The sequence below is a fragment of the Bacillus cereus group sp. MS39 genome, assembly GCF_040448665.1.
Classification (GTDB): domain Bacteria; phylum Bacillota; class Bacilli; order Bacillales; family Bacillaceae_G; genus Bacillus_A; species Bacillus_A wiedmannii.
The window spans coordinates 5,140,001-5,237,500 of sequence record NZ_CP123058.1; the positions used below are offsets into that span (position 1 = coordinate 5,140,001).

The following is a 97,500-nucleotide window of genomic DNA, read 5'->3' on the forward strand; positions in this document are numbered from 1 at the left end:
GAAGATTCCCTACTGCTGCCTCCCGTAGGAGTCTGGGCCGTGTCTCAGTCCCAGTGTGGCCGATCACCCTCTCAGGTCGGCTACGCATCGTTGCCTTGGTGAGCCGTTACCTCACCAACTAGCTAATGCGACGCGGGTCCATCCATAAGTGACAGCCGAAGCCGCCTTTCAATTTCGAACCATGCAGTTCAAAATATTATCCGGTATTAGCCCCGGTTTCCCGGAGTTATCCCAGTCTTATGGGCAGGTTACCCACGTGTTACTCACCCGTCCGCCGCTAATTTCATAAGAGCAAGCTCTTAATCCATTCGCTCGACTTGCATGTATTAGGCACGCCGCCAGCGTTCATCCTGAGCCAGGATCAAACTCTCCAATAAAGTTAGTTTGTCTAGCATCTAAAAATAAAAATTGACGTTTCACGTTGTTTGTTTCGTTCAGTTTTCAAAGAACTAAAAGCGGGTGAAGAGAATCGAACTCTCGACCAGAGCTTGGAAGGCTCTTGTTTTACCACTAAACTACACCCGCGTGGTCGGGAAGACAGGATTTGAACCTGCGACCCCCTGGTCCCAAACCAGGTGCTCTACCAAGCTGAGCCACTTCCCGTTATGGCGCGCCCGAGAGGAGTCGAACCCCTAACCTCTTGATCCGTAGTCAAACGCTCTATCCAATTGAGCTACGGGCGCTTATTCATGATGTTTTTTCGTCGTTGTATTTTGGCGACTCAATTATCTTATCATACTGCATTTTCAAATGCAAGTACTTTTTAAAAAAGATTTTTTGGTGCGGCCGAGAGGACTTGAACCTCCACGGGGTTTCCCCCACTAGGCCCTCAACCTAGCGCGTCTGCCGTTCCGCCACGACCGCGCGGAAAAAACAAAAGTGAGCCATGAAGGATTCGAACCTTCGACCCTCTGATTAAAAGTCAGATGCTCTACCAACTGAGCTAATGGCTCATAAATGGCTGGGCTAGCTGGATTCGAACCAGCGCATGACGGAGTCAAAGTCCGTTGCCTTACCGCTTGGCTATAGCCCATCGAAATATTTATCTTCTTTCCAAAGACAAATGTTATTGTAACATAATGTCCAATAAAAAACAACTGCCAAATAGCAGAAGTTAAAATGGCGGTCCCGACCGGGGTCGAACCGGCGATCTCCTGCGTGACAGGCAGGCATGTTAACCACTACACCACGGGACCATTTGGTTGCGGGGACAGGATTTGAACCTGCGACCTTCGGGTTATGAGCCCGACGAGCTACCGTGCTGCTCCACCCCGCGATGATACTATTTATATAATTTATATGGTGGAGGATGACGGGATCGAACCGCCGACCCCCTGCTTGTAAGGCAGGTGCTCTCCCAGCTGAGCTAATCCTCCGAAGTGGTGACCCGTACGGGATTCGAACCCGTGTTACCGCCGTGAAAGGGCGGTGTCTTAACCACTTGACCAACGGGCCAGTATGTATGGCAGAGAAGAAGGGATTCGAACCCTCGCACCGCGTTAGCGATCTACTCCCTTAGCAGGGGAGCCCCTTGAGCCACTTGGGTACTTCTCTGTATGGCTCCGCAGGTAGGACTCGAACCTACGACCGATCGGTTAACAGCCGATAGCTCTACCACTGAGCTACTGCGGAATAATAAAGACAATTTGTATCTTATAAAATTTCTTATCGTAAGTCAAGATGTTTTTTCTCAACATCTTGTACAAACGTGACATGTTTATAATATACTGGATTGCGTTTTCACTGTCAAGATGTTTTCTTTATCAGGTTCAGTTTCCCTTTACACTTTCCGCAGACATATCTTTTTGTATTTATTTGACGTCTTCTTACATATTGAAGCAAACAGCCCATACATTCATACGTATAAACCTTTTTTTCCTTCTCTTCATTAATTATTCGTTTACAGAAGCGTGGCGCATCAACTTCTTTCAACAATTCACGAAAATCTCTATCCCGGTGCTTATAGCCCCTTCCTGTAATATGTAAGTGATAATGACAAAGCTCATGTTTAATGATTCCGACTAACTCTTCTTTCCCATACATTTCGTAATATCGATAATTCAGTTCAATATTGTGTGTATTCAATAGATAACGTCCACCAGTTGTACGCAACCTACTATTGAACATAGCTCTATGTAAAAATGGCGTTCCGAAGTATTGTAGTGATACTTCTTCCACCAGACGCTGTATTTCTTGCTCATCCACTCTCATTCCTCCTAAACTAAAAAATATTTTTACACTTTTCTCCTCCCTTATACATATATTAAATAGTACATATACCCATCCTCATTCAAGAAGCGTGGTTTCTAAAAATATAGCATGAATAGAAATCCACTCACCAACCTCTCATCAATAGTACCTTACATTTTTGAGAGTAGGATTAAACAAGGAGGGATTCCTATGCCTACGTGGCTAAAAAAACAAATGCAACGCGCATATTTTGAAAAAAACCGGTATCAAATTAAATTACTAAATGAATGCTGGTTTTATTATAGCAAAATACATCAAAGCTCATAATCCATTACACGTTTTATCCCATAAAAAAAAGAGCAGTTTCATCTGCTCTCTTCTCTTACTATTCAATCGGCAACATGGATAGTGCAACGCGACCTTTTTTCGTATCAATATCATCTACCCATACCTTGACGATTTGTCCGACAGATACAATATCTAACGGATGCTTCACATACTGTTTGCTTAGTTTAGAAATATGTACTAAACCATCTTGTTTTACACCTACATCAACAAAAGCACCAAAATCAACAACGTTACGAACCGTTCCTTCCAGTTCCATACCACGTTTTAAATCTTCTAATTTCAAAATCCCTTTTTTCAGAAGCGGTTTAGGCAACTCATCCCTCATGTCTCGCTCTGGACTAATGAGCGCATCTATAATATCAACTAATGTTGGCTCCCCAACTCCCGTTTCTTGCGATAACTTAGAAATCTCCACTTCTTCTAAGCTCTTTTGTAATTGCAATTGCCCTACGTCATCTTTTGATAACCCTAGACTCTTCAATAACAACTCAACATTTTTATATTGTTCTGGATGAATACCCGTTCGATCTAACGGATTTGCCCCTTCTAATATACGTAAGAAACCTATGCATTGTTCATATGTCTTCGCACCTAGACGCGGTATTTTCTTTAAGTCTGTTCGTTTTGTAAATTTCCCTTCTTCTTCACGCTTTGCCACAATATTTTTCGCAACAGTTTTCGATAAACCCGAAACATATTGCAATAACGCAACTGAAGCTGTATTTACATTCACACCGACTTGGTTAACTGCCGTCTCTACTACAAATGTTAATGATTCATTCAACCTCTTTTGAGATACATCATGTTGGTATTGTCCAACCCCAACTGATTTAGGATCAATCTTCACAAGTTCAGCAAGTGGATCTTGCAGACGTCTCCCAATAGAAACAGCACTTCTTTCTTCAACCTGTAAATTCGGAAATTCCTCACGAGCTAAATCGGAGGCCGAATACACACTCGCACCAGCTTCGTTCACAATAATATAGAAGACTTCTTGTTTCACATTTTGTAATACATCAACTATAAATTCTTCCGATTCTCTAGAAGCTGTACCATTCCCAATCGCAATCATTTCAACTTGATATTTATCTATAATAGAAAGAACTTTCGTTTTTGCATCTTCATATTTACGAACAGGTGGATGCGGATAAATAACATCAATATATAGAACCTTCCCCGTATCATCTACAACAGCTAATTTACACCCCGTTCTATATGCAGGATCTAAAGCTAACACAACCTTTCCTTTCATTGGAGGTTGTAATAACAAATTACGTAAGTTCTCAGAGAAAATATGTATCGCTTGTTCCTCAGCTGTTTCTGTTAATTCTTTTCGAATCTCTCTTTCAATGGAGGATTGAATTAATCGTTTATAACCATCCTCAATTGCTAACTTTACATAATGTGCACTTTTAGAATCGTTATCACGAATTACTCTCTTATATAAGAAAGTTACTATCTCATCTACTGGTAGAACAACAGAAACTCTCAATATATCTTCTTTCTCACCGCGATTCATCGCTAATACACGATGCGGTACTACTTTCTGCAACGGTTCTTCATAACTGTAATACATTTCATATATATTCTTTTCATCTTTCTCTTCATCTTTTACGGACGAAGACATAACACCTTTTCTAAAAGTAACATTCCGAATCCAACTACGATAAGCTGCTTCATCTGAAACGATTTCTGCAATAATGTCTTGGGCACCTTGTAATGCTTCTTCTGCAGATTGCACTTCTTTCTCTGCGTTAATAAACTCCACTGCCTTCTGATTTGGATCTTCTTTCTTATATAACAATAACCATTCAGCTAACGGCTCTAGTCCTTTTTCTTTTGCAATCGTTGCTTTCGTTCTTCTTTTCTCTTTATATGGACGATATAAATCTTCTACTTCTTGCAACTTTACAGCTTTAACAATTTGCTGACGTAACTCTCCTGTCAGTTTCCCCTTCTCATCAATAAGACGAAGAACCTCTTCTTTCCTATCTTCAAGCTGCATCATATATTGCCATCTCTCTAAAATTGTACGAATTTGCACTTCATCTAAAGAACCTGTCCATTCTTTTCGGTAACGAGCAATAAATGGAACTGTGTTACCTTCTTCTGTTAATTGAATAACATGACGAACTTGCTTTTCGGTAAAGCCTAATTCCTTCACTAACATTTTCATTAACGCTTGTCGATTATCTACCATTTCCATATACAACCGTAACCTCCTCTATAATAAAAAAAAGTTGCCCTGTAAAGAGAGCAACTTAAACTGCCGATTTAAAAATCTATTAGTCCTAAACTAATTTGTAGCGCTTCATCTACACGAATCATCATCACTTCATCTAAGTGAGTGATTTTGTCCGTTAAGCGCTGCTTATCGATTGTTCGAATCTGCTCAAGTAAAATAACAGAATCTCTCTCAAAACCGTACTTTTTCGCATCAATTTCCACATGAGTGGGTAATTTAGCTTTTTGAATCTGTGCAGTAATAGCCGCTACAATCACCGTTGGACTAAAACGATTTCCGATGTCATTTTGAATGACAAGAACCGGACGAACGCCTCCTTGCTCAGAACCAACAACTGGGGAAAGGTCTGCAAAATACACGTCGCCGCGTTTTACAATCAAAATATTACCCCCCGCTAACTAAGCGTTCTACTGTATGAGCTGCTTCATACTCTGCTAAGAAAGCTTCCGATGCAATACCAAGATTAATTTTTCCCATTTCAATGTACCCACGTCGCATTGATTCATGTTGGTAGCGTTTCTTCGTCTTATGTTGACGCAATAACAGTTGTGTTGCCTGGCAAATTAGTTCATGGCGATTCTTATTCTCTTGTTTTCCAATTCCGTCCAATTCCGTTACCATTTGCTTTGGCAACCGAACCACGATTTCAGTAGTTACACTTGATTCGGACACAAAAATACACCTCCACCGTCAACTACACACCCAAATATATATATGACACCTATTGTAATAATACCATTGTATGGAGCCTGTTGCAAAGACTTCCTTATTCCTTGCTTATGTTTTCCAATTCACAAACAAAAAATTCATATTCTTTTATTTTTATCTTATTACAAACAAAAAACGAAAGAGTTTCCCCGCAAAATTCACGTTAAATTATGTTAAAAGTAATGATAAGTAAAAAGCTTCTCATCAAAAATGAGCTTATTTTTAACCAATGAACAGTCCTCTCAAATGACAAGAAGCAAACCATACTACCTTCTATATATTGTTCAAATAATTGATTACTTCTACAACCTTGCCGTGCCGTATGAATATTCTCGGCACTCGGAAGCTTATCGTTGCAATAATTTCATAATTAATAGTCCCAGAATATTCAGCAACCTCAGTAGCACTAATATACTCATCACCTTGTTTTCCAATGAGTGTAACTTTCGTACCAAGCGGCACTTCACAAGGAAGGTGTATCATGAATTGATCCATTGTTACTCGACCTACAATCGGTACCCTTTTACCATTTATAAGCACTTCGAACCCTTGTAATCTTCTAAGCCATCCATCTGCATATCCAATCGCAACAGTTGCAATCCATTCTTCCGTTTTCGTTCGGTAAGTGACGTTATAACTAATCCCATCCCCTTTAATCACCTGTTTAATATGAGCAACTTTCGTATGCAGTGATAGCGCTGGTTCTAATTTAAACGGTAAAAAAGGGCGTATTTCTACAGACGGGGATAACCCATACATCGCAATGCCAATTCGTACTGCATTAAATGTAATCCCTTGAAAACGTAGCGTTGCAGCACTATTAGCTGTATGGACAAACTTAGGATCCACTCCGAACTCTTTCAACCAACTTAACTGCTGCAAAAATGTGTTATATTGCTTATCAAAGTAAGAAGTCTCCACCTCATCCGCTGTTGCAAAATGTGTATAAACTCCTTCTAATTCTAAAAATGGCGCACCTTCTAAACTCTTTAAAAATCCTTTTAATTCTTTTCGTTCGCGTATTCCAATTCTCCCCATACCACTATCGAAATTAATATGGTATTTCATTGTAGATGAACCATCCCAAAGTTTGATCGCTTCATCCACCCATTCTTTTTGAAAAACAGTTAACGCTACATCATTTTCAGCAGCTACATTGACATCACGAGGCGGGGAAGGACCTAACACTAGAATCGGCACAGTAATACCAGCCCTTCGAAGCACTAGAGCTTCATCTAAAAAGGCAACCGCTAACCTTGTCGCCCCTGCTTCTAATGCCGTTTTAGCTACCGGTACATAATCGTGTCCATATGCATTCGCCTTAACTACAGCAAAAATCTCTACATCACTTGGAATGAAATCTTTAATGTGTGTAATATTGTTATAGATCGCATCTAAATCCACTTCCACCCAAGTGTCACGGTAAAATGGTGCTTCTTCCATAAATACACTTCCTTATACACGATATGCGAAGCTTATTCTTTTATATGCTTCTTTTATGAAATCCACCCTTCAAACTAAGAAAAGACGTGGTGCACATATATCACCACGTCTAAGAAGTTTACTTCACTTGCTTCTCTGTAACTGAACGAGCAACCATTAATAGCTCCTTCGGCTCTAAACCTTTAGACACGAGCATATATTCTACTCCGTTATGCGACCACGTTAAAGAATCTTTCGTCAATGCCCCAATTGTAAAGCCAAGATCAACCAATTCTCCGCTCACACTTATCGCTGACGAAGCCTCTGCAACTTTTGCCTTTTCTTGTATCAAAGTAAAGGATTTCTTACTTCCAGTGTATGTGAGTATCGCACGCTTGCCACTGTCTGTCTTCAACTCTTTTTCATCTTTCAAAACCATACCTTGCGGCGTATCACGCGGATACAAAATAGCAAATGGTTTGTCTTCTTTCGCTGTTGTTTGAACATCTACTTGCGCTCTAGACATATTTTGTTTCGTATCAAATGCACCTTTATCAAATTTCGCATCAAATTTCACTTTTGAGAAATCTACTTTCACAAGAACATTTTGATCATTATCCATTAACTTCACCGAAACTGGTGTTAAATCACTTTTCTTCAATGTAATCTCTTGTTTCGGCAACATGTTTTGATGTTGATAGTTTGTTTTTGTTTTAAAAATATAATACTTATCTGTTTTTTCAAAAGTAAGGTTTTTCTTATCCTGCAAAATATCTCTCACAAGGGATTCATATAAATAAGCCTGGCTACTATTTTGCGGCCAATCACTTTGGAAACGGAAACTCTTATTAAGTGCTGGCGTTAATACAAATACCCCTTCTTCATTTCTTAAAATAATTTGGCTTTGATCTTTTTTCGCGTTCTGCAAATTCACACGATAAAAAGAAGGTTCCTTATGCCATATTTCTACCTTGTACTCCTGAGGCTCATTCCCTGTTTTAATAGATAATTTTGCTTCAGCTTGATAACTTTTCATCCCTTTTACTTTCGCCTCTAAATCTCTCACAACATCATCTTGTTTCTTTTCCATACAACCCGCCAACACAAAAACGGTTAATAAACCGACAAGAACTAAAAACAGACGCCTTTTCATCACTTCAGCCCCTTTGCCCCTATAAATGAATGGAAGATGTACCTTCCTTATCGCTACATCAAATATATGAGACAAAGATATAAAATATGCAGACTAGCGTGACGAGCTTTCTAAAACAACTTGAGCAACAGCAAATTCCTTACTATGACTAATTGATAAATGAACAATATGCTCTGTACTTGTAACGAGAATCGGCTTACCTCTATCATCATTCCTTACTTCAATATCTAAAAAACTTACTTCTTTTCCAATACCAGTTCCTACCGCTTTTGAATACGCCTCTTTCGCTGCAAATCTTCCAGCTACAAACTCTGTAAGGCGACTTCCCTTCAGCTCCTTAGCAACATTGCGTTCACTTTCAGTTAAAATACGCTCCATAAATTTAAGTTTTCCATCTAGCATTTTTTCAATTCGATTCAATTCAATAATATCGATTCCAATCCCTACAATCATTTCAAAATCCCCTTCTTCTATTTAGCTTTCTTTTTTCATATTGTAAGAATAACAGAGAATCTTTCTGATGCAAAAGGAGTGATACTCACAACATGCTAATACCTTCTGCCCGCATTTCCTTACAACCAATCGTCATCACTTTACTTCTCATACAATTAGTCACGATTATGTTAGGCGACTTTCTTCTCTTTCCCATGGCATCCTACAATGAATATATCGCTAAAGGAGAATGGTGGCGTCTCATAACTTCCTTACTTGTACATGTAGACTTACAACATTTCCTTTCTAATAGTATTTGTTTATTTGTGCTTGGCTCTTCTATTGAAAAACAACTAGGGCACTTTTCTTTCATCATTATTTTTTTCCTTTCTGGAATTCTTGGAAATATTTCTTCTTATCTCATTATGCCTCTTGAATATATTCATGCCGGGGCATCTGGTGGTATTTTCGGATTGCTAGGTGCACAATTATTTTTATTGTATAGTCGATATCGTTCTTCCAATCCAGGAGACATTGCTATTTTTTCAATCATAATATGTATATTACTACTATTCACTTTCTTTAATCCCTCCGCTAACCCTATAAGCCATTTAACAGGATTGATTATTGGTGGTATTTGCACTCCTTTATTAACAAAAAAATTCGATGGTGCAGAGCTTATTTAATATAAAAGCTCGCACCATCGACAATTTCTACATCTGTTTGTTTACTTAAATCTCTCATGAGTTGAAATAAAGACTCATCCTTCTTCTTCGCCTCAATCATACAATCAATTTGCGAAACACTTCCCTTTATCTTTTTTAAAAAAGATAAAAAAGTATCTACATCAATAAAGTCCGCATGCGCTCTCGGGTCTTTTCCCTCTCTAGGACTAGAAATATGCATTTTCACTGGTAACAAAGACGATCCCCACGTATGTACAACACGCGCCCAATCTTCATGCCAATCTTCTCGATCATTATTCATCATATGGTGATGCAAATCAAACACGACTGGAATATCTAATTTTTCACCTAAATACAATGTTTCTTCTAAAGAAAAGGTCGTATCATCATTTTCTAATATGACCATCTCTTGGATACTTCTTGGAACACTTGACCAATTTTCTATAAAGCGTTCTAATGCGAGTTCCTTATCTTTATAACCTCCACCCACATGTAATACGCATCGTTGCTTATGTTCAATCCCCATACCTTTTAATAATTTTTTATGCATCTGCAATGTCTTTACAGATTGTTTAAAAATATTCTCTTCAGGTGAATTCAGCACAACGAAATGATCTGGATGAAAATCAATACGCATATTCATTCGAATAGCGTAATCACCTAGTACTTTTAAATTTTCTTTTAAGGGACGAATATAGTTCCACTCTAACAACTCCTCATGATTCGCTAAAGGAACAAGCTTGGAACTAAGCCGAAAGAAAGATATATCATGCCCTTTATTATGCTTTAATAACCGTAAACAATTTTCTAAATTCGAATTAGCAATTCTTTCGAGTTTACGAATTGCAGCCTCTCGATCACCAATTCGTTGAAACTGCGCATATGTCATCGTTTGAGATGGAGATGCATTCTTTAAATGTACACTCATCGCAACATATCCAAGTCTTACAAGCATGTAGCACCTCTTTTCTACACAAGTTATTATGTAGTATGTACAATTACAGAAATAAAAAAAGAGAATGCCAGCAAAGGGCATTCTCTTTTTTATTAAGCTTGTGGACGACTATGATGTTTTCTTTCGCCACGTCCATTTGAAGATCCAGGGCGACCTTGACCTTCACCTTTACGACCACGGCTACCACCATCACGATTGCGATCACGGTTACGGCCATCGCCACCACGGCTACCACCATCACGATTGCGATCACGGTTACGACCATCGCCACCGCCGCGTCCGTCACGACTACGATTACGGTTACCATCACGGTATCCGCCTCCGTTACCGCCGCGTTTTTTAGAACCGCCACCTCTTGAAACAACTGGTGGTTCTGACGTTAAAGCGATTGGAGTTGTATCTGGCTCTTTTGTCATCATTTTTAAAGCAGCAGCTACTACTGTTACAGAATCATTCTCTTCTAACATTTCTTCTGCAATACGCTTGTAGTATGATAAATTATCATTTTCAATTGTGCTTTGAAGTTTTTCAGCGATTAAACGTTGTTGACCTTCTAATGCCTCGTCAAGTGTCGGTGCTTCCATACGATCAACTTTACGTTTTGTAGTGCGCTCGATATTTTTTAATTGTCCTGATTCACGTGGTGTTACAAATAACATTGCAATACCTTTTTTACCTGCACGGCCAGTACGACCGATACGGTGAACGTATGATTCTGGATCTTGTGGGATATCGAAGTTATATACATGTGTTACGCCTGAAATATCAAGACCACGTGCAGCAACGTCTGTCGCAACAAGAACTTCAATAGCACCTTCTTTAAATTTACGTAATACAGACATACGCTTCGCTTGTGTTAAGTCACCGTGAATACCTTCTGCTGCATAACCACGTAAGTTTAATGCTTCTGATAATTCATCAACACGACGCTTTGTACGACCGAATACGATTGCAAGCTCTGGAGATTGAATATCTAATAAGCGTGTTAACACGTCAAACTTTTTCTTTTCTTGCACTTCTAAATAGAACTGCTGAATGTTTGGCATTGTTACTTCTTTTGCTTTTACTTTAATGTGTTGAGGCTCAGTCATGAAACGCTCAGCAATACGACGGATTGGATCTGGCATTGTCGCTGAGAATAATAATGTTTGATGTGTATCTGGCACATCTGTTAAAATCGCTTCAATATCTTCAATGAAGCCCATGTTTAACATTTCATCCGCTTCGTCAAGAACAACTGTCTCTACGTTTTGTAAGCGAAGTGTTTTACGGTTAATATGATCTAAAATACGACCCGGCGTACCAACAATAATGTGTGGGTGTTTTTTTAGAGCACGAATTTGGCGGTTAATATCTTGACCACCATAGATTGGTAAAATACGAACGCGTTTATGTTTACCAATTTTGTACAGCTCTTCTCCAACTTGAATTGCTAATTCACGCGTTGGCGCGATAACAATACCTTGAACTGCTTCTTTATTTGTATCCACTTTATCTAATAGTGGTAATCCGAATGCTGCTGTTTTCCCTGTACCTGTTTGTGCTTGCCCAATAATATCCTTACCTTGCAATGCATGTGGAATTGTTTCAGCTTGAATCGGCGTAGCCTCTTCAAAGCCCATACTTTCAACAGATTGTAGTAAAGACTCACTTAATCCTAATTCTCGAAATGTTGTCAATGTTACTTCTCCTTTTCTATCCTATACTTATCATTTAAAAAAAGGCGTTTTCCGAATTTGCGGAAAAGCCCTTTTCCTGAATGCTCACGTATATAAACGGGCGTATATTCTTCGCGAAAATACTTCTAAACGTTATTACACTTTATCAATTATAAGTTTTGTATGTGCAAAAAGCAAACCCAACTGTTACCTTATTTTCATATTCAGAGTTTTTTTCTTCACTTTTATTTTTTTATATTTACTGTAAGCGCTTATTATAAGTTTCTTCTATTTTCGCATCTATCATCCCTATTTATATACACCAATTATTTCAACATCGTAATTACTTCTTCCAATTTCATGCCGCGAGATGCTTTTATTAATACAACATCTTTCACATCAACTACTGCTTGTAACTCTTTTACTAGCTCTTCTTTATTATCATACGCTTTTACACGATCAATAGGGAAATTAATTTTCGCTCCTTCAGCAATTTGAGCCCCTAATTTACCATATGTGAACACATATGCAATTTTTGCTGGATCGATTAATTTACCGACTTCATAATGAAACTGTACTTCTTGATTTCCAAGCTCTAACATATCACCGAGTACAACGATCTTCTTAGCAAATCCATCTAAACCGTTCATTAAGTGGAATGCTGCTTCCATAGCTGTCGGACTTGCATTATAAGCATCATTGATAATTGTTAATCCACTATCCGTTTTTACAATTTCCATACGCATGCCCGTCATTTGAAGTGTTACTAAACCTTGTTTCATTTCTTCCCATGTTACACCAAAATGTTTTGCAATTGCCATTGAAGCAAGCGTATTATACACATTATGTTTCCCCAATACTGGTAAGTAGAATGAAATATTTTCTTCTCTATTCATTTTAAAATGTGTCCCAGTTGCCTGTAATGTTACAGTCGTTGGATAGTAATCATTTGCTCTAGCATCACCAAAAGTAACTTTTTCAGCTATTAAATTCATTTCAGGAACACGATTTGTTAATAATGGCTCATCTCCGTTATATACGAACACTCCACCTTCTTGTAATCCTGTCACAATTTCTAATTTCGCTTCAGCAATTGCCTCACGAGAGCCTAAGTCCATTAAATGTGCCTCACCAATGTTCGTAATGATAGCTGCATTTGGACGAGCTAACTTAGATAAGAATTCAATTTCCCCTCGGCTTGACATACCCATTTCTAATACAGCTACTTCTGTATTTTCTTCTAAGTTTAAAATAGTAAGAGGTAACCCGATATGGTTATTAAAGTTTCCTTCTGTTTTTTGAACTTTGAATTTAGTCGCAAGAAGACTTGTTACAATATCTTTTGTAGATGTTTTACCGTTACTCCCTGTCACACCAATAACTTTCACATCCAATTGATTGCGATAGTTTTTCGCTAACATTTGTAATGCTGATAACGTGTCTTCCACAAAAATAACGGGAAGATTCTCAGGTGGATTTGCTACATCTTTCATCCATAATGTCGCCACAGCTCCATTTTCAACGGCTTTATCTACAAAAGCATGTCCATCGAAACGTTCACCTTGAATCGGAACATATAGGTTGCCTTTTTCGATTTTTCTCGTATCAATAGACACTCCTTGTATAGTAATTCCCTCATATTGCTCTGCTAATCCCGTACCATTTACCATCTGTTCTACTTGTTTTAACGTTCGATTTATCATGAGAACACTCCTTACATAGAGGAAGCACTATTCCTGCGAATAGTGCTTCCTCCTTTTTTGTTAGATTGTATATTTAATTTTTTGTTTTTCTTCGTGACGCTCAATCGCTAAACGAATTAGCTCTTCAATTAATTCCGGATACGGTAATCCAGTATGTTGCCATAGTAGAGGGAACATACTAAACGGCGTAAACCCTGGCATCGTATTCACTTCGTTAATATATACTTCTCCATCTTTCGTTAAGAAGAAATCAGCTCTTGTTAAGCCAGCACTATCTAACGATTGGAATGCAATAATTGCATCTCGCTTAATGACATTAGACTCTTCTTCTGTCATTTCAGCCGGAATAATTAATGCTGTATCGCCATCGATATATTTCGACTTATAATCATAGAAGTCCTTTTTCGGTACGATTTCACCTACAACTGAACATTTCGGTTCATCATTACCTAATACACCAACTTCTACTTCACGTCCAACAATATTTTCTTCTACAATAATTTTGCGGTCAAATTGGAATGCCTCTTCAAATGCATTCTCAAGCTCTTCACGATTTTTACACTTATTAATGCCAACACTTGAACCAAGGTTTGCTGGTTTTACGAAGCAAGGATATCCTAAAACTTCTTCTACTTTTTCATATGCTGTTTCATAATCTTTTTCCCATGCACTACGAATAAACGATGCATACTTCGCTTGTTTCAATCCAGCTTCTGCGAAGATGTTTTTCATAACAACTTTATCCATACCAGCAGCAGATGCTAGAACACCATTTCCTACATAGGGAATGTTCATTAATTCTAATAATCCTTGAACCGTTCCATCTTCACCATTTGGTCCATGTAATAATGGGAAAATAACGTCGATAGCATTTTCCTCAGAAGCTGCAGATGGAATGATTTCTGTGCTTAATGATAACGGAGAAATCGCATTTTCTGCGCCGCTCATTTTTAGAACTTCAACATCTGTTACTTCACCTTCAATACGCTCACCGCGCACCCACTGACCTTGTTCTGTAATATAAATTGGATGAATCTCGAATTTATCTTGATTTAATGCTTTAATAGCAGCAAGAGCCGTTTGTAGCGAAACTTGATGCTCAGCTGATTTTCCACCATATAATAAACCTAATTTAATTTTTGTCACTGAAATCACCCTAACCAATTGTTTTCATTTTTCTATTTTAGCACTTTTTATAAAAATAGGTAGTTCCTATTTGAAATAAAATGTAACTTCCACAAATAATTAAATGACACCACTTATTGGTTTTCTATACTTTTTCTACTTAACTTTCTTCATAAATATACAAAATTAAATTCTAAAATACAGTGAAAATTTAATTAACGAGGGGCCATCCCCACTAATTATCAGCCCGCACCAATCGGACAGTTATCTCCCGCCGAATTTTGAGGTGGAAGTCTTACTGCCCACAAATAGCGGGATAAAATTGTAATCCAATCTAGTTATGTACCTAAAATATGTAGAAATCCCCTTTTTGTGTATGTCATCTACTCATTAAGAAGATTGTTTGGTCAGTGTGCCTTTTTGCCTTTGCTCAACGAGACGATCTAAAGAAACATATACAATACCTGCAACTACACATCCTACAGCTAAAATTGTAAATAGAAAGTGGCCAAGTAATCGATCCAATAAAAAACCGCCCAGAAGTGGACCGAATGCGCCTCCTGTAATCCACTGCAAACTGGCAGCTCCCATATAAGTCCCTCTCAAGTGCTCAGGGGCCAAATTCGCTACAAACGTCATCTGTACAGGCGACATAATCATCTCACCTAACGTATATATAGCATAAACGAACAGCAACGTTATTAAAATAATCGTAGCATTTGCATCAAATTCTCCAAACCACTTCGGTAACCATCCTATAAAGAACAAACCAACTCCGAACAAACATGCACCATATAACATCGTCTTTCCGACAGGTTTATCTGTGGCCCATTTTGAAATTTGAAATTGGAACAACACAACTAATAGTCCATTTAAAGCCATTAAATATGGATATGGATTGTTAGTTCCAAAAATGCCTTTCATTTCATTATCAAAGTGCAGCGGTAACATGCCCTCTGTTTGAGAAAATCCCATCGAAATAATGATACCTGCTAACAAATAAATCATTAGTGCCTTATCTCTCATTACAATTTTCCAAACCGCCTCTGATTCCTTTTCTTTATTTTCTTCTTTATTCGCACTCTTTGGCATTGTCTCTTGAATAAGAATGAATACAAGTAATGCATAAAATAACATCGTAGACGAGGCAATAATAAACACAAGGTTCTTCGACAACATAACTACTGAAACACCCATTATCGGGCCAATTGCAGCACCTATATTGTGCCCCATTCGTAATAAACCATATGCTTCTGTTCTTTTTTCAGGTGCTGTTACATCCGCAACCATTGCTGATGCAGCGGGATGGAACAATGAATTACTGAGCCCTAAAAAAATAGATAAAATAGCATAAGGAATAAATCCTTCTATAAATAAAAAACCTAGCATGAACAAAGCATTACTCACCATTGAAAAAATCATTATTGGCTTTCTTCCATATATATCAGCAATCCTCCCACCAAGAAGAGAACCGAAACTTGCGGCAATCGGAGAAAGTGCCATAATAACCCCTACTTCCAATAACGAATCCACCTTATCTTTTAAATATAGGGCAAAAAAAGGCATCAACATCATCATTGCAATTCCATTTAACGTTTCGCCAATAAACCGAATCCATATGTTTCGGTCCATCTCCCTTAACTCACGCCACGTATTTTTCATACATTCCCCCCTCAGTTCCCCAACAATTATATTATATATACAATCATAAAAATGTAAATTTTCAGAATAAAAAATCCATCCTAACAGAATTAGAATGGATTTTTTAACTTATAAATTTGCTGCATCTTCTTCGTCTTTACTATTATTTAAAGCACTATGTTTTCGGCTATATAAGAAGTAAACCGCAATACCGATAACCATCCATACCCCAAAACTAATCCAAGCAGTTCCGGATAACTGAAGCATTAAATATAAACAAAAAATCACCGTTAATGCTGGTAAAAATGGTACAAGCGGTGCCTTAAATGCTCTTGGTAAATCCGGATGAGTTCTTCTCATTACAATAACAGCAACAGCTACAAGTGCAAAGGCTGATAAAGTCCCCATATTTACAAGATGCGCTAACACATTTAAATCTATTAATCCTGAAATAAGTGCTGCAATAATTCCTGTTGTCCATGTATTTAAAAATGGTGTTTTAAATTTTGGATGGACTTTAGCAAGGCGCTTCGGCAATAATCCATCTCTACTCATTGCATACGAAACACGTACTTGCCCATACATCATAACTAACATTACTGTTGTGATTCCTGTAATTGCTCCTACTGAAATTACTCCCGCTAAACTATCTTGTCCAATAAATTGAAGTGCAAAAGCAACTGGATCTGATATATTTAACTGTCCGTATGGAACAATTCCTGTCAAAATAAGTGAAACAACAATATAAAGAACCGTACAAATTAATAAAGATGCAATAATGCCAATTGGTAAATCACGTTGTGGACGTTTCACTTCTTCTGCTGCCGTTGAAACTGCATCAAACCCTATGAATGCAAAAAACACTGTAGCAGCTCCAGCCATTACACCATCTAAGCCAAACGGCATAAAAGGTGTCCAATTTTCAGGTTTTACATAATTAAAACCAGCAAAGATAAATATGAGAACAACCGCTAATTTAATAAACACCATAATGTTATTTATTCGTGCACTTTCACGAACACCTCTAGATAAAAGAACTGTCATTACTAAAATAATTAGAACCGCAGGCAAATCAATTATTCCACCCTTTCCTGTACCAGGGGCCGAGGAGAGAATGGTAGGAATATGGATCCCAAATCCCTTTAATAAAGATTGAAAATAAGCGGACCAACCGTTTGCTACAGCAGATGTAGCGAGTAAATACTCAAGCATTAAGTCCCATCCAATTAAAAATGCGAATACCTCTCCCATCGTCGCATATGTGTACGTATACACACTGCCTGAGACAGGAACTGAAGAAGCGAATTCAGCATAACAAAATGCAGCAAAGGCACAGGCTAACGCGGCTATCGCAAATGATAATATAATAGCTGGTCCAGAATGTTTTGCTGCTACCACGCCCGTTAGAACAAAAATACCTGTTCCAACAATTGCCCCGATTCCAAGCATAGTTAAATCCAATGCACCCAATGTTCTTGCTAACGTCTTTTGCTTACTCTCTTGCATTAGCTTTGCAATAGGCTTCTTTTGAAAAATTTGCTTCATAGCATGCTCCTCCAAGTTTTAAATTTTCTGAAAATTTTTAATTCGCTTTTCATTTTACTCATTGCATTTTCCCCAGTCAATACTTTTGTCGAAATAAGTAGAAATCTTTCGGAACATACAATATCCTTATCGTTGTTTCTATATGTCTTTCCGTAATTTTTTTTGGTATTATTATACATGTCGATTCCACAAAAGAGGCATGCTCACTTATTGAGCATGCCTCTTTTTACCTATTTCACAGTATGTGAACCTTCTTCAATCCAGCTATACATATATTTTTCATCTTCTGTTTCATGTGCTTGCTTTACAATACGAAGCGGACGGAACGTGTCTATCATAACAGCTAGTTCAAGTGTTTCTTTCTTCCCTATACTTCCCTCTGTTTTCCCAGGATGCGGCCCATGAGGAATTCCGCTCGGATGAAGTGTAATAGAACCTTCTTCCACACCTTTCCGGCTCATAAAGTTTCCTTCTACATAGTACAGTACTTCATCACTATTCACGTTACTATGATAATATGGTGCCGGAATAGATTCTGGATGATAGTCGTATAAACGTGGTACGAAAGAACAAATAACGAAATTGTGACCTTCGAACGTTTGATGTACTGGAGGTGGCTGATGAATACGACCTGTGATTGGTTCAAAGTCCTCTACATTAAAGACCCACGGATATAAATAGCCATCCCAACCAACAACATCTAACGGATGGTGCCCTAAAACATGTTTATGCATATAGCCTCGCGACTTTGTCATTACGACAAACTCACCTTTTTGATCATACGTCTCTAATTTTTCAGGACCACGAATATCTCTCTCACAAAACGGACTATGCTCTAACAATTGTCCATATTCATTCCGATAACGACGCGGCGTTGTGATTTGACTATTTGCCTCTACAACAAGAAACTTAGTCTCTCCTTCATCTGGAATAACACGATAAATCGTTCCAATTGGGATTGTTATATAATCACCTTTTCGATAGTGAATCGTTCCAAACATCGTTTCAATTTTCCCTGTTCCGTAATGAACAAATAACATTTCATCACCATCACCATTACGGTAGAAATAGTCCATTTTTTCTGTCGGAGCCACTACTCCAATTAATAAATCCTCATTCCCAAGCATAAAATTCCTTCCGCTTACTGCATCGCCAGTTTTTTTATTTTCTTTCGTGCGAAAATGACGATGAGCAAGAGCTACATCTTCTTCATACTGCAACTGACAAGAATGAGATAATGCCGCATGACCTACTTCCGTTGGCATATAATGATGGTACAAAATAGATTGCGTACCAGAAAAACCTTTTGTTCCCATTACCTGTTCGCGATAAAGCGACCCATCTTTTTTACGGAATTGTACATGTCGTTTATGAGGTAGCTCCCCCATGTGACGATAAAACATGCCCATCACCTGCTTCCATTTCTTTTTTGACCGTATTACGTAACGTACCTAAACCAGTAATCGTAAGTTCTACAACATCCCCATCTTGCAGCCACTCTTCCGTACCCAGTTCTAAAACACAACCTGTTCCTACTGTCCCAGAACCAATCACATCGCCTGGATATAACGTAACGTCTTCCGAAGCACGTTCAATCATTTCAGCAAATGTATAGTAAATATCTTGGAAGTTCCCCTTTGATAATAGCTTTCCATTTACATGAGCAGTCATCTCTAACTCATAACGGTCACCGTTACGATAAACATCCAATTCCTCTTTCGTAACAAGGTGCGCTCCTAATGAAGTTGCAAAATCTTTTCCTTTTGCTGGACCAAGTCCTACCTTCATTTCTGTTGCTTGTAAGTCCCTTGCACTCCAGTCGTTCATAATACAATAACCAAAAATGTATTCCTCTGCTTGCTCACGAGAAATATTTCTTCCTTCTTTCCCAATTACGCAAGCGATCTCTAACTCATAATCAAGCTTTTTAGATTTCTTCGGACCAATTACAAAATCATCTGGACCAATTACAGCACGATGGTTCGTAAAATAAAAAACCGGGATATCGTACCATTCAGGTACAACCTCTAGCCCTCTCCGGCCGCGGGCCGTTTTTACATGCTGTTCAAACGCGTAAAAATCCCGAATACTACTCGGATTAGGAATTGCCGCCGCTAATTGCACTTCCTCTAAGGAATATATACCCTTTTCCGGATTCTCCATATTACGCAATACTTCTACATACTCATCCGCTTTCTCTAAAAAGGCGAACATAGAAGAAGGTAATTTTCCATCGCTAGCAAGATTCATATCAATTACTTTGTCACCTTCAAGCCATCCAGCTCGCATTTCTTTCGAAGGAAGACGAAATGTAACAAATTTCATCATGATTCCTCCCTATAAAAATGAAATTTCCACCAGCAAAGAGACTTTTGCTGGTGGATACAAATCTTATAAGTTTCCGCGACGTTCCTGTTCTCTTTCAATTGATTCAAATAATGCTTTAAAGTTCCCTTCTCCAAATCCGCGAGAACCTTTACGTTGAATAATTTCAATAAATAAAGTTGGACGATCTACAATTGGTTTCGTAAAGATTTGTAGTAAGTATCCTTCCTCATCGCGATCTACTAAAATCTTTAATTCTTTTAACCTATCAATTTCTTCATCAATCTTCCCAACTCGCGCACTTAACTCATCATAATAAGTATCAGGTGTATCTAAAAACTCCACGCCATTTTCACGAAGCGCTTCCACTGTTTTAACGATATCGCTTGTTAATAAAGCAAGATGTTGTACACCTGCTCCATTATAGAATTCTAGATATTCTTGAATTTGCGATTTTCTCTTTCCATCTGCTGGCTCGTTAATAGGGAACTTAATACGACTTCCATTTGTCATAACTTTCGACATTAATGCTGAATACTCTGTACTAATATCGTCATCATCAAAATGAATCATTTGTTTAAAGCCCATAACATTCTCATAATAGCTAACCCATTCTTCCATTTTCTCAACATTACCAACTACGTGGTCTACAGCAATTAAACCTGACTCTTCAAATGGAATATTAAACTCCACCTGTTGGAATCCTGGCATAAATGTTCCTTTATAATTTTTACGCTCTACAAGCGTGTGAATTGTATCACCATACGTACCAATAACTGCTTTTTTCAATGTACCGTTCTCGTCTGTTAATTCCACAGGTGGAGCAATCGCGACGGCACCACGTTTCACAGCTTCCGAGTATGCTTTGTCAACATCGTCAACAAGTAAAGCAACATCTTTTACACCATCACCATGTGTCTTTACAAATTCTGCGATACGATTATCGCTACTTAAAGCTCCAGACACAACAAAACGCATATTTTTTTGCACAAGAACATAAGATACCTTTTCACGGTTACCAGTTTCTAATCCAGAGTAAGCCACAATTTTGAAACCGAATGCTCTCGCAAGGTAATAACTTGATTGCTTTGCATTTCCTACGTAAAATTCCAAATGATCTACATCACGTACCGGAAAAAAGTCCTCCATTTGTGCAGCTAGCGTATCCATAGATTTTTGTTTCATAAAATCCTCATCCCCCTGTAAATAGATTAAATGGTCCATACTTAAAACCAACCGAAAACGCTTCCAACATCAATTAATAGAAATTAGTTAGCAAGCTAACAAATTCTGACCTTTAAAATTTTCTATCTTTTCTGTCAAATTCCTCTTTTTTTCTTACATATAAAATTCGACTTTTTTCTCTTTACATGACGGAGGGAATATTAATACTTGAAGATATATATGAGAGGAAAACAAAAAAGACCCCAACATATTAACTACTTACTAATATGCTAGAGTCTTTATTTTTTTTGAATGATTGTATTTATATATCTCATACTAATACATTTGCAAGGAATAAAATAAATGATGTTAATACTACCGCTCCACCTAATGATCCTAATAAATCTGTTTTTGTTACTTGTAACACTTGTTCACTGTTCATATTCCTCATTCTCCTTTCATTTTGTAAGATTTAAAACTTCTATTATACTAATACACTTGATAGAAATACGATTAATGCCGTTAATACTACTGCTCCACTTGCTGATCCTACGAAGTCACCTTTTGTTACTTGTAATACTTGCTCTTTCATTTTGCATTCTCCTCTCTTTTTCTTTTATTACAAAACTTTTATTATACTAATACGCTTGATAGAAATACGATTAATGCCGTTAATACTACCGCTCCACTTGCTGATCCTACGAAGTCACCTTTTGTTACTTGTAATACTTGCTCTTTCATTTTGCATTCTCCTCTCTTTTTTCTTTTATTACAAAACTTTTATTATACTAATACGCTTGATAGAAATACGATTAATGCCGTTAATACTACCGCTCCACTTGCTGATCCTACGAAATCACCTTTTGTTACTTGTAATACTTGCTCTTTCATATCTTTCATTCTCCCTTCATTTGTTTTTTGTTACAAAGCTTCTATTATACTAATACGCTTGATAGAAATACGATTAATGCTGTTAATACTACTGCTCCACTTGCTGATCCTACGAAGTCACCTTTTGTTACTTGTAATACTTGCTCTTTCATTTTATGTATCCTCCTTTTTAATAAGTTATCTATATGTAATTTCTAAGAAATGTTTATTTCATAGTTTTTATGTTAGCGTTACATTAAAGTTATTAACGTAACGTTTGTAACATTAATGTAACATAACTATTGTTACGTTGCAATATAATTACGTAAATTTTATTACACTTTTTTTACGTTTTTTTATAAACACCCTTAAAAACCCTATTTTAATGCACTTTCTACTAAGTTGAAGTTTGTAATGTTATTGTAATATTACAGTCATATAACGAAATACCTTCATACCTACCTCTATTTTTGTTACAAATTAAAGTGCATATTCAAAGTAATAAGATGACGCCTATCAAATTTTTACTGACGGTTCACGCGAGATAAAATACGATTTTTCCAAGATAAGTTTATATGTTTCCTCTATATAACTATGTATAATAAAAGCAAAGAGGTGGTCATTTTGAAATTAATCGCATTAGATATGGATGGTACGCTACTATCATCTAATCTTGAAATCTCCAAAGAGAACTTACAAGCTATCCAAACTGCAAAAGAGGCTGGTCATATAGTCATGATTTGTTCTGGTCGTGCAAAAGAGGATGCTTTGAAATTATTGGAAGAATATAAACTATCTCTTCCAGTTGGAGCGAGCAATGGGGCAATTGTTTATGTGGATGGAAAAGTAATTAACTCGCGTTGTTTACAAAATGATAAAGTATACAAGCTTGCAAAATTACTAGAATCTGAAGGTTTTCCTTATAAGCTATATACGAATAAAGGAGTTTATTCTCCATATACATGGCAAGATCAAGTCATGCAAGCGTTCGAAGAAAACAAGCATGCACTAGATGTTACACTTGAAGAACTTGAACGAATTACAGAAAAACAAAAGAAATCAAACTTAATTACTGATTTTCAAAAAATCGAAGATGTTGTAAATAATCCAGAATTAGAAATATCTAAATTCTTCATTTTGACATTTAATGCAGCGCATCGTGCACAGCTATTAAGCATGTTACAAGAAGACACTGATATTTCAGTTACCGCATCAGCTCCTACTAATGTAGAAATTATGGATAAGCACGGTCATAAAGGGAACGGTCTACAAGAAATGGCTGCTTATTTCAATATACCAATTGAAGATACTATTGCAATCGGGGACAACTTTAATGATGTGCCAATGTTACAAGTAGCTGGCTTATCAGTTGCAATGGGAAATGCTGAAGAAGATGTAAAAAAACTATGTGATGTCGTAACATTAACAAATAATGAGCATGGGGTTGCTCACGCAATCGAGAAATTTATATTGAAACAAACTTCATCTAGTAAATAAAAAAAGGACTCTTTCAATTTGAAAGGGTCCTTTTCTTTTATACATGATGACAAGCAACAAAATGCTCTTCACCAACATTACGGAATTCTGGTACCGTTTGTTTACAAATATCTGTTGCAAACGGGCAACGTGTATGAAAGCGACAACCCGAAGGTGGATTTGCTGGACTTGGAATATCACCCTCTAGTATAATCCGCTCTCGCTTCACTGTTGGATCTGGTATTGGCACAGCTGATAACAATGCTTTTGTATACGGATGAAGTGGGTTCGTAAATAACTCATCACGCGGCGCTGTTTCCACAATCGTTCCTAAATACATAATTCCAATTTTCGTACATAAGTGCTCTACTACGCTTAAATCATGTGAAATGAACAAATAAGATAGTCCCTTTTTCTCCTGTAACTCACTAAATAAATTAATGATCTGTGCTTGAATAGATACATCTAGTGCTGCCACAGGTTCGTCAGCTACAATAAATTCTGGATTTAATACCATTGCTCTTGCGATAACGATACGCTGACGTTGTCCACCAGAAAACTCATGAGGGTACCGGTCAATATGATATGGGGCTAAACCACATAACTCTAATACTTCTGTCACTTTTTCACGAACATTTTCTTTCGTCGCTAGTCCGTGAGCCAACATCGGCTCGCCAAGTGCTTCTCCAATTCTCATTCTCGGATTTAATGAGCTAAATGGATCTTGAAACACAAGCTGCATATTAGGACGATGTTTTCTCAATTCCTCTTTTGATAAAGAATGAACATCGTGTCCTTTAAACTTCACTTCTCCCTCCGTTTTTTGAACGAGACGTAAAATTGTTTTTCCTATCGTCGTTTTTCCGCTTCCTGATTCACCAACGAGACCGAACACTTCCCCTTTATTAATAGTAAAACTTACTCCATCAACTGCTTTTACATGTCCAACCGTTCTACTAAATATGCCGCCTTTAATCGGAAAATATGTTTTTAAGTTTTTTACTTCTAATAATGGTTCACTCATTGTTCCGCACGCTCCTCATATAACCAACAAGCTACTTTATGATTTTCATCATGTACATTCAGATTTGGCGCTTCTTCTTTACATATTTCCATACAATGCTCACAACGACCGCTAAAGTAGCAAAATTCATCCAAACCAACTAAATTAGGAACTTGCCCTGGAATAGAATATAGTTTATCTATTCGTTTTCCCATCACTGGTTTTGATTTCAACAAGCCCTTCGTATACGGGTGTTTCGGATTTTGGAATATCTCTAGTACTGGTGCTTCTTCAATCACTTTCCCACCATACATAACGACAACGTAATCAGCCATCTCAGCTACAACGCCTAAATCATGTGTAATTAATAAAATTGATGTTTTAAATTCCTCTTTTACTTGTCTTAATAAATCTAATATTTGAGCTTGAATTGTAACATCAAGAGCGGTTGTCGGTTCATCAGCAATTAATAACTTAGGATTACAACTAAGTGCAACAGCAATCATAATACGTTGTAACATTCCACCACTCAGTTCGTGCGGATAAGAGTGGACGATTTCATCCGCACGAGCTATGCCGACTTTACGAATTAACTCAATTGCCTTCTTATATGCTTCATTTTTACTAAGTAATTCATGCTCTCTTAACGTCTCTACAATTTGTTCACCTACAGTGAAGACAGGATTTAGCGATGTCATCGGCTCTTGGAAAATCATCGCAATATCATTTCCTCGTAAACTACGAAGCTCTTTCTCTTTCATTCCTAAAAGACTTTTTCCTTCATATAAAATATCCCCACCTACTACACTGCCTGATTCAGCAATAAGTCCCATAATGGATAAAGCTGTTACACTTTTCCCGCAACCCGATTCACCTACAACACAAACAGTTTCACCTTCTCGAACTGTAAAACTAACGTGATTCACAGCTTTTACTGTCCCTTCTTCTGTCTGAAAGTGTGTTTGTAAGTCTTTCAGCTCTACTACCGCTTTACTCATACCTTCTCACCTACCGTCTCATCTTTGGATCTAACGCATCACGAAGTGCATCACCAAGTAAATTAATGGATACAACTGTTATAAAGATTGCAAAACCAGGCGGAATCCATAACCACGGACGCTTTTGGAAATCAATTAACGAGTTAGCTGCGCTAATCATATTCCCCCATGATGGTGTAGGTGGGACGACTCCGAGACCTAAGTAACTTAGTGCGGACTCACTCAAAATTGAACCTGCAACACCCAAAGTTGCTACAACAATAAGCAACGGAAAGACGTTAGGAATTAAATGATGAATAATTTTCCGAGAATCCTTTAATCCTAATACATCTGCTGCTTGCATAAAGGCTTGCTCCCGCAATGTTAAAATTTGTCCTCTCACAAGCCGGGCAAGTCCTGGCCATCCTACTAAACTTAAAATAATCATTACAACATATAAACGGTATTCCGATGGTAATTTCCATTCTGATAAAATTGCTCCCATTATAATAAGTAGCGGTAATCCCGGAATGGACATTAACACATCCGCAACACGCATAATTAAATGATCTACAACCCCTCGATAAAAACCAGCAATTGCTCCTAATAAAGCTCCTAGTATAACGGATAATAGCATCGACGCTAAACCAATTGTTAATGAAATACGCCCTGCTTGCATAAGTCTAGTTAAAATATCCCGTCCCAACTGGTCTGTTCCAAGCCAATGTGACAGGCTGGGTGGTTTATTAATTTGTGTTACTTGTACTTTCCCATCAGCATACGGCGAAAAGATTGGACCGATAAAACTAAATAAAAACATAAATATTAAAACGTATAAGCCACACAGTGCCATCTTATTTTTCTTAATTTTTTTATACGCTTGGCGCCATGGTGATGATTCATTTCTCTTTTTTCGTTCTTTCTTTTTCTCTATTATTGGTGTAATAGTCTCCATATCTTTCCCCCCTTACTTCAATCGAATTCTTGGATCAACAAACGCATATACAATATCAGCTAAGAAATTAGCCATAATTGTTAAACAAGAAAGAAACATTGTAAAGGCCATTAATACCGTATAATCACGGAAGTTTAATGCTTCTAATTGAATACTCCCAATCCCTGGCCAATTAAAAATCTGTTCAATAATAATCGCTCCTGAAAATAAACCAGGTAATTCAAAAGCAAGTAATGTAATTGCTGGCAAAATTGCATTTTTCAATGCATGTTTATAAATAACGGTTCTTTCTTTTAAACCTTTTGCACGAGCAGTACGAATATAATCTTGCCTAACAACATCCAACATGCTTGTTCTAAAATATCGTGTTAATGATCCTACACCAAGAAGCGTTAAAATAAATACAGGTAGAATCATATGACGTAATACTTCTAATATGTATGCTATTCCTGTTGAGTTACTCCCAATATCAATCATGCCACCAATAGGTAATAACTTTAAATCAACTGCTAATAATTTAATTAAAAATAATCCGATAAAGAATGATGGAAATGACATTGCTGCAAAGACACCGATTGTTACCAATCTATCAAACCAAGAGTGCTGCTTTGTTGCAGAAATAACCCCAATAATAAGAGCAATAATCCAAGTGAAAAATAAAGCTGCAACAGCAACGATAAATGTATTCCAAATAAATTTATTAAGTAATGAAGTTACAGGTTCTTGATACTGTAGAGAAAATCCAAAATCACCATGCAAAGCATTCACTAACCATTGAAAATATCTTTCAATAATTGGTTTGTTTAAGCCATACAATTCCCTTAACTCTTGAGCTCTCTCTGGTGTTAACTTTGGATTTGAATCAATATAATCCCCCGGCAAAAGTGCAAATAAGAAAAAAATAATAATAGATGTACCAAACAATGTAGGGATCATTTGAAGGAACCTACGAACGATATATGTTTTCACCTTTTGTCTCCCCAATCCTATTTACTTAAAAATAGAAGAACATTTTTTCAAAACAGCTACTATTCCATCGCTGTATGAAAAAACGCCTTCTATTATTTAGGTCAACCCTTATTGTTCAATAGATAACACTGGTAAGTTGGAACTAATGCTATCGTACTTTTCTGGATCAATTCCTTTTATACGTGCATTATGAGCATAAAGTAGTTTACGATAGTTTAATAAAATAACTGGTGGATCATCACTTAACTCTTTATACAGTTCTTTATAAATTGCTTTACGTTTTTCAATATCTGTCGTCCCTATACCTTTTACAATCAAGTCATCTACTTTCGGGTTGTTATAACCCGTATCACTTTTTGGATTAGTTGATAAGTAATCACTTACAACTTCACTTGGATCACTAATTCCTGGTGTTGAAACTGCCGCTAAATCGTAGTCACCTTTTCCTACTTTTGAAAGCATCGTATTAAAGTCCATCAACTCTGGATTTAATTCAACACCGATTTCTTTGTAACTTTCTTTTGCAATTGGAATAAAGATATCATTTGTCTTACCTGTATTTGATGCGTAATATGTTAATTTTAGTTTTTGACCATCTTTTTCACGAACCCCGTCAGAACCTACTTTCCAGCCAGCCTCATCCAATAATTTTTTAGCCTTTTCTACGTCATGTGGATATTTATTAATACCTTCTTCTGTATATGCCCATGAAACTGGCGCAATTGGTACGTTAGCAACAGATCCATATCCTTGTAAAGCTGTATCCACATACTTCTTACGGTCTAATCCATAAGTAAGTGCTTGACGTACCTTCTTATCCTTCAAATACGATTTCTTATTATTTACATAGATATAAGCAATATCACTTGATGATTCAAGATTAATATTTGCAAACTCTAATCCTTTTAATTGGTCTATATTCTCAGGATTTGCTCTAAATCCACTATAGTCCAGTTCACCTGTTTGGAATAATTGGAATCCAGTATCACCTGATGTGATTTTGTAAATAAAGTTTTTGATTTTTGGTTTACCTGCATAATAATTTTCGTTAGCAACGAAGCGTACTTCTTGACCTGGAACATATTTTTCAAATTTATATGGACCCGCTGCAATTGGTTGCCCATATAATGCTTTTAAATAGTCTAAACTTGTATTTTGTTTATAATCTTTTCCATAATAAGCTTTTGATAGTACTGGGCCACCTAAATTAGTTAGCGCCTGTGAATTAACTTTTTCAGTCGTAATTTTAATTGTCTGTGGATCAACAACTTGAATTCCTTCAATAGAAGTTGCTTTTCCTTCTTTATATTCCTTCCCGCCTTTAACAGCATACTGAGCAATATCCAATCCACCTTCATACGCTTTATCATGAAGTAGTGTTAATGTAAATGCTACGTCATCCGCTGTTAAAGGCGACCCATCACTAAATTTTAAATTTTTACGTAAATGGAATGTATATGTTAACTGGTCAGCAGAAATATCCCATTTTTCTGCAAGGTCCGGAATAGGTTTACTTTGTTTGTCTGTTGTTACTAGTGACGCAAAAATAACAGACGTTACATTTCCATCCCAACCATTATCTTGGAAATATGGAAGGAAAACTCCCCCTGGCTTAGAAATGGCTGTAATAAACGTATCTTTTCGCTGATTTGCTTTCTCTGGACTTTTCTTTTTATCTGTAGCTGGAATTGATTCAATCTTAGAGTCTTTTAAATCCTGCTTTTTTACTGGTTCTGTAGAAGCCGTATCTTCCTGTCCCCCACAAGCAGATAACACAAGCGAACTACTCAGTAATACTGAAAATACACCAGCCCATTTTTTTGTCTTTTTCTTCATTGTCCCCACCCTAACTTTTTTTAATAATTAAACCTTATGAACTGCTTGCCTTATGTATGCCTCCCACAGCAACATTTTATAGTCAATCGGAAAAGTCGGTTTTAATCGTAAAAAATAGATGTTTTTGAGGGGTAACAATCCTATTCCGACCTTTCCGGTAGACTTTATGGTTATTAGCTTATATCGTCAGTTATATTTTGTCAATTCTTTCTAAATAAATATTTCGAAAATTTCTATTCTATCTTTAATTTAGGTAAACTTAATAAAATACCGTTATAGTTATCTTCTTGTAATCCTTGAATTCGTGCATTATGTGCAGACACCACTTTGCTATTATTCAAGAAGATTACAGGCGGGTCTTCGCTTAATTCTTGATATAACTTTTTATAAATTTCTTTTCGCTTTTCAATATCCAACGTTTCTAATGCTTGCTTAGCTAATTCATCTACTTTCGGATTATAATATCCATCATAATTTCGTTTACTTGTTGAAACAAACTCTTCAATCGTTCCGCTCGGATCATCAATCATTGGCGTAGATACCATCGCTAAATCATAATCACCTTTTATCACTTTTGAAATCATCGTATTAAAGTCCATATATTCTGGGTTAAACTCTATACCCAACTTTTTATAATCTTCTTTCATCACAGGAATCATTACATCATTTATTTTACTTGCTGATGAGGCAAAATAACTTACTTTCAATTTTTGTCCATCTTTTTCACGAATTCCATCCGAACCCGCTTTCCATCCAGCCTCATCCAGTAATTTCTTCGCCTTCTCTAAGTTATACTCATATTTATTAATGCCCTCTTCTGTATACGCCCATGAAACTGGCGTAATCGGTACATTAACGAGTGACGCATATCCTTGGAAATACGTATCAATAACCTTTTGACGCTCTAATCCATAAATAAATGCTTGGCGGACACGTTTATCTTTAAAGTATGGCTTCTTATAATTCATTTTAATGTAGCCATAAGAGCTTCCTGTATACACATTAATATTAGCAAAACCTAAATCTTTTAATTGCTCAATGGTCTCCACGTTTGTCGTAAAACCATCATAATCTACTTCTCCTGCTTGAAATTGTTGTAACTTCGTATCACCCTTTGTAATTTTATAAATAAAGTGCTCAATCTTCGGTTTTCCTTCAAAATAATTTTCATTTGCTACAAATCGAACCTCTTGACTAGGAATATATTGATCTAACTTATAAGCTCCTGCTCCCACCGGCTTCCCATACAACTCTTTTAAATACTCCAAGTGTCCTTGTTTATACTCTTTCCCGTAATACGCTTTAGATATAACTTCTCCACCGATTAATGATAGCGTTTGAGCATTTACCTTTTCAGTCGTAATCCTAATTGTTTTCGGATCAATGACTTGAATTCCCTCAATAGAATTCGCTTTTCCTTCTTTATATGCTTGCCCACCTTTTATTGCTGTTTGGCTTATATCAGTCGCACCACTATAAGTTGGATCATGTAATAACGTTAATGTAAATGCTACATCCTCCGCAGTTAACGGTTTACCATCACTAAACTTCAAATTATCTTTCAAATGGAATGTATATGTAAGCTGATCCTCCGAAATATCCCACTTCTTCGCCAAAATGGGAATTGGTTTCCCTTCCTTATCCAGTCCAACGAGAGGCGCAAAGATAGCTTGCGTTATATTACCATCCCATCCATTCTCCATAAAGTGCGGAAGGAATATCCCTCCAGGGCTCGGCATTCCAACTACAAAAGTATCTTTTCTTTCATTTACTTTTGTAGGACTTTTTGATTTGTCGCTCGCCTTAATAAATTCATCTTTTACTTTTAGTACGTTCCCGGCTTCATTTGTACTTGCTTCCTCTTGACCACATCCGGCTAGTAATACTGACACACTAAGAAATGTAGCAAGTGCTCCTTTAAAAGCATTTTTCATTGCCCTCTCACCTTTACCTTCCTAATTTTTATCGATGCAGGAACATAGGCCTCCTCTCTGTAACTATCTTTATTTTTCCTATAAAAATAGTATGAATTAATTTCAAGATTATTCCTTTCCTTTAAACATGTCAATCGTTCTCTTTTATTTCGTATTAAAAAATTAAAAATTCACTTCTATTCGTTCAGTATGAAACATAGAATACTAATAACCAATTACCAAAAAGGGGGCGAAAACATGGACAACCTATTCCAATACGTCCTGCACTACGTATTATTAACAATTATGATAGTCGGGGCTCTATTACTATTCCCATTCTTCCCAAAGTTCGTCCTCTTTTTAGCTTTTTTTATTATGCTCGGGATCGCCATTATCATTTCAACAAGGGAAGATACGACACAAAAAGAAAGCAGAGTTCAGCGCGTAAAGCTGTAACTCTGCTTTTTTATTTTCAATCCTGATCCGCCGTTTCACATACTTATGTCTCGGGAAATAAGTAACCGATCCAAAAAATCCCTAATATCATTTATGTTTTACAATCTATGTAAATTACGGAACAAAGATGTATCAAATTTACTGTTTCACGTGAAACACAATTTTTATTTTTCTCTTAAAGTAAAATATGAGTACAAAAAAGCGAATCCCTTCAGCAAAGCTGAAGGGATTCGCTTTCTACTTTTTACTCCACAATATTCTCTAACTCATTATATAACTCCGCTCGTAACAACTCTTTCTTCGTTTTTTCTTCATACAATTGTTCAAGCATTTCAACATCAACTACATGTTCCATCTTACACTCAAGCGCATATATATCCTCTTCTACATACATTAACTCCGTTTCAATACCCTCAACATTCCTAACTTCTTTCTTTTTTACAGGAGCTGTTTCAATATTTTTTCTTCCTCGGCGTTGCTGCTTTATTACTTGTTTCTCGAGCTTTTCTTCCCACTTTTGACGAGCCCATGCGTAGTTCCCTGCAAACTCAAATAATTTATGCTCATCAATCCAATACGTCTTTTCAAATAACTTATTTAAAAAATAACGATCATGTGAAACAGCTAAAATCGTTCCATTATATTGCTCAAGAGCTTCCTCTAAAACTTCCCTTGATTCAATGTCGAGATGGTTTGTCGGCTCATCTAAAATTAAAAAATTGATATCTTGATACATAAGTTGCGCAAGTCTTAACCTCATTTTTTCTCCACCGCTCAGTTGCGTTACTTTCTTAAACACCGCTGGACCATAAAATAAAAACCTAGCTAATATATGTCTCGCTTCTCCCTCTGTTACAGCTACATATTCCCTAAAAGCCTCTAATACATTACTCTTCATATTTCCGTACGCATGTTGTGATAAATAACCGATTTTCACACTACTACCAATACGGATTTCTCCAACGTCTGGTTCTATTTCTTCTAATAATAACTTTAGTAACGTTGTCTTTCCTGTACCATTACGACCAACGATCGCCGCACGCTCTTGAAAACGAACATGTAAATTCGCTTCGTTAAATAAAGGGTGGCCAGCAAATCCTTTACTCACTTCTTTCATTACAACAACATCTTTCCCACTTCTCTCTTTCCCTTCAAACTGAAGTCCCATTTGTTTTCGTTCTAAAATAGGTTTCTTTAGTTTCTCTATACGTTCCAGTGCACGTTCCATACTTCTCGCTCTCTTATGCAATCCTTCATTCGGAGGATTCGCCTGATTTGCCCATTCACGTAGTCGTTTAATTGCTTCTTTCATTTTCTTTATTTTCTTTTGCTGTTCTTGATAAGCCTGAAACTCCTGAAGTAACCGTTCTTCCTTTTCCTCAACAAACTGAGAATAGTTCGTATGATACACGTGAATCTCTCCATCTTCTAAATCAAAAATCTTCGTTACAACTTCATCAAGGAAATAGCGATCATGTGAAATGACCATAACCGTTCCATTGTATTCTTTTAAAAATTGCTCTAGCCATTCTACGGCGAATAAATCTAAATGATTGGTTGGTTCATCTAATAGAAGTAAATCTGGTTTCTGCAACAACATGTATGCAAGGCTTACTTTTGTTTGTTCCCCACCACTTAACTCGGAAAATGATCGGAGAAATAGTTCTGTCACCTGTAGACCGTTTGCTACCTTCATCATATTCGCTTCTATTTCATAACCACCAAGAAACGCAAACTTTTCTTGGATTACTCCGTATCTCTCCATTAATCTTTGTAAAGCAGACGGTTCCCGTTCTTCTGCCATATGTTTTTCTAAAGCACGCATTTCTCTTTCTAATTCCTTTTCTGTTTTAAAGGCGGAACTCAATACATCATATATATTCATACCCTCATCAAATTTCGGAATTTGTGCCACATGACCAATACATGTACCTTTCTTCATATGAATGTCCCCTGCATCCAAACTTTCCATTCCAGTTAGAAGCTGAAAGATTGTTGTCTTCCCACTACCGTTACGACCAACTAATCCAACACGTTCACCATTCTTTATTTCAAGCGATATATTTTCAAATATGATGTTTCCACCAAAAGATTTCGTTACATTATTTACACTACAAATTGTCATTTTCCGTACTCCTTTCAATATAAAAAACCATGGGAAAGAAACATTCCCCATGGTTTTCGGCATAGAAAAAGGAAGCCAAATAGCTCCCTTTTCACACGTTTATTAAAAATGGGTGAAGAGATTTCTATCGTTCAATAGCTACTATGCAATTGTTAAAAAAGGACAGACGTATCCCGTTAACAACTACATCATGAAAAATCGCACGACAAAAATAGATATAATCTAAAAATTTGGCACGTGCAGCTAAAGAACGTTTCATCTCATTCACCTCTTTCGTACGGAATTTAATACTTACTTCTTTATTATACTTCCCCATTTCATGTTTGAATAGTCATTTTTCTGAAAATAATGAAGATAGACTAAACATTTCAATAAGTGACATCAAATCTTACAACACTGTTATGTTCACGTAATGGAAAGCGATAGTACGAAAAAGCGCCTCCCTATACAATAAAGATGTAAACAAGAGAGACAACAAAAGGAGGTAAACAATCATGATGAAAGAAATCGTAAAAGCAATCTTTGAGGTATTAGTGAACGGACAAGCAGTTGTAAAAGAACTAAACGAACTATAAAAAGGAGTGAAGGAATATGATAAACATGGTAAAAATGATTTTACACGCTCTAGTTGATGCAAAAGCAGTTAGCCAAGAATTAAACGAACAATAAAAAAGGGGTAAATGAATATGAAGAAAGCCATTATTGTAATCGCAAGTACAGCAATTGCCTTATACACAATAAAAAATAGAAAAAAGAAGCATAATAAAAACAATCTATATTATCCATACACATTATTAAAGAAAAAATAAAAGACAAGGTACCCTATCTTAATGAGGATATCTTGTCTTTTATTTTTCCTATCCCCTTTAAAGGATTTCCTTCTCCCTTTCCCGAATGTATTAAGCGGGATTTTTACACACATTTTAAAGGGGCATACATACAAATGGATACACAACAACTATACTTTTTAAACGATATTGGCAAACAAAAACCAGAAAGCATTCGGAATAGAAGCGCCACATGTCCTTTTTGTGACAGAGAAAATTTAACGGATATTTTAGCAACTGAGGACTCAATTATTTGGCTAAAAAACAAATTTCCTACATTAAAAGATACATTTCAAACGGTGCTAATCGAAACAGATAATTGTGAAGACCATATTGCGACATATACAGAAGAACATATGAGATCGCTAATCCGTTTCTCCATTCAACATTGGTTAGACTTACAGAAGAATGAAGAATTCACATCTGTGATTTTATACAAAAACCACGGTCCATTCTCAGGCGGAAGTTTGCATCATGCACACATGCAGATTATTGGAATGAAATATGTAGACTACCTCGATAACGTAGAACAGGAAAACTTCCAAGGAGTAATTGTGCAAAAAAACGAACACATTGAACTCAATATTTCAGATCGTCCTATTATCGGTTTTACTGAATTTAATATCATCATTGAAGATGTTGAATGCATAGATGAACTAGCAAATTATATTCAACAAACTGTACGTTACATACTGACAGATTTCCATAAAGGATGTAGTAGTTATAACTTATTTTTCTATCACTTAAATGGAAAAATCATTTGTAAAGTTGTTCCTAGGTTTGTCGTTTCACCCTTATATGTAGGATATAAAATACCACAAGTTTCTACAAAGCTAGAAGACGTGAAAATACAACTCGCGCAGTACTTCACGAGCGAAAAAGATACAATTATTCACAAAAAAACAGAGTAGGTATAGAAAACCTACTCTTTGATTACACCTTTATTTCGATAGTACACGTCCTCTAACCCGACGTTATACTTCATGTTATTATCCGTCCACTCTGGCCCTAAATTTCCCGGCCATCCAGATGTATTTGCTATATATTTTAGTAATGCAAAATCAGTCAAACCTTTTTGCACCCCGCGCTTATATCCTTTCATTAAATGCGGCATTGCAATTTGCGCATTTGTACGTGGATCTTTCAACTCTTCATCAGTTAAATGCTCTGGTGCAAGTCCGCCACCGCGATGCAATTGAAACAATCCGAATGAAGTTCCATTATCTCCGACACTTCTTGGATTTAACCGGCTTTCATGTTCGGCAATTGTAAGAGGTATCCATTCTGGAAGATTGACTTTCTTTGCTTCCTCTATAATAATTTGTTTCATCTGTTTTGCTTCTTCTGAGTCAACATAGCTTGTCTCATTCATTAACTTGCCCATTCCTTCAGACTTTCCTTGGAAATATAAGTACACCCCAAGAACAACTAAAAATCCTACAAAGAATTTCTTCACTACCTCTACCTCTTTCTCCGCTGAAATTTGTCCCCTTTCAGCCTTCTTCCCTTTACAATTACCAACATTCTATCATTCTCTTACCCTTTTATCATAGCAAATAACTATACATATTATCATCATGCTTTAGACCGATTTTGTGAAAAAACAGCTGGTAAATACGTGCAAAAATGTAACTTTCATAGACTATAACTTATTTCTTGTATATAATTGTAAATTGAACTCTACATATAGAATAGGAGCAGACCAAATGAAAAAGTGCATAATACTCTTGTTCAGCATTTTACTACTTATCCCTATCCACACCTCTGCACAAACGTCACCAAAACCAAAAGTACTTGTTTTATATAGTACAAAAGACGATAAAATTACAAATAATATTCAAATCCTTAATATTCAATTAGGCCATTTTACAAACGATATAACTACGAAAAGTTTAAAACAAGCTAATGAAATTACTAATTCATCTTCTTATACACATATTGTCTATATCGGTGAACAAAAGGAAGAGTTTCCTGCTGAAGCAAAACAACTGATAGAAAATTTCTCAGGCCCAGTATTAGTTCTAGGACAAAATGTTGAACAATTATCTAATCGCTTTTCTTTCATTACTCTAAAGGATAGTGATATACGAGTTAATAAAATCGAATATCCAAGCCATAAGCTAAAAAACACTTTAGAAGAGGAACGATTGATTCAATCTTTTGATACAAACGGAACTATTCTTGCTAACGCTGTAAGTTCAAATAGCAAGAACCCACTAATCGTTCAGCATGAAACATCTTATTACGTGGCAACGCCACACCTCTTTGACTGGATGTCTCATTACGTCGGTGAAATGTTATTTTCTTACTTTGGACAAAAGCCAACGACAAATAAAGTAGAGGCTTATTTGCGTCTTGAGGACGTTCATCCGGCCGCAGATATAAATCAATTAAAAGAAATTGCTGAATTACTAAAAGAGAAAAAGATTCCTTACATGATCACTGTTATTCCTGTATATACAGATCCCGAGACAGGTAAAACACTGCATTTAAAAGATAAACCCGAACTAGTCGATCTTTTACGCTCTATGCAAGATGATGGTGCAGCAATTATTATGCATGGTTATACGCATCAATTTTATGATAGTGAAACTGGGGAAGGTTTTGAATTTTGGGACGTAAAAACAGATCAACCAATTCGTCAACCGAAGCATGAAAAACCAAAAACAAAAGATGACTTCCCTAATGTCGAAGCATATAATGCATATGTAAAAAAAGGGGAAGAGTTTGAAGAAAAGTATACGACTGATCATATTGAAAAAGGTATTCAAGAACTTGTAGATGCCAAACTATATCCTGTCGCATTTGAAGCACCTCATTACACGATGTCTCAAAAAGGATATGAAATATTATCAAGGTACTTTTCAACTTATGTAGGACAACTACAGTTAAGTGATACAACTTGGAAATCCATGCACTCACCATTTTATACAAGTACCCCATCATTTTTACACGGGATGAAATTAATGCCTGAAACAGTTGGCTTTATTGAAGAAGATAAGCCACATGCTATTGCAAAGATGAAAGAACGTGCTGTATCTGTTGCTAAATTATCCGATGGAGTTATTGGTGCATTCTATCATCCTTACTTAGGTGTGAAACCATTAAAAGAAGTATTAAAGGATCTAGAAAGTATTCCAAATATAGAATGGATTGATTTACAAAAAGAAACAAATGAAGTGAAAATGAAAGATATTCATATTACGACTAACAAAGATGGCATTCACGTTGAAAAACCAACAAGCGCAGATGACGTAATGGATTATATAAAACAATATGGGTTCTTCCTTATACTTGGTTTCTTCGTCATTGTCTTTCTTTTTCTATTAAGACGCGCGAAAAAATTAGAGTCATAATACAAAACCACCAAGCAGAATGCTTGGTGGTTTTTTTAACTTAAACCAAAACGTGGCATGTTATTAATAACCCATTGATTATTTTCATAAACAAATTCAACTTCTACTTTTTCCGTTACATTATCATAGTCATTATACGTTTCTACCTGCGCTCTTATTTTCCCATCCTTCAAATCGGCAGAAATAATTTTCGTGAATTTAGTCGCTGCTTTTGACCCTGGATCTCCAATAGCATAGTGCATTTTTCCATTTAACTCTTTAATATACTTACTCTTCATATACTCTGCTATAAATGATTTTGAGAAGTACGTAGATAGCGTAGTCTCTAAAGTATCCTTCGTATTATAAATAGGATTCACTAATTCCCCGTATGAAAAATCCCCTAATCGTTTTGGATTTCCTGTTAGTGCAGCCATTTGAACATTAGTAAGTTCCTTCTGTGCATTCCATACTTTCTGTAACATAACATCATCTGCTAATTTCTTATCTTTTTCTTCATTTGATTTCTTTGTATCTAGATTTAAAATAGTTCCATTATCCGTATAAAGATACATATCTCCTGCTACAAAATATAAATAGGATTTAGTTGGTTCAACCGCTTTATTATAAATTACTTTTTCATTTCCACCATTCATTTTCTTCTTATATACTCCGTCCTTTTTTAAATAATAAAAAGTATCCCCTTTCACATTCATCTGCAAAGCATCCTTTACCAATAACTTTTCGTTATTTTGTTGAATGTCTATTTCATATATGCCATGCTCAGCTTCATTTGTTTCAAAAGGTAACGAAAAGTCGATAACAGCATATAATTTTTCATTATTATAAGTAGCACTAGATATTGTTGCATAATTTTCTTTTGACCAAGTTTTATTATCTTTTGTCAATTGTGTTCCACGATTTTTATTCCAATGTAGAATACTATCGTCTATCGTTTGAGACCAACCTGAGTTTTTAAATGCCGCTTCTTCTTCCTGCCCCGTTTTCAAATCCATTTTTACTATCCCTACAATATCAAAACCACCATGCTCAGAATATTTTTTCGGATAAAATAAAGTTTGGTCTTTTATATAAACATAATTTGTATCATCTTTTAACGTGTCTAGCTTTTTGCTAGATATATCATACTTCATTAAAGAAGATAATCCTGCATTCTTATCTTTATCCGTATGAATAAAATATAAAGATTTATCTTTTATATTTATGTAAGAAGCATTTACGCCTTTTACTACAGGCTCTGCTGTTTGAAATTGATCTTTCGTACGATAAATGCCTCCTGTATTTTTATCACCATTCACCGCATAGTAAATCCAGCCGTTACTCTCTGCCATTTTCCCTTCATTAGAACTGTTTCCAACCGTATTCCCATTCTTCTCATTTTCTTTCATCTGTTTTTCAACTACTGGATCAATTTTTTCTTCCTTATTTTCTTGTTTTGCGTTTGGATTTATAGCCTTTGTTTCTGCTTCACACCCAAACGCTGCAAGTGAAAGTGCACCGACCATCATTGTAATAGCTATTTTTTTATATGCTTTCCCCATTTTTCCCCCTACTTCCTTCATCAAATTAAACACATCATAAATTATAGAAAATATTAGAAAAAATATCCATAATAAAAAGGATAAGAGTAACTCTCCTATCCTTTCAAATAAAGTGAAAACTTAATCATTCAGGTTCTTAATGTCTGGCAAATAGCGGAGTAAAATTGAATGGTATTTTCATATATCGTTTTCGCAACTTTATCAACAGATACGTTTTTTATAACACTAATTTCCTTTAATACCTCTCGAATCATTCTCGGATGCGTCATAACATCCTCGTGAAATTCCCACGGTCCATCTGTTTCTACCATCATATATTCAAGTGGATAATACGAAACAATTTTTCTAATTTTCTCCTTATGTAAAACATCTGGTGTGATAGAAATATAATAACCGTTCCTCATCATCCGTTTCATTGTTGTTTCACTTCCTTTAAACCAATGAAAGTGTGCACGTGAAACTTTATATTTCTCCAGTAAATCACATACAATATCAGCATCTTCATACACTGCATGCAATATAATGGGTAAATCATATTTACTAGCTAGTTCAACAAATCGTTGTAACACTGATATATATGAATTGATAGCAATGTGCTCATCTTCTTTTCTTAAATAATATGGCAAGCCTACTTCACCAATCGCAACTATGTCTTCTACATGCTCTTCAATTAATTTATAAATTTGCTCACATTCTTCTTTATGAATCAGTTGCTCCGGATGAAAACCTATTGCTGGATGTACAAAAGGATATCGCTTTGCTAAAGATAAAGTTTCTTTACATGATTGATAATTCATAGATACCGCGATAAGTCCCTGTATCTCTTTACTATGTTCCACATCTTTAAGTAATCTACTTTTTTCTTCATCCTTATATTGGTCAACATGTATATGACTATCAATCCATTTCATCTTTATTCCCCCATAAAAAAAACAAGAAAGGATCTCCCTTCTTGTTTTATCATCTATGTTATTTAACAATTAAGTTTGTTATGATATCAAATAATCCAATACATACTACGGCAACAGTAAAGTAGCTACAGAAATCTTTAATTGGAAACTTCACTACTTCTTCTTTACGCATCCCAGTTTTCTCCCTTCTTACTATATCCCTAATTATTTTATCTATTTGTATCTATTATGCAAAAAATATGACAAATTTACTATCGAATTAACTTACGTAAACCTTACAATGTTGTAAGGTTTATAAAAAGAGCCTCATCCAAATAAAGATGAGGGCTATTAAAAAGTAGTTGGTTTTTCATTCTTCATTAATATTACAAACAGAAAGTAATACAGTGAGACTTTCTAATTACACTATATGAAATTCACTATCTTTTAACCATCGAATTACATTACAGAAGACTTACATGTTTGTAAGCTATGTGTAATGTAATTCGATAGTTTCTCTTACCTACATCTCGTACAATAAAGTTAGAAAGCAAGCCAAATAAGAAGAACACTCACATAACCAAATTACATTGCTAGTAGCTACTCTTCTTATACCTTTCACTCATGCTACTACAATGTACCCCCCTTCCCCTTTATATAACAAAAAGAGCCTTAGTCCATATGGACTAAGGCTCTTTCATGAACCCCAAAATACCCCTACCTAGTATTTTTATTTTCGACAAAAAATAGGTGGGGGTATAATCCGCTATCTCATCGTTAAAAGTTTACTCTTCGCATTAATAGGAATATTTACAGCTTCAATTTCTTCAATCGCCTCTCCGTAGCGTCCTTTTGCATACACCTTTAACGCTTCATCTCTCTTTAACATATGCTTAACAGTCTTCTTTATTTTTTGTTCTCTTCCACGTTCGTCAAATGCAATAAATTCATATTCATACCACTCATCACCAATATGCTGACCAATTGTATTCACGACCGTATAGTATTCTTTCGTCTTATAAAGTGGATTATATTTATCGATAACTGGTCCAAGTTTCGTAGGCAGTAACATTACTACTATCACTATCATCGCTATTATAGTAGCGATCATTTTTTTCTTCATAATCAATCTTCCTCCTCTGCAGGATATATATACATCCATTTTAAAAAGAAGGAATAAAATCTACTATTGAATCTCATTACATTACACTTACATTTTTGTAAGAATTAAAAAAGGTGAACGAATTTACTCGTTCACCTTTTAGCTCGCTTTAAAGCCACCGCCAAGTACATCACGTACATCATGAATAACAACGAAAGCATCTTCATCTACTCGACTAATAACCTGCTTTAACTTAACAAGCTCTTGTTTATTTATAACAACATATAACACTTCTTTATTTTTACCAGTATATCCGCCGCGTCCTTCTAATACAGTGACACCGCGTGTCATGTTTTTCGTAATAGTTTCACGGATTAAATCCGGTTGATTTGAAATGATTGTAACAGCTGTTTTTGTATCCATTCCTTCTACAATGAAATCAATCACTTTTGCTCCGATGAATACTGCAACAAGTGTGTACATTGCTTTTTCTTGCCCTATTATAAATACAGAACCAGCAATTACCACAATATCAATAATAAGTACGCCTTTACCAACGCTCCACCCTAAATATTGATTGGCTAACCGAGCTAAAATTGCCGATCCTCCTGATGTACCTCCAGCTTTGAACATACAGCCTAATCCGACACCGACAAATAAGCCAGCGAATAAAGCCGCTAATAACGTATCACTATTTACATGATACTCAATATGTTCCGTAACATATAAAAACAAGGATGTTTCTACAATCCCTAAAATTGTATAAACCATCGTTTTCTTATCAAAAAATTTATAACCAATAGCTAGTAAAATTGCATTTATAGCAAAGTTTACAATCCCCGGCGACCAATCAAATAAATAGTACGTAACAACCGTTAAACCAATAATTCCACCCTCTGATAAACGGTTTGGAATTGCAAAGTAATTAATACCAATTGCGAATAATAATGAACCAATTGTAATTAGTGTTATTTCCTTTATACGTTGATTAACCATAGTTCATACCTCCCCCCATTTGACATTGTATCACTATCTCCTAGAGGTTTAGAAGTTGTTTTTATTGCGCATTTTTACTCTTAAAGATCGGGATATTATGTTTAAACAAAGGGGTGATTAATTATTCATATTCGCTCTAACTGTACGGACAAATCGCTCCACATTCCCCTTCTGAATATACTTAGCTCGAATGGTTTCATGATTACAAGTACATTCGAAATGCGGACGAAAATCTATGCTATCTATATGCAAATATGAATAATCTTTAAATGTTGCAGGATAGTATGGAAATTTCCCATAAAAGAGGAGACGTCTAGTAGTAGCAGCAAAAATCCCATGTTGATACGATAGCGTAAAATCATCCTTCTCAAATATCCCTACGACAAAATCCAAAATCTTTTCATCATCCTTTATATGCTTTTTCACACTCAATAAAAGTTCATTCATGCATATCCCTCCAAATACTATTCTTGAAAAGAATCCATGGATTATTACAGACCGGTTTAACTCCTTTATAAAGTATGAAACGCGTTTCCTGTCAAAGATATTTCAAAAAAATAATCCGTTATGCAATTTACACATAACGGATTAAAACTAAACAGTAGAGCGTTCCACAAGTTCGTATGGAATTTCCACCTTTTCTTGTTTAGAACTTTCATCACGTATTTGCCTGTAAAACATTTCAAAGGACTTTTTACCTATTTCCTTTAAATTTTGATCAATGGTTGTAAGTTGTAACACTTGCGAAATAGGTTGATTATCAAAGCCAATAATCGCTAAATCCTTAGGAACTTGAATGCCTAATTTTTCAGCTTCTGTCATCACCCCAATCGCAACTTCATCTCCGGCTACTATTAATGCTTCAGGAAGATGCTGCATCCCCTTTAATTTATGAGCCACTCTCACACCATCTTCTAAAGTAAAACATTCTGTGAAAATCCATTCTTCATTCACTTCTTCATCTATAGATTGCAATTGCTGTTTATAAACATCAAAACGCTTTTGACTACTCGGCCCTAATTTCCTTCCCGTGCAATAACCAATTTTTTTATAACTTTTCTCAATCAAATAATCCATTCCTAATTGAAAAGCGGCCGAATGATTCGTATATACACTTGAGATATTCGAAATATCATTATCTTCACAAGCAACAATTGCCCCATAGGAAGCATACGGCTCTATCGTTTCCCAATCATTCGCACGAGAACAAATAATAAGACCATCCAATTGTTTTGTTTTTAACATATGTAAACTTTTCATTTCTTCTTTTTTATTATAATTCGTTTGGCAAAGTAGCACTCTGTAATTATGAGCTAACGCCACCTCCATCATCCCGCCTACCATCGCATCAAAGCATGGATGATTAATATACGGTAAAATCACACCAACAATATTCGTTTTCCCTTTTGATAAATGAACAGCATTTGCGTTTTGTGAGTAATTCAACTTCTCCACTATCTCTATAACCGCTTTCCTTTTTTCTTCACTTACATACGGATGATCATTCAATACTCTCGAAACAGTCGTAACTGAAACTCCCGCCATCTTTGCAATATCTTTAATATTAGCCATACACTCACCTCTACTTTTAACTTAATGAATCCCATGAACATATGTCAAATCTTCTCATCATTACATCTTCATTCGTTTTTCTTACAAAAGTGTAATTTTCCTGTAAGCTAATTCGATAGTGACTCCCTGCAATATTTCATACAATTAAGTCAGAAACAGAGCAACAACTATTCGAAAAGGAGCGGATTCATATGATGAACAAAGTGAAATCAAACAATTTTTTAAATACAATGGGCATGGTATTTTCTGCTCTAATCGATGCTAAAGCTGTTGCTTCTACATTAAACAAGTAAGGAGAATTCATTATGAACAATATCACTTTTAACAAATTAGATTTTTTAGGACTAGCTAGCGGATCAGTTCTTCTTACTGCTTTTATTTACGCCGCTACGCTTGTATAAATTTCGTGTCCCCTTTCCCCTTTATTATAAATAGTAATAGAAAAGACGACCGTCTATGCCCGGTCGTCTTTTCTTATTTTCAATTTGATTGCAAAGTTTCCTTTAGCTCATCAAACTTCTCATTTAATTGATCTGTCATCATTTTCATAGCTGTTTTTCGATCTATTTGTTCTTCCGCATCAATTTGAATTGGATCTCCAAAAATCAATTGCGCCTTTTTCCCTTTTATTAATTCTTTCACACTCGATGGACCAACATAAGCTGCCGGTACTAACGGGACATTAGAACGTAGCGCAATCGTAACAGCACCAGCTTTTAATGAAACATCTTCTGTTGATCGTGTCCCACTCGGAAAAATCCCTACTACTTTCCCTTCTTTTAATAGGCGTGACGGGATTTTGAGTGTACTCGGTCCTGGATTCGCACGATCTACAGGGAATGCATTCACATTTTTAAAGAACCAGTTTTTGAATTTCCCTTCAAATAATTCTTTTTTGGCCATGTAATGAATTTGGGTCGGGTACATCCCTGTAGCTAACATTAATACATCCATAAAACTTGTATGTGTACACGCAACAACATACGGGCCGCCTTCTGGTAACTTTTCTCTCCCTTGCACTTCTACTTTCCCAGCTGTTTTAAATATATATTTCAACAAAAATGTAATTGGTTTATACATTTGTTTCGTTCCTTTCTGAATATCCGAATTATAATCATTTTCTTATAACGATTATAACACTAAGTTTTAGGAGTTGGTAATAATTTTAAGTATTAATTGTTACATTTCAATTCTTACAAAAGTGTAATTTTCTTGTAAGCTAATTCGATAGTTACTTCCCCAAATATTTCATACAATTAAGTCAGAAAGAAACAACAACTATTCGAAAAGGAGCGGATTCATATGATGAACAAAATGAAATCAAACAATTTTTTAGATACAGTGGGCATGGTATTTTCCGCTCTAATCGATGCAAAATCTGTTGCTTCTACATTAAACAAGTAAGGAGAATGCATCATGAATAACATCACTTTTAACAAATTAGATTTTTTAGGATTAGCTAGTGGCTCTCTTCTTCTTACTGCTTTTATTTACGCTGCTACGCTTGTATAACTTTGTGTCCCCTTTCCCCTTTATATAGAAAAAGACGACCGTCTATGCCCGGTCGTCTTTTTACATTTTTCTTTCTTTCAATTCTTTTAAAAGCTGTATCAGCTCAGCTTGTTGTTTTATCTTTTTACGACCATTTCGGTTAATTGCTGCAAGCTCACAAGCAACTCCGACGGCGAAGAAAAACAATAAACTTTCTACCATGTGAAATCCTCCAATTGCCTATTAAACAGCTTGACGTAATTGCTCTTCTTGTAAACTTCGCTTGTTTATATTTTCTTCTTTTCTCTGACAAACGTTATTGCGAATAAGTGCTGCAATAACAAATAAAGTCCCTATAATATCAAACATTGTTATTCGATATCCTTGCATCATCATAATAACTAAAGTCGTGATTGGTACAAAATTAATAAATAAAATCCCATTAATGGACGATAAAATTTTCACACCGTAATTCCAAGCGAGTAATGCTACGATACCTGGTAATGTCATCATAAACAATAAATCATATTTCACGATAGAAATCGTTCCCATACTCGGAACCGATACGTATCCAAACGATGTAATGATTACAGTTATAATCCCTGTGACAGTCGTACCGAATACACACGTCAACGTAGAATAACGCAATGTTGACCAATCGCTACACGTTTGACCACCCATCGTATAAATAACCCAACCTACCACACCAATAAATATAAAGGCCAGCGAAAACATGTTATCTTTCAACGTTAAAAAGAAACTCATATCACCTTTCGTAATAACGAATACAGCCCCTACAAAAGCGATAATCATGCTCGTTATCATATACTTTTTCGGTTTTACATGCTTATATCCCCATAGAATACAAATAGAAATCATCGGCATAAGTGCTTCCATAATGGAGGCTACCATCACACCTGATTTTCCCATTAACATTTGACCTAAAAATATAAGTACATTATATACAGTAAACGCCATCGTTCCGAAAAAGACGAGTAACTTTCCTCTTCCCTCTAAACGAAATGCCTGTTTTCCTTCTTTCATTAACAACAATACAATCAGTACGATCGCCACTGCTCCATAGCGAATAAGCGAAAAATAAAATGGATCTATGTATTCTAGCGCATGATCAGCAACCGGAAACATTGCTCCCCATGACATACTTGCAATTAAACATGCTAAAGCCCCTATTATCATTTGACCTTTTCTCAACACAATTCCCCCGCTTCTTTCTATTTGCACAAAGAGAATTGTAAAAGAAAAAATATATCACGTAAAATGATTCAAAATGATGTTAACTATCACTTATAATGATAGTTAACATCAAGGAGGATCATACTATGGAATTAAGAGACTTACAAATCTTCCAAAGCGTTGCCGACAAAGGTAGTGTAAGCGGCGCAGCAAAGGAATTAAATTACGTACAATCAAATGTAACTGCACGTATTAAACAACTGGAAAACGAACTAAAAACACCACTCTTTTATCGTCATAAACGAGGCATGACTTTAACAGCTGAAGGAAGAAAAATGCTCGTTTATGTTAATAAAATTTTGCAAGATGTTGACGAGCTAAAACAAGTATTTTTAGATAGTGAAACTCCCTCTGGCATATTAAAAATCGGTACAGTCGAAACAGTAAGTACATTACCTACCATTTTATCTTCTTACTATAAACGCTATCCTAATGTCGATTTATCATTACAAGCGGGTCTAACAGAAGCATTGATTAGAGAAGTACTTGATCATCAATTAGATGGTGCCTTTATATCAGGGCCTATTAAACACCCACTAATTGAACAATACGATGTTAGTACAGAAAAATTAATGCTTGTAACACAAAATAAAGCTTTTCATATAGAAGAATTTACAACAACACCCCTACTCGTTTTTAACCAAGGATGTGGATACCGTTCCAAACTAGAACGATGGCTTAAAGATGAAGGTTTGCTCCCAAAAAGAATTATGGAATTTAATATATTAGAAACGATATTAAACAGTGTTGCACTCGGCCTTGGAATTACACTCGTACCACAGTCTGCTGTTCACCATCTTTCTAAAGCTGGTAAAGTACATTGTCATGCAATTCCTGAAAAATATGGTAGTATTTCAACGGTTTTCATACGCCGTAAAGATAGTTATATGACGAATTCAATGCGTAGCTTTTTAAAAACAATTGAAGAGCATCATCATATCAATATGCTTTAAAAGACATTCTTACATGAATGTCTTTTTTTCTTACAAAAATGTAAGTCTCCCGTAAGCTAATTCGATAGTTGCAGGCAATCATATTTCCTATAATTAAGACATAAAGCAGGGCAACAACAATTCGAAAAGGAGCGGATACGCATGATGAACAAAATGAAATCAAACAAATTTTTAAATACAATGGGCATGGTGCTATCCGCACTTGTCGATGCAAAAGCTGTTGCAACTACATTAAATAAATAAGGAGAGATTATAATGAACAACATTACATTTAACAAATCAGACTTTATCGGACTTGCAAGTGGAGCGACTCTTCTTACAGCCTTCATTTACACACTTGCTCAAGGTCTTGTTTAATACTTTGTTTCCCCAAACCCCTTTATATATAAAAAAAGCTGCTTGTCTTATAGACAAGCAGCTTTTTAGTTTGTCCCGCTTTAATGGGCAGTAAGACCCCCACCTCAAAATTCAGCGAAAGCAAAGAAGTTAGGTGGGGGTCGGGCTGCCCATTAAAGTCCGATTGGTTCAACTAATAATCAGTGGGGGATGAATAAAACCCCCACTGATTAAAGTTTCACTTTATTTCATATATAATTTGACCTGTTTTCGTCATATCGTATCCGCCAATCGCTTTTAATTCATTATGAAATTCTTCCGATTGCAAAATATCTTTCACGACATCAATCAGCTCTTCATTTTCTTTATTCTTCAAAATCACTAAATCATACTGTTCCTTCATGATTGGAATAAAGTCTACATTTACAATCTGTGAAAACTTTTCTGAACCTACTCCTACGTCAGCTTTTCCATTTGCGACTTGCGTGGCAACACCAAGATGATTCGACTCTTCCCATTCATATCCACTAATACGCTCTTTATTTAATTTTTGAATGCGCAATTGTTCATCCACTAACACCCTAATGCCAGAACCTTTTTCTCGATTTACAAATCGTATAGATGATTGAGATAAATCAGCCCATGTTTTTATATTTTTCGGATTTCCCTTTTGCACATAAAACCCAACGTTTCTTGCTAATAAATTAATCATCGTACATGGTTGTCCCACTAAAATACGTTTTACATACGGAACATTATATGTACCTGTTTCTCCATCAAACAAATGCAAGCTAACGATATTTCCTTCTCCTTGATACATTTTTACTAAACTCGTTAAACTACCTTGATATGCCCTTAATATGTTTGAACTTGGCAGGCGATTTTCTATACGTTTTGCCAACATATCTAACGTTAGTTCTTGTCCGCTAATAATACATGTATCCAAGCCCCTACTATCTTCGCTCTTTACAGGAGTACCTTGTATTTTCCCTGTTTTCATTTGCTTTATATATTGTTCTAAATCTGTTGCATCAATGCGCATCTGTCTACCAATTCTATAAGAAGGAAGTTCTCCTTTTTTAATTAGATCGTATACAGTTAATTTTGATACCTTTAATCGCTTCGCTACTTCTTCCGTTGTGTAGGAATGATGATCCATAGACGATTCCTCACTTTCTTCCTTCATTGTAACAAAGAAAAGAATATTTCTCCTATATTAAAAAACAACTATATCGTTCAAATTATATTCAATTATAACTAGTTATATCTAGTTATAATTAGTTATAATTGAATATGTCAAAACGAAAGGGGATTTTTTTATGAACAAGTTTACATTACGATCCATCGGGGCGCTTATACTTTCTTTTCTTCTTATATTTAGCGTTGCATGTACAAACGGAGATAAGAAAGAGAAATCAACTGCTAAAGAAGGAAAAACAGTTGAACTCACTATATCAGCAGCTGCAAGCTTACAAGATGCACTAAAAGAAATTGAAACACAATATAAAGAAAAAGAACCTAATATTAAACTTTCTTTTAACTTCGGTGCTTCTGGTGCACTTCAACAACAAATTGAACAAGGCGCGCCTGCTGATTTATTCTTCTCAGCAGCCGAAGATAAATTCCAAACTCTTGTTAAAAAAGGATTCATTAATGAAAAAGAAGGGAAAAATCTTCTTGGAAATGAACTCGTTCTAGTTGTCCCAAAAGATAGTTCTCTTACGAAAATTCAAGATTTAAAAGATGAAAAAATTAAGAAAATCGCACTTGGTACACCTGAATCAGTACCTGCGGGAAAATACGCAAAGGCTTCTCTCACGCATGGAAATCTATGGAATGACATTCAAAATAAAATCGTATTTACAAAAGATGTTCGCCAAGTGTTAACATATGTAGAAACAGGTAATGTCGATGCTGGTATTGTATACAAAACAGATGCTCTTATTTCTAACAAAGTAAAGATTGGTGAGACAGCAGCGGCTACTTCTCATGAGCCAATTCACTATCCTTTAGGTGTTATAAAAGAATCTAAGCACAAGAAAGAGGCGACTTCATTTTATGAGTATTTGCAGTCAAAAGATGCACAATCTATCTTTAAAAAATATGGATTTACAGTCCTATCATAATTGCCATGAGCTTTGATGCTATTTTTTCACCAATCTTTCTATCTATACGAGTAGCTGCATGCGCCACCATTATCGTTACAATTTTAGGGACGATTATTGGACGAGCGTTAGCACGCTCCTCATGGAGATATAAAATAATATTAGAAACTATTTTCTTATTACCAATGGTACTTCCGCCAACTGTAATTGGCTTTTTTCTCATTATCATTTTTGGAAATAATAGTCCCATTGGAACGTGGATAGAATCAATATTTCAGCAGTCCATTATGTTCACATCTACTGCTGCTATCATCGCTTCTACAGTTGTTGCATTTCCGCTCATGTACCAATCAGCAAAAACAGGATTTTCTATCGCAAATGTACAAATTGAAGAAAGCGCTCGTGACCTTGGTGCAAGTGAATATCAAGTTTTTCTGCACGTTACACTTCCGCTTGCATTTCCCGCCTTACTAAGCGGAATGATTTTGAGCTTTGTTCGTGCGCTCGGTGAGTTTGGTGCTACACTCATGTTTGCTGGGAACATTCCTGGTAAAACACAGACAATCCCAACTGCAATTTACATGGCGATTGATGCAAGTAATATGCAACTCGCCTGGATACTTGTAGTTATCACTATTAGTATGTCACTCCTATTTCTGCTATGTATTCAGCTTATTAATAAAAGAATTACTAACTCTTAAAGCAGCTTTTGTTGAAGCTGCTTCTTTATTTCTTAGGAAATAAAATATACCATCGGGAAATAACTGAATTTTACCTTTTATTAAAATATACATTTTATTTGAATTCACTTTCTAAAATAGGCAATTTCCTGTTATTATATGGAGGTGTTTCAAAAAATGAAGAAATGAAAACGCATTTATATCGTGAATTCTTCATCCTGTTTTAGCGATCGGTAATCTTCTACTCTAGTAGTGGGGCATTACCGATCGTTAGAACGATATGTAATTATATTGGTATAGAAAACCGAAGGGAGTCTTGTAATGGACATTTTATTAGCGCTTCTTCCTGCAATTGCATGGGGAAACATCTTATTAGTAAGCGTAAAAATGGGCGGTGGTGCATATAGCCAAACGGTAGGTATGACAATCGGTGCTCTATTCTTCGCAACAATTATGTATGTATTTACTCAACCAGCTTTAACAATGACAGTCTTAATTGTTGGTTTTATTTCAGGTTTATTTTGGGCATTAGGACAAGTAAACCAATTAAAAACAGTTGAAAAACTAGGTGTTTCAACTACTGTAACGATTTCTACTGGTATGCAACTTGTTGCAACTTCTATCTTTGGGGTTATCGCTTTCCGTGAGTGGACTACAACAACAACGATTATTCTGGGAACGATTGCAATCCTATTAATCGTAGTTGGTGTTGTATTCACATCACTAGATGACAAAGAAAATGCACAGCCACCAGGACAATTGAAAAAAGGACTTCTTACTTTAATTGTTTCTACTTTCGGTTACCTTGTATATGTAATTATTATTCGTTGGTATAATATCGATGGTTGGTCTGCTATTTTACCACAAGCAGTTGGTATGTTTGTTGGTGCGGTTGTATTGACATCTAAACATAAACCATTTAACAAATATGCAATCCGTAATGCTTTATCTGGTTTACTATGGGGAACTGGAAACTTATTCTTACTTCTTTCATTACCACGTGTCGGAGTAGCAACAAGCTTCCCATTATCTCAAACTGGAATCGTTATCTCAACATTCGGTGCGATTGTCTTCTTAGGTGAAAAGAAAACAAAACGTCAATTGATCTTTATTGCACTAGGTAGTGTTTTAATTATCGGCGGCGCTGTATTGTTAGGTATGACAAAAGCATAAACTTATAATCTATTAATCCCTGAAGCAGTTATGCTTCAGGGATTTTTTATTACAACTATTTTTTAAGTATAATAATTTTTATAACCTTATTTATATTAACCCTCCTCCCTCCATTTCCATCCTTTTCACAATAAGTCTTTTCTTTTTACAAAATTCTCTTAAAGATGGTATCGTTTTTTATAACATATCTTCACTAGAAAGGAATAAAGGATATGCTAACTAAACATCGAATTTTATTTATTGGTGCTGGTCGTATGGCAGAAGCTATATTTTCCGGATTACTTAAAACAAGCAAAGAATACATCGAAGAAATTATCGTTTCTAACCGAAGCAACGTAGAAAAGCTAAAGGAATTACAAGGGCGATATAATGTGTCTACTACAACAGATTGGAAGCAGCATGTTTCATCTGTTGATACGATTGTTTTAGCAATGCCGCCTTCTGCACATGAAGAATTATTAGCAGAATTATCTCCGTTACTATCGAATCAACTTGTCGTAACGGTAGCTGCTGGCATTGGTCCATCTTATTTAGAAGAAAGACTTCCCGAGGGGACACCTGTTGCTTGGATTATGCCAAATACAGCTGCTGAAATTGGCAAGTCTATCTCCTTATATACAACGGGACAATCAGTAAACGAGATACATCAGGAAACCTTGCAACTCCTTTTAAGAGGCATTGGTACTTCGCAACTTTGTACTGAAGAAGAAGTTCATCAGCTTACTGCAGTTACTGGAAGTGCACCAGCTTTCCTTTATTACTTTGCTGAAAGCTTAATTGAAGCAACAAAAAGTTATGGAGTCGATGAAGCAACCGCAAAACACCTTGTCATTCAAATGATTTCCGGCTCTGCTTCTATGCTTGAACAAACGCAAGATCCAGCTAACCTCCGCGAACAAGTAACAACACCCGGTGGTTCCACAGCTGAGGGTCTCAAAGCTTTATATGAATATAATTTTTCAGAGGCAATTCAAAAAGCGGTAGAAGCAACAAACAAAAAAGCTAGGGGGAAATAATATGAATTTAACAAGTTTAAAAGACTATACAACATTACATAACGGTGTAAAAATGCCTTGGTTCGGTTTAGGTGTTTTTAAAGTAGAAGATGGTTCAGAAGTAATTGAATCTGTAAAAGCAGCAATTAAAAATGGCTACCGCAGCATTGATACTGCAGCAATTTATCAAAACGAAGAAGGCGTTGGACAAGCGATCCGTGAATCAGGTGTTTCACGTGAAGAATTATTTATTACATCAAAAGTATGGAATAGCGATCAAGGGTATGAAACAACACTTCAAGCATTTGAAACTACATTAGAGAAATTAGGTCTAGAATATTTAGATTTATATTTAGTACATTGGCCTGTAAAAGGGAAATATACTGAATCATGGAAAGCATTAGAAAAGCTTTATAAAGATGGCCGTGTTCGCGCTATCGGTGTGAGTAATTTCCATATTCACCACTTACAAGACGTATTTGAAATTGCTGAAATTAAGCCAATGGTCAACCAAGTGGAATACCACCCACGTTTAGCACAAGAAGAGCTGCATGCTTTCTGTAAAGAACATAACATCCAACTTGAAGCTTGGTCACCATTAATGCAAGGCCAACTGCTAGACAACCCAACATTACAAGACATTGCAACAAAATATAATAAATCAACTGCACAAATTATTTTACGCTGGGATCTACAAAACGAAGTTGTAACCATCCCTAAATCTATTAAAGAACATCGCATTATTGAAAATGCAAATATATTTGATTTTGAATTAAGCGCTGATGACATGAAAGCAATTCAAGCTCTAAATGAAGACCGTCGCGTCGGTCCAGATCCAGATAACTTTAACTTCTAATAGAAAAACCACTGCCATATGCAGTGGTTTTTTTCATTAAATAAAACTGAAAATTTAAACTATATTTCATTTGGTTGACACTTCATTATCCAAGGTGTAAGATTTTGAATTATCAAAGAAACACAAAAATTAATAAAGTTTATTCGTTTACTCATTGTATCAAGAGAGGTGGAGGGACTGGCCCTTTGAAACCTCGGCAGCAGGTTCATTTTGAATACTGTGCCACTTCCTGCAAGCTTTATGCTTGAAAGATAGAATGAGGGACTTCGTTTATATACGGGTGCATAACTTGTACGTAAAAATCCCTCTTTCTCAATACGAAAAGAGGGATTTTTTATTTTTCATTTCCCTCATCATCATCCAAACTTAATTATTTAGGAGGAAAATCAAATGAAAAAAAAGTTTGTACCCGGTATTGCATCAGTTGTAGGAGTAAGTATTTTATTAACTGGTTGCGGTAGTTATAAAAACGAAGCAAGCGGAGCAAATGCAAAAGACGAGGCGCCTAGTAAACAGGTTTTAAACTTATCTTCACCTACTGAAATACGAACAATGGATACAGCTCGTGCTACAGATACTGATTCTGGTCAAGTAATGAGAAACGTATTTGAGGGTTTGTATAATCTTGGTGAAGGTAACAAACCTGTCCCTGGTGTTGCAAAATCTCATGAAGTAAGTGGCGATAAGACGAAATACACATTCCATTTACGAGATTCAAAATGGTCAAACGGCACTCCTGTTACAGCGAAAGACTTTGTCTTCGCTTGGCAAAGAGCTGTTGATCCAGCAACAGCCTCTGAATATGCATTTCTATTCTTTGATATTAAAAATGCAACAAAAATTAACAACAAAGAACTTCCAGCCGATCAACTTGGTGTAAAAGCAATTGATGACCATACGTTTGAGGTAGAATTAGAACGTCCTGTTCCGTACTTTATTAGCTTAACAGCGTTCCCAACATTTCTACCAATTAACGAGGAATTCTTTAAAGCACAAGGTGATAAATACGCTTTAGAAGACAATACAATCTTGTACAACGGAGCTTTTACACTAAGCGATTGGAAGCACGAGCAAAGCTTTAAATTTAAGAAAAACCCTACCTATTGGGATAAAGGTACTGTCAAACTGGAAGAAATCAATTTTAACGTCGTAAAAGAAAAATCTACAGAAGTAAATTTATTCGAGTCAAAACAATTAGATCGTATCAAACTAACATCTGACTTCGTTGATAAATATAAAAAGGATGCTAACTTTAAAGAACGGCCAAACGTAGGGGTACAGTTTCTACGTATGAATCAACAAAACAAAATACTTCAAAACGTTTCTGCACGCCAAGCAATCGATCAAACAATTGATCGAAAATCCTTTGTAAATACGTTATTAAATGACGGCTCTACACCAACCTCTAGTCTCGTGCCGAAAAACTTTGCAAAAGGACCTGACGGAACAGATTTCCGTGCTGCAAACGGCGATTTAACAAAGGTTGATACAAAATCTGCTCAAGAATTATGGAAAAAGGCAAAACAAGAACTTGGGTCCGAAAAAATAACGTTAGAACTATTAACAAGTGATGGTGACCTTGAAAAGAAAACTGGTGAATTCTTAAAAGGACAACTAGAAAAGAATTTAGATGGCTTAACAGTAAATATAAAGCCGCAACCACGTAAACAACAAGTTTCACTTTTATTAAAAGGTGACTACGAAATTGGAATTGACGGCTGGAGCCCTGACTTTGCGGATCCAATTACATTCCTTGAACTATTTACAACGAATAACCCTTACAACTTAGATCATTACTCTAATAAGGAGTTCGATGAAACAATAGCAAAAGTGAAAACAACTTTAGCTGGTGATGAAAAAGCTCGCTGGGAAGCGTTACTGGCATCCGAGAAAATATTATTTAAAGACTCTGTTATCGCTCCTCTTTACCAAAAAGGCGAATCTTATTTAGAACGTTCTTATGTGAAAGGAATTGTGCAAGTAGACTTTGCAGGTCAATTAAACTTCAAATGGGCACAAATTGAAAAATAAAAGGCAACCTGAATTGAAGTTTTTCTACCCATACCAATTGTTTTATTGGAAAAATGTATCAAAAGCGGATTTCTCATTAGGAGAAAATCCGCTTTTTCAATATATTATTTTTAAAAAATAATACTCCAATTTTTATTATTGACATATAGTTCTTTCCAGTGTTAATATTCTAAATAATCAAAGAAACGAAATATTTCACCATCAAAATATAGCGTCTACTACGTTGAAACATATAACGATAGATTATAGTTCAACATGTATATACATATAGAACACCTGATTACCTACATACACATATCTGTAATAGGTTTTCTCTTCTTCTATAGCTACACTTCAAAACGTGGACATTACGACGTTACGAACCACACATTTAGGGAGGAACGAACAATGAAGAAAAAAGTTGTACCTGTTGTTGCATCTGTTTTAGGGGCAAGTCTATTACTAACTGCTTGTGGGGGAAATAAAGATCATACAAGCGGAGCGAAAGCAAATGATAAAGCACCTGATAAACAGGCAATTAACTTATCATTCGCTTCAGAAATTCCAACAATGGATGTTGCAAAAGCAACGGATGGGGAATCCATGAGCGTAATGCGCAATGTTTTTGAAGGTTTATATGCAATGGGAGAAGATAACAAACCAATTCCTGGTGTTGCTGAGTCGGTTGACCTTAGTCCCGATAAAACAAAATATACATTCCACCTGCGTGATTCAAAATGGTCAAACGGTACTCCAGTTACAGCAAAGGACTTTGTCTTCGCTTGGCAACGTGCCGTAAATCCTGATACAGCAGCTGAATATGCATTCTTATTCTTCGATATACAGAATGCGAAACAAATAAGCCAGAAACAATTGCCAATTGATCAACTAGGTGTCAAAGCTCTTGATGATAAAACGTTAGAAGTACAACTAGACCGTCCTGTTCCCTACTTCTTAAGCTTAACGACATTCTCAACATTCTTACCAATTAATGAAGATTACTTAAAATCTCAGGGCAATAACTATGGTTTAGAAACAAATCATTTAATTTACAACGGTGCTTTCATATTAGATAACTGGAAACACGAGCAAAGCTTCCAATTGAAGAAGAACCCTAACTATTGGGATGCTAAAACTGTAAAATTAGAAGAAATCAACTTCAATGTCGTTAAAGATAAATCTACAGAAGTTAACTTATACGATTCAGGACAAATTGATCGCGTTGCTTTAACTGCGGAGTTTGTTGATAAATATAAGAGCGATCCAAACTTCAAAGACCGCGCTGAAGTTGGCATTCAATTTTTACGACTCAATCAAAAAAATGAAACATTAAAAAATCAACATGCACGCCTTGCTATTAACGGAGCAATGAATAAAAAAGCATACGTAGAAACAATTTTAAATAACGGTGCTGTCCCAGCTGAAGGAATAGTTCCTGCGAAATTCACGAAAAGCCCAGAAGGCACTGACTTCCGTAAAGAAAATGGAAACCTAGTCAAAGATGATGTGAAAATAGCAAAAGAAAACTGGAAAAAAGCGAAACAAGAACTTGGTACTGACAAAGTAACAATCGAACTATTAACAAGTGATAATGCTTTAGCTAAAAAGACTGGTGAATATTTAAAAGGTGAACTAGAAAAGAACCTAGATGGATTAACAGTGACGTTAAAACCACAACCACGTAAACAACAGCTAAAACTATTATTAAGTGGTGACTATGAAATCGGTATTGATGGCTGGGGCCCTGACTTCGCTGACCCAATTACATTCTTAGATTTATTTACAACAAATAGTGCTTATAACTTCGATAAATACTCTAACAAAGAGTACGATGCGCTCATTCATAAAGTGAAAACAGATTTAGCTGGCGATGAAAAGGCTCGCTTTGAAGCAATGAAGCAAGCTGAAAAAATCCTGCTACAAGACGGCGCTGTCGCTCCTTTATACCAACAAGGTCGTTCTTACCTACAACGCGGATTTATTAAAGGGCTTGTAACAACTGACTTCGGTGGTGAATTTAACTACAAGTGGACAGAAGTTACAAAATAATAAAATAAAAAAGGTATCCAATCGCAGGATACCTTTTTTATTTTATACTTCTTTAACTACATAGCTTCTTCTCTTTACTATTCCTTTTATAGATACAGTAATTACTGCTACCAATTGTGTAACTAATATAATAACTAATAATGAAATAATATTTTTCTCTAAACTAATCCCTCCAAATATTATTGTATAATAGCCATTTGCTGCATATGTTGCGGGAAATAATTCGCCGATTGTTTGATATGTTTTAGAAAGCATCTCACGTGGTACAATTACACCCGAACTTACAAGTTGGAGCGATAGTGAAATTATATTAAAGACCATACCTGCATTTCCGAAAACAGTTATGAACATTTGTGTTAATGAAAGAAAGGCGAAAAAGACTATCGCTTGAAACATCCATATACTCCATACTGCTTCATGTATTTCAATTTGAAATCCTTTCATCAAACTAATCGTAATGCATGCAAGTAAAATTGATACTGTACCGTTAATAACCTGTCTTGATACGAAATTACTCCAACCGTTCTTTACTTCCTTTGCAACTTTTGATAGTTCCATACTCATGATCATTGCTCCTACAAATGAAGCTAATACCATCATTAGTGGTACCATGTTAGCCGAGAATCCTTTTGCATCATTTACTCTATGGACTGTAAAACCAATTGAATCTTCGGTTAATCCTTTTATCACTTCTACATTCTCAGGCCCTACAGCTTGTAATTTCCCCACAATTGCTTGTTTTTTATAACTTGTTATCTCTTTATTTACATTGTCTCGAATTTGTTTTGCGGCTCCTTCCATCAGTTGCTTTGCCATCATGGCATTCGCTTGATTAATGTGGAAGTTTAAATTTGATTTTCCTGTTTCATTTATATCCTTTGAAAAAGAAGCAGGAATTTCAATAATCATATCGTATACACGGTCATTCATTGCTTTATTTGCTTTTTCCACAGACTGTTCTGATTTCACCTGAAATGGTACATTTCTCTGTAAGCCTTCTGCTATTTTACTCCCTATATTTCCATCCTCATTCACAATAGCAATACGCATTTGATCTGCTCGTTCATTCACTCCATCATATGCCGTTAACCAAACACAAAAGAAAATAAGCTGGAACGATAGCGCTACTACCATTCCTACATACGTACCTGGTCTTTTTAAAAACTGTTTTAATGTATCCATCTTCCCGCTCTCCTATTTAGCAAGCAAGTACATACTTGCATTTTATTTTAAATAAATACTAGGGTCTTAATGCCCTAGCATATAAAACAATATTATTTTCAATAAATTTCTCATCATCAACTTCTGTCAGGCGATCTGCAAAACGTAATTTAGATAAAAAATATCCAAAATTGATCCAGATAAAGTTCATTACTTGCGCTTCAATATTCGTATCAACAATGTTTCCTTTTTCCTGCATTTTTGCAAAATAGATGCTTAATTCTTCTTTTAATCCTTGTGGTATTTTAGCAATTTCCCCGTCTAATTCAGGAAATTCTCCAGCCTCACGTATACCAATAGCAATAATATCTTTTACCCCATCTAAAAAATTATGATAATGCCTTGCTAAGTTCTTTAAATCCGTTTCTAATTCCCACACAATTTCTGTTTGTAAAAACTGTTTTAAATGCGGTACATATGAAAATTCAGCAACCGCGGCTTCAATAACACCCTTTTTACTTTTAAAATTGCGGAATATCGTTACTTCATTAACACCAGCACGCATTGCAATTTCTTTCGTTGTTGCTGCTGTATATCCCTTTTCTTTCACTAATTCAATTGCTGCTTGGATGATTTTTTCTGCTGTTTTTGAGCGCGCCATAAAATCCTCTCTTCCTCATGCAAGTGATCACTTACATTTAGATTATATACCTTTTCTAATCATTGTCAATAATCCCCTTCCCCTTCTTTTTGCATCGAACTAAAACTCATCATAAATATAAACATAAACATCAAATATGTTCTCCACGTCAAAGAAGGTACATGCCCTGACCAAAGATAGCTAATTAAATAGTTAATCCCCATAATACAGGACGATATTACTAAACTAATACTTATTAGTTTTACATATTTGAGCATATCTTTTCTCCTTATTTTTTATTTTTCTACTTCTTCAAATTGCAGATTCACCGGCTCTTCTAAGAGTGTTTCATAAAAGTTTTCTGCCAAATCTGTTGAAGGAATTTTTTCATCTACTTCATCAAATCGAATACTATCTAGCCACATACAACCTTCTCCTGATAATAAAACACCGAATGCAATACCAAGCGCTCCTTCTTTTATATCTAATACAACCGAGTACGATTGCCAGTTATTCGTATTTTTAATTGGACGATTTTGCATATTATCCATAGCGAGCGGTTCTGTATCTTTCCCATCTACTCGCATCCACAATCCTGCCCAATCTCTTACATTCTCACTCTTAATAAACGCTGTTAAACGTAATCTTTTACCTACATATTTATCCGCTCGGAACATTTGCATTAATGTGGAAAATCCTCCGTGCGTAACATTCTCTTTTGCTTTTATGTATGCAGATACTTTTCCTTGATGGACAACTTCATAATCTAAACCCATCTCATATTCAGCAGGATGACTTCCACTTAAGATCCATCCTTTCGGTATACCTTTTTGCATTGAAACACCCTCTCTTTCTATATAAAATGACTGGAAGTACTTTCGATATTTCTTCGGTGGCAATTGAAACATTCTTTTAAAAGCCCTCGTAAATGCCTCTTGTGAGGAAAAGCCGTATTGTACTGCAATATCAATAACAGCCCTCTCCGTTGACACTAAGGCTTGCGCAGCATGAGTTAATCTTCTCTTTCGAATATAATCCGTTACACTCATCCCAATATACCTTTGAAAAATACGATGAAAATGGTACATCGATACTGAACTGTGAGATGCCACTCTTTCTGTTGTAAGCTCCTCATGTAAATGCTCCTCTATATATTCAATTGCTTTTTTTATCATCTCTTTATATTCTTCATGCATTTTAGTACCTCCTCACAACCTTAATTTACCATATACATACAAATCATTTTTGATTTAAATTGCGGATTAAACTTTGTGGCTACAAGTTAATAATTTATTTTCAACACATACATAATTACATGATTTTGGGAAAAACTTGTATAGAACGAATTTACATAAGGAGGAAATTATAATGAGAATTTTACTATCAGTTTTATTAGCGCTTATGCTAGTACCTGTATTAACAGGATGTAAAGCTCCTGCAAAAGAAGATACAACTTCTAATAAGAAAACTACTGAAGAAGCAAAAAATGAAGCTCCTGCTGATTTAAAGCTTAACTTCAATGAATTTAGTTTAGATGCAGACTATCAAGATACGAAGAAAGACTACGAGGCTGATTATAAGAATGTAGCAGCTGATAAGAAAATGGAAGCAAAACTTGAAGACCATAAATCAAATGCAAAGTTTACAGGTGACGAGGCTATTACAAAATTAAGCCCACTTCTACAAGAATTAAAATTTGATAAAGATACTCCTGACCAAGAAGTAATCGATCAAGTAGTAAATGTGTTCAAACTTGATAAAGACTACCAAAAGTTTGATTTAGAAGTTGTCTTCTCTGATGGAACGAAAAAAGAATATAAAAGAGAAATAAAATAAAGAAGTAGGCAACCGCCTACTTCTTTATTTTATTTTTTAGCATATCGTAAGCTCGGTTGAGATCCTACGTAGTATTCTAATCCAGATACAGATGATTTTTGTAAATAAGAATCTGTTGGGAATACAAGTGGGATTAAAGGATATTCTGTAAACATAATATCTTCTGCTTGATGTAATAAGTCAAAGCGTTTATTTTCGTCTTGTTCTAATTTTGCTTGATTAATTAAATTATCGAAGTCTTTATTAAACCATTTTGCATAGTTATTTGGTCCATCACCTGCATAAATTTCTAATTGTGCAGCTGGATCTAATGTAGATCCTCCCCATCCCATATATGCAATTTGGAAGTCACTTTGTTTATACATATCAATATAACTTTTCCACTCTTTACCTTCTATTTTTACATCTACACCAAGATTTTTCTTAAACATCTCTTGAAGTGTTTCAGCTATTTTCTTCTTATCTGAATATTTCACTGTCACTTCTGGAAGAGTAGTCCATCCTTCTTCTTTCATTCCTTCTTCTAATAACGTCTTAGCTACTGCAGGGTCATATTTAAAATAATCACCTTTCTCTTTACGGAAGTCGCGGCCACTTTCTGTTTTTGCTCCTTCTGGTACAAAACCATATGCTTCTTTTGCATTATTCTTTAATATTTTCTCTACGATAAACTTACGATCTACAGCTATTGCAAAAGCTTTACGAATTTTTGCGTTTGTAAACGGTGGCTTCTCTGAATTAAACGAGTAAATATGAGTTGAGTAGTCTTGCATTTTTTTAAACTCTTTATTATTTTGTTCTTTTTCAACTAAATCTGTTGGTATGTGAGATAGTAAATCTAATTCTCCAGATTTATATAATTGATACGCTGTTTTACCTTCAGGGATAATACGGAATTCAATTTCTTTTGATGCTACTTTTTTATCATGAAACTCTTTATTTTTTTCTAAAATAATCGCTTGATTATGCTTCCATTCTTTCAATGTGAAAGGACCATTTGTAATTAATTCTTTTGGATCTACTTTTAGTTTACCTTTTTCATCAATAGATTTTTTATTAAGTGGAATATATAACGACTGGGATAATGTTCGTTTAATAGATGTTACCGGATGTTCAAATTGTAACTTTAAAGTTACATCATCTACCGCTTGAATTCCTACTGCATCCTCTGCACCTTTCCCTGTATTAAATGCTTCTCCACCTTTAATGAAATATAGTTCTGTTGCATTCATAGAACCCGTTTTAGGATTTAATATTCTCTTCCAAGCAAATTCAAAATCTTTTGCTGTTAACGGGGAGCCATCAGACCATTTTAATCCTTTTTTCAAATAGAATGTATACTCTTTTCCATCCGCTCCAGCTTCCTCTTTCTCTACTAAATCCTTTTCAAACTTCCCGTCAGTTGTCTGTCTGTACAAAGTTGCAAATAAGTGCTCAATTACATAATTAGAGTTATTATCCGTTGAAATTGCTGAATCTAGCGTATAAGGATCACTACCAAGATTCGTTACAAAACGGTCTCCTTTACTAGCACTTGCTTTTGAAGTATCTTTCTTGCCACAAGCGACAGAAGTAATTGCTAATACGGTCATAATGACAAATAATAAAAACTTCTTCATCTTACATTCCCCTTTAACCTAAAATTTTTGGTGTTGATGCTAATAATGTTTTTGTATAAGAATGTTGAGGATTACGGAACACTTCATCCGTATTTCCAAATTCAACAAGTTCTCCTTTATATAAGACAGCCACTTTTTCACATAAGTAGTGAACCATCGGTAAATCATGTGCGATAAATAAATATGTATAGCCTTGTTCCTTTTGAATCTTTTGCAACAAGTGCACAATTTGGATTTGAAGTGAAACATCTAATGCAGAAATTGGTTCATCCAGGATTAATACTTCTGGCTCACATAATAACGCCCTTGCAATAGCGATCCGTTGACGTTGTCCTCCGCTAAATTCGTGTGGGTATCGATCAATATATCGCCTATCTAATCCAACACGTTCTAGCGCATCACCTGCCACCTTATCTTTCAATTCTTTATCACCTAAACCGAATGAAATATATCCTTCTGTTACGCTATCGCGTACTTTCCAGCGCGGATTTAATGCAGCTGTTGAATCTTGAAAAATGAATTGTACTTTCTGCAAGAAATCTCGCTTATGAGCTGACTTCAACTTGTGAACAACTTGACCGTTATAATCAATTTGACCAGACGTTGGGCTCTCGATCCCAGCTATGAGCTTACCAAGTGTTGTCTTTCCTGAACCACTTTCTCCAATAATTCCAAGCGTCGTTCCTTTCGGAATAGAAAGTGTTATATCTTTTAACGCTGCGATTTCTTTATCTTTACTTCCATATGTTTTCCTTACTTGCTTTACGGTAATTAAATCTGTCGTCATGAGACATTCACCTTCTCTTTTGATTTTGCTTCGTTATGCTCAAGAACATGCTGCCAGCAATGTGAGCTATGCTCCCCAGAATATGTTGTTCTCTCTGGAAAACGATGAATACATTCTTTGATTGCTACCGGGCAACGATTGACAAAAGGACAACCAAAGCTATTTAACGTTTCAATTGATGGTGTTGTTCCCTCAATTGCCCTAAGTACCTTTTCAGAATCATCCATATTCGGAATTGCCTGTAATAAGCTTTTTGTGTATGGATGTTTAGGGGAACCTATTACTTCCTCTATCGTTCCTTTTTCAACGACACGTCCACCGTACATAACTACTACTCGATCAGCTACTTCACGTACAAGTGCCAAATCATGTGTAATTAATAAAATACTCGTATTCTGTTTTTCTTTCCGCTCTTTTAATAACCCCATAATTTGTTTCTGAATCGTTACATCTAATGCCGTTGTAGGTTCATCTGCAATAACGAGCTTTGGATGACAAGCAAACGCAATTGCTAAACAAATACGCTGCCTCATACCTCCACTTAATTGATGTGGGTACTGTTCAAAGCGTTTCTCTGCTTCATGTATCCCTAAATCATTTAATAAGTTAATCGCAATTTCTTTTGCTTCTTTTTTCGATTTCTTTTCATGCTGCAAAATTACTTCTGTAATTTGCCTTCCGACCTTCATCGTCGGATTTAAAGATGAAAGCGGGTCTTGAAAGATAAAAGAAATATCTTTCCCGCGAATTTGATTCCATTCTGATTCTTGTAAATTAGTTAATTCCTTTGATTGGAAAGTTACATTTCCATCATCAATATGAATTGACTCTTGATTTAAGCCAATAATGGATTGTGCTGTAACACTTTTTCCTGAACCACTTTCTCCTACAAGTGCAACGATTTCACCTTCGTTAATAGAAAAGGAAACATGCTTCACAATTGCTTGCTTACTATTCTCTTTTTCAACGGCCAATGTTACGTTTTCTAAAGATAAGAGCTGTCCCATGTCTTTTCTCCTTTCGATTCCGTTTGACGATTTTTGGATCAATTGCATCTTGCAAACCATCACCAATTGCATTAAATGCGAACATAATGAGCGCAATCATCAGCGATGGGAAGAAAAGTTGCCACCATTCCCCACTTAATAGTGTCCCGAGCGCATCATTCGTCATCGTCCCCCAGCTCGCTGCTGGTGATTGTACCCCGAGTCCGATAAAACTTAAAAATGATTCTGAGAAAATAGCTGCGGGAATTGTAAATGATAAATTTACGATAATAATGCCTGTTAAGTTCGGAATGATATGTCCGTATATAATCTTCATATGCGATGTACCCAATCGCTCTGCTGCAATAACAAATTCTCTTTGCTTTAAAGATAAGACTTGCGCCCTAACGAGACGTGCCATACCAATCCACCCTGTTAATGCAAGAGCAATAATAATTGTAAAAAGTCCTGGTTTCATAATGATTAGTAGTAAAATAACAATTAATAAATATGGAATACCGTATAATACTTCAATCCCTCGTACAATCCACTCATCAATTAACGTTCCAAGGCGATTACGCCCTCTCACATATCCACTAAATCCCCCAATCAGTACACCAAGTCCTATATCAAGAACAGCCGCTATTAATCCAACTACTAATGAAATTTTCCCACCAGCCCAAGTACGTGCCCAAATATCCCGACCTAAATCATCTGTTCCGAACCAATGCTCACTACTAGGAGGTAAATTTGTCGCCTCTTTTACTTGTTCACTCGCGGTAAAAGGGGTTAAACTTTCACCGATAAGAGAGAAAATAATAATGAGTAATAATGTCAACGCTCCTAGAACTGCGATCGGATTTGATACAAACTTACGAAACACTTCTTTTTTTCGGCTAATCGTTTGCTGCTCTTTATTTATCGTTAATTCTTTTTTCTCTTCATTCGTTAATAGCTGTTTATTGATTTCATAAGCTCCCATTTAAATGCCCCCCTCCTTACGTAATAGAACGAATACGCGGATCAACAATACGGTGAATAATATCTGTAATGAAAATACAAGAAATTAATAATGCACTATAGAAAATTGTTGTTCCCATAATTACTGGATAATCTCGGTTAAAAATACTATCTACAAAATATTTTCCGAGACCGGGAATCGCAAAGATCTTTTCAATAATGAAAGTTCCTGTTAAAAGCCCAGCCATTAACGGTCCAACAAACGTTAGTACTGGAACAATTGCATTTCGAAGAGCATGCCTTATAATAATCTTCTTAATTGGTATACCTTTCGCTCTCGCTAGCTTAATATAATCACTCTGCAAAACTTCAATCATATTAGAGCGAACAAATCTTGTAATAACCGCGATTGGCCCTAATGCTAATGCGAATGACGGTAATACCGTGTGTTCAAATGTGCCCCAAGACGCTACTGGTAAAAGTTCAAATTGTATAGCAAATACTTGTATAAATAATGGTGCTAAAATAAAACTTGGAATAGATATGCCGAGAATCGCAAGTAAACTCACACTATGATCAATTACTCTCCCGTGATAGAGAGCAGCAAATGTACCCGCTGTAATTCCGACTAACAATGAAATAACAAGTGCTTGTAAGCCGATGATCGCTGATGGACCAAATCCTGTCGTTATAATTTCTGATACACCTTGCCCCGTCGATTGAACAGATTCACCAAAATCAAAATGCACTACGCCGTCTAAATAAGCAACATATTGATTCCATAGCGGTTCATCAAGGTGATACTTTGCCCTCATGTTCTGCACAACTTCCGCCGGAAAGATCTTTGCATCCGATGAAAATGGATCCCCCGGAATAATGTGCATAATCAAAAATGTTACTGTTGTAATAATCCATAGTGTAAACACCATAACTGATAGTTTTTTAACAACATACACTCCAATAACCCCCTAAACTCATAAATTTACTTTGTTTTATTAACGTATCTTTCCCATTACTCCCTTTCCTCTTCTTAAAACACAAAAAGCCTTGATCTTAAAAAATAAGATCAAGGCTTAATAAACGAAGGCCCATCACTTATCTTTCAAGACTTGCTTGCTGGAATTAGCACGGTGTTCCTGTTACAGAACCCGCTGCTGAGGTGTCATAGGGCCAGTCCCTCTACCTCTCTGGATAAGTAAATTGCTATATTATTATTTGGTTCAAATTATATATTTTGAATTATAATTCTGAAAAAATGAAAAGTCAATCAAATTGGATATATTTAGAAAAATCAGTTTTTACTTCTTTTATCGAAATTACAGTTTTCTCTTATAATAAAAAGGAATAATATTAAAGAAGTTATAAGGTGGATCCCTTACTTCTTGCTACTATAGAGTTACCATTAACAATCGTTATACTTGTCATCATCAGCTTCTATAAACTCTTTATTAAAAAGAAACGTATCACTTCTTTTTATACTCCATTCGATAATATTACCGGACAAACAATCTCTGAATTTCACGAAGAACAGAAGGTATTAGTATCCGATGGTTAAGACGGAGATGGTAAGAAGAAAAAATAACCTTGCGCGTGCGCAAGGTTATTTTTTCGTTTCTGCTTGAAAACGTTTATAGTATGTTGATGCTGTTGCAAAGTTAATTTCTATATCACGAATCAATGATGAGTCTTCTTCTTTAGCTAACTTCTGTAATTTTTTCATTGCTTGTTCCGATTCATTCAAGAAACCAGCGTATACCTCATGTTCTTGCTCTTTCGACTTTGGAACACGAATTTCTTTACGTATATGATCAATATCTTCTAACATGCTAGTCGTTACCTTTTGCACATCTTCTTTATATGTAGCATTCGTTATTTCCTTACCGCCCTTTTCTTTTGCCACTTCAAATAACTGTAGTGCTTTATTAATTTCTTTATTCATTTTCATATCGTATTTTTCATGTACTGCACGGTATTCTTTCATCTCTTCTGTTTGCTCAGTAGATTGCTCTACCTTTTCTTTCGGTTCTTTCGTATCTTTATTTCCATTACATCCTGCTAGAAGGATCATACTTCCCATTACAGCAATACCCAAAACCTTCTTCATCTCTTCTTCTCCTTTTATCTACAGCTACTACTCATTATAGTTTCTTTTATCTCCACTTGTTATTATACCGAGAACATCCTACTTTTTACACTTAAGACGCTACCTTAATATACATCCCCACATTTTTGTCACAGTATCGTCACTTTATGCAAATAACTTTTGCATCACCTTACAAAGCTATATGAGTTATTTCAAAGAAATGAAAAAAAGAGCTGATTCCAAAATATTTGAATCAGCTCTTTTTTATAATTTAAGCTTCTAAATTTTGTCTTTGTTGCAGTTCAAACTGCTTTTCACTTCTTCTGGCCATAAATAGATAACATAATACAGCACCAATTTCACAAAGAGCTATCACAACCCCCATCGGTAATGCGGTATTGCTTCCGCCAATACCTACTAATGGTGCAACAAGTGCTCCTGAAATGAACTGTAATAAACCTAATAAAGCCGATGCCGTTCCTGCAGCTTGTTTCTGGTTTCTCATCGCTAATGAGAAACCAGTTGTTGATACAACCCCGACACTTGATACAACAAGGAATAACGAACATAAAACACCAATTAAACCTATTCCTAGTACAATTGTCAGTAGTAAAGATAAACCACCAACAGCTGCAATAATAATACCGGAAACGAATAACGTTTTCTCATTCACTTTCCCTGCTAAACGGCCTGTAACCTGACTAGCAATAATAATACCGATACCGTTAATCGCAAAGAATAAGCTAAATTGCTGTGGTGATGCTCCGTATATGTTCTGCAACACAAATGGTGAGCCCGAAATGTAAGCAAACATCGCCGCCGTTACTAGCCCTTGTGATAATGCATATCCCATAAACAAACGATCTTTTAACAGTTTTCCATACGTCGCCAATGTCCCTGACAAACCACCTGTTTCTCTTTCTTCAGGAGGTAATGTTTCACGTAATACGAAAGTAGCTGATATTAACATGAATACACTAATTGCTCCGAGAACGATGAAGACACCGCGCCATGTTGTGAACTGTAGTAATTGTCCCCCAATAATCGGTGCCAAAATAGGTGCTGCTCCGTTTACTAACATGAGCAGTGAGAAAAACTTCGTCATTTCAGAACCTGAATACATGTCACGTACCATTGCACGTGATATAACAATCCCGGCCGATCCTGAAGCACCTTGTAAGAAGCGCAATAACACTAAACTCCAAATAGATGGTGCAATAGCACAAAGTAAAGAAGAAGCAACATAAATAATAAGAGCGATAATAAGAGGTTTGCGCCTTCCGTAAATGTCACTAATTGAACCAACAAATAATTGTCCTACTGAAAGCCCAAGCAAACAAGCTGTCAATGTAAGCTGTGCAAGAGATGCGCCTGTTTGTAAATCATCTGTTAATTTTGGTAAAGAAGGCAAATACATATCAATAGATAATGGCCCAATCGCCGTAAGTGTCCCTAATACAAGAATCATCCATAACCTATTTGTCTTTACAGGTTTATATATTTCGTGATTAACTCCATTCACTTTTTCCGTTCACCCTTTCCGATAAATACTAAATCGTAACAATTATAGTTACAACATAAACATACGTCAAGTATAGTGCATTTTCCTGTTTCATACCGTAAAAAAAGCGATAGAATTTCTATCGCTTTACTTTTTCAAATTGCTATTTGTAAATTTAGATACGGAAGACATCGCCTCTCCTGTATCTAAATATGTTATTTGAATTGGATCTCCCACTTCTGTAAACATAGCATATGGGAATTTCTTCACCGGTATCATAAATACTTTTTGTTCATTCTCTAACAGTACATACACAATTGTATTTTCACCTGATTTTTCTTTATATACACGTTGTACAACGCCTTCTTTTTGTGCTTCTTTACCATTTGAAGTCGGTCTAAATGAATCTCCACTTCCACTCAGCGCATTTTTATAATTCTCAAGCGCTTCTTTTTGCGTCGAACCTGTTGCAAATATTTTCGCATTAGAAGCATAGATAACTGTATGAGCACGTACTAATCCCCCGTCATCAATAACAGGTACAATCCAAGAAGGTTTACCATACACGTTATAAATAACCGGCATCGTTCCATGCCATTTCTCTCTCTTAAAGGAATTATCCACTACTTCCGAAGCAGCTGAACCATCCATAATCCCCTTCACTTCTTTTCCGTTATAGTAATACAACTTACCTGTACGCGCATCGATAAGCGAGTAACCTAACGCAGAATCTACTCCCTCTTTCGGAGAGGTGAAATCAGTAAAGTAATATAACGTTCCATCCTTACCGAAAATTGGTGTAACTCCTTCTTTCGTTCCCCACTCAGTCGGAATCTTCATATCCGTTTGCGAGAATTTCGTATTCCAAAATCCGTGAATATATTTACCGAAATACGTATTTAATGTAGATGCGGTCTCGTGATTTAATACGCCATCAACGAATTTAGGTGCCTTTCCTTTGTCGTATCTTTTCACTTCACCTGTTTGCGCGTCTACTACTACAACGCCCTCTACTTCAAATCCAGATCTTCCTGAAATAAATTCACCGTACGTCATTGTATAATACGGTTTCCCTTGATCATCCACTTCGAATTTAGGTTTCCCTTTAAAGATTAGATTTGGTTCTGCTTGCCTTACAACACGCTCTAAATTATTCCCGAAGAACATGCTTGGCACATATTTCATTTTATAACCAAGATGCAGTTTCGCTTCCGCATCAGGATTCGTACCTGACATCGTTACGTACCCTGGAATTGTCTCAGCTTTACGTGCTTTAAAAAAGCCTGAAACTTCAATCGGTGCTACATATAAAGCCTCACCATTTACCATTTGTGGCGTTAATTCCCCTAGCTCAAAATAAGCTACTTTCGGAATATCCCCAAATACTTTTTTCATTTTATTCTCCGCTGTCTTTGGCGGCACTGTAAACGGTTGATCATTTTCAGTAAACGGCTCTGAAATATCTTTCTCGATCTTCACAACAGAATCATATTTTTTTTGCGTGATTACTATATCGTGTAAATAACCAAAATAGCCGTAACTTGCGAGTAAAATAAACATTAGAAGTCCCTTTAACGTACCTTCTAATTTCCCTATTTGATTTTGTGAAAATAAAACAAGCCCAATTAAAACTGCTACTGCAACGGCATAATGGGTAAGAATCGAATCTGCTCGATCATCGATTAGCCAAAGATATTCGTAGATTGCAATACCTATCCAAAATAATACAGGAATAACTAAAATGGATGATTTCTTACCCTTTACAACCTTCTCATCCCCTTTCTTATCCACTGCTCGAAGTTTACTACCGCTTCTTGTCCATGGAATCAAAAACAAAGTGAGAATAGCTAAAATTAAAAATTTCATCAAAGGCAATGTCCCCTTTTCTTTTATTTTCCCTTTTAGTATAACAAATAAAGGGTATTCAGGTAAAAATGGGATGATTATATTTTTTTACTACTTAATACAATCCCACTCACTACATATAAGATGGATGCAATATAAAAAATGGTGCCAATCGTAAAGAAATCTACTAAATATCCCGTTGCAATAATTGCTATTGCTCCTCCAATTGATGTCCACACATGATATTTTCCAATCTCATAACCAGCATTTTCTTGCACAACCTTTCGTGCTAACGACGTCTTCTCGGTATTACGCTGCACAGCACCTAAAACTCCCATTACAATTTGAAGAATATACACATGCCAGACTTCCCTGGCAATCGGGAAACAAAGCATTAATATCGCCATGGACCAAGCATATATAATTAATAATTTTTGATCACCTACTCGATCAGACATCTTTCCTACTAATGGATATACAAGTGCTGAAGTTAAAGCAAATAAGCCATACGCCCAGCCAAACTGCGAGAAGCTATTCCCAACATTCCGAAGCAATAGAATGTAAAAAGGAAATACCATACTTCCCGCCATCATAATTATGCTTTGTGACGCTACAAATCTTCTATATGTCATTTCGTATACTCCCTATAAAATAAATTCACAAATCTCTCTTTTGGATCCGCTTCTTTTTTCTTCTGAAGAAATTCTTCTATACGAGGATATGCCCTCTTTAACTGCTCCTTCGTTGGATACGAATAGTACGGTAAATAATAACTACCATTATGTTTTAAAGTAACATCAATCATTTTCTGAATGACATCTTCTGTTTTCTTTATTTCATCCTCTGAGCGTCCTTGGTTAATTAAAAGAACTAGCGCAAACATATCATCTTTCGCATAGGATAAAACTGCATTTTCATTCTTTTCCACATAACGAATCGTAATATTGAGCAAATTAAACTCTTCTTCATTTAATACGTTACGTAGATCATCTATGTATTCCGTGAAGAAATCTATAGGCACAAAGTATTCTTGTAACACTTCTGTTCTATTCGAATTTTCATATTCCATAAAGGCACTATCTGACCTCATAACATTATTTCGCGTCTCATACGCTCCATCTGTACGCTCAAAATAACTTCTTTGTATATCCCAAAATGTATTCTTTCCCCAATCGCTATAACGGGATAATCCGAGTAAAAATTTCGGTGCAGCTATAATAGTTTCCTCTTTTAATTCACTGTGCTCTTCCCTCATATTTTGATTTTTCGCCAATGTATAATCTGTCACATACATCTCTTTTAAAAATGAATTGGGGGCAACAGAAATACGGGCTAAGTGCATACGAACATTTTCATCTCTTTTCACTTTATCTTTGAAATAAGATGTGTATTCTTTATAATCTATCATTCTCGTATGCATTTCATATAATTCATCATCAGTTAACTTTAATGTCACATCTAACATGACACCAAATAACCCGTAACCACCTATGACATATGGGAATAGCTCTGCATTTTCTTCTCTACTTACATTACGTACCGTACCATCTGCCATTAACAATCTGAATGACTCTACTGTATCGATCAATGCTTCATGACGAATATCACGCCCATGTACATTCACACTTAATGAACCACCAACAGTAAAAATGTTTTGAGATTGCATTACTTGAACCGCAAGACCATATGGATTGATTTTCTTTTGAATGTCATTCCATGTGACACCGCTTTGCACCCTAATCCTCTTCTCCTCCGGATCAAATTCTAATATTTTATTATACCCCTTCATATCAAGCATCGTGCCGTTCGGATAATACGTCTGTCCTCCTTGACTATGTTGCATACCTGCAATGGAAATTTTCTCTCCGGAAGTATTTGCATCTTTCACTACCTGTTTTAATGAACGTTCATCCTCAGCATTTTCAACACGTTTAATTTTCGTTGGAAGCAACTTTCCTACATCGCTCATAATAGGGTGCTTTAGTTGCTCTTTATATGTATTTACAGATGTTGCAAGCAACACTGTATAAGCCACAATGACCACCGCTATCTTTCTTTTTTTCAAATGACACTCTCCTCTTCTACAGTTTTCCCTCTTCATATTGTACCTATTTTCCTATGAAGAAAGTATACAAAAAAGAGGGCACCTTATTTTAGGTCCCCCCTCATCAAAACTGTTACTTTGCTGCCGGCAATTGTATTGGGTCAAACTTTTCGTACGACGTATATTTTGCGTTCGTAATAATGTGTGCTTTATCCTTGCCGTTACTACTCATAATCATGTCTATCTTTGCTGATTCATATTTAAAATCTTTTGTAATGATATATTCTGCATCCACTTCTTCTATCTTCGCATTTTGTGCTTGTAACATTTTCTTCTGTGTTTCATCCATGCTAGTTAACATACTTTCTGTTTCTTGCCCTTTTAATGTAAATTTCAGTTTATATTTATCTCCACTTTTCTCCATCTTCATTTTATCTAAAACTACTGCTGGTACTTCTAACTTATCTATAATATCTTGAGTCGCTTTCATTCCACCAGCGTTTAATTGCTCCTCTGGTACGGTTATAACTTCTCCTGTATTAGGGTTTTTTACCTCGCCAGCAACTTTACCATCCACAGTATACACTACAACATCTGTACCGGAAATATTCATTTCAGAACGAGAATTTTTTGTCTTTGGCTCCAATTGCATCTTAGCCTTTACTATATCCATCTCTGTTCCCTCAGCTTTTACCCCTACACCATATGTCATCGTTACATGCTCTTCATTTTTAAAAGCTTCGTTCGTTTTCTTGAAAACATCCTTCGCTGCTAATTCTTTTTCTTTTTGAACTGATTCTTTTTTCGGTTCATCCGTCTTTGCTGTTTTCTCATTACTACACCCTACCCCTAGACTGATTGCAAGTACTAAACTTGAAACAAAAATATTTTTTTTCATAATGTCGCCCCCTTTCCCAAAATAATATCACCTCTTTTCCTATGAAATCTATATAATTTTTAATCTATATTCGCTATATAGCGACATGTTTAATGAAGGTTTTAAATATGATGTAAATAACAACAACTCATTTCAGGAGGTCATTATGAAGGCGATCATTTGCACACAGTATGGACCACCTAACGTTCTTCAGCTTCAAAATATAGAGAAACCTACACCTAAAAAGAACGAAGTATTAATTAAAATTCACGCAACAAGTGTATCGACTGGAGATTGTAGAATCCGCGGTTTTAATAGTCCCCTCTTATTTTGGATTCCTATGCGGATCATATTAGGTTTCAGAAAACCGAGAAACCCTATACTCGGCGTAGAGTTATCCGGTGAAATCGAAGAAATAGGAACAGATGTAACTCAATTTAAAAAAGGTGATCCAATTTTTGCATTAACAGAACTAAACCTCGGTGGTTACGCCGAGTACACATGCGTACATGAAAGTGGATTAATAACATTAAAACCTACCAATGTGACGTATGAAGAAGCCGCAGTTATTCCTTTTGGTGGAACTTCAGCATTACATTTCCTGAGAAAGGGCCGTATAAAAAAAGGGCAACAAGTGCTCATATATGGTGCCTCCGGATCAGTAGGAACAGCTGCTGTACAACTTGCTAAATATTTCGGTACGACCGTTACGGCTGTTTGTAGTAATTCAAATTTTGAACTCGTTCAATCTTTAGGAGCTGATAAAGTAATTGATTATACGAAAGAAGATTTTACTAAGCTGGGTGAACGCTACAATATTATATTTGATGCAGTTGGAAAACATAAAAAATCCCTTTGTGAAAAGGCATTAACACCTAATGGGAAATATGTATCTGTGAATGGAATGATGGCAAAAGTAAGTAAAGAAGATATGATTCTACTAAAAAAACTCACTGAAGCAGAACATCTAAAGCCTGTTATTGATAGAACTTACCGATTAGAAGAAATTGCTGAAGCTCATATATATGTAGAAAAAGGGCATAAAAAAGGAAATGTTTCGATTACCTTAAAATAAAATATATTCAGAAAATAACATTGACAATTCTTTTTGTAAGATTTACTATTAGTACCATATTAAAAAAACTACATACACATACTCTTATCAAGAGTGGCGGAGGGACTGGCCCGATGATGCCCGGCAACCGAGCTTATGACGTATAAGCTAAGGTGCTAATTCCTGCAAAACGAGTTTTCGTTTTGGAAGATAAGAGAGGAACCTATTTTATCTATTCGGCACCTCTCTTATTTTTGAGAGGTGCTTTTTATTTTGGAACGTATATGAAGGGGGAACTATAGATGAGAAAAGTATTATTGAGCATTGTAAGTGGAGCGGTATTATTGTTAGGTGCATGTGGTGCTAATTCTGATAAAGAGGTAAAAGCATTAGATGAGAAAAAGATTACTGTCGGTGTAACAGGTGGACCACATGAACAAATTTTTGAAAAGGTAAAAGAAGTGGCAGCCAAAGACGGGCTCGAAATTGAGGTAAAAGTATTTAATGATTATGTAGCACCAAACGTATCCCTAGATGAAAAAAGTCTTGATGTAAATAGCTATCAAACGAAATCTTATTTAGACGTATTTAAAGCTGAACGTAATATGAAATTAACGGAAGTATTTTCAACAGTAACATTCCCTATGGGCGTATATTCTAAAAACATAAAAGATGTAAAAGATTTAAAAGAGGGCGACGCAATCGCTGTACCAAATGATCCAACGAATGAACTTCGAGCTTTAAAACTATTTGAAAAAGCAGGAGTTTTAAAAGTGGATCCAAAGGCTACTGAAAAAGCGACTGCAAAAGATGTAATTGAAAACCCAAAGAAATTAAAGATTGTTGAATTAGAGGCATCTCAATTACCGACACAACTAAGTGAAGTGAAAGCAGCTGCAATTAATACAAACTTTGCATTAGGTGCAAAATTAAGCCCTGCGAAAGATTCTATTTTCCGTGAAGGAAAAGATTCACCATATGTAAACTGGGTCGTTGTTCGTACTGAAAATAAAGATGATACTGTTGTAAATAAATTAAAGAAAGCGTATCAATCTAAAGAAGTAAAAGAATTTATCGAGAAAAAATTTGATGGTTCAGTTTTACCATCTTGGTAGGAGCTGACGATAATGATTGAATTAAAAAATGTATCCAAAGTATTTACAACAAAAAAAGGGAATGTAGAAGCTCTTAAACCTGTTTCCCTTCAAGTAAAAAAGGGCGAAGTATTTGGAATCATTGGATATAGTGGCGCTGGTAAAAGTACATTAATTCGATGTGTAAATTTATTAGAAAAACCAACGACAGGAAATATCATTGTAAACGGCCAAAACTTAACAACTTTATCAGCAAAAGAACTAGCAAAATCGAGACAAAAAATCGGAATGATTTTTCAAGGATTCAACTTACTTAAAACTGTGACAGTTTATGAAAATATCGCATTACCTTTACGTCTATCTGGTCTTCCCAAAAATGAAATTGAAAAAAGGGTAGAAAAGTATTTACGTATTGTCGATCTTTTTAATCGAAAAGATGCATATCCGAGCGAACTTTCTGGCGGCCAGAAGCAGCGTGTTGCCATTGCACGTGCACTATCACATGAACCGGAAGTGTTATTAAGCGACGAAGCAACGAGCGCTCTAGACCCAGAAACAACGGATTCTATTCTCGACCTATTACTAAAGATTAATGAAGAAATCGGGATTACAATTTTATTAATTACACATGAAATGAATGTCATCCAGCGTATATGTGACCGAGTTGCTGTTATGGAACATGGAGCAGTAGTCGAAAGCGGGACTGTGAAGGATATCTTCACAAACCCACAACATGTAACAACGAAAAAATTTGTAAACAGTGCATTTGCAGCTAAAATTCCAGGAGAGGTAAAAAAAGAACTACAAACTACCGGTGAAATTGTAACTCTCTCCTTTATAGGGAATGCTTCAGGAGAGCCAGCATTAGCTGTTGCTACAAAACGTTTCCAAGTGTATCCGAATATTTTATCCGGTAATATTACACAGTTAAAACATGAAGCATATGGGAAACTAGTCATTCATATGCAGGGTGAAAAAAATGAAGTAGACCGCGCTTTATCCTTTTTACAAGAGCAAGGGATCATCGTAGAAGGAGGTAGAACAGACTATGGGAAACAAATCCTTTTTGGATGAATGGGGTAAAGTCATATGGGAAGCAACCATTCAAACATTTCAAATGACATCTATTTCACTATTCATCTCTATCCTTATTGCATTACCACTTGGCGTTACACTTGTTTTAACGAGACCTGGTGGACAGCACGAAAATAAAATCATTTATCCAATCCTTAATACAATTATTAATATAATTCGCTCTCTTCCATTTATCATTCTATTATTCTTCATTTTACCTTTTACAAAGTTTCTAATGGGAACATCCATTGGCGTGCAAGGAGTTATCGTACCACTTGTCGTATTCACAGCTCCTTATATTGCACGATTAATGGAGACAGCTTTATTAGAAGTAGATCGTGGTGTTATTGAAGCTTACCAAGCGATGGGCATTTCTACTATAAAAATCATTTGGCACGTTATGGTGAAAGAAGCTCGTCCCTCCCTTATACTTGGGTTAACAATTGCAACGATTGGTTTAATCGGTGCAACAGCAATGGCTGGACTTGTAGGTGCTGGCGGTCTTGGTGATTTAGCATATCGATTCGGACATTTACGCTACGAACCTGAAGTAATGTATGCAACTGTCTTTATTTTAATTATCCTCGTTCAAGGGCTACAATCTTTAGGGAATGGTGTTGCACGAAGATTGAAGAAAGATTAAAAAAAGAAGGTATCTCACCAAGGTGAGATACCTTCTTTTTATCCCGCTATTCGCCGGGCAGTAAGACCCCACCTCAAAATTCAACGGAAGCAAAGAAGTTAGGTGGGGAATCAACTGCCCGTAAAAGCCCGATAGGTGAAGGCTAATAATCAGTGGGGGATGCCCCCCACTGATTAAAGTTTCACTTTATCTTTTAAATCCACCTTCTGAATGAATAACCTGTCCAGTAATCCATTCTGCTTCTTCACTTACTAAAAACTTAATAAGTCTTGCTGCATCCTTTGGCTCACCAATTCTTCCAAAAGGAAACATTGGTTTTAATCCTTGCTTTATCTCTTCAGTCATCCAGCCTGTATCAGTTGGACCTGGGTTAATTGCATTCACTGTTATTCCTAAATGAGCTACCTCAGCTGACAACGTACTAGTAAGAGCATCAATAGCTCCCTTCGTTGTTGCATATGCTAGTTCTCCTGCCATAGGTCCTTTAAATTGTCCCGATGTCATATTCACAATTCTACCACCAGATTTCTTATCAAACCCTTGGGCAAATTGACTACTTAACAACGTAGTCGCACGAACATTTACCATGTAGTGCTTATCTAATTCTTCAGCAGTCAAATTAGAGAAGTCATTATTTGTGGAATACGCTGCATTATTAATTAATATATGAGGGTAGCCTAGTTGTTCAGTAACTTTATGTATAAGCTCTTTCGGTGCACCATTCTGAGTTAAATCTAACTCCATACTCGATACTTTAACACCGCTTTTTAGTAACTCTTCTTTTAATTGTATTTGTTCACTTTGATCAACGCCCCAAGGCATCTCTTTATCGTACGCTATCCAATACGTAAAAAATATATCGTATCCTGCTTCAGCTAATTCTTTACAAATTGCTGCGCCTATACCATCTAGACGACTTACACCTGTAACAACTGCTATTTTATTTTTTAATTGATTCATCATATACTCCTCCAATTTTAAAGGACGCATATTTTATATAAGAGATATGAATTTCCCTACGCATTAGCCTTACAAAAGGGATGTACAAGCCAAATATGCAGTCCTTGAATGATTTATAGACAGCTAAATAAGCCCTCACTTATGAGAGAAAAATTTATCTATCTAAATTTCGAATCATCAAAAGTTCATCCACATATCGAGTCTTTATCCCCTCTCCATATATCTCCAAATTTTATTTTAGCATTAAAGATTTAATATTTCAAAAATAAAATAACCACTCCTATTTATAAAGTATCATGTACTATAAACCATAGTTAATAACTAATTTAAGTTTAAGTGTATACATTTACCATTACCTGTTCGTTGTATAAGTGTAGGGAGGAAAAATGATGGGAAAAGAAAATATATTGACCTCCTATCTTATCAATTTAGGAGAGGAAGTGTTCAAACTACTATTAGCGAAAGGAGCTATAAAGGAAGATGCAGAAGACATCATCCAAAATACTTTCTATAAAGTATACACATTGCTAGATGACTTAACCGAGAGTAACATTCGTCCGTGGTTTTTTAGAGTCGCATTAAATGAATACATTGATTTAAAACGAAGAAAAGAACAGCAAAATATCTACTTAACTGAAGAAATTTATTCAAAACTTCAATATACAGACCGAGAATTGGATGCAGTTTTAAATAAAGATGAGATTTTCTATTTATTAAAAGATATAAAACTAGAATACAAAGAAGCCTTCTTTTTAAAATATTACTACGATTTTACATACGAAGAAATCGCTCTAATACTAGATATTCAAGTAAACAGCGTCAAACAAAAGTTACAGCGTGCACGTAAAGCAATTCACTCAAAAATAGGAGGAACACCTTAATGGATACTTCTTTAAAAGATGCATTAAAAAAGGCTAAAAGAAAACAGTTACTTAAAATCATCATTACCTCTATTATCGTTGTCATGGTGCTTATCCCTATCATTTATAAAGTTGGCAATTACTTTGCAGCGAAAAGCTCTACAAAGCTTCACGAACGACTCTTTTTACATAATGCAATTGCAGAGCCCAATGTCCATATTGATTCTCAAGTTACGAGTAATTCCTCTATGTTTGGTGGCAATATCGTATCTAATCGTTCTAAAAACATTAACGGTTACTTAGTGCGATGGAATACACTGACAAGCTCTTACGACTGGTTTCGTTCTAACATCGATTACAACGAGTTAATACCAGGTTCTTATTGGTCTAGTTCTAGTACCGAGTCTTACAATTATGATAAACAAACGAAAAATAAAGTTGCTACATTTTATAATCCAGCCATCAAGAAATATCATGATGGCGTCAAAAATGAATTAAGTGCAGTTTCAACAATGGATAACTATGTAGCAGAAGTTGCTATCTCTTTCGATAAAGCTTATACATTAAAAGAAATTCAAAAGAAACTACCAGATAACTTAAATATCGTATGGATATATATGGTCTCACCTATTAAAGATGAAAGCAGAGGTCCTTCCGGTATGCCAGTTTACGGATTTAATCCAGAAAAATCCCCTGAAGAAGCATACAAAAGGTTCTTTGATTCACTTAAACAATTCGATGACGATGGATATGACGAAGATATTCAAAAGTTTTTAAAATCAAACAAGGACAAACCATTCGATCAAGTGAAAATTTTAGGTGTTATGCTAACTGGGAGAACAGAAAACTTTAAGGCGTTAGAAAACCAAGACTTTATTCGCGGTGCTTCTGTAGGGGTGACTGCACAAGTTGTTCCTTATATAAAGCCAGAGAAATAATACGGAATGCCCATATGAACTTAAAGAGCATACATGAACCTGTTTACTACGGGAGCTATCCGCTACAATAGATAGCTCCTATCCCTGATTTATTGCTTAATTTTCAAAAATAAACTTCACAATATTGTATGTGCAATTTTATAAATAAGAAATCATAAATTTGTTCACATTATATCCATTGTGAATTTTCTCACAATGGATATATAATAAACGTGTAAATACAATATTGGAGGGATTTCAATGGTTATCAATTTTTTAAGAACTGATAAACGTGCTACTTTCATATTATTACTTTTACGGCTTTATATAGGATATACATGGCTCGCTGCTGGGATAGGCAAAGTCTTTGGACAATCTTTTGACGCAAGTGGCTTTCTAAAGGGTGCTATTGCTCAAGCATCAGGTGACCACCCTGCAGTACAAAGTTGGTGGGCAGATTTTCTTCAACATTTTGTCCTTCCAAACGCAGACCTATTTAGCTTTTTAGTTCAATGGGGAGAAATTTTAGTAGGTCTAGGTTTAATTTTAGGTGGATTAACAAAAACAGCTGCATTTTTCGGAATCATAATGAATCTTTCATTTTTATTAAGTGGAACTGTTAGTGTAAACCCAAACCTGCTTATTTTGACTATGTTCATTTTAGTTGCAGGGCAGAACGCTGGACGTATTGGATTAGATGGCTATGTTTTCCCTAAACTTTTCCGTAAAAACAACCACGGAACATATAAATTAAGTAAAACTGCGTAGTAACAGTTTACTTTTAAAATATAAATAAGAAAAAGAGCCTGAATATAGGCTCTTTTTCTTATTTATCCTAATTTAAACTTTTAACGAGCCACGAAAACCTCTGGCAGCATAATAAGAGTCTGCTCCATTGTGATACACGAAAACATGTCCGAAGCGATAATCGCAAAATAGAGCACCACCGAGTTCTCGAATATCTGAAGGTGTTTGTACCCAACTTGATGATTTCATGTCAAAATCCCCAAACTGTTGCAACTCTCGATATTGTTCTTCAGTTAGTAATTCAATGCCCATAGCAGTTGCCACATCAATAACGTTATTTTCTGGTTTATGTTTTTTTCTTGCCTCTAACGCTTCAAGATCATAACAAAGACTTCTGCGGCCCTTAGGACTCTCCTTTGAACAATCATAGAAAGTATACTCGTCCTTCTCTTCATTATAACCAACAACATCCGGCTCACCGCCAGTTACTTCCATTTCATGAATTGACCACAATTTTTCAGTATTAGTAGCCAGCTTCGCTTCAATCTTAGCCCATTCAAGACCTTCATGGCGGTTCATGTTTTTCTCAAAACGAGCTTGTAATACTTTTAGTAGTTCTTCACGTTGTTCTACAGATAACTCATTTTTATTCTCTGTCATATTAGTCCTCCGAATTACGTTTCCTTATAATCATTTACATTTTTTCAATACTGGTTTGCATGCAGTTTACAATAAATTATATAATTTGTTGTATCTCTTTTTCAACAATCTGACACGATTGCACAACAAAAAATCCCTGTGTGGATATCCATTATATAGTACTAAAATCTTTCGTACTATCCCCAAGAATATAGTGTGAAAACCACATCAAATTCTGCTTCATAATAGCTACATTCATTCCTGGTTGATTAGGACTATATGCCATTCCTTTAAATATAATTAACTCTGTATCGACTTCCATATCTCTTAACCCTTCATATAGCTCATATGCATTTGTAATTGGAATTCTTGCATCCTTTTCCCCATGTTGAATTAAGGTAGGCGTACAGGCTGATTTAATATATGTCATTGGTGATGTTTTCCTATATATATCCGGATCATTCCATGGAGTATTTCCTAAATACATGCTAATAAAGTAAGGGATATCTGTATTTACATAATGGGTACTCCAGTTAGTGATTCCGCCCCCAACTGAAATAGCTTTAAATCTATCACTAAATGTAGAACAGAAAGCTGATATATATCCTCCGTTACTCCATCCCATAACTCCTACTCTCTCTTTATCTACCATCCCCTTTTCAACTAGTTCATCCACTCCAGATATAATATCATCATAATCAGCAATTCCTTGTTTTCTATAGTTTGCTTTTAAAAATTCATTACCATAACCAGAACTTCCTCTATAGTTTGGTTCTAAAACGATAAAGCCTTTTTCGATAAATTGTTCAATCGGATATTTCTCATTAAAACAGTCTGAAAATATCGGAAAGGATGCCCAAGCTGGACCACCATGGATTACTACTAATAAGGGATATTTTTTATTTGCGTCAAACTCTACTGGAGTTGATAGAACACCCTCTATTTCAAGACCATCACTACTTTGCCATGAGATGATTTCCCTGTTGCTTTTAAGCTTGTCTTCGAAAAAGCTATTTTCATTCGTTATTTTTTTATAATCCAAATAGATTTCAAAGGTTTCATTTGTTATAGCCTTAGTATATGTTATATGATTTCCATCCCTTGTTATAGAGGCATCCATTATAAAGCTATCTACTTTTTCGCTTAACATTTCCACAGTGCCATCCTCACATAGCAATCCAATACGGTAATTCGTTTTATCCTGCCATCTAATTAAAATTCCTTTAGCTGTCCACTGCAATGGCATAACCGTACTATCAAAATTTGTTAAAGGTTGAATTACCTCTCTAGTATTCATATCATATATCTCTAATGTATTGTCTTGTATATGATTTCTATAGTAATCCTTCTCTCTTATGCTTGCTGAGTAACACATTTTATCGCCCTCAGGAGAAAAGCAGACGCTCGCTCCTAACAACTTATCTATATTCATCTTTTGTAGTTCCCCAGCTTCAACATCTAATATGTATAGATCACCATTCATATAATCGTTTAAACTTGGTGTAGCCATACATACAACCTTTTTCCTATCATTTGAAATATCAAAGTTATGTATATAAAAATCCTTACCGTCCGTTAGTTGATAAACACCGCTAACCTTCCGTTCCTGTTTATCGTTTTGTTTCACTTTTTCTATTTCAATGTAGTATAAACAATTATTCTGATGTTCCTTACCTACATGATGGAAATCTCCATATCGTTCCTTACGTTTCTTTATCTCCTCACATTCTTTTGACTGTGCAATATAATAAAAACCTTTACCAGTAGGCTCCCATTTGAATGTATTAACTCCTTCCTTCTCATCCGTAATTTGAACCTCACTACAACCGTCTATTGACTTAACAAAGATCTGATTTTTATTAGCTCCGTCACCGCCTGGACTAAGGTATGCAATGCTCTTAGAATCTGGAGACCATACTGGATGTGTACTATCTATATCCCCATTTGTTAGTCGGTAACTCTGCCCTTTATTTGTTTCATATATCCATACATGATTTCTATACGTATTGTCTTCCCAGTTAGCGCTCTTCTTAACAAATGCTACGTTTTTGCCATCATCACTTATGTTTGTACTTGATACGGCCGGTAATGAAATAATCTCTTCTATACTTAAATATGTTTTTGCTTTCACTTTCATATAATAAGCCCCCTTGTAATGTCCATGAATCTATCGGCTCTTCTCTTCATAATAAAGAAAATTGTTCACTGCTACTTAAAATAGTAACGAAAAATTCAGATAAATAAAAGTGGTTCTATTCCAAATCCGATAAAGTAAAATTTTAATTAGTAGGATTCTGTCCACCTACCAATTTTAGATGTTCTTTTTTGGCACAAAAATACCCCTTTAGATAACATATCTAAAGGGGTACAAATTCGTAAATTTATTTCAAATCCACAACTATATTTATTAACCTACTAATCTCCTACTCAACAGTAACAGACTTAGCTAAGTTACGTGGCTTATCAACGTCACATTCGCGGTGAAGTGCCGCGTAGTATGAGATAAGTTGGAATGGAATAACTGCTACTAGCGGTGCTAGTGCTTCGTGTACAGCTGGTAATACGAAGCTGTCACCTTCCATTTCTAAGCCTTTCATTGAGATAATACATGGGTTAGCTCCGCGTGCTACTACTTCTTTCACGTTACCACGAATTCCAAGGTTTACGTGCTCTTGTGTAGCAAGTGCGATAACTGGTGTACCGTTTTCGATTAAGGCGATTGTACCGTGTTTTAATTCTCCTCCAGCAAATCCTTCTGCTTGGATGTAAGAGATTTCTTTCAGCTTTAACGCACCTTCTAATCCTACGTAGAAGTCTACGCTACGTCCGATGAAGAAACAGTTACGAGTTGTTGCTAAAAATTGTTTTGCTAATGCGTCCATTTCTTCTTTTTGATCACAAAGTTCTATCATTGCATTTGCTACAAGTCCTAATTCGTGTGTTAAATCGAAATCAAGAACTTCGCCTTTTGCTTTAGCAATGTCCGCAGCTAAAATTGAAAGTACTGCAAGTTGTGCTGTGTACGCTTTCGTTGATGCAACTGCGATTTCTGGTCCCGCGTATAACGGAAGTGTGTAATCAGCTTCACGAGAAAGTGTAGAACCAGGTACGTTTGTAATCGTTAATGCTTTATGCCCCATTTCATTTGTTTGCACAAGTACTGCACGGCTATCAGCTGTTTCACCACTTTGTGAAATATAAATGAAGAATGGTCTTTCTGTTAATAATGGCATGTTATAAGAGAATTCACTTGCTACATGCACTTCAACTGGCATTTTTGCAAACTTCTCGATAAATTGTTTTCCAACAAGACCTGCATGATAACTTGTTCCACATGCAATGATGTAAATACGATCGCTATCTAAAATCGCATTGCGGATGTCTGCATTCAGTTCAATCTCGCCATTTTCATCTTGATACTTTTGAATTATATTACGGATTACAAGTGGTTGCTCATCGATTTCTTTAAGCATGAAATGAGGGTATGTTCCTTTTTCAATATCACTTGCGTCTAATTCCGCTGTAAACGGTGCACGTTCAATCGTTTCACCTTGTAAGTTTTTAATTGTAATACTTTCTTTCGTTACGATTACGATTTCTTTATCCATTAACTCAATAAATTGATCTGTAACTTGTAACATCGCCATAGCGTCGCTCGCCACAACATTAAAGTTGTCACCAACACCTACTAATAGCGGGCTTTTGTTTTTAGCAACATAAATCATGTTTGGATTTTCAGCATCAAGTAATCCGATCGCATAAGAGCCATGTAAAAGAGATAGCGTATTACGGAACGCTTCTTCTACACTTAATCCTGTGCTCACTTGTTGTTCCATAAGCTGTACGATAATCTCTGTATCCGTTTCACTTACGAACGTTACATCTTGTAAATATTCTTTTTTCACTAATTCATAGTTTTCAATTACACCGTTATGAACTAGTGTAAAGCGTTTTGATGTACTTTGATGCGGATGCGCGTTTACTTTGCTTGGAACACCATGTGTAGCCCAGCGTGTGTGACCGATTCCCACGCTTGCTGCTACGTTCTCATCTACGATTTCGCGAAGTTTTGCAATACGACCTTTTTCTTTGTATACAACAACACCGTTCTCTGCTTGTACTGCAATACCTGCTGAATCATATCCACGATATTCTAGCTTTTCTAAACCTTTTAATAAAATTTCCTTTGCATCTTGCTCTCCAATAAATCCTACGATTCCACACATGTTTAGTCGCCGTTACAAATGCTTACATTGCTCTGCGAACATGTAACGACATAGTCCGATACCATTTTTATTTATACTAAAAAACGGATTACATATTGCTAGCCCTGTAAGCTTGTAACGGCTTTCACCTTCCTCTCGATTGGGTTTAAGTCCGTATATACTTATACAGCTAGTTTGTATCCGTTCCTTTTCTCTCATCACACTTTCACCTTTGTCCACTAAGTCACCTTAATGATTTAAGTAAAAGCTTGCGGTTGTGATGAACAACCGGGAGTCATCCGCCGAAATCTCGATAAACTCCACCTCGTCAACTACACTACTTGTAGTTCTGGCGCTTCTATAATTTACAATATTTCCTTTGAGAAAAAGAACAAGACCATCTTATAACAAACATAGATAAACCGTCAATGAAATTTTTTTCATCGTCTATAAAACATATGAAAAAGGAGCACTTCTTGTGCTCCCTTTTCATAAATTTATTGAATTATTCAGCGCCAACTTCAGCTTTCACAACTTCTACAATACGATGTACATATGCGTCACAAACTTCTTGTGTTGGTGCTTCTGCCATTACACGAATAAGTGGCTCTGTTCCAGATGGACGAACAAGAATGCGGCCATCACCGTTCATTTCTTCCTCTACAACACGAATAATATCTTTAATTTTTTCATTTTCTAATGCTAGTTTTTTATCTGTTACACGAACGTTTACTAGTAATTGTGGGAATTTTGTCATCTCACCTGCAAGCTCAGATAATGGTTTTTTCGTCATTTTCATGATGTTCACCAATTGAAGTGCACTTAACATTCCATCACCAGTTGTAATGTAATCAAGTAAGATAATATGACCCGATTGTTCTCCACCTAAGTTGTAACCACCACGCTTCATCTCTTCCATTACGTAACGGTCACCAACTGCTGTTTTATCACTTGTGATATTGTTAGCTTCAAGTGCTTTGTAGAAACCTAAGTTACTCATAACAGTTGAAACGACTGTATTATGCTTTAATTGACCAGTTTCTTTCATGTACTTCGCACAAATAAACATAATTTGATCGCCATCAACGATGTTTCCTTTTTCATCTACAGCGATTAAACGGTCACCATCACCATCAAAGGCAAGACCGATATCAGCGCCTTTATCTTTTACTAATTTAGCTAATACTTCTGGATGCGTAGAACCTACTCCATCGTTAATGTTCATGCCGTTTGGTGAAGTTCCCATTGTTGAAATATCAGCCTCTAAATCCGCAAATAAGTATGGAGCTAAAGAAGACGTAGCACCATGCGCACAATCTAAAGCGATATGTAAACCAGAGAAATCTTCCTCTACAGTTTGTTTAATATATTGTAAATATTTTTGTCCGCCTTCAAAATAATCACTCACTTGTCCAAGATTCGTACCTGTTGGACGTGGTAGTTCATCAACTTCTTTGTCTAATAAAGCTTCGATTTCTGCTTCTTGCTCATCTGTTAATTTAAAACCGTCAGAACCGAAGAATTTGATTCCGTTATCCTGTACTGGATTATGAGATGCAGAAATCATAACACCTGCTTGTGCATCTAACGCTTTTGTTAAATAAGCAACACCTGGTGTAGAAATAACACCAAGGCGCATTACTTCTGCTCCAGTTGATAATAGACCTGCTACTAAAGCTCCTTCTAACATATGTCCTGATATACGTGTATCACGGCCGATAATTACTTTTGGACGATCTGTATCTTTTGTTAATACATAACCACCAAAACGTCCAATTTTGAACGCTAATTCAGGTGTTAACTCCTGGTTCGCAACCCCGCGTACTCCATCTGTACCAAAATATTTACCCATTATGATTCGCTCCTTTTTCTGGCTCTTTTTGATTATCTACTGTTGGCTCTTGACTAGTTTCTTTTTCTTTATCTTTATTTTGTTCCTGTTCCGTGTCAGGCTTAGGTTCAGGTTCAGGATTTTTTGGTTTTTCAGTTTGATTATCTTGGTTATTATTTGAATCTGGTTTTTCACCGTTACCCTGTACTTCTTTATCTGGATTTTCTTTCTTCACAATTGTGACTTTAGCACTTTTTTGCTTTGGCTCTATTGAAATATTACCAGGACCGCTCACTTGAATAGAAACATCCTTCGTCCCCGGAGATACATTTTGCAGATTAATGGCTGCTGTTATTTGAGCAGCTGTTATTTTATCTACTATACTTGTTTCTCCTGAAATATCAACGCTTATCTTCCCATCTTGCGGTGAAAGTAGCTGGGCCGTAACATCTTTAGAAAGTCCATTTTTTTGAATTGATATACCATCAATCGTTCTTGTTTTCGTTTGTTTTGTTTTTTGCACTCCTACCGAAACCTTCACTTGATTCGGTTTTGCACTTGTTACACCCTTTGGCAATAAAACAGAGGTATCGAATGTTGTAGACTCTGTCAATTGACTAAGATCTACTTCGACCCCCTCTATCGATTGTATATTATCCAAGATATCTTTTGGACCTGCTATTGTTACTTCTCTCGGCTCAATGCTAATATTTGTAACGGCCAATCCTTCTGGTAAACTCCCCTTTTTCGTATACGTTACAGGAACAGTTTTTTCAGTATTATTGGCCGTAGCTTGCGTCGCCACATTCAATGTTACACTAATTTTAGATGGACTCGTTCTTACATTTAAACGTTTTCCTTCTCTATTGTATAATGTAACTTCGGCTGTTTTTGTAACAGTTTTATTAACACCTTTTAAATCAATATACGCCTTAGCAGATGAAATACTTTCAATTTCTTCTTTCGTCCCAACTACCTCAACAGTATCAGGTTTAATGTTTGATTTTTCAAGAGTTGAACCCGCTGGCATTTGATCCTCATTTGATAATTTTAAGTCTACATGAACGTATTTTCTCGCTTTTTCATGTAGAGTAATTTTAATTGTTGATGGCTGAACTGTTCCTTTCACATCATCTGGAAGCCCGTTCGTTTTCAAAGAAACTTCATAAGTTCCTTTTTCGCTATCTCTCAAATCAACTGGTATATCAAATTGTTTTTTCGCTTTTGCTGTAGCAACTGCTGCTTTTGGGCCCTCTAACTTCACCTTAACGCCCTCTGACGGAATACCACTTACAATATATTTCTCTTCATCATACTTAAGGTTAATCCCATAATTAGTTAAGGTTTCTTTCGCATCATTTGCGAAAGGTAGTATCCCCGATGTCGTATTTTTTTCAGTTAAAGTCGCTGACATAAAAAGCATACACGCCAATAGTAATGAGATCCCTTTTAAAAACCAATGATTCTCCATTAACTTATCCATGACGCTTTCTCCTCCAATTCCATAAAGACGAAGAAGTCGTTTTTTCGCTCGCACTAAATTCAGCTAACAACATATCTTTCAGTTGTTCTGTCTTCAAATCACGATGCAACTTACCATTTTTCGTTAAAGAAATTTGGCCAGTTTCTTCCGACACAACTACTGTAATACTATCAGTAACTTCACTAACTCCCATTGCAGCGCGATGCCTAGTTCCTAGTTCCTTAGAGATAAACGGACTTTCCGATAACGGAAGATAACACGCTGCTGCTTTAATGGTACTTCCTTGCATAATAACCGCTCCATCGTGAAGAGGTGTATTAGGAATGAAAATATTAATAAGTAATTCCGATGATACGTGTGCATTTAGCGGAATACCTGTTTCCACATAATCACCCATACCGGTCTCTTTTGACAAAGTAATTAATGCACCAATTCTACGTTTCCCCATATATTCCGTTGCTTTCGCTATCGCTGTTGCAACGATTTCAGGTTCATCATCCTCATGAGTTCCAACACGCGAAAATAAACTCCCGCGTCCTAGCTGCTCAAGTGCTCTTCGCAATTCTGGCTGGAAAATAATAATAACGGCTAAAAATCCCCACGTTAATACTTGCTCAGTTAGCCAATAAAGCGTATGCAATTCAAGGAAAATACTGATCATCCGAACGACAATAATAACTGTAATCCCTTTTAAAAGTTGAACAGCTTTCGTCCCTCGGATTATGAGAATTAGCTTATATATAATAAACCATACAACGGCAATATCTAATACCGTACTAAGATATTTCAAAATGGTCGTATCTTCAAAAGGCATGCTAACCCTTCCTCCTACTTACGAGCAATTCTATCCATATATTGAAATATTGTTTTATGCTCTATCTGTATGTATTTCCAACAACTAGTTAATTATACCATACATGAAACAAACGACAATTACAAACAACCCCCCTTTAGTCTAAATTGGCAAGATGTCAAACATTATTATCGTACAGTATAATATAAATCATTATTATACGCTTATTTTCAAATAAAAAAAGCAACTTCTCAGTTGCTTTTCTTACATTTATTTTAGTTTTTCACCGAATAAAGAACCCATTAAAGCAACTGCCGTTGTTGCCGTTCTGTTTCGCTCATCTAAAATCGTATTTACTTCAACAAACTCAGCAGATGTGACAATATCAGCTTCCGCTAACATTTCCATTGCTAAATGGCTTTCACGATAAGATAGGCCACCAATTACAGGCGTTCCAACTCCTGGTGCATCATGAGGATCAAGACCATCTAAATCTAATGATAAATGTACACCATCAGTATGAGATAAATAAGCGATTGTTTCTTCCATAACAGCCGTCATACCCATACGATCAATCTCGTGCATCGAGAATACTTTAATACCTTCATTGCGAATAAAGTCTTTTTCTCCTTCATCTAATGCACGTGCACCGATAATTACAACATTCTCTTTTTTCACCTTTGGATATGCCCCGTATAAATCTACAAGCGTTTGATGTCCATACCCTAAACTTGCTGCAAGTGACATGCCATGAATATTTCCAGATGGTGAAGTTTCTTCTGTATTTAAGTCACCATGTGCATCGTACCAAATAACACCTAAATTTTTATAATGTTTCGCAACACCAGCTAATGTACCAATTGCGATACTATGGTCACCACCTAATACAAGTGGAAAACGTCCCTCTTCTATAATATGATCCACCTTACTTGCTAATTCGTTACATACAGTTGCAACTTGTGTAAGGTTTCTTAAGTTTGTATTTACATCTGCTTCTTTTTCTCTCTCTATACATATATCTCCTATATCTTTAACGTCATATCCAATTTCTTCAATTCTTTCAATTACGCCTGCATAACGGATTGCACTCGGCCCCATATCTACCCCGCGACGCATCTGTCCTAAATCCATTGGAACTCCAATAACTGAGATTTCTTTTTTCATAGATAGTATCCCCCTTTTATGCCTTCACTAAATATTTTAAATCTTTTATATAGTCTGACTCAACTCGACATTTTTCTGTATGGATATACAAATTATTCACTTATATTCGCTTTAAAAACCAAATTTCAAGACTATTCTATGTATAAAGTTAACTTAATGAAACAACTACCATCATTATTATTAAATAATAATAAAAAACACTCCTACATTTAGAAGTGTTTTTCTGATGCTATTTTCCATACTGCGGCAATATTCTTTGCTGTCATTTCGATATTCTCTTCCGCTACTTTATATGCCTCTTCTAATGTCATAGGACTCGCTGTAATACTAAATACTGCATCGATTCCTTTTTCATGAACAGCTGGATAATTCGGAGATACAGATCCTCCAATAGCGATGACAGGAATACGAAAATGCTTTGCACGCTCCGCAACACCTACAGGGGCCTTTCCATATGCTGTTTGTTCATCTATTCTCCCTTCGCCAGTTATAATTAAATCTGCACCTTCTATATGCTTATTAAAATTTGTATAGTCTAATACAATTTCAATTCCTCTCCGCAAGCTTCCCTTTAACACTGCAATAACAGCTGCTCCCATTCCTCCTGCGGCTCCTGCGCCAGGTATTTCAGATACGTCGCAAGATAAATATTGTTTAAGGATATTCGCATAATGCTTTAAATTCTCATCCAGCTCTTTCATCATCTCTGCATTCGCACCCTTTTGCCTCCCAAATACGAAAGATGCTCCCCTTATTCCAACTAACGGATTATCTACATCACATGCTGCTTCTATCTTTATATGCATTAAGCGTGAATCCATGCATGAAAAATCAATAGCGACAATCGAATGTAATGTTCCTCCAGATGGCTCTATTACTTCCCCTTTCCCATTTATAAACCTGACTCCTAAAGCTGACAACATACCTGCTCCGCCATCATTTGTAGCACTTCCGCCAAGTCCTAAAATAATGTGCTCAGCTCCTTCGTCTAGCGCATGTAGTATAAGTTCTCCTGTTCCTTTAGTCGTTGTAATAAGTGGGTTTCGCTTTTTAACCGGAACATGTTGTAATCCTGATGCTGCTGCCATTTCAATAAACGCTGTCTTTTTATCTTTAGACATACCGTAAAAGGCTTGTACACGTTCTCTAAGCGGTCCTGTCACATGAAGGGGTATCATTCTTCCATCTGTAGCATCCACAAGTGAATCAACCGTTCCTTCACCTCCATCTCCAATTGGTATTTTTACGTACTCTGCTTTAGGAAAAATTGCTCCAAATCCTCTTTCAATAGCTTCACATACTTTTATAGCTTTTAAGCTTTCTTTATATGAATCAGATGCAATAACAACTTTCACAATTATCCCCATCCTTTATTTTCGCGTTTTCTCCATTTTAAATGACAAATATGAAAGTTGTCTTTTTAAACACAAAAAAAGCTTACATCATATGATGTAAGCTTTTTTATTTAGATGGAGCCTAGCGGGATCGAACCGCTGACCTCCTGCGTGCAAGGCAGGCGCTCTCCCAGCTGAGCTAAGGCCCCTTAGTAATAAAGCGGAAGACGGGATTCGAACCCGCGACCCCAACCTTGGCAAGGTTGTATTCTACCACTGAACTACTTCCGCGAAAATGGTGAGCCATGAAGGATTCGAACCTTCGACCCTCTGATTAAAAGTCAGATGCTCTACCAACTGAGCTAATGGCTCGTAAATGGCTGGGCTAGCTGGATTCGAACCAGCGCATGACGGAGTCAAAGTCCGTTGCCTTACCGCTTGGCTATAGCCCATTAATATTTACTAGTATGGTTATCTTTTCAAAAAAATAAACCCTCTCAGGTTATTTTTAAAAAAATGGTGGAGGGGGGCAGATTCGAACTGCCGAACCCGAAGGAGCGGATTTACAGTCCGCCGCGTTTAGCCACTTCGCTACCCCTCCGACATTTAAAATATATATGGTGGAGGATGACGGGATCGAACCGCCGACCCCCTGCTTGTAAGGCAGGTGCTCTCCCAGCTGAGCTAATCCTCCAAAAGTGGTGACCCGTACGGGATTCGAACCCGTGTTACCGCCGTGAAAGGGCGGTGTCTTAACCACTTGACCAACGGGCCAAAAATTTAAAAACTTTTTCCAAGCTTCCAACCGGGCTTGAACCGGTGACCTCTTCCTTACCATGGAAGTACTCTACCAGCTGAGCTATGGAAGCATAATGGCTCCGCAGGTAGGAATCGAACCTACGACCGATCGGTTAACAGCCGATAGCTCTACCGCTGAGCTACTGCGGAATAATATAAGCCTGGCAACGTCCTACTCTCACAGGGACAAGGTCCCAACTACCATCGGCGCTAGAGAGCTTAACTTCCGTGTTCGGTATGGGAACGGGTGTGACCTCTCTGCCATCATTACCAGACTTTTATCATTATGCACATTCTTTTCAGAATGTCAAAAGGAATTTTAATATATATTCCTTCAAAACTAGATAACATTGCTACATATTATATGGTTAAGTCCTCGATCTATTAGTATTCGTCAGCTCCACATGTCACCATGCTTCCACCTCGAACCTATCAACCTGATCATCTTTCAGGGATCTTACTAGCTTACGCTATGGGAAATCTCATCTTGAGGGGGGCTTCATGCTTAGATGCTTTCAGCACTTATCCCTTCCGCACATAGCTACCCAGCTATGCCCTTGGCAGAACAACTGGTACACCAGCGGTGCGTCCATCCCGGTCCTCTCGTACTAAGGACAGCTCCTCTCAAATTTCCTACGCCCACGACGGATAGGGACCGAACTGTCTCACGACGTTCTGAACCCAGCTCGCGTACCGCTTTAATGGGCGAACAGCCCAACCCTTGGGACCGACTACAGCCCCAGGATGCGATGAGCCGACATCGAGGTGCCAAACCTCCCCGTCGATGTGGACTCTTGGGGGAGATAAGCCTGTTATCCCCGGGGTAGCTTTTATCCGTTGAGCGATGGCCCTTCCATGCGGAACCACCGGATCACTAAGCCCGACTTTCGTCCCTGCTCGACTTGTAGGTCTCGCAGTCAAGCTCCCTTATGCCTTTGCACTCTACGAATGATTTCCAACCATTCTGAGGGAACCTTTGGGCGCCTCCGTTACACTTTAGGAGGCGACCGCCCCAGTCAAACTGCCCACCTGACACTGTCTCCCGGGTCGATAAGACCCGTAGGTTAGAATTTCAATACATTCAGGGCGGTATCCCACCAGCGCCTCCACCGAAGCTAGCGCTCCGGTTTCAATGGCTCCCGCCTATCCTGTACAAAATGTACCAAAATTCAATATCAGGCTACAGTAAAGCTCCACGGGGTCTTTCCGTCCTGTCGCGGGTAACCTGCATCTTCACAGGTACTATAATTTCACCGAGTCTCTGGTTGAGACAGTGCCCAAATCGTTACACCTTTCGTGCGGGTCGGAACTTACCCGACAAGGAATTTCGCTACCTTAGGACCGTTATAGTTACGGCCGCCGTTTACTGGGGCTTCAGTTCAGAGCTTCGCTTACGCTAACCCCTCTCCTTAACCTTCCAGCACCGGGCAGGTGTCAGCCCCTATACTTCGCCTTACGGCTTCGCAGAGACCTGTGTTTTTGCTAAACAGTCGCTTGGGCCTATTCACTGCGGCTTTCCGTTAAGAAAGCACCCCTTCTCCCGAAGTTACGGGGTCATTTTGCCGAGTTCCTTAACCAGAGTTCTCTCGCACACCTTAGGATTCTCTCCTCGCCTACCTGTGTCGGTTTGCGGTACAGGCACCTTTTATCTCGCTAGAAGCTTTTCTTGGCAGCGGGGAATCAAAGACTTCGCTCCATAAGGAGCTTCCCCATCACAGCTCAGCCTTCACGATAAGCGGATTTGCCTACTTATCAGCCTAACTGCTTGGACGTGCACAACCAATCGCACGCTTCTTCTATCCTTCTGCGTCCCTCCATTGCTCAAACGATAAAGAGGTGGTACAGGAATATCAACCTGTTGTCCATCGCCTACGCCTGTCGGCCTCGGCTTAGGTCCTGACTAACCCTGAGCGGACGAGCCTTCCTCAGGAAACCTTAGGCATTCGGTGGACGGGATTCTCACCCGTCTTTCGCTACTCATACCGGCATTCTCACTTCTAAGCGCTCCACCAGTCCTTCCGGTCTGACTTCACTGCACTTAGAACGCTCCCCTACCACTGATACCATTGGTATCAATTCGCAGCTTCGGTGGTGTATTTAGCCCCGGTACATTTTCGGCGCAGAGTCACTCGACTAGTGAGCTATTACGCACTCTTTAAATGGTGGCTGCTTCTAAGCCAACATCCTAGTTGTCTAAGCAACTCCACATCCTTTTCCACTTAATACACACTTTGGGACCTTAGCTGGCGATCTGGGCTGTTTCCCTCTTGACTACGGATCTTATCACTCGCAGTCTGACTCCTAAGGATAAGTCATTGGCATTCGGAGTTTGACTGAATTCGGTAATCCGATGAGGACCCCTAGTTCAATCAGTGCTCTACCTCCAAGACTCTTACACTTAAGGCTAGCCCTAAAGCTATTTCGGGGAGAACCAGCTATCTCCAGGTTCGATTGGAATTTCTCCGCTACCCACACCTCATCCCCGCACTTTTCAACGTGCGTGGGTTCGGGCCTCCATTCAGTGTTACCTGAACTTCACCCTGGACATGGGTAGATCACCTGGTTTCGGGTCTACGACCACGTACTAAACGCCCTATTCAGACTCGCTTTCGCTGCGGCTCCGCCTCTTCAGCTTAACCTCGCACGGGATCGTAACTCGCCGGTTCATTCTACAAAAGGCACGCCATCACCCATTAACGGGCTCTGACTATTTGTAGGCACACGGTTTCAGGATCTCTTTCACTCCCCTTCCGGGGTGCTTTTCACCTTTCCCTCACGGTACTGGTTCACTATCGATCACTAGGGAGTATTTAGCCTTGGGAGATGGTCCTCCCAGATTCCGACGGAATTTCACGTGTTCCGCCGTACTCAGGATACATTCAAGAGAGAACGAAGTTTCGACTACGGGGTTGTTACCCTCTACGACGGACCTTTCCAGGTCGCTTCGTCTACCTCGTTCCTTTGTAACTCCGTATAGAATGTCCTACAACCCCAAGAGGCAAGCCTCTTGGTTTGGGCTATGTTCCGTTTCGCTCGCCGCTACTCAGGAAATCGCATTTGCTTTCTCTTCCTCCAGGTACTTAGATGTTTCAGTTCCCTGGGTCTGTCTTCCTTACCCTATGTATTCAGGCAAGGATACCATACCATTACGTATGGTGGGTTTCCCCATTCGGAAATCTTCGGATCAAAGCTTACTTACAGCTCCCCGAAGCATATCGGCGTTAGTCCCGTCCTTCATCGACTCCTAGTGTCAAGGCATCCACCGTGCGCCCTTTCTAACTTAACCAAACTAAAATTAAAAAAATATGAGCTACACTGTTATCTAGTTTTCAAAGAACATACATTTATATATGAGAGATAGTTCTCTCAAAACTGAACAAAACGAAACACGGAAACTTATATTGATGAACAGCGTTCATCAATTCTCCATAGAAAGGAGGTGATCCAGCCGCACCTTCCGATACGGCTACCTTGTTACGACTTCACCCCAATCATCTGT

The 97,500-nt window shown here is 36.5% G+C and carries 92 protein-coding genes, 21 tRNA genes, 4 rRNA genes and 3 riboswitches (2 of these 120 only partly in view); of the genes, 27 read left to right on the plus strand and 90 right to left on the minus strand.

Translation table 11 applies throughout. The features are described from left to right. From QEP67_RS26460 to QEP67_RS26525, 14 genes are all read right to left on the minus strand, one after another. Positions 1-377: ribosomal RNA gene (locus QEP67_RS26460) — 16S ribosomal RNA — on the minus strand; it reaches 1,175 nt to the left of the window's first position. 77 nt (positions 378-454) lie between these two features. Then, positions 455-525 (minus strand) — tRNA-Gly (locus QEP67_RS26465). A gap of 1 nt (position 526) precedes the next feature. Continuing rightward, positions 527-603, minus strand: a tRNA-Pro gene (locus tag QEP67_RS26470). A 3-nt stretch (positions 604-606) separates the two neighbouring features. Continuing rightward, a tRNA-Arg gene (locus QEP67_RS26475) sits at positions 607-683 on the minus strand. A gap of 95 nt (positions 684-778) precedes the next feature. Next, a tRNA-Leu gene (locus tag QEP67_RS26480) sits at positions 779-864 on the minus strand. A gap of 16 nt (positions 865-880) precedes the next feature. Continuing rightward, positions 881-953 (minus strand) — tRNA-Lys (locus QEP67_RS26485). Positions 954-958: 5 nt separating this feature from the next. Continuing rightward, positions 959-1,033, minus strand: a tRNA-Gln gene (locus QEP67_RS26490). An 87-nt stretch (positions 1,034-1,120) separates the two neighbouring features. Next, positions 1,121-1,196 (minus strand) — tRNA-Asp (locus QEP67_RS26495). 3 nt (positions 1,197-1,199) lie between these two features. Next, positions 1,200-1,276: transfer RNA gene (locus QEP67_RS26500), tRNA-Met, on the minus strand. 24 nt (positions 1,277-1,300) lie between these two features. Further along, positions 1,301-1,376, minus strand: a tRNA-Val gene (locus tag QEP67_RS26505). Positions 1,377-1,380: 4 nt separating this feature from the next. Continuing rightward, positions 1,381-1,455: transfer RNA gene (locus tag QEP67_RS26510), tRNA-Glu, on the minus strand. A gap of 8 nt (positions 1,456-1,463) precedes the next feature. Beyond that, a tRNA-Ser gene (locus tag QEP67_RS26515) sits at positions 1,464-1,554 on the minus strand. Between the two features lie 3 nt (positions 1,555-1,557). After that, positions 1,558-1,632, minus strand: a tRNA-Asn gene (locus QEP67_RS26520). A 114-nt stretch (positions 1,633-1,746) separates the two neighbouring features. Continuing rightward, a complete protein-coding gene (locus QEP67_RS26525) occupies positions 1,747-2,205 on the minus strand; it encodes a SprT family protein (protein ID WP_000344253.1) in 459 nt (152 codons plus the stop codon). A 195-nt stretch (positions 2,206-2,400) separates the two neighbouring features. Between QEP67_RS26525 and cmpA the strand changes: the two genes are divergently transcribed. Beyond that, entirely contained in the window at positions 2,401-2,517 is a 117-nt protein-coding gene (gene cmpA, locus QEP67_RS26530) for a cortex morphogenetic protein CmpA (protein ID WP_001143642.1), read from the plus strand. A gap of 58 nt (positions 2,518-2,575) precedes the next feature. Here cmpA and QEP67_RS26535 read toward each other — a convergent pair whose 3' ends face one another. From QEP67_RS26535 to acpS, 6 genes are all read right to left on the minus strand, one after another. Then, complete coding sequence (locus QEP67_RS26535) at positions 2,576-4,744, minus strand: Tex family protein (RefSeq protein ID WP_064459811.1); 2,169 nt, start codon at positions 4,742-4,744, stop codon at positions 2,576-2,578. Between the two features lie 68 nt (positions 4,745-4,812). Beyond that, positions 4,813-5,163 carry a type II toxin-antitoxin system endoribonuclease NdoA gene (ndoA, locus tag QEP67_RS26540; RefSeq protein WP_000635963.1) on the minus strand — a complete coding sequence of 117 codons (351 nt, stop codon included), beginning with the start codon at positions 5,161-5,163 and terminating at the stop codon, positions 4,813-4,815. A gap of 4 nt (positions 5,164-5,167) precedes the next feature. Next, entirely contained in the window at positions 5,168-5,455 is a 288-nt protein-coding gene (locus tag QEP67_RS26545) for an antitoxin EndoAI (RefSeq protein ID WP_000004570.1), read from the minus strand. A 309-nt stretch (positions 5,456-5,764) separates the two neighbouring features. Next, positions 5,765-6,934, minus strand: coding sequence for an alanine racemase (alr, locus tag QEP67_RS26550; protein WP_000390587.1), 1,170 nt, complete (start codon positions 6,932-6,934; stop codon positions 5,765-5,767). Between the two features lie 118 nt (positions 6,935-7,052). Further along, the gene (locus tag QEP67_RS26555; protein WP_002096914.1) at positions 7,053-8,003 is read right to left on the minus strand and encodes an outer membrane lipoprotein carrier protein LolA; all 951 of its coding nucleotides are present in this window, start codon (positions 8,001-8,003) and stop codon (positions 7,053-7,055) included. A gap of 156 nt (positions 8,004-8,159) precedes the next feature. Continuing rightward, on the minus strand, positions 8,160-8,519 hold the full coding sequence (acpS, locus tag QEP67_RS26560; protein WP_000635044.1) for a holo-ACP synthase: 360 nt from the start codon (positions 8,517-8,519) through the stop codon (positions 8,160-8,162). Between the two features lie 92 nt (positions 8,520-8,611). On the opposite strand from acpS, the gene QEP67_RS26565 reads away from it, so the two are divergent. Continuing rightward, the gene (locus QEP67_RS26565) at positions 8,612-9,184 is read left to right on the plus strand and encodes a rhomboid family intramembrane serine protease (protein WP_000906928.1); all 573 of its coding nucleotides are present in this window, start codon (positions 8,612-8,614) and stop codon (positions 9,182-9,184) included. On the opposite strand, the gene uvsE is transcribed toward QEP67_RS26565, so the two are convergent. The 14 genes from uvsE to QEP67_RS26635 form a co-directional block, all read right to left on the minus strand. Beyond that, positions 9,177-10,139 (minus strand): UV DNA damage repair endonuclease UvsE, encoded by a 963-nt coding sequence (uvsE, locus tag QEP67_RS26570; protein ID WP_000961179.1) that lies wholly within the window; start codon positions 10,137-10,139, stop codon positions 9,177-9,179. The two genes, QEP67_RS26565 and uvsE, sit on opposite strands and share 8 nt — an antisense overlap. 92 nt (positions 10,140-10,231) lie before the next feature. Next, a complete protein-coding gene (locus tag QEP67_RS26575; protein WP_000206596.1) occupies positions 10,232-11,818 on the minus strand; it encodes a DEAD/DEAH box helicase in 1,587 nt (528 codons plus the stop codon). Positions 11,819-12,123: 305 nt separating this feature from the next. After that, a complete protein-coding gene (murF, locus tag QEP67_RS26580) occupies positions 12,124-13,500 on the minus strand; it encodes a UDP-N-acetylmuramoyl-tripeptide--D-alanyl-D-alanine ligase (protein ID WP_000610686.1) in 1,377 nt (458 codons plus the stop codon). A gap of 60 nt (positions 13,501-13,560) precedes the next feature. Next, a complete protein-coding gene (locus tag QEP67_RS26585; RefSeq protein ID WP_000161439.1) occupies positions 13,561-14,646 on the minus strand; it encodes a D-alanine--D-alanine ligase in 1,086 nt (361 codons plus the stop codon). A gap of 369 nt (positions 14,647-15,015) precedes the next feature. Beyond that, on the minus strand, positions 15,016-16,287 hold the full coding sequence (locus tag QEP67_RS26590) for an MFS transporter (RefSeq protein WP_000799712.1): 1,272 nt from the start codon (positions 16,285-16,287) through the stop codon (positions 15,016-15,018). A 108-nt stretch (positions 16,288-16,395) separates the two neighbouring features. Then, positions 16,396-17,811 carry an amino acid permease gene (locus QEP67_RS26595; protein WP_000809356.1) on the minus strand — a complete coding sequence of 472 codons (1,416 nt, stop codon included), beginning with the start codon at positions 17,809-17,811 and terminating at the stop codon, positions 16,396-16,398. Between the two features lie 230 nt (positions 17,812-18,041). Beyond that, positions 18,042-19,214, minus strand: a complete 1,173-nt coding sequence (locus QEP67_RS26600) for a homogentisate 1,2-dioxygenase (protein WP_000499909.1) — start codon at positions 19,212-19,214, stop codon at positions 18,042-18,044. Further along, positions 19,180-20,136, minus strand: coding sequence for a fumarylacetoacetate hydrolase family protein (locus QEP67_RS26605; protein WP_000674024.1), 957 nt, complete (start codon positions 20,134-20,136; stop codon positions 19,180-19,182). Before QEP67_RS26605 ends, QEP67_RS26600 begins: the two co-directional genes overlap by 35 nt. A gap of 66 nt (positions 20,137-20,202) precedes the next feature. Then, positions 20,203-21,321: a 4-hydroxyphenylpyruvate dioxygenase gene (hppD, locus tag QEP67_RS26610; RefSeq protein WP_000810916.1), complete on the minus strand. Its 1,119-nt coding sequence runs from the start codon at positions 21,319-21,321 to the stop codon at positions 20,203-20,205. Between the two features lie 310 nt (positions 21,322-21,631). Continuing rightward, positions 21,632-21,742: a DUF3948 family protein gene (locus QEP67_RS26615; protein WP_001083700.1), complete on the minus strand. Its 111-nt coding sequence runs from the start codon at positions 21,740-21,742 to the stop codon at positions 21,632-21,634. Between the two features lie 42 nt (positions 21,743-21,784). Further along, positions 21,785-21,892, minus strand: a complete 108-nt coding sequence (locus QEP67_RS26620; protein ID WP_000664237.1) for a DUF3948 family protein — start codon at positions 21,890-21,892, stop codon at positions 21,785-21,787. 41 nt (positions 21,893-21,933) lie between these two features. Continuing rightward, positions 21,934-22,041 (minus strand): DUF3948 family protein, encoded by a 108-nt coding sequence (locus QEP67_RS26625; RefSeq protein ID WP_000664237.1) that lies wholly within the window; start codon positions 22,039-22,041, stop codon positions 21,934-21,936. A gap of 42 nt (positions 22,042-22,083) precedes the next feature. Then, positions 22,084-22,200 carry a DUF3948 family protein gene (locus tag QEP67_RS26630; RefSeq protein WP_000654250.1) on the minus strand — a complete coding sequence of 39 codons (117 nt, stop codon included), beginning with the start codon at positions 22,198-22,200 and terminating at the stop codon, positions 22,084-22,086. Positions 22,201-22,235: 35 nt separating this feature from the next. Further along, the gene (locus tag QEP67_RS26635) at positions 22,236-22,343 is read right to left on the minus strand and encodes a DUF3948 family protein (protein ID WP_000664237.1); all 108 of its coding nucleotides are present in this window, start codon (positions 22,341-22,343) and stop codon (positions 22,236-22,238) included. Between the two features lie 451 nt (positions 22,344-22,794). Here QEP67_RS26635 and QEP67_RS26640 point away from each other — a divergent pair, with 451 nt between their 5' ends. After that, positions 22,795-23,667: a Cof-type HAD-IIB family hydrolase gene (locus QEP67_RS26640; protein ID WP_000766408.1), complete on the plus strand. Its 873-nt coding sequence runs from the start codon at positions 22,795-22,797 to the stop codon at positions 23,665-23,667. 37 nt (positions 23,668-23,704) lie between these two features. Here the strand turns inward: QEP67_RS26640 and QEP67_RS26645 are convergent, their stop codons facing one another. From QEP67_RS26645 to QEP67_RS26670, 6 genes are all read right to left on the minus strand, one after another. Beyond that, the gene (locus tag QEP67_RS26645; protein WP_001294507.1) at positions 23,705-24,670 is read right to left on the minus strand and encodes an ABC transporter ATP-binding protein; all 966 of its coding nucleotides are present in this window, start codon (positions 24,668-24,670) and stop codon (positions 23,705-23,707) included. Further along, on the minus strand, positions 24,667-25,647 hold the full coding sequence (locus tag QEP67_RS26650) for an ABC transporter ATP-binding protein (RefSeq protein WP_000030796.1): 981 nt from the start codon (positions 25,645-25,647) through the stop codon (positions 24,667-24,669). Before QEP67_RS26650 ends, QEP67_RS26645 begins: the two co-directional genes overlap by 4 nt. Positions 25,648-25,657: 10 nt before the next feature. Beyond that, entirely contained in the window at positions 25,658-26,581 is a 924-nt protein-coding gene (gene opp4C, locus QEP67_RS26655) for an oligopeptide ABC transporter permease (protein WP_000447957.1), read from the minus strand. Between the two features lie 12 nt (positions 26,582-26,593). Then, positions 26,594-27,550: an ABC transporter permease gene (locus QEP67_RS26660; protein ID WP_000860732.1), complete on the minus strand. Its 957-nt coding sequence runs from the start codon at positions 27,548-27,550 to the stop codon at positions 26,594-26,596. A 108-nt stretch (positions 27,551-27,658) separates the two neighbouring features. After that, positions 27,659-29,386: an ABC transporter substrate-binding protein gene (locus QEP67_RS26665; protein WP_000730673.1), complete on the minus strand. Its 1,728-nt coding sequence runs from the start codon at positions 29,384-29,386 to the stop codon at positions 27,659-27,661. 233 nt (positions 29,387-29,619) lie between these two features. After that, entirely contained in the window at positions 29,620-31,320 is a 1,701-nt protein-coding gene (locus tag QEP67_RS26670; protein WP_000785086.1) for an ABC transporter substrate-binding protein, read from the minus strand. 237 nt (positions 31,321-31,557) lie between these two features. On the opposite strand from QEP67_RS26670, the gene QEP67_RS26675 reads away from it, so the two are divergent. Further along, positions 31,558-31,755, plus strand: coding sequence for a hypothetical protein (locus QEP67_RS26675; RefSeq protein WP_000369259.1), 198 nt, complete (start codon positions 31,558-31,560; stop codon positions 31,753-31,755). A 244-nt stretch (positions 31,756-31,999) separates the two neighbouring features. On the opposite strand, the gene abc-f is transcribed toward QEP67_RS26675, so the two are convergent. Further along, positions 32,000-33,880 (minus strand): ribosomal protection-like ABC-F family protein, encoded by a 1,881-nt coding sequence (abc-f, locus tag QEP67_RS26680; RefSeq protein WP_000150919.1) that lies wholly within the window; start codon positions 33,878-33,880, stop codon positions 32,000-32,002. A gap of 124 nt (positions 33,881-34,004) precedes the next feature. After that, the gene (locus QEP67_RS26685; RefSeq protein WP_046956655.1) at positions 34,005-34,139 is read right to left on the minus strand and encodes an RAxF-45 family protein; all 135 of its coding nucleotides are present in this window, start codon (positions 34,137-34,139) and stop codon (positions 34,005-34,007) included. Between the two features lie 421 nt (positions 34,140-34,560). On the opposite strand from QEP67_RS26685, the gene QEP67_RS26690 reads away from it, so the two are divergent. After that, positions 34,561-34,689, plus strand: a complete 129-nt coding sequence (locus QEP67_RS26690) for a hypothetical protein (RefSeq protein ID WP_002109112.1) — start codon at positions 34,561-34,563, stop codon at positions 34,687-34,689. A 32-nt stretch (positions 34,690-34,721) separates the two neighbouring features. Then, positions 34,722-35,618 carry a DUF4931 domain-containing protein gene (locus tag QEP67_RS26695; protein ID WP_002109114.1) on the plus strand — a complete coding sequence of 299 codons (897 nt, stop codon included), beginning with the start codon at positions 34,722-34,724 and terminating at the stop codon, positions 35,616-35,618. Positions 35,619-35,629: 11 nt separating this feature from the next. Here QEP67_RS26695 and QEP67_RS26700 read toward each other — a convergent pair whose 3' ends face one another. After that, positions 35,630-36,163, minus strand: coding sequence for a transglycosylase SLT domain-containing protein (locus tag QEP67_RS26700; protein ID WP_000713257.1), 534 nt, complete (start codon positions 36,161-36,163; stop codon positions 35,630-35,632). Between the two features lie 250 nt (positions 36,164-36,413). Here QEP67_RS26700 and QEP67_RS26705 point away from each other — a divergent pair, with 250 nt between their 5' ends. Continuing rightward, positions 36,414-38,063, plus strand: a complete 1,650-nt coding sequence (locus QEP67_RS26705; protein WP_000710542.1) for a polysaccharide deacetylase family protein — start codon at positions 36,414-36,416, stop codon at positions 38,061-38,063. Positions 38,064-38,098: 35 nt separating this feature from the next. On the opposite strand, the gene QEP67_RS26710 is transcribed toward QEP67_RS26705, so the two are convergent. The 6 genes from QEP67_RS26710 to QEP67_RS26735 all read right to left on the minus strand — a co-directional run bounded on the left by QEP67_RS26710 (position 38,099) and on the right by QEP67_RS26735 (position 44,164). Further along, on the minus strand, positions 38,099-39,604 hold the full coding sequence (locus QEP67_RS26710; RefSeq protein ID WP_000513825.1) for a DUF5050 domain-containing protein: 1,506 nt from the start codon (positions 39,602-39,604) through the stop codon (positions 38,099-38,101). Positions 39,605-39,732: 128 nt separating this feature from the next. Further along, on the minus strand, positions 39,733-40,515 hold the full coding sequence (locus tag QEP67_RS26715) for a TatD family hydrolase (RefSeq protein ID WP_000871083.1): 783 nt from the start codon (positions 40,513-40,515) through the stop codon (positions 39,733-39,735). Between the two features lie 745 nt (positions 40,516-41,260). Beyond that, complete coding sequence (locus tag QEP67_RS26720; protein WP_000728373.1) at positions 41,261-41,617, minus strand: YxeA family protein; 357 nt, start codon at positions 41,615-41,617, stop codon at positions 41,261-41,263. A gap of 138 nt (positions 41,618-41,755) precedes the next feature. After that, a complete protein-coding gene (locus tag QEP67_RS26725) occupies positions 41,756-42,592 on the minus strand; it encodes a YitT family protein (protein ID WP_000248044.1) in 837 nt (278 codons plus the stop codon). 117 nt (positions 42,593-42,709) lie between these two features. After that, the gene (locus QEP67_RS26730; RefSeq protein WP_001004223.1) at positions 42,710-43,039 is read right to left on the minus strand and encodes a PH domain-containing protein; all 330 of its coding nucleotides are present in this window, start codon (positions 43,037-43,039) and stop codon (positions 42,710-42,712) included. 147 nt (positions 43,040-43,186) lie between these two features. Continuing rightward, complete coding sequence (locus tag QEP67_RS26735) at positions 43,187-44,164, minus strand: LacI family DNA-binding transcriptional regulator (protein ID WP_001273893.1); 978 nt, start codon at positions 44,162-44,164, stop codon at positions 43,187-43,189. Between the two features lie 305 nt (positions 44,165-44,469). On the opposite strand from QEP67_RS26735, the gene QEP67_RS26740 reads away from it, so the two are divergent. Next, positions 44,470-44,565 (plus strand): DUF3948 family protein, encoded by a 96-nt coding sequence (locus QEP67_RS26740; RefSeq protein WP_001060010.1) that lies wholly within the window; start codon positions 44,470-44,472, stop codon positions 44,563-44,565. Between the two features lie 79 nt (positions 44,566-44,644). Here the strand turns inward: QEP67_RS26740 and QEP67_RS26745 are convergent, their stop codons facing one another. Beyond that, on the minus strand, positions 44,645-45,244 hold the full coding sequence (locus QEP67_RS26745) for a 1-acyl-sn-glycerol-3-phosphate acyltransferase (protein WP_000277787.1): 600 nt from the start codon (positions 45,242-45,244) through the stop codon (positions 44,645-44,647). 336 nt (positions 45,245-45,580) lie between these two features. Here QEP67_RS26745 and QEP67_RS26750 point away from each other — a divergent pair, with 336 nt between their 5' ends. After that, positions 45,581-45,676 carry a DUF3948 family protein gene (locus tag QEP67_RS26750; RefSeq protein ID WP_001060007.1) on the plus strand — a complete coding sequence of 32 codons (96 nt, stop codon included), beginning with the start codon at positions 45,581-45,583 and terminating at the stop codon, positions 45,674-45,676. A 60-nt stretch (positions 45,677-45,736) separates the two neighbouring features. Here the strand turns inward: QEP67_RS26750 and QEP67_RS26755 are convergent, their stop codons facing one another. Next, positions 45,737-45,877, minus strand: coding sequence for a YrzO family protein (locus QEP67_RS26755; protein WP_000230328.1), 141 nt, complete (start codon positions 45,875-45,877; stop codon positions 45,737-45,739). 21 nt (positions 45,878-45,898) lie between these two features. Further along, positions 45,899-46,867 carry a DMT family transporter gene (locus QEP67_RS26760; protein WP_001225441.1) on the minus strand — a complete coding sequence of 323 codons (969 nt, stop codon included), beginning with the start codon at positions 46,865-46,867 and terminating at the stop codon, positions 45,899-45,901. Between the two features lie 128 nt (positions 46,868-46,995). Between QEP67_RS26760 and QEP67_RS26765 the strand changes: the two genes are divergently transcribed. Continuing rightward, complete coding sequence (locus QEP67_RS26765; RefSeq protein WP_000423044.1) at positions 46,996-47,862, plus strand: LysR family transcriptional regulator; 867 nt, start codon at positions 46,996-46,998, stop codon at positions 47,860-47,862. Positions 47,863-48,117: 255 nt separating this feature from the next. Next, positions 48,118-48,219: a DUF3948 family protein gene (locus tag QEP67_RS26770; RefSeq protein ID WP_001060018.1), complete on the plus strand. Its 102-nt coding sequence runs from the start codon at positions 48,118-48,120 to the stop codon at positions 48,217-48,219. Positions 48,220-48,436: 217 nt separating this feature from the next. Here QEP67_RS26770 and QEP67_RS26775 read toward each other — a convergent pair whose 3' ends face one another. Next, positions 48,437-49,384, minus strand: a complete 948-nt coding sequence (locus QEP67_RS26775) for a helix-turn-helix transcriptional regulator (protein WP_000657104.1) — start codon at positions 49,382-49,384, stop codon at positions 48,437-48,439. Between the two features lie 133 nt (positions 49,385-49,517). On the opposite strand from QEP67_RS26775, the gene modA reads away from it, so the two are divergent. The 7 genes from modA to QEP67_RS26810 all read left to right on the plus strand — a co-directional run bounded on the left by modA (position 49,518) and on the right by QEP67_RS26810 (position 58,066). After that, positions 49,518-50,324 carry a molybdate ABC transporter substrate-binding protein gene (modA, locus tag QEP67_RS26780; protein ID WP_001032244.1) on the plus strand — a complete coding sequence of 269 codons (807 nt, stop codon included), beginning with the start codon at positions 49,518-49,520 and terminating at the stop codon, positions 50,322-50,324. Between the two features lie 5 nt (positions 50,325-50,329). Continuing rightward, on the plus strand, positions 50,330-51,004 hold the full coding sequence (modB, locus tag QEP67_RS26785) for a molybdate ABC transporter permease subunit (RefSeq protein WP_064470199.1): 675 nt from the start codon (positions 50,330-50,332) through the stop codon (positions 51,002-51,004). A 300-nt stretch (positions 51,005-51,304) separates the two neighbouring features. Then, complete coding sequence (locus QEP67_RS26790; RefSeq protein WP_000353546.1) at positions 51,305-52,156, plus strand: GRP family sugar transporter; 852 nt, start codon at positions 51,305-51,307, stop codon at positions 52,154-52,156. 212 nt (positions 52,157-52,368) lie between these two features. Beyond that, entirely contained in the window at positions 52,369-53,172 is an 804-nt protein-coding gene (gene proC, locus QEP67_RS26795; RefSeq protein ID WP_064470200.1) for a pyrroline-5-carboxylate reductase, read from the plus strand. A 1-nt stretch (position 53,173) separates the two neighbouring features. Continuing rightward, on the plus strand, positions 53,174-54,007 hold the full coding sequence (locus QEP67_RS26800; RefSeq protein WP_001054817.1) for an aldo/keto reductase: 834 nt from the start codon (positions 53,174-53,176) through the stop codon (positions 54,005-54,007). Positions 54,008-54,160: 153 nt separating this feature from the next. After that, positions 54,161-54,265: riboswitch (SAM riboswitch) on the plus strand. Positions 54,266-54,397: 132 nt separating this feature from the next. Then, positions 54,398-56,038 (plus strand): peptide ABC transporter substrate-binding protein, encoded by a 1,641-nt coding sequence (locus QEP67_RS26805; protein ID WP_000726461.1) that lies wholly within the window; start codon positions 54,398-54,400, stop codon positions 56,036-56,038. A 387-nt stretch (positions 56,039-56,425) separates the two neighbouring features. Continuing rightward, a complete protein-coding gene (locus QEP67_RS26810; RefSeq protein ID WP_000731058.1) occupies positions 56,426-58,066 on the plus strand; it encodes a peptide ABC transporter substrate-binding protein in 1,641 nt (546 codons plus the stop codon). A gap of 42 nt (positions 58,067-58,108) precedes the next feature. On the opposite strand, the gene QEP67_RS26815 is transcribed toward QEP67_RS26810, so the two are convergent. From QEP67_RS26815 to QEP67_RS26830, 4 genes are all read right to left on the minus strand, one after another. Beyond that, the gene (locus QEP67_RS26815; protein WP_151035252.1) at positions 58,109-59,248 is read right to left on the minus strand and encodes an ABC transporter permease; all 1,140 of its coding nucleotides are present in this window, start codon (positions 59,246-59,248) and stop codon (positions 58,109-58,111) included. Positions 59,249-59,306: 58 nt separating this feature from the next. Next, the gene (locus QEP67_RS26820; protein ID WP_000124367.1) at positions 59,307-59,888 is read right to left on the minus strand and encodes a TetR/AcrR family transcriptional regulator; all 582 of its coding nucleotides are present in this window, start codon (positions 59,886-59,888) and stop codon (positions 59,307-59,309) included. Positions 59,889-59,953: 65 nt separating this feature from the next. Then, complete coding sequence (locus QEP67_RS26825) at positions 59,954-60,145, minus strand: hypothetical protein (protein WP_000922540.1); 192 nt, start codon at positions 60,143-60,145, stop codon at positions 59,954-59,956. A gap of 18 nt (positions 60,146-60,163) precedes the next feature. Then, positions 60,164-61,063 carry an AraC family transcriptional regulator gene (locus QEP67_RS26830; RefSeq protein WP_000544213.1) on the minus strand — a complete coding sequence of 300 codons (900 nt, stop codon included), beginning with the start codon at positions 61,061-61,063 and terminating at the stop codon, positions 60,164-60,166. Positions 61,064-61,235: 172 nt separating this feature from the next. Between QEP67_RS26830 and QEP67_RS26835 the strand changes: the two genes are divergently transcribed. Beyond that, positions 61,236-61,703, plus strand: coding sequence for a YusW family protein (locus QEP67_RS26835; RefSeq protein WP_001221562.1), 468 nt, complete (start codon positions 61,236-61,238; stop codon positions 61,701-61,703). A 29-nt stretch (positions 61,704-61,732) separates the two neighbouring features. Here QEP67_RS26835 and QEP67_RS26840 read toward each other — a convergent pair whose 3' ends face one another. From QEP67_RS26840 to QEP67_RS26860, 5 genes are read right to left on the minus strand one after another with little or no spacing between them, the layout of a single operon-like run. Beyond that, positions 61,733-63,322: a peptide ABC transporter substrate-binding protein gene (locus tag QEP67_RS26840; RefSeq protein WP_000714094.1), complete on the minus strand. Its 1,590-nt coding sequence runs from the start codon at positions 63,320-63,322 to the stop codon at positions 61,733-61,735. Between the two features lie 13 nt (positions 63,323-63,335). Beyond that, on the minus strand, positions 63,336-64,109 hold the full coding sequence (locus tag QEP67_RS26845) for an ATP-binding cassette domain-containing protein (RefSeq protein WP_000205653.1): 774 nt from the start codon (positions 64,107-64,109) through the stop codon (positions 63,336-63,338). Next, positions 64,106-65,116 (minus strand): ABC transporter ATP-binding protein, encoded by a 1,011-nt coding sequence (locus QEP67_RS26850; RefSeq protein WP_000531248.1) that lies wholly within the window; start codon positions 65,114-65,116, stop codon positions 64,106-64,108. Before QEP67_RS26850 ends, QEP67_RS26845 begins: the two co-directional genes overlap by 4 nt. Beyond that, positions 65,073-66,077, minus strand: a complete 1,005-nt coding sequence (locus QEP67_RS26855) for an ABC transporter permease (protein WP_000501546.1) — start codon at positions 66,075-66,077, stop codon at positions 65,073-65,075. Before QEP67_RS26855 ends, QEP67_RS26850 begins: the two co-directional genes overlap by 44 nt. Before the next feature lie 16 nt (positions 66,078-66,093). Continuing rightward, a complete protein-coding gene (locus QEP67_RS26860) occupies positions 66,094-67,011 on the minus strand; it encodes an ABC transporter permease (RefSeq protein ID WP_000289681.1) in 918 nt (305 codons plus the stop codon). A 136-nt stretch (positions 67,012-67,147) separates the two neighbouring features. Next, a riboswitch (SAM riboswitch) is annotated at positions 67,148-67,253 on the minus strand. Between the two features lie 168 nt (positions 67,254-67,421). Between QEP67_RS26860 and QEP67_RS26865 the strand changes: the two genes are divergently transcribed. Further along, positions 67,422-67,610 (plus strand): DUF3951 domain-containing protein, encoded by a 189-nt coding sequence (locus QEP67_RS26865; protein WP_048567286.1) that lies wholly within the window; start codon positions 67,422-67,424, stop codon positions 67,608-67,610. A gap of 45 nt (positions 67,611-67,655) precedes the next feature. On the opposite strand, the gene QEP67_RS26870 is transcribed toward QEP67_RS26865, so the two are convergent. The 6 genes from QEP67_RS26870 to QEP67_RS26895 all read right to left on the minus strand — a co-directional run bounded on the left by QEP67_RS26870 (position 67,656) and on the right by QEP67_RS26895 (position 74,426). Next, positions 67,656-68,159: a hypothetical protein gene (locus QEP67_RS26870; RefSeq protein WP_000756532.1), complete on the minus strand. Its 504-nt coding sequence runs from the start codon at positions 68,157-68,159 to the stop codon at positions 67,656-67,658. A 250-nt stretch (positions 68,160-68,409) separates the two neighbouring features. After that, positions 68,410-69,660: a Bcr/CflA family efflux MFS transporter gene (locus QEP67_RS26875; RefSeq protein ID WP_001014693.1), complete on the minus strand. Its 1,251-nt coding sequence runs from the start codon at positions 69,658-69,660 to the stop codon at positions 68,410-68,412. A gap of 126 nt (positions 69,661-69,786) precedes the next feature. Next, positions 69,787-71,505 (minus strand): DUF3981 domain-containing protein, encoded by a 1,719-nt coding sequence (locus tag QEP67_RS26880; RefSeq protein ID WP_000670275.1) that lies wholly within the window; start codon positions 71,503-71,505, stop codon positions 69,787-69,789. 77 nt (positions 71,506-71,582) lie between these two features. Then, entirely contained in the window at positions 71,583-72,116 is a 534-nt protein-coding gene (locus tag QEP67_RS26885) for an MFS transporter (RefSeq protein WP_000222363.1), read from the minus strand. Beyond that, complete coding sequence (locus tag QEP67_RS26890) at positions 72,113-73,549, minus strand: FAD-binding oxidoreductase (protein ID WP_000746291.1); 1,437 nt, start codon at positions 73,547-73,549, stop codon at positions 72,113-72,115. The genes QEP67_RS26885 and QEP67_RS26890 overlap by 4 nt, the downstream gene beginning before the upstream one ends. 112 nt (positions 73,550-73,661) lie before the next feature. After that, the gene (locus QEP67_RS26895; RefSeq protein ID WP_000739339.1) at positions 73,662-74,426 is read right to left on the minus strand and encodes a hypothetical protein; all 765 of its coding nucleotides are present in this window, start codon (positions 74,424-74,426) and stop codon (positions 73,662-73,664) included. 145 nt (positions 74,427-74,571) lie between these two features. On the opposite strand from QEP67_RS26895, the gene QEP67_RS26900 reads away from it, so the two are divergent. The 4 genes from QEP67_RS26900 (at position 74,572) to QEP67_RS26915 (ending at position 78,270) form a co-directional block, all read left to right on the plus strand. Next, the gene (locus QEP67_RS26900) at positions 74,572-75,480 is read left to right on the plus strand and encodes an NAD(P)-dependent alcohol dehydrogenase (RefSeq protein WP_000643893.1); all 909 of its coding nucleotides are present in this window, start codon (positions 74,572-74,574) and stop codon (positions 75,478-75,480) included. An 81-nt stretch (positions 75,481-75,561) separates the two neighbouring features. Beyond that, a riboswitch (SAM riboswitch) is annotated at positions 75,562-75,676 on the plus strand. An 85-nt stretch (positions 75,677-75,761) separates the two neighbouring features. Further along, positions 75,762-76,574 carry a MetQ/NlpA family ABC transporter substrate-binding protein gene (locus QEP67_RS26905; protein ID WP_001233393.1) on the plus strand — a complete coding sequence of 271 codons (813 nt, stop codon included), beginning with the start codon at positions 75,762-75,764 and terminating at the stop codon, positions 76,572-76,574. 12 nt (positions 76,575-76,586) lie between these two features. Continuing rightward, positions 76,587-77,627, plus strand: a complete 1,041-nt coding sequence (locus QEP67_RS26910) for an ATP-binding cassette domain-containing protein (protein ID WP_000571346.1) — start codon at positions 76,587-76,589, stop codon at positions 77,625-77,627. Next, entirely contained in the window at positions 77,602-78,270 is a 669-nt protein-coding gene (locus QEP67_RS26915) for a methionine ABC transporter permease (protein WP_000527133.1), read from the plus strand. Before QEP67_RS26910 ends, QEP67_RS26915 begins: the two co-directional genes overlap by 26 nt. A 186-nt stretch (positions 78,271-78,456) precedes the next feature. On the opposite strand, the gene QEP67_RS26920 is transcribed toward QEP67_RS26915, so the two are convergent. After that, complete coding sequence (locus tag QEP67_RS26920) at positions 78,457-79,233, minus strand: SDR family oxidoreductase (protein WP_002109129.1); 777 nt, start codon at positions 79,231-79,233, stop codon at positions 78,457-78,459. Between the two features lie 386 nt (positions 79,234-79,619). Between QEP67_RS26920 and QEP67_RS26925 the strand changes: the two genes are divergently transcribed. From QEP67_RS26925 to QEP67_RS26935, 3 genes are all read left to right on the plus strand, one after another. Further along, a complete protein-coding gene (locus tag QEP67_RS26925) occupies positions 79,620-80,111 on the plus strand; it encodes an RNA polymerase sigma factor (RefSeq protein WP_000514142.1) in 492 nt (163 codons plus the stop codon). Then, entirely contained in the window at positions 80,111-81,028 is a 918-nt protein-coding gene (locus tag QEP67_RS26930) for a sigma factor regulator N-terminal domain-containing protein (protein ID WP_000381490.1), read from the plus strand. The genes QEP67_RS26925 and QEP67_RS26930 overlap by 1 nt, the downstream gene beginning before the upstream one ends. 240 nt (positions 81,029-81,268) lie before the next feature. Then, a complete protein-coding gene (locus QEP67_RS26935; protein ID WP_000236367.1) occupies positions 81,269-81,775 on the plus strand; it encodes a DoxX family protein in 507 nt (168 codons plus the stop codon). 72 nt (positions 81,776-81,847) lie between these two features. On the opposite strand, the gene QEP67_RS26940 is transcribed toward QEP67_RS26935, so the two are convergent. The 21 genes from QEP67_RS26940 to QEP67_RS27040 all read right to left on the minus strand — a co-directional run. After that, positions 81,848-82,414: a DUF4256 domain-containing protein gene (locus QEP67_RS26940; protein WP_000138380.1), complete on the minus strand. Its 567-nt coding sequence runs from the start codon at positions 82,412-82,414 to the stop codon at positions 81,848-81,850. 151 nt (positions 82,415-82,565) lie between these two features. After that, on the minus strand, positions 82,566-84,530 hold the full coding sequence (locus tag QEP67_RS26945) for a S9 family peptidase (RefSeq protein ID WP_000864884.1): 1,965 nt from the start codon (positions 84,528-84,530) through the stop codon (positions 82,566-82,568). A gap of 286 nt (positions 84,531-84,816) precedes the next feature. Further along, positions 84,817-86,619, minus strand: a complete 1,803-nt coding sequence (glmS, locus tag QEP67_RS26950; RefSeq protein WP_000334153.1) for a glutamine--fructose-6-phosphate transaminase (isomerizing) — start codon at positions 86,617-86,619, stop codon at positions 84,817-84,819. 12 nt (positions 86,620-86,631) lie between these two features. Beyond that, on the minus strand, positions 86,632-86,817 hold the full coding sequence (locus QEP67_RS26955; RefSeq protein WP_001208183.1) for a hypothetical protein: 186 nt from the start codon (positions 86,815-86,817) through the stop codon (positions 86,632-86,634). Between the two features lie 286 nt (positions 86,818-87,103). Then, the gene (glmM, locus tag QEP67_RS26960; RefSeq protein WP_000521484.1) at positions 87,104-88,450 is read right to left on the minus strand and encodes a phosphoglucosamine mutase; all 1,347 of its coding nucleotides are present in this window, start codon (positions 88,448-88,450) and stop codon (positions 87,104-87,106) included. After that, on the minus strand, positions 88,443-89,912 hold the full coding sequence (locus tag QEP67_RS26965; protein WP_000359583.1) for a CdaR family protein: 1,470 nt from the start codon (positions 89,910-89,912) through the stop codon (positions 88,443-88,445). Before QEP67_RS26965 ends, glmM begins: the two co-directional genes overlap by 8 nt. Continuing rightward, positions 89,905-90,726, minus strand: a complete 822-nt coding sequence (gene cdaA, locus QEP67_RS26970) for a diadenylate cyclase CdaA (RefSeq protein WP_001115707.1) — start codon at positions 90,724-90,726, stop codon at positions 89,905-89,907. The genes QEP67_RS26965 and cdaA overlap by 8 nt, the downstream gene beginning before the upstream one ends. A 249-nt stretch (positions 90,727-90,975) precedes the next feature. After that, the gene (rocF, locus tag QEP67_RS26975; RefSeq protein ID WP_000711560.1) at positions 90,976-91,869 is read right to left on the minus strand and encodes an arginase; all 894 of its coding nucleotides are present in this window, start codon (positions 91,867-91,869) and stop codon (positions 90,976-90,978) included. Between the two features lie 209 nt (positions 91,870-92,078). Continuing rightward, positions 92,079-93,224, minus strand: coding sequence for a glycerate kinase (locus QEP67_RS26980; protein WP_000869598.1), 1,146 nt, complete (start codon positions 93,222-93,224; stop codon positions 92,079-92,081). Positions 93,225-93,339: 115 nt separating this feature from the next. Next, positions 93,340-93,412: transfer RNA gene (locus QEP67_RS26985), tRNA-Ala, on the minus strand. Between the two features lie 10 nt (positions 93,413-93,422). After that, positions 93,423-93,494 (minus strand) — tRNA-Gly (locus tag QEP67_RS26990). 5 nt (positions 93,495-93,499) lie between these two features. Next, positions 93,500-93,575: transfer RNA gene (locus tag QEP67_RS26995), tRNA-Lys, on the minus strand. Positions 93,576-93,580: 5 nt separating this feature from the next. After that, positions 93,581-93,655 (minus strand) — tRNA-Gln (locus QEP67_RS27000). Positions 93,656-93,720: 65 nt separating this feature from the next. Beyond that, a tRNA-Tyr gene (locus QEP67_RS27005) sits at positions 93,721-93,804 on the minus strand. Between the two features lie 17 nt (positions 93,805-93,821). Next, positions 93,822-93,897: transfer RNA gene (locus tag QEP67_RS27010), tRNA-Val, on the minus strand. A gap of 5 nt (positions 93,898-93,902) precedes the next feature. Next, positions 93,903-93,977: transfer RNA gene (locus QEP67_RS27015), tRNA-Glu, on the minus strand. Positions 93,978-93,999: 22 nt separating this feature from the next. After that, a tRNA-Thr gene (locus tag QEP67_RS27020) sits at positions 94,000-94,072 on the minus strand. 4 nt (positions 94,073-94,076) lie between these two features. Further along, a tRNA-Asn gene (locus tag QEP67_RS27025) sits at positions 94,077-94,151 on the minus strand. A gap of 9 nt (positions 94,152-94,160) precedes the next feature. After that, positions 94,161-94,276: ribosomal RNA gene (rrf, locus tag QEP67_RS27030) — 5S ribosomal RNA — on the minus strand. A gap of 89 nt (positions 94,277-94,365) precedes the next feature. After that, positions 94,366-97,287, minus strand: a 23S ribosomal RNA gene (locus QEP67_RS27035). Positions 97,288-97,433: 146 nt separating this feature from the next. Next, positions 97,434-97,500, minus strand: a 16S ribosomal RNA gene (locus tag QEP67_RS27040); it runs 1,485 nt beyond the window's last position. The 16S, 23S and 5S rRNA genes sit together here with 9 tRNA genes alongside, the layout of an rRNA operon.

What these genes read in the sequence shown, in the direction of transcription:
- QEP67_RS26720 (WP_000728373.1), bottom strand. Translation starts at nt 41,617, where the DNA reads ATGAAGAAAAAAATGATCGCTACTATAATAGCGATGATAGTGATAGTA.
- QEP67_RS26905 (WP_001233393.1), top strand. Translation starts at nt 75,762, where the DNA reads ATGAGAAAAGTATTATTGAGCATTGTAAGTGGAGCGGTATTATTGTTA.
- cmpA (WP_001143642.1), top strand. Translation starts at nt 2,401, where the DNA reads ATGCCTACGTGGCTAAAAAAACAAATGCAACGCGCATATTTTGAAAAA.
- hppD (WP_000810916.1), bottom strand. Translation starts at nt 21,321, where the DNA reads ATGAAACAAAAATCTATGGATACGCTAGCTGCACAAATGGAGGACTTT.
- cdaA (WP_001115707.1), bottom strand. Translation starts at nt 90,726, where the DNA reads ATGCCTTTTGAAGATACGACCATTTTGAAATATCTTAGTACGGTATTA.
- QEP67_RS26715 (WP_000871083.1), bottom strand. Translation starts at nt 40,515, where the DNA reads ATGAAATGGATTGATAGTCATATACATGTTGACCAATATAAGGATGAA.
- modB (WP_064470199.1), top strand. Translation starts at nt 50,330, where the DNA reads ATGAGCTTTGATGCTATTTTTTCACCAATCTTTCTATCTATACGAGTA.
- QEP67_RS26825 (WP_000922540.1), bottom strand. Translation starts at nt 60,145, where the DNA reads ATGCTCAAATATGTAAAACTAATAAGTATTAGTTTAGTAATATCGTCC.
- QEP67_RS26940 (WP_000138380.1), bottom strand. Translation starts at nt 82,414, where the DNA reads ATGACAGAGAATAAAAATGAGTTATCTGTAGAACAACGTGAAGAACTA.
- opp4C (WP_000447957.1), bottom strand. Translation starts at nt 26,581, where the DNA reads ATGGAGACTATTACACCAATAATAGAGAAAAAGAAAGAACGAAAAAAG.
- QEP67_RS26665 (WP_000730673.1), bottom strand. Translation starts at nt 29,386, where the DNA reads ATGAAGAAAAAGACAAAAAAATGGGCTGGTGTATTTTCAGTATTACTG.
- QEP67_RS26630 (WP_000654250.1), bottom strand. Translation starts at nt 22,200, where the DNA reads ATGAAAGATATGAAAGAGCAAGTATTACAAGTAACAAAAGGTGATTTC.
- QEP67_RS26730 (WP_001004223.1), bottom strand. Translation starts at nt 43,039, where the DNA reads ATGAATGAACTTTTATTGAGTGTGAAAAAGCATATAAAGGATGATGAA.
- QEP67_RS26855 (WP_000501546.1), bottom strand. Translation starts at nt 66,077, where the DNA reads ATGGGAGCTTATGAAATCAATAAACAGCTATTAACGAATGAAGAGAAA.
- QEP67_RS26790 (WP_000353546.1), top strand. Translation starts at nt 51,305, where the DNA reads ATGGACATTTTATTAGCGCTTCTTCCTGCAATTGCATGGGGAAACATC.
- QEP67_RS26880 (WP_000670275.1), bottom strand. Translation starts at nt 71,505, where the DNA reads ATGAAATTTTTAATTTTAGCTATTCTCACTTTGTTTTTGATTCCATGG.
- QEP67_RS26555 (WP_002096914.1), bottom strand. Translation starts at nt 8,003, where the DNA reads ATGGAAAAGAAACAAGATGATGTTGTGAGAGATTTAGAGGCGAAAGTA.
- abc-f (WP_000150919.1), bottom strand. Translation starts at nt 33,880, where the DNA reads ATGACAATTTGTAGTGTAAATAATGTAACGAAATCTTTTGGTGGAAAC.
- QEP67_RS26830 (WP_000544213.1), bottom strand. Translation starts at nt 61,063, where the DNA reads ATGCATGAAGAATATAAAGAGATGATAAAAAAAGCAATTGAATATATA.
- QEP67_RS26835 (WP_001221562.1), top strand. Translation starts at nt 61,236, where the DNA reads ATGAGAATTTTACTATCAGTTTTATTAGCGCTTATGCTAGTACCTGTA.
- QEP67_RS26870 (WP_000756532.1), bottom strand. Translation starts at nt 68,159, where the DNA reads ATGAAGAAGGTTTTGGGTATTGCTGTAATGGGAAGTATGATCCTTCTA.
- QEP67_RS26840 (WP_000714094.1), bottom strand. Translation starts at nt 63,322, where the DNA reads ATGAAGAAGTTTTTATTATTTGTCATTATGACCGTATTAGCAATTACT.
- QEP67_RS26965 (WP_000359583.1), bottom strand. Translation starts at nt 89,912, where the DNA reads ATGGATAAGTTAATGGAGAATCATTGGTTTTTAAAAGGGATCTCATTA.
- QEP67_RS26955 (WP_001208183.1), bottom strand. Translation starts at nt 86,817, where the DNA reads ATGAGAGAAAAGGAACGGATACAAACTAGCTGTATAAGTATATACGGA.
- QEP67_RS26705 (WP_000710542.1), top strand. Translation starts at nt 36,414, where the DNA reads ATGAAAAAGTGCATAATACTCTTGTTCAGCATTTTACTACTTATCCCT.
- QEP67_RS26690 (WP_002109112.1), top strand. Translation starts at nt 34,561, where the DNA reads ATGAATATGAAGAAAGCCATTATTGTAATCGCAAGTACAGCAATTGCC.
- QEP67_RS26675 (WP_000369259.1), top strand. Translation starts at nt 31,558, where the DNA reads ATGGACAACCTATTCCAATACGTCCTGCACTACGTATTATTAACAATT.
- QEP67_RS26900 (WP_000643893.1), top strand. Translation starts at nt 74,572, where the DNA reads ATGAAGGCGATCATTTGCACACAGTATGGACCACCTAACGTTCTTCAG.
- QEP67_RS26915 (WP_000527133.1), top strand. Translation starts at nt 77,602, where the DNA reads ATGGGAAACAAATCCTTTTTGGATGAATGGGGTAAAGTCATATGGGAA.
- QEP67_RS26945 (WP_000864884.1), bottom strand. Translation starts at nt 84,530, where the DNA reads ATGAAAGTGAAAGCAAAAACATATTTAAGTATAGAAGAGATTATTTCA.
- glmS (WP_000334153.1), bottom strand. Translation starts at nt 86,619, where the DNA reads ATGTGTGGAATCGTAGGATTTATTGGAGAGCAAGATGCAAAGGAAATT.
- QEP67_RS26710 (WP_000513825.1), bottom strand. Translation starts at nt 39,604, where the DNA reads ATGGGGAAAGCATATAAAAAAATAGCTATTACAATGATGGTCGGTGCA.
- modA (WP_001032244.1), top strand. Translation starts at nt 49,518, where the DNA reads ATGAACAAGTTTACATTACGATCCATCGGGGCGCTTATACTTTCTTTT.
- QEP67_RS26755 (WP_000230328.1), bottom strand. Translation starts at nt 45,877, where the DNA reads ATGGTAGAAAGTTTATTGTTTTTCTTCGCCGTCGGAGTTGCTTGTGAG.
- QEP67_RS26625 (WP_000664237.1), bottom strand. Translation starts at nt 22,041, where the DNA reads ATGAAAGAGCAAGTATTACAAGTAACAAAAGGTGACTTCGTAGGATCA.
- rocF (WP_000711560.1), bottom strand. Translation starts at nt 91,869, where the DNA reads ATGAAAAAAGAAATCTCAGTTATTGGAGTTCCAATGGATTTAGGACAG.
- QEP67_RS26635 (WP_000664237.1), bottom strand. Translation starts at nt 22,343, where the DNA reads ATGAAAGAGCAAGTATTACAAGTAACAAAAGGTGACTTCGTAGGATCA.
- QEP67_RS26615 (WP_001083700.1), bottom strand. Translation starts at nt 21,742, where the DNA reads ATGAACAGTGAACAAGTGTTACAAGTAACAAAAACAGATTTATTAGGA.
- QEP67_RS26620 (WP_000664237.1), bottom strand. Translation starts at nt 21,892, where the DNA reads ATGAAAGAGCAAGTATTACAAGTAACAAAAGGTGACTTCGTAGGATCA.
- QEP67_RS26935 (WP_000236367.1), top strand. Translation starts at nt 81,269, where the DNA reads ATGGTTATCAATTTTTTAAGAACTGATAAACGTGCTACTTTCATATTA.
- QEP67_RS26810 (WP_000731058.1), top strand. Translation starts at nt 56,426, where the DNA reads ATGAAGAAAAAAGTTGTACCTGTTGTTGCATCTGTTTTAGGGGCAAGT.
- QEP67_RS26535 (WP_064459811.1), bottom strand. Translation starts at nt 4,744, where the DNA reads ATGGAAATGGTAGATAATCGACAAGCGTTAATGAAAATGTTAGTGAAG.
- QEP67_RS26765 (WP_000423044.1), top strand. Translation starts at nt 46,996, where the DNA reads ATGGAATTAAGAGACTTACAAATCTTCCAAAGCGTTGCCGACAAAGGT.
- QEP67_RS26820 (WP_000124367.1), bottom strand. Translation starts at nt 59,888, where the DNA reads ATGGCGCGCTCAAAAACAGCAGAAAAAATCATCCAAGCAGCAATTGAA.
- QEP67_RS26750 (WP_001060007.1), top strand. Translation starts at nt 45,581, where the DNA reads ATGAATAACATCACTTTTAACAAATTAGATTTTTTAGGATTAGCTAGT.
- QEP67_RS26910 (WP_000571346.1), top strand. Translation starts at nt 76,587, where the DNA reads ATGATTGAATTAAAAAATGTATCCAAAGTATTTACAACAAAAAAAGGG.
- uvsE (WP_000961179.1), bottom strand. Translation starts at nt 10,139, where the DNA reads ATGCTTGTAAGACTTGGATATGTTGCGATGAGTGTACATTTAAAGAAT.
- QEP67_RS26895 (WP_000739339.1), bottom strand. Translation starts at nt 74,426, where the DNA reads ATGAAAAAAAATATTTTTGTTTCAAGTTTAGTACTTGCAATCAGTCTA.
- QEP67_RS26805 (WP_000726461.1), top strand. Translation starts at nt 54,398, where the DNA reads ATGAAAAAAAAGTTTGTACCCGGTATTGCATCAGTTGTAGGAGTAAGT.
- QEP67_RS26685 (WP_046956655.1), bottom strand. Translation starts at nt 34,139, where the DNA reads ATGAAACGTTCTTTAGCTGCACGTGCCAAATTTTTAGATTATATCTAT.
- QEP67_RS26845 (WP_000205653.1), bottom strand. Translation starts at nt 64,109, where the DNA reads ATGACGACAGATTTAATTACCGTAAAGCAAGTAAGGAAAACATATGGA.
- QEP67_RS26920 (WP_002109129.1), bottom strand. Translation starts at nt 79,233, where the DNA reads ATGATGAATCAATTAAAAAATAAAATAGCAGTTGTTACAGGTGTAAGT.
- alr (WP_000390587.1), bottom strand. Translation starts at nt 6,934, where the DNA reads ATGGAAGAAGCACCATTTTACCGTGACACTTGGGTGGAAGTGGATTTA.
- QEP67_RS26800 (WP_001054817.1), top strand. Translation starts at nt 53,174, where the DNA reads ATGAATTTAACAAGTTTAAAAGACTATACAACATTACATAACGGTGTA.
- QEP67_RS26770 (WP_001060018.1), top strand. Translation starts at nt 48,118, where the DNA reads ATGAACAACATTACATTTAACAAATCAGACTTTATCGGACTTGCAAGT.
- QEP67_RS26850 (WP_000531248.1), bottom strand. Translation starts at nt 65,116, where the DNA reads ATGGGACAGCTCTTATCTTTAGAAAACGTAACATTGGCCGTTGAAAAA.
- acpS (WP_000635044.1), bottom strand. Translation starts at nt 8,519, where the DNA reads ATGATTGTAGGGATTGGAATCGATATTATTGAATTGAATCGAATTGAA.
- QEP67_RS26600 (WP_000499909.1), bottom strand. Translation starts at nt 19,214, where the DNA reads ATGTTTTATCGTCACATGGGGGAGCTACCTCATAAACGACATGTACAA.
- QEP67_RS26595 (WP_000809356.1), bottom strand. Translation starts at nt 17,811, where the DNA reads ATGAAGCAAATTTTTCAAAAGAAGCCTATTGCAAAGCTAATGCAAGAG.
- QEP67_RS26775 (WP_000657104.1), bottom strand. Translation starts at nt 49,384, where the DNA reads ATGAAGGAAGAAAGTGAGGAATCGTCTATGGATCATCATTCCTACACA.
- QEP67_RS26735 (WP_001273893.1), bottom strand. Translation starts at nt 44,164, where the DNA reads ATGGCTAATATTAAAGATATTGCAAAGATGGCGGGAGTTTCAGTTACG.
- QEP67_RS26745 (WP_000277787.1), bottom strand. Translation starts at nt 45,244, where the DNA reads ATGTATAAACCAATTACATTTTTGTTGAAATATATATTTAAAACAGCT.
- QEP67_RS26650 (WP_000030796.1), bottom strand. Translation starts at nt 25,647, where the DNA reads ATGAGTAAAGCGGTAGTAGAGCTGAAAGACTTACAAACACACTTTCAG.
- QEP67_RS26725 (WP_000248044.1), bottom strand. Translation starts at nt 42,592, where the DNA reads ATGGTTAATCAACGTATAAAGGAAATAACACTAATTACAATTGGTTCA.
- murF (WP_000610686.1), bottom strand. Translation starts at nt 13,500, where the DNA reads ATGATAAATCGAACGTTAAAACAAGTAGAACAGATGGTAAATGGTACG.
- QEP67_RS26815 (WP_151035252.1), bottom strand. Translation starts at nt 59,248, where the DNA reads ATGGATACATTAAAACAGTTTTTAAAAAGACCAGGTACGTATGTAGGA.
- proC (WP_064470200.1), top strand. Translation starts at nt 52,369, where the DNA reads ATGCTAACTAAACATCGAATTTTATTTATTGGTGCTGGTCGTATGGCA.
- QEP67_RS26885 (WP_000222363.1), bottom strand. Translation starts at nt 72,116, where the DNA reads ATGACATATAGAAGATTTGTAGCGTCACAAAGCATAATTATGATGGCG.
- QEP67_RS26645 (WP_001294507.1), bottom strand. Translation starts at nt 24,670, where the DNA reads ATGAGTGAACCATTATTAGAAGTAAAAAACTTAAAAACATATTTTCCG.
- QEP67_RS26590 (WP_000799712.1), bottom strand. Translation starts at nt 16,287, where the DNA reads ATGAAAAATACGTGGCGTGAGTTAAGGGAGATGGACCGAAACATATGG.
- QEP67_RS26930 (WP_000381490.1), top strand. Translation starts at nt 80,111, where the DNA reads ATGGATACTTCTTTAAAAGATGCATTAAAAAAGGCTAAAAGAAAACAG.
- QEP67_RS26740 (WP_001060010.1), top strand. Translation starts at nt 44,470, where the DNA reads ATGAACAATATCACTTTTAACAAATTAGATTTTTTAGGACTAGCTAGC.
- QEP67_RS26670 (WP_000785086.1), bottom strand. Translation starts at nt 31,320, where the DNA reads ATGAAAAATGCTTTTAAAGGAGCACTTGCTACATTTCTTAGTGTGTCA.
- glmM (WP_000521484.1), bottom strand. Translation starts at nt 88,450, where the DNA reads ATGGGTAAATATTTTGGTACAGATGGAGTACGCGGGGTTGCGAACCAG.
- QEP67_RS26565 (WP_000906928.1), top strand. Translation starts at nt 8,612, where the DNA reads ATGCTAATACCTTCTGCCCGCATTTCCTTACAACCAATCGTCATCACT.
- QEP67_RS26605 (WP_000674024.1), bottom strand. Translation starts at nt 20,136, where the DNA reads ATGAAATTTGTTACATTTCGTCTTCCTTCGAAAGAAATGCGAGCTGGA.
- QEP67_RS26925 (WP_000514142.1), top strand. Translation starts at nt 79,620, where the DNA reads ATGGGAAAAGAAAATATATTGACCTCCTATCTTATCAATTTAGGAGAG.